The sequence below is a fragment of the Arthrobacter sp. 9V genome (assembly GCF_902506065.1).
Taxonomy (GTDB): domain Bacteria; phylum Actinomycetota; class Actinomycetes; order Actinomycetales; family Micrococcaceae; genus Arthrobacter.
In genome coordinates this window covers 3,937,612-4,051,374 of sequence record NZ_LR732912.1, presented here as the reverse complement: position 1 = coordinate 4,051,374, position 113,763 = coordinate 3,937,612, and the positions used below count along the sequence as shown (strand labels likewise).

Annotated in this window: 106 protein-coding genes and 2 pseudogenes (1 of these 108 only partly in view); 72 read left to right on the top strand and 36 right to left on the bottom strand. The window is 62.2% G+C overall.

The genetic code is table 11. The annotated features are described in order from the left end of the window. From BACI9J_RS18575 to BACI9J_RS18490, 18 genes are all read left to right on the top strand, one after another. Positions 1-614, top strand: the 3' portion of a protein-coding gene (locus tag BACI9J_RS18575; protein WP_159735666.1) for a Gfo/Idh/MocA family protein. The gene continues 394 nt to the left of window position 1, outside the view; 614 of the gene's 1,008 nt are visible here — the last part of the coding sequence; the start codon falls outside the window, past its left edge; it ends in the stop codon at positions 612-614. A gap of 168 nt (positions 615-782) precedes the next feature. Beyond that, positions 783-2,321 (top strand): ABC transporter substrate-binding protein, encoded by a 1,539-nt coding sequence (locus BACI9J_RS18570; RefSeq protein ID WP_159735665.1) that lies wholly within the window; start codon positions 783-785, stop codon positions 2,319-2,321. 6 nt (positions 2,322-2,327) lie between these two features. Beyond that, positions 2,328-3,269, top strand: coding sequence for an ABC transporter permease (locus tag BACI9J_RS18565; RefSeq protein ID WP_159735664.1), 942 nt, complete (start codon positions 2,328-2,330; stop codon positions 3,267-3,269). After that, the gene (locus tag BACI9J_RS18560; protein WP_159735663.1) at positions 3,266-5,170 is read left to right on the top strand and encodes a dipeptide/oligopeptide/nickel ABC transporter permease/ATP-binding protein; all 1,905 of its coding nucleotides are present in this window, start codon (positions 3,266-3,268) and stop codon (positions 5,168-5,170) included. The genes BACI9J_RS18565 and BACI9J_RS18560 overlap by 4 nt, the downstream gene beginning before the upstream one ends. After that, positions 5,167-6,054, top strand: coding sequence for an ATP-binding cassette domain-containing protein (locus BACI9J_RS18555; RefSeq protein WP_159735662.1), 888 nt, complete (start codon positions 5,167-5,169; stop codon positions 6,052-6,054). Before BACI9J_RS18560 ends, BACI9J_RS18555 begins: the two co-directional genes overlap by 4 nt. Before the next feature lie 64 nt (positions 6,055-6,118). Next, positions 6,119-6,979: a sugar phosphate isomerase/epimerase family protein gene (locus BACI9J_RS18550; RefSeq protein WP_236558761.1), complete on the top strand. Its 861-nt coding sequence runs from the start codon at positions 6,119-6,121 to the stop codon at positions 6,977-6,979. Positions 6,980-7,009: 30 nt separating this feature from the next. Next, positions 7,010-8,176 carry a Gfo/Idh/MocA family protein gene (locus BACI9J_RS18545; RefSeq protein ID WP_159735661.1) on the top strand — a complete coding sequence of 389 codons (1,167 nt, stop codon included), beginning with the start codon at positions 7,010-7,012 and terminating at the stop codon, positions 8,174-8,176. A gap of 89 nt (positions 8,177-8,265) precedes the next feature. Then, entirely contained in the window at positions 8,266-9,312 is a 1,047-nt protein-coding gene (locus tag BACI9J_RS18540; protein ID WP_236558760.1) for a LacI family DNA-binding transcriptional regulator, read from the top strand. A gap of 93 nt (positions 9,313-9,405) precedes the next feature. After that, the gene (uxaC, locus tag BACI9J_RS18535) at positions 9,406-10,812 is read left to right on the top strand and encodes a glucuronate isomerase (protein ID WP_159735659.1); all 1,407 of its coding nucleotides are present in this window, start codon (positions 9,406-9,408) and stop codon (positions 10,810-10,812) included. Next, positions 10,809-12,182 carry a mannitol dehydrogenase family protein gene (locus BACI9J_RS18530; RefSeq protein ID WP_159735658.1) on the top strand — a complete coding sequence of 458 codons (1,374 nt, stop codon included), beginning with the start codon at positions 10,809-10,811 and terminating at the stop codon, positions 12,180-12,182. Before uxaC ends, BACI9J_RS18530 begins: the two co-directional genes overlap by 4 nt. Before the next feature lie 38 nt (positions 12,183-12,220). Then, the gene (gene manD / locus BACI9J_RS18525; protein ID WP_159735657.1) at positions 12,221-13,450 is read left to right on the top strand and encodes a D-mannonate dehydratase ManD; all 1,230 of its coding nucleotides are present in this window, start codon (positions 12,221-12,223) and stop codon (positions 13,448-13,450) included. Further along, positions 13,440-15,719, top strand: coding sequence for a gluconokinase, GntK/IdnK-type (locus BACI9J_RS18520; RefSeq protein ID WP_236558759.1), 2,280 nt, complete (start codon positions 13,440-13,442; stop codon positions 15,717-15,719). The genes manD and BACI9J_RS18520 overlap by 11 nt, the downstream gene beginning before the upstream one ends. Positions 15,720-16,029: 310 nt before the next feature. Further along, entirely contained in the window at positions 16,030-17,154 is a 1,125-nt protein-coding gene (gene chvE, locus BACI9J_RS18515) for a multiple monosaccharide ABC transporter substrate-binding protein (protein WP_442858650.1), read from the top strand. 144 nt (positions 17,155-17,298) lie between these two features. Further along, positions 17,299-18,828: a multiple monosaccharide ABC transporter ATP-binding protein gene (gene mmsA, locus BACI9J_RS18510; protein WP_159735656.1), complete on the top strand. Its 1,530-nt coding sequence runs from the start codon at positions 17,299-17,301 to the stop codon at positions 18,826-18,828. Positions 18,829-18,833: 5 nt separating this feature from the next. Next, entirely contained in the window at positions 18,834-20,117 is a 1,284-nt protein-coding gene (gene mmsB / locus BACI9J_RS18505) for a multiple monosaccharide ABC transporter permease (protein ID WP_159735655.1), read from the top strand. Between the two features lie 75 nt (positions 20,118-20,192). Further along, on the top strand, positions 20,193-21,176 hold the full coding sequence (locus tag BACI9J_RS18500) for a LacI family DNA-binding transcriptional regulator (RefSeq protein ID WP_159736550.1): 984 nt from the start codon (positions 20,193-20,195) through the stop codon (positions 21,174-21,176). A gap of 5 nt (positions 21,177-21,181) precedes the next feature. After that, on the top strand, positions 21,182-21,754 hold the full coding sequence (pyrE, locus tag BACI9J_RS18495; RefSeq protein ID WP_159735654.1) for an orotate phosphoribosyltransferase: 573 nt from the start codon (positions 21,182-21,184) through the stop codon (positions 21,752-21,754). 15 nt (positions 21,755-21,769) lie between these two features. Further along, positions 21,770-22,894 (top strand): thioesterase domain-containing protein, encoded by a 1,125-nt coding sequence (locus BACI9J_RS18490; RefSeq protein ID WP_159735653.1) that lies wholly within the window; start codon positions 21,770-21,772, stop codon positions 22,892-22,894. Here the strand turns inward: BACI9J_RS18490 and BACI9J_RS18485 are convergent, their stop codons facing one another. Further along, complete coding sequence (locus BACI9J_RS18485) at positions 22,895-23,605, bottom strand: tyrosine-protein phosphatase (RefSeq protein WP_159735652.1); 711 nt, start codon at positions 23,603-23,605, stop codon at positions 22,895-22,897. A 12-nt stretch (positions 23,606-23,617) separates the two neighbouring features. Further along, positions 23,618-24,439 (bottom strand): HAD-IIA family hydrolase, encoded by an 822-nt coding sequence (locus BACI9J_RS18480; protein WP_035761154.1) that lies wholly within the window; start codon positions 24,437-24,439, stop codon positions 23,618-23,620. A gap of 260 nt (positions 24,440-24,699) precedes the next feature. Here BACI9J_RS18480 and BACI9J_RS18475 point away from each other — a divergent pair, with 260 nt between their 5' ends. The 5 genes from BACI9J_RS18475 (at position 24,700) to BACI9J_RS18455 (ending at position 29,326) form a co-directional block, all read left to right on the top strand. Then, a complete protein-coding gene (locus tag BACI9J_RS18475; RefSeq protein WP_159735650.1) occupies positions 24,700-25,896 on the top strand; it encodes a hypothetical protein in 1,197 nt (398 codons plus the stop codon). 56 nt (positions 25,897-25,952) lie between these two features. Beyond that, positions 25,953-26,636 (top strand): TrmH family RNA methyltransferase, encoded by a 684-nt coding sequence (locus BACI9J_RS18470; RefSeq protein ID WP_159735649.1) that lies wholly within the window; start codon positions 25,953-25,955, stop codon positions 26,634-26,636. A gap of 132 nt (positions 26,637-26,768) precedes the next feature. Further along, positions 26,769-27,695, top strand: coding sequence for an endonuclease domain-containing protein (locus BACI9J_RS18465; protein WP_159735648.1), 927 nt, complete (start codon positions 26,769-26,771; stop codon positions 27,693-27,695). Positions 27,696-27,884: 189 nt separating this feature from the next. Continuing rightward, positions 27,885-28,904, top strand: coding sequence for a class II fructose-bisphosphate aldolase (gene fbaA, locus BACI9J_RS18460; RefSeq protein WP_159735647.1), 1,020 nt, complete (start codon positions 27,885-27,887; stop codon positions 28,902-28,904). After that, positions 28,904-29,326, top strand: coding sequence for a DUF3151 domain-containing protein (locus tag BACI9J_RS18455; protein WP_159735646.1), 423 nt, complete (start codon positions 28,904-28,906; stop codon positions 29,324-29,326). Before fbaA ends, BACI9J_RS18455 begins: the two co-directional genes overlap by 1 nt. Before the next feature lie 322 nt (positions 29,327-29,648). Here the strand turns inward: BACI9J_RS18455 and BACI9J_RS18450 are convergent, their stop codons facing one another. After that, the gene (locus tag BACI9J_RS18450) at positions 29,649-30,281 is read right to left on the bottom strand and encodes a uracil-DNA glycosylase (RefSeq protein ID WP_141284609.1); all 633 of its coding nucleotides are present in this window, start codon (positions 30,279-30,281) and stop codon (positions 29,649-29,651) included. 462 nt (positions 30,282-30,743) lie between these two features. On the opposite strand from BACI9J_RS18450, the gene BACI9J_RS18445 reads away from it, so the two are divergent. Further along, entirely contained in the window at positions 30,744-32,033 is a 1,290-nt protein-coding gene (locus BACI9J_RS18445; protein ID WP_159735645.1) for an adenylosuccinate synthase, read from the top strand. Positions 32,034-32,106: 73 nt separating this feature from the next. Here the strand turns inward: BACI9J_RS18445 and BACI9J_RS18440 are convergent, their stop codons facing one another. After that, the gene (locus BACI9J_RS18440; RefSeq protein ID WP_159735644.1) at positions 32,107-32,784 is read right to left on the bottom strand and encodes a DUF2306 domain-containing protein; all 678 of its coding nucleotides are present in this window, start codon (positions 32,782-32,784) and stop codon (positions 32,107-32,109) included. A gap of 129 nt (positions 32,785-32,913) precedes the next feature. Here BACI9J_RS18440 and BACI9J_RS18435 point away from each other — a divergent pair, with 129 nt between their 5' ends. The 5 genes from BACI9J_RS18435 (at position 32,914) to BACI9J_RS18415 (ending at position 37,219) form a co-directional block, all read left to right on the top strand. Then, positions 32,914-33,639 (top strand): TetR/AcrR family transcriptional regulator C-terminal domain-containing protein, encoded by a 726-nt coding sequence (locus BACI9J_RS18435; protein WP_159735643.1) that lies wholly within the window; start codon positions 32,914-32,916, stop codon positions 33,637-33,639. Beyond that, positions 33,636-35,048, top strand: coding sequence for an MFS transporter (locus tag BACI9J_RS18430; RefSeq protein WP_159735642.1), 1,413 nt, complete (start codon positions 33,636-33,638; stop codon positions 35,046-35,048). The genes BACI9J_RS18435 and BACI9J_RS18430 overlap by 4 nt, the downstream gene beginning before the upstream one ends. Positions 35,049-35,066: 18 nt before the next feature. Next, complete coding sequence (locus BACI9J_RS18425; protein ID WP_159735641.1) at positions 35,067-35,948, top strand: SMP-30/gluconolactonase/LRE family protein; 882 nt, start codon at positions 35,067-35,069, stop codon at positions 35,946-35,948. A 107-nt stretch (positions 35,949-36,055) separates the two neighbouring features. Beyond that, positions 36,056-36,289 (top strand): DUF6480 family protein, encoded by a 234-nt coding sequence (locus BACI9J_RS18420; RefSeq protein WP_159735640.1) that lies wholly within the window; start codon positions 36,056-36,058, stop codon positions 36,287-36,289. Between the two features lie 9 nt (positions 36,290-36,298). Continuing rightward, the gene (locus BACI9J_RS18415) at positions 36,299-37,219 is read left to right on the top strand and encodes an NADP-dependent oxidoreductase (protein WP_159735639.1); all 921 of its coding nucleotides are present in this window, start codon (positions 36,299-36,301) and stop codon (positions 37,217-37,219) included. Between the two features lie 3 nt (positions 37,220-37,222). Here BACI9J_RS18415 and BACI9J_RS18410 read toward each other — a convergent pair whose 3' ends face one another. Further along, positions 37,223-38,971: an FAD-dependent oxidoreductase gene (locus tag BACI9J_RS18410; protein WP_159735638.1), complete on the bottom strand. Its 1,749-nt coding sequence runs from the start codon at positions 38,969-38,971 to the stop codon at positions 37,223-37,225. Positions 38,972-39,049: 78 nt separating this feature from the next. On the opposite strand from BACI9J_RS18410, the gene BACI9J_RS18405 reads away from it, so the two are divergent. Continuing rightward, entirely contained in the window at positions 39,050-39,985 is a 936-nt protein-coding gene (locus BACI9J_RS18405) for a LysR family transcriptional regulator (RefSeq protein ID WP_159735637.1), read from the top strand. A 6-nt stretch (positions 39,986-39,991) separates the two neighbouring features. On the opposite strand, the gene BACI9J_RS18400 is transcribed toward BACI9J_RS18405, so the two are convergent. Continuing rightward, positions 39,992-40,978 carry a malate dehydrogenase gene (locus BACI9J_RS18400; protein ID WP_159735636.1) on the bottom strand — a complete coding sequence of 329 codons (987 nt, stop codon included), beginning with the start codon at positions 40,976-40,978 and terminating at the stop codon, positions 39,992-39,994. A 226-nt stretch (positions 40,979-41,204) separates the two neighbouring features. Between BACI9J_RS18400 and BACI9J_RS18395 the strand changes: the two genes are divergently transcribed. Next, positions 41,205-42,482 (top strand): flavin-containing monooxygenase, encoded by a 1,278-nt coding sequence (locus BACI9J_RS18395; protein WP_159735635.1) that lies wholly within the window; start codon positions 41,205-41,207, stop codon positions 42,480-42,482. Positions 42,483-42,553: 71 nt separating this feature from the next. Here the strand turns inward: BACI9J_RS18395 and BACI9J_RS18390 are convergent, their stop codons facing one another. The 4 genes from BACI9J_RS18390 to BACI9J_RS18375 are packed head-to-tail and all read right to left on the bottom strand — an operon-like array spanning position 42,554 to position 46,251. Continuing rightward, positions 42,554-43,972, bottom strand: a complete 1,419-nt coding sequence (locus tag BACI9J_RS18390) for an aspartate ammonia-lyase (RefSeq protein ID WP_159735634.1) — start codon at positions 43,970-43,972, stop codon at positions 42,554-42,556. Between the two features lie 41 nt (positions 43,973-44,013). Further along, complete coding sequence (locus BACI9J_RS18385) at positions 44,014-45,171, bottom strand: M20 family metallopeptidase (protein WP_159735633.1); 1,158 nt, start codon at positions 45,169-45,171, stop codon at positions 44,014-44,016. Then, positions 45,161-45,832 (bottom strand): DUF1028 domain-containing protein, encoded by a 672-nt coding sequence (locus tag BACI9J_RS18380; RefSeq protein WP_159735632.1) that lies wholly within the window; start codon positions 45,830-45,832, stop codon positions 45,161-45,163. The genes BACI9J_RS18385 and BACI9J_RS18380 overlap by 11 nt, the downstream gene beginning before the upstream one ends. Beyond that, positions 45,829-46,251: a RidA family protein gene (locus tag BACI9J_RS18375; RefSeq protein WP_105694094.1), complete on the bottom strand. Its 423-nt coding sequence runs from the start codon at positions 46,249-46,251 to the stop codon at positions 45,829-45,831. Before BACI9J_RS18375 ends, BACI9J_RS18380 begins: the two co-directional genes overlap by 4 nt. Before the next feature lie 135 nt (positions 46,252-46,386). Here BACI9J_RS18375 and BACI9J_RS18370 point away from each other — a divergent pair, with 135 nt between their 5' ends. Together BACI9J_RS18370 and BACI9J_RS18365 are read left to right on the top strand one after the other, a co-directional pair. After that, the gene (locus BACI9J_RS18370; RefSeq protein WP_159735631.1) at positions 46,387-47,301 is read left to right on the top strand and encodes a LysR substrate-binding domain-containing protein; all 915 of its coding nucleotides are present in this window, start codon (positions 46,387-46,389) and stop codon (positions 47,299-47,301) included. A gap of 143 nt (positions 47,302-47,444) precedes the next feature. Continuing rightward, on the top strand, positions 47,445-48,806 hold the full coding sequence (locus tag BACI9J_RS18365; protein ID WP_159735630.1) for an MFS transporter: 1,362 nt from the start codon (positions 47,445-47,447) through the stop codon (positions 48,804-48,806). Here BACI9J_RS18365 and BACI9J_RS18360 read toward each other — a convergent pair. Continuing rightward, positions 48,759-49,391, bottom strand: coding sequence for a TetR/AcrR family transcriptional regulator (locus BACI9J_RS18360; RefSeq protein WP_159735629.1), 633 nt, complete (start codon positions 49,389-49,391; stop codon positions 48,759-48,761). The genes BACI9J_RS18365 and BACI9J_RS18360 overlap by 48 nt on opposite strands. 140 nt (positions 49,392-49,531) lie before the next feature. Continuing rightward, positions 49,532-51,529, bottom strand: a complete 1,998-nt coding sequence (locus BACI9J_RS18355; RefSeq protein WP_159735628.1) for a primary-amine oxidase — start codon at positions 51,527-51,529, stop codon at positions 49,532-49,534. Positions 51,530-51,648: 119 nt separating this feature from the next. Between BACI9J_RS18355 and BACI9J_RS18350 the strand changes: the two genes are divergently transcribed. The 3 genes from BACI9J_RS18350 (at position 51,649) to BACI9J_RS18340 (ending at position 55,424) form a co-directional block, all read left to right on the top strand. After that, entirely contained in the window at positions 51,649-52,206 is a 558-nt protein-coding gene (locus tag BACI9J_RS18350) for a hypothetical protein (RefSeq protein WP_159735627.1), read from the top strand. Continuing rightward, entirely contained in the window at positions 52,203-53,699 is a 1,497-nt protein-coding gene (locus tag BACI9J_RS18345) for an aldehyde dehydrogenase family protein (RefSeq protein WP_159735626.1), read from the top strand. The genes BACI9J_RS18350 and BACI9J_RS18345 overlap by 4 nt, the downstream gene beginning before the upstream one ends. A gap of 216 nt (positions 53,700-53,915) precedes the next feature. Beyond that, entirely contained in the window at positions 53,916-55,424 is a 1,509-nt protein-coding gene (locus tag BACI9J_RS18340) for an APC family permease (protein WP_159735625.1), read from the top strand. An 82-nt stretch (positions 55,425-55,506) separates the two neighbouring features. Here BACI9J_RS18340 and BACI9J_RS18335 read toward each other — a convergent pair whose 3' ends face one another. Beyond that, positions 55,507-56,340 (bottom strand): alpha/beta fold hydrolase, encoded by an 834-nt coding sequence (locus tag BACI9J_RS18335; protein WP_159735624.1) that lies wholly within the window; start codon positions 56,338-56,340, stop codon positions 55,507-55,509. A 95-nt stretch (positions 56,341-56,435) separates the two neighbouring features. Between BACI9J_RS18335 and BACI9J_RS18330 the strand changes: the two genes are divergently transcribed. The 3 genes from BACI9J_RS18330 to BACI9J_RS18320 are packed head-to-tail and all read left to right on the top strand — an operon-like array spanning position 56,436 to position 59,530. Then, complete coding sequence (locus BACI9J_RS18330; RefSeq protein ID WP_159735623.1) at positions 56,436-56,999, top strand: TetR/AcrR family transcriptional regulator; 564 nt, start codon at positions 56,436-56,438, stop codon at positions 56,997-56,999. 41 nt (positions 57,000-57,040) lie between these two features. Further along, on the top strand, positions 57,041-58,342 hold the full coding sequence (locus BACI9J_RS18325; protein WP_159735622.1) for a cation:proton antiporter: 1,302 nt from the start codon (positions 57,041-57,043) through the stop codon (positions 58,340-58,342). 45 nt (positions 58,343-58,387) lie between these two features. Beyond that, complete coding sequence (locus BACI9J_RS18320) at positions 58,388-59,530, top strand: App1 family protein (protein ID WP_159735621.1); 1,143 nt, start codon at positions 58,388-58,390, stop codon at positions 59,528-59,530. A gap of 19 nt (positions 59,531-59,549) precedes the next feature. On the opposite strand, the gene BACI9J_RS18315 is transcribed toward BACI9J_RS18320, so the two are convergent. Together BACI9J_RS18315 and BACI9J_RS18310 are read right to left on the bottom strand one after the other, a co-directional pair. Beyond that, positions 59,550-61,274, bottom strand: coding sequence for a PHP domain-containing protein (locus tag BACI9J_RS18315; protein ID WP_159735620.1), 1,725 nt, complete (start codon positions 61,272-61,274; stop codon positions 59,550-59,552). 96 nt (positions 61,275-61,370) lie between these two features. Then, on the bottom strand, positions 61,371-62,465 hold the full coding sequence (locus BACI9J_RS18310) for a LacI family DNA-binding transcriptional regulator (protein WP_159735619.1): 1,095 nt from the start codon (positions 62,463-62,465) through the stop codon (positions 61,371-61,373). 181 nt (positions 62,466-62,646) lie between these two features. Between BACI9J_RS18310 and BACI9J_RS18305 the strand changes: the two genes are divergently transcribed. Genes BACI9J_RS18305 through BACI9J_RS18285 form a run of 5 tightly spaced genes read left to right on the top strand, consistent with a single transcriptional unit; the run spans position 62,647 to position 67,348 of the window. Then, positions 62,647-63,513, top strand: coding sequence for an ABC transporter substrate-binding protein (locus BACI9J_RS18305; RefSeq protein ID WP_159735618.1), 867 nt, complete (start codon positions 62,647-62,649; stop codon positions 63,511-63,513). 33 nt (positions 63,514-63,546) lie between these two features. Beyond that, complete coding sequence (locus BACI9J_RS18300) at positions 63,547-64,335, top strand: amino acid ABC transporter permease (protein WP_159735617.1); 789 nt, start codon at positions 63,547-63,549, stop codon at positions 64,333-64,335. Next, entirely contained in the window at positions 64,332-65,153 is an 822-nt protein-coding gene (locus BACI9J_RS18295; RefSeq protein WP_159735616.1) for an amino acid ABC transporter ATP-binding protein, read from the top strand. The genes BACI9J_RS18300 and BACI9J_RS18295 overlap by 4 nt, the downstream gene beginning before the upstream one ends. Further along, complete coding sequence (locus BACI9J_RS18290; RefSeq protein WP_159735615.1) at positions 65,153-66,196, top strand: Gfo/Idh/MocA family protein; 1,044 nt, start codon at positions 65,153-65,155, stop codon at positions 66,194-66,196. Before BACI9J_RS18295 ends, BACI9J_RS18290 begins: the two co-directional genes overlap by 1 nt. 39 nt (positions 66,197-66,235) lie before the next feature. Next, complete coding sequence (locus tag BACI9J_RS18285) at positions 66,236-67,348, top strand: NAD(P)/FAD-dependent oxidoreductase (RefSeq protein WP_159735614.1); 1,113 nt, start codon at positions 66,236-66,238, stop codon at positions 67,346-67,348. A gap of 98 nt (positions 67,349-67,446) precedes the next feature. Here the strand turns inward: BACI9J_RS18285 and BACI9J_RS18280 are convergent, their stop codons facing one another. After that, positions 67,447-67,881: a hypothetical protein gene (locus tag BACI9J_RS18280; RefSeq protein WP_159735613.1), complete on the bottom strand. Its 435-nt coding sequence runs from the start codon at positions 67,879-67,881 to the stop codon at positions 67,447-67,449. A gap of 989 nt (positions 67,882-68,870) precedes the next feature. Here BACI9J_RS18280 and BACI9J_RS18270 point away from each other — a divergent pair. Further along, the gene (locus BACI9J_RS18270) at positions 68,871-69,329 is read left to right on the top strand and encodes an iron chaperone (RefSeq protein ID WP_159735611.1); all 459 of its coding nucleotides are present in this window, start codon (positions 68,871-68,873) and stop codon (positions 69,327-69,329) included. Between the two features lie 6 nt (positions 69,330-69,335). On the opposite strand, the gene BACI9J_RS18265 is transcribed toward BACI9J_RS18270, so the two are convergent. Further along, the gene (locus tag BACI9J_RS18265; RefSeq protein WP_159735610.1) at positions 69,336-70,472 is read right to left on the bottom strand and encodes an AI-2E family transporter; all 1,137 of its coding nucleotides are present in this window, start codon (positions 70,470-70,472) and stop codon (positions 69,336-69,338) included. A gap of 332 nt (positions 70,473-70,804) precedes the next feature. Then, positions 70,805-72,277: an aminotransferase class I/II-fold pyridoxal phosphate-dependent enzyme gene (locus BACI9J_RS24705; RefSeq protein WP_159736549.1), complete on the bottom strand. Its 1,473-nt coding sequence runs from the start codon at positions 72,275-72,277 to the stop codon at positions 70,805-70,807. A 111-nt stretch (positions 72,278-72,388) separates the two neighbouring features. Here BACI9J_RS24705 and BACI9J_RS18255 point away from each other — a divergent pair, with 111 nt between their 5' ends. From BACI9J_RS18255 to BACI9J_RS18225, 7 genes are all read left to right on the top strand, one after another. Next, positions 72,389-73,831: a M20/M25/M40 family metallo-hydrolase gene (locus tag BACI9J_RS18255; RefSeq protein WP_159735609.1), complete on the top strand. Its 1,443-nt coding sequence runs from the start codon at positions 72,389-72,391 to the stop codon at positions 73,829-73,831. Between the two features lie 195 nt (positions 73,832-74,026). Beyond that, the gene (locus tag BACI9J_RS18250; protein WP_159735608.1) at positions 74,027-75,073 is read left to right on the top strand and encodes a saccharopine dehydrogenase; all 1,047 of its coding nucleotides are present in this window, start codon (positions 74,027-74,029) and stop codon (positions 75,071-75,073) included. Then, positions 75,070-75,684, top strand: a complete 615-nt coding sequence (locus BACI9J_RS18245) for a TetR/AcrR family transcriptional regulator (protein ID WP_159735607.1) — start codon at positions 75,070-75,072, stop codon at positions 75,682-75,684. Before BACI9J_RS18250 ends, BACI9J_RS18245 begins: the two co-directional genes overlap by 4 nt. Continuing rightward, a complete protein-coding gene (locus BACI9J_RS18240; RefSeq protein WP_236558758.1) occupies positions 75,681-76,934 on the top strand; it encodes an alpha-L-fucosidase in 1,254 nt (417 codons plus the stop codon). The genes BACI9J_RS18245 and BACI9J_RS18240 overlap by 4 nt, the downstream gene beginning before the upstream one ends. Before the next feature lie 106 nt (positions 76,935-77,040). Next, on the top strand, positions 77,041-78,474 hold the full coding sequence (locus BACI9J_RS18235) for an HNH endonuclease (RefSeq protein WP_159735605.1): 1,434 nt from the start codon (positions 77,041-77,043) through the stop codon (positions 78,472-78,474). 361 nt (positions 78,475-78,835) lie between these two features. After that, positions 78,836-79,390, top strand: a complete 555-nt coding sequence (locus BACI9J_RS18230; RefSeq protein WP_159735604.1) for an RNA polymerase sigma factor — start codon at positions 78,836-78,838, stop codon at positions 79,388-79,390. Continuing rightward, a complete protein-coding gene (locus BACI9J_RS18225; protein ID WP_159735603.1) occupies positions 79,387-80,289 on the top strand; it encodes a hypothetical protein in 903 nt (300 codons plus the stop codon). The genes BACI9J_RS18230 and BACI9J_RS18225 overlap by 4 nt, the downstream gene beginning before the upstream one ends. Here the strand turns inward: BACI9J_RS18225 and BACI9J_RS18220 are convergent. After that, positions 80,286-80,686 (bottom strand): annotated as a pseudogene (locus BACI9J_RS18220) (CoA-binding protein). The gene BACI9J_RS18225 and the pseudogene BACI9J_RS18220 overlap by 4 nt on opposite strands. Here BACI9J_RS18220 and BACI9J_RS18215 point away from each other — a divergent pair. Then, positions 80,685-81,110: a CoA-binding protein gene (locus BACI9J_RS18215; protein ID WP_159735602.1), complete on the top strand. Its 426-nt coding sequence runs from the start codon at positions 80,685-80,687 to the stop codon at positions 81,108-81,110. The pseudogene BACI9J_RS18220 and the gene BACI9J_RS18215 overlap by 2 nt on opposite strands. Positions 81,111-81,146: 36 nt before the next feature. Here BACI9J_RS18215 and BACI9J_RS24450 read toward each other — a convergent pair whose 3' ends face one another. Continuing rightward, on the bottom strand, positions 81,147-81,464 hold the full coding sequence (locus tag BACI9J_RS24450) for a hypothetical protein (RefSeq protein ID WP_236558757.1): 318 nt from the start codon (positions 81,462-81,464) through the stop codon (positions 81,147-81,149). Positions 81,465-81,507: 43 nt separating this feature from the next. Between BACI9J_RS24450 and BACI9J_RS24445 the strand changes: the two genes are divergently transcribed. The 6 genes from BACI9J_RS24445 to BACI9J_RS18185 all read left to right on the top strand — a co-directional run bounded on the left by BACI9J_RS24445 (position 81,508) and on the right by BACI9J_RS18185 (position 86,867). Further along, positions 81,508-82,080 carry a polysaccharide deacetylase family protein gene (locus BACI9J_RS24445; protein WP_236558756.1) on the top strand — a complete coding sequence of 191 codons (573 nt, stop codon included), beginning with the start codon at positions 81,508-81,510 and terminating at the stop codon, positions 82,078-82,080. Positions 82,081-82,140: 60 nt separating this feature from the next. Continuing rightward, positions 82,141-82,551: an MmcQ/YjbR family DNA-binding protein gene (locus tag BACI9J_RS18205; RefSeq protein ID WP_159735600.1), complete on the top strand. Its 411-nt coding sequence runs from the start codon at positions 82,141-82,143 to the stop codon at positions 82,549-82,551. A gap of 531 nt (positions 82,552-83,082) precedes the next feature. Further along, positions 83,083-84,492, top strand: coding sequence for an N-acetylglucosamine/diacetylchitobiose ABC transporter substrate-binding protein (ngcE, locus tag BACI9J_RS18200; protein ID WP_159735599.1), 1,410 nt, complete (start codon positions 83,083-83,085; stop codon positions 84,490-84,492). Continuing rightward, complete coding sequence (locus BACI9J_RS18195) at positions 84,489-85,514, top strand: carbohydrate ABC transporter permease (protein ID WP_201296615.1); 1,026 nt, start codon at positions 84,489-84,491, stop codon at positions 85,512-85,514. Before ngcE ends, BACI9J_RS18195 begins: the two co-directional genes overlap by 4 nt. After that, positions 85,514-86,407 carry a carbohydrate ABC transporter permease gene (locus BACI9J_RS18190; RefSeq protein WP_026541797.1) on the top strand — a complete coding sequence of 298 codons (894 nt, stop codon included), beginning with the start codon at positions 85,514-85,516 and terminating at the stop codon, positions 86,405-86,407. Before BACI9J_RS18195 ends, BACI9J_RS18190 begins: the two co-directional genes overlap by 1 nt. A gap of 139 nt (positions 86,408-86,546) precedes the next feature. Continuing rightward, positions 86,547-86,867 (top strand): putative quinol monooxygenase, encoded by a 321-nt coding sequence (locus BACI9J_RS18185; protein WP_159735598.1) that lies wholly within the window; start codon positions 86,547-86,549, stop codon positions 86,865-86,867. Here BACI9J_RS18185 and BACI9J_RS18180 read toward each other — a convergent pair whose 3' ends face one another. Next, the gene (locus tag BACI9J_RS18180) at positions 86,868-87,161 is read right to left on the bottom strand and encodes a DUF503 domain-containing protein (protein ID WP_159735597.1); all 294 of its coding nucleotides are present in this window, start codon (positions 87,159-87,161) and stop codon (positions 86,868-86,870) included. Between the two features lie 114 nt (positions 87,162-87,275). Between BACI9J_RS18180 and BACI9J_RS18175 the strand changes: the two genes are divergently transcribed. Genes BACI9J_RS18175 through BACI9J_RS18165 form a run of 3 tightly spaced genes read left to right on the top strand, consistent with a single transcriptional unit; the run spans position 87,276 to position 90,369 of the window. Beyond that, positions 87,276-88,454 carry a GGDEF domain-containing protein gene (locus tag BACI9J_RS18175; RefSeq protein ID WP_159735596.1) on the top strand — a complete coding sequence of 393 codons (1,179 nt, stop codon included), beginning with the start codon at positions 87,276-87,278 and terminating at the stop codon, positions 88,452-88,454. Further along, positions 88,451-88,954 carry a hypothetical protein gene (locus BACI9J_RS18170; RefSeq protein WP_159735595.1) on the top strand — a complete coding sequence of 168 codons (504 nt, stop codon included), beginning with the start codon at positions 88,451-88,453 and terminating at the stop codon, positions 88,952-88,954. Before BACI9J_RS18175 ends, BACI9J_RS18170 begins: the two co-directional genes overlap by 4 nt. Further along, positions 88,951-90,369 carry a putative bifunctional diguanylate cyclase/phosphodiesterase gene (locus BACI9J_RS18165; RefSeq protein ID WP_159735594.1) on the top strand — a complete coding sequence of 473 codons (1,419 nt, stop codon included), beginning with the start codon at positions 88,951-88,953 and terminating at the stop codon, positions 90,367-90,369. The genes BACI9J_RS18170 and BACI9J_RS18165 overlap by 4 nt, the downstream gene beginning before the upstream one ends. 46 nt (positions 90,370-90,415) lie before the next feature. Here the strand turns inward: BACI9J_RS18165 and purL are convergent, their stop codons facing one another. The 3 genes from purL to purS are packed head-to-tail and all read right to left on the bottom strand — an operon-like array spanning position 90,416 to position 93,745. Continuing rightward, complete coding sequence (gene purL / locus BACI9J_RS18160; RefSeq protein WP_159735593.1) at positions 90,416-92,725, bottom strand: phosphoribosylformylglycinamidine synthase subunit PurL; 2,310 nt, start codon at positions 92,723-92,725, stop codon at positions 90,416-90,418. After that, the gene (gene purQ, locus BACI9J_RS18155) at positions 92,722-93,492 is read right to left on the bottom strand and encodes a phosphoribosylformylglycinamidine synthase subunit PurQ (RefSeq protein WP_159735592.1); all 771 of its coding nucleotides are present in this window, start codon (positions 93,490-93,492) and stop codon (positions 92,722-92,724) included. Before purQ ends, purL begins: the two co-directional genes overlap by 4 nt. 1 nt (position 93,493) lies before the next feature. Beyond that, positions 93,494-93,745 (bottom strand): phosphoribosylformylglycinamidine synthase subunit PurS, encoded by a 252-nt coding sequence (purS, locus tag BACI9J_RS18150; RefSeq protein WP_011773385.1) that lies wholly within the window; start codon positions 93,743-93,745, stop codon positions 93,494-93,496. Positions 93,746-94,051: 306 nt separating this feature from the next. Here purS and BACI9J_RS18145 point away from each other — a divergent pair, with 306 nt between their 5' ends. Both BACI9J_RS18145 and BACI9J_RS18140 read left to right on the top strand, forming a co-directional pair. Further along, entirely contained in the window at positions 94,052-94,237 is a 186-nt protein-coding gene (locus tag BACI9J_RS18145; RefSeq protein ID WP_159735591.1) for a hypothetical protein, read from the top strand. A gap of 160 nt (positions 94,238-94,397) precedes the next feature. Beyond that, entirely contained in the window at positions 94,398-94,688 is a 291-nt protein-coding gene (locus BACI9J_RS18140; RefSeq protein ID WP_081733365.1) for a DUF1540 domain-containing protein, read from the top strand. 59 nt (positions 94,689-94,747) lie between these two features. Here BACI9J_RS18140 and BACI9J_RS18135 read toward each other — a convergent pair whose 3' ends face one another. Next, positions 94,748-95,692 (bottom strand): manganese catalase family protein, encoded by a 945-nt coding sequence (locus BACI9J_RS18135; RefSeq protein WP_159735590.1) that lies wholly within the window; start codon positions 95,690-95,692, stop codon positions 94,748-94,750. A 149-nt stretch (positions 95,693-95,841) separates the two neighbouring features. After that, a complete protein-coding gene (locus BACI9J_RS18130) occupies positions 95,842-96,789 on the bottom strand; it encodes a phosphoglycerate dehydrogenase (protein WP_159735589.1) in 948 nt (315 codons plus the stop codon). A gap of 261 nt (positions 96,790-97,050) precedes the next feature. Between BACI9J_RS18130 and BACI9J_RS18125 the strand changes: the two genes are divergently transcribed. The 3 genes from BACI9J_RS18125 to BACI9J_RS18115 all read left to right on the top strand — a co-directional run bounded on the left by BACI9J_RS18125 (position 97,051) and on the right by BACI9J_RS18115 (position 101,377). Continuing rightward, entirely contained in the window at positions 97,051-100,227 is a 3,177-nt protein-coding gene (locus BACI9J_RS18125) for a S8 family serine peptidase (RefSeq protein WP_442858649.1), read from the top strand. A gap of 35 nt (positions 100,228-100,262) precedes the next feature. After that, on the top strand, positions 100,263-100,886 hold the full coding sequence (locus BACI9J_RS18120) for an alpha/beta hydrolase family protein (protein ID WP_328699802.1): 624 nt from the start codon (positions 100,263-100,265) through the stop codon (positions 100,884-100,886). Between the two features lie 95 nt (positions 100,887-100,981). Continuing rightward, the gene (locus BACI9J_RS18115) at positions 100,982-101,377 is read left to right on the top strand and encodes a hypothetical protein (RefSeq protein ID WP_159735587.1); all 396 of its coding nucleotides are present in this window, start codon (positions 100,982-100,984) and stop codon (positions 101,375-101,377) included. Positions 101,378-101,389: 12 nt separating this feature from the next. On the opposite strand, the gene BACI9J_RS18110 is transcribed toward BACI9J_RS18115, so the two are convergent. From BACI9J_RS18110 to BACI9J_RS18095, 4 genes are all read right to left on the bottom strand, one after another. Then, positions 101,390-101,794 (bottom strand): serine protease inhibitor, encoded by a 405-nt coding sequence (locus BACI9J_RS18110; RefSeq protein WP_159735586.1) that lies wholly within the window; start codon positions 101,792-101,794, stop codon positions 101,390-101,392. A gap of 29 nt (positions 101,795-101,823) precedes the next feature. After that, on the bottom strand, positions 101,824-102,762 hold the full coding sequence (locus BACI9J_RS18105; protein WP_159735585.1) for a 3-methyladenine DNA glycosylase: 939 nt from the start codon (positions 102,760-102,762) through the stop codon (positions 101,824-101,826). Beyond that, positions 102,749-103,273: an SSI family serine proteinase inhibitor gene (locus BACI9J_RS18100; protein WP_159735584.1), complete on the bottom strand. Its 525-nt coding sequence runs from the start codon at positions 103,271-103,273 to the stop codon at positions 102,749-102,751. Before BACI9J_RS18100 ends, BACI9J_RS18105 begins: the two co-directional genes overlap by 14 nt. Before the next feature lie 110 nt (positions 103,274-103,383). After that, positions 103,384-103,851, bottom strand: coding sequence for a MarR family winged helix-turn-helix transcriptional regulator (locus BACI9J_RS18095; protein WP_159735583.1), 468 nt, complete (start codon positions 103,849-103,851; stop codon positions 103,384-103,386). Between the two features lie 98 nt (positions 103,852-103,949). On the opposite strand from BACI9J_RS18095, the gene BACI9J_RS18090 reads away from it, so the two are divergent. The 3 genes from BACI9J_RS18090 to BACI9J_RS18080 all read left to right on the top strand — a co-directional run bounded on the left by BACI9J_RS18090 (position 103,950) and on the right by BACI9J_RS18080 (position 105,063). After that, entirely contained in the window at positions 103,950-104,174 is a 225-nt protein-coding gene (locus BACI9J_RS18090) for a hypothetical protein (protein ID WP_024819442.1), read from the top strand. A 104-nt stretch (positions 104,175-104,278) separates the two neighbouring features. Next, positions 104,279-104,509 carry a hypothetical protein gene (locus BACI9J_RS18085; RefSeq protein WP_159735582.1) on the top strand — a complete coding sequence of 77 codons (231 nt, stop codon included), beginning with the start codon at positions 104,279-104,281 and terminating at the stop codon, positions 104,507-104,509. Positions 104,510-104,676: 167 nt separating this feature from the next. Beyond that, positions 104,677-105,063: a LapA family protein gene (locus BACI9J_RS18080; protein WP_159735581.1), complete on the top strand. Its 387-nt coding sequence runs from the start codon at positions 104,677-104,679 to the stop codon at positions 105,061-105,063. 113 nt (positions 105,064-105,176) lie between these two features. Here the strand turns inward: BACI9J_RS18080 and BACI9J_RS18075 are convergent, their stop codons facing one another. Together BACI9J_RS18075 and BACI9J_RS18070 are read right to left on the bottom strand one after the other, a co-directional pair. Continuing rightward, on the bottom strand, positions 105,177-105,476 hold the full coding sequence (locus BACI9J_RS18075; protein ID WP_011773410.1) for a DUF4193 domain-containing protein: 300 nt from the start codon (positions 105,474-105,476) through the stop codon (positions 105,177-105,179). Between the two features lie 155 nt (positions 105,477-105,631). Further along, positions 105,632-108,121 (bottom strand): beta-glucosidase, encoded by a 2,490-nt coding sequence (locus BACI9J_RS18070; protein WP_159735580.1) that lies wholly within the window; start codon positions 108,119-108,121, stop codon positions 105,632-105,634. A gap of 137 nt (positions 108,122-108,258) precedes the next feature. On the opposite strand from BACI9J_RS18070, the gene BACI9J_RS18065 reads away from it, so the two are divergent. After that, positions 108,259-108,855 (top strand): TetR/AcrR family transcriptional regulator, encoded by a 597-nt coding sequence (locus BACI9J_RS18065; RefSeq protein ID WP_159735579.1) that lies wholly within the window; start codon positions 108,259-108,261, stop codon positions 108,853-108,855. 70 nt (positions 108,856-108,925) lie between these two features. Here the strand turns inward: BACI9J_RS18065 and BACI9J_RS18060 are convergent, their stop codons facing one another. Both BACI9J_RS18060 and BACI9J_RS18055 read right to left on the bottom strand, forming a co-directional pair. Then, a complete protein-coding gene (locus BACI9J_RS18060; RefSeq protein ID WP_159735578.1) occupies positions 108,926-110,272 on the bottom strand; it encodes an aspartate kinase in 1,347 nt (448 codons plus the stop codon). Positions 110,273-110,416: 144 nt separating this feature from the next. Continuing rightward, complete coding sequence (locus BACI9J_RS18055) at positions 110,417-110,944, bottom strand: DUF427 domain-containing protein (protein ID WP_159736545.1); 528 nt, start codon at positions 110,942-110,944, stop codon at positions 110,417-110,419. Between the two features lie 102 nt (positions 110,945-111,046). Between BACI9J_RS18055 and BACI9J_RS18050 the strand changes: the two genes are divergently transcribed. Beyond that, positions 111,047-112,108 (top strand): hypothetical protein, encoded by a 1,062-nt coding sequence (locus BACI9J_RS18050; RefSeq protein WP_236558754.1) that lies wholly within the window; start codon positions 111,047-111,049, stop codon positions 112,106-112,108. A gap of 12 nt (positions 112,109-112,120) precedes the next feature. Here BACI9J_RS18050 and recR read toward each other — a convergent pair whose 3' ends face one another. Beyond that, positions 112,121-112,720, bottom strand: a complete 600-nt coding sequence (gene recR, locus BACI9J_RS18045) for a recombination mediator RecR (protein ID WP_017198356.1) — start codon at positions 112,718-112,720, stop codon at positions 112,121-112,123. 33 nt (positions 112,721-112,753) lie between these two features. Further along, positions 112,754-113,763: pseudogene (locus tag BACI9J_RS18040) on the bottom strand (DNA polymerase III subunit gamma and tau); the annotation flags it as partial.

The following is a 113,763-nucleotide window of genomic DNA, read 5'->3' as shown; positions in this document are numbered from 1 at the left end:
ATGAACTGCTCGACGGCGGCACGCTGGGTCAGGTGCTGGGCGCCTCGGCAACCGTCATGTGGCACCGGGATGGCAGTTACTACCGCAGCCGCCCATGGCGCGGCACCTGGGCGGAGGGTGGAGGTGGCCTGATGATGAACCAGGCCATTCACACCGTGGATCTGCTGCAGTGGCTGGTGGGCGATGTTGCCAAAGTGGAAGGCCATGCCTCCACCCGTTCCCTGGGCGGCGTGATCGAGGTGGAGGACACCGCGGAATTCGTTGCCGAGCACGTGAACGGCGCGCGGAGCGTCTTCTACGCAACTCTGGCCAACGCGGTGAATGCGCCGGTGACACTGGACATTGTCACGGAGAAGGCGACACTCAGCCTGCGCGGTGACCTCACGGTGAGCTACGCCGATGGCCGGGTTGAGGTCATCCCGGAGAGGGTGGCTGAAAGTGGTGGCAGGTCCTATTGGGGCGTGTCCCACGAGCTCCTGATCGCGGATTTCTACAACAAGCTGCAGGATGCCGGGCCGTTCTGGATCAACCCCGCCGAAGCCGGCAAATCCCTGAGGATCATCAAGGAAATCTACGCGCAGAGCTACCCGGAAATAGCTGAGCGCGTGGGGTGAGAACCGCCCTCCCATGCCATCTTGGCAACAATCTAAGAAACTTTTGACAATCGGTTGCCAAGGCCGCTCAAAGTCCGTACTGTAAATCTCACACCCAAGGAAAGTGTGGCCCAGGCCACATGCTCAAGCTCTGACTCGCATCAGGCTATGACTCAGTAGGAGCCAACAATGAAGTTAGGTCCCAAGGCGGCAGCAGCCGCCATCGTACTCAGTGCCTCCCTGGCGCTTACGGCATGCGGCGGCGGGAATGCCGGTGCCGGAGCTGGTTCCACTGGCGGCACCAAGACCGTTACCGCACTGACGCTGGGCACCCTTAGGGACCTCACTTCCTGGGATCCGGCCCAGGCCCACGTAGGCCACGCACTCCAGCCGTACCAGGCAGCTTATGATTCCCTGATCCTCCGCGAACCGGACGGCAAGCTCAGCCCCATGCTGGCAACTGCGTGGAAGTACAACGACACCAACACCAAGCTCACTGTTGACCTCCGCACGGACGTCACCTTCAGCGACGGAGCCAAGTTCGACGCCGCTGCAGCCAAAGCGAACATGGACCACTTCAAGAAGGCCAACGGCCCGCAGATGGCCCAGTTGAGTTCAGTCTCCGACGTCGCCGTGGTGGACGCGGACACGATCGACATCAACCTCAGTGCTCCCGAGCCGGCCTTGGAATTCTTCCTCAGCCAAGCCGCCGGCCTCATGGGCAGCCCCGCCGCTTTGGGCACTGACGCCATCAAGACAGTTCCGGTGGGTTCGGGCCCGTACGTGATGGACAAGGCAGCATCGGTGAAGGACTCCCAGACGGTCTTCACCGCACGTGAGGGGTACTGGAACAAGGACCTCCAGAAGTACAAGAAGCTCACCCTCAAGGTCCTCCTGGATCCCACAGCCCGCACCAACGCGCTGGTATCCGGCCAGATTGACGCCACGCTGCTGGACCCCAAGAACGGCAAGCAGGCCGAGGGCGCCAAGATGAAGCTCGAAACCAACCAGGTTGACTGGTCCGGGCTGCTCCTGCTGGACCGTGACGGCACCAAGAACCCGGCCTTGGCCAACGTCAAGGTCCGCCAGGCCATCAACCACGCATTTGACCGGAAGACCATCCTGGATCAGGTCATGTTGGGCCAGGGCACTCCCACGTCACAGCCGTTCGGCAAGGACAGTGGAGCCTGGACCGAGGAGTTGGAGAACTACTACAGCTACGATCCCGCCAAGGCCAAGGAGCTCCTGAAGGAATCCGGCTTCGAGGGCAAGGTCAGCATTGACGTTCCCACCCTTCCCGGTGCTGAAACCCTGATCTCGGTCATGAAGCAGCAGCTCGCAGACGTTGGCATCACCCTGAACCCGGGTGCGGCAATCACCAACACCTTCACCTCCGATGTTGCCGCCCAGAAGTACCCGGCCCTCTTCTTCAACCTCTTCCAGGGAGAGCCCACGGTAGCGATTGACCAGATCGTCTCCACCAAGGCCCTCTACAACCCGTTCAAGACCACCAGCCCTGAGCTGGAGGCCAAGATCGCGGCCGTGCGCACCGGTGGTGCGGATGCCGGCAAGCTGGCCCAGGAAGTGAACAAATACGTGGTTAAACAAGCCTGGTTCGCCCCGCTGTTCCGTGTGAACCAGATGTACTACCACAACGACAAAGTGAACGTCACGCCGCAGGCACAGCAGGCCGTTCCGTCCATCTACAACTACTCGCCCGCCAAGTAGGAACCCATGATCAAGTTCATTGCGAAAAGACTGGGCAGTGGTCTGGTGGTGTTGTTCGTAGTCTCGGTCCTCACCTTCACCCTGCTGTACACCTCCAGCGGAAGCATCGCCCAGAACATCCTGGGGGATCAGGCAACACCTGAACAGGTTGCCTTGAAGGAACAGGAACTGGGACTCGACCAGCCACTCTTTGTCCGTTACTTTGCCTGGTTGGGCGATGCCCTGACTGGCAACCTTGGAGCCTCCTGGTTTACCTCGGAGCCGGTGGCCAATTCCCTGGCTACCCGCATCCCGGTAACCATGACCATGGTTTTCACCGCAATGATCCTGATCGCCATCTGCGCAGCACTGATCGGTGTTGCCGCAGCCGTGAAGCGCGGCTGGGTGGACAGGGTGGTCCAGATCGGCGCGATCGTAGGGGACTCCATCCCCGGGTATGTGATCGGCGTGTTCCTGGTAACCATCCTGGCCATCCAGCTGGGTTTCTTCCCCGCCACCAGCACCATCTCCCCGGAGGCGGGTCCGGAGGCCTGGGTCTACTCCATGACCCTTCCCGTGATCGCCTTGCTGATCAACGGTGTGACCGGCGGTGCCCAGCAGATCCGCTCCGCCGTGATCAAGCAGCTTGAACGCGACTACGTCCGGACGCTGCGCAGCCGTGGCATTGGAGAGCGCGAAATCCTCTTCAAGCACGTTCTGCGCAGCGCCGCACCCGCAGGGCTGACGGTCTTGAGCCTGCAACTGATCGGCATGCTGGGTGGCGTGGTGATTATCGAGCAGATTTTCGCCCTCCCCGGAATGGGCCCGCTGGCTGTTGCCGCTACCACCCAAACCGATCTTCCTGTGGTCATGGGAGTGGTGATGTACACCGTGGTGGTGGTCATCGTCGTGAACCTCCTGGTGGACATCCTCAATGGTTGGCTCAACCCGAAAGTACGTGTCTCATGAGCGACTCCATAAATTCAACAGCAGCAACTGCTGCAGTTACTGACCTTGCGGCGAAGCCGGGATCAGGTCAGAGCGGCACGGTGGTCCGTTCCACCGTGATGCGCCGGCTCCTGAAGAACCCCATGGGCATCGCCTCACTGGTGATCCTGCTAACCATCGCGGCGCTGGCCATCCTGGCGCCGGTGATCGCGCCTTTTGAAGAGAACTTCGCCAACATTTCCAAGACCCTGGCTGCCCCGGATTCAGTGAATATCATGGGCACGGACAGTGCAGGGCGCGATACCTGGAGTCGGTTGCTCTTCGGCGCGCAGCTGACGTTGTTGTCCGCGCTGCTGTGTGCCGGTGTGGCGATCGCCATTGGTCTCCCGGCCGGCCTGATCGCAGGCTACTACGCCGGCAAATTCGAAGCCGTCTCCAACTGGGTAGTCAGCATCCTCATGAGCCTGCCCGGCCTGATCGTTCTCCTCACCATCCGCGCAGCGTTCGGCCCGTCGGTATGGATCTCCATGATCGCCTTCGGTGTGCTGATCAGTCCTTCCTACTTCCGGCTCACCCGCACCGCGGTGCAGTCGGTCCGGAACGAGCTCTACGTGGACGCCGCCCGGGTCTCCGGTTTGTCTGACCTGAGCATCATCGCCCGCCATATCTTCTCCGTGGTCCGCGCACCCATCATCATCCAAACCGCGGCCATTGCCGGTGTTGCCATTGCCATCCAGTCCGGACTCGAGTTCCTGGGCCTGGGCGATCCCACCAAAGCCACATGGGGCGTCATGCTCTCCGAAGGCTTCAAGAACGTCTACCTCACTCCCATGCTGCTGCTCTGGCCGGCACTGGCCATGGCACTGACCATCGGCGGGCTGGTCCTGCTGGGCAACGCCATCCGCGATGCCTTGGAAGACGGCGAAAAGATCAAGCACCGCAGGAAGCGTGCTGTCGTTTCCGCTGGATCAAGCACGACGCCGGACCCCGCCAAGGCGCGACAGTCACGGAAGTCCGTGGCCGCCGTCGACGTCGGAACCGAACACCACCTGGTGAAGGTGACCAACCTCGGCGTCGGATATCCGCAGGCCGACGGTTCCATCAAGAAGGTAGTGGACGATGTTTCGTTCCACGTGGACCGTGGCGAAATCCTGGGAATCGTTGGCGAATCGGGTTCGGGCAAGTCCCAAACCGCCTTCTCCATCCTGGGCCTGCTACCGGACAACGCACGGATTGTGGGCGGTTCCATCCAGTTCGACGGCAACTACACCGTTGCCCCGGGCGAGGACCGCGTCAACCAGGAGCGGCTGTCCAAACTGCGCGGCAAGCGGATCTCCTACATTCCGCAGGAACCCATGAGCAACCTGGACCCCGCCTTCACCATCGGCTACCAACTGGTCACCCCCATGGTCCGTGTCCTGGGAATCACCAAAGCCGAAGCCCGCCAGCGTGCACTCAAGCTGCTCACCGACGTCGGAATTGCCAACCCGGAACGCACCTTCAACGCCTACCCGCATGAAGTCTCCGGCGGCATGGCCCAGCGTGTGCTGATCGCCGGTGCCATCAGCTGTGAACCGGACCTGGTGATCGCTGACGAACCCACCACCGCGCTGGACGTCACTGTTCAGGCCGACGTGCTGGACCTGCTCCGCGAACTGCAGCAGCGCCTGAACATCGGCGTGATCCTGGTGACCCACAACTTCGGCGTCGTAGCTGACCTGTGCGACCGCGTGGCGGTCATGCAGAACGGCAGGCTGGTGGAAGAAGGAACGGTCCGCGAGATCCTGCGCAATCCCAAAGAGCCCTACACGCAGACCCTGCTGGGGTCCATGCTCGAAGGAAAGACCCCCATGACCATGCTTGTGTCGCAGCCTGGATCAGCAGCACAGTCCGGATCAGCACAGAAGGAGCCTGTCGCATGAGTGCCTCTCTTGACTCATCGCAGAAGTCCCCGCTCCTCGCAGTGCAGAACCTGGTGGTGGAGTACCCCAGCAAGCGGTTCCGGGCCAAGCCTTTCCGGGCGCTGACGGACATCAACATCACCATCGGCCAAGGGGAGACCTTGGGTTTGGTGGGGGAGTCCGGTTCCGGCAAGACCACCCTCGGCCGCGCCGTCCTGGGCCTCGCCCCGGTCACCGCCGGAAAGGTGATTTTTGAAGGTAATGACATCAGCAATGCTTCGCGCAAGGAACGCCGGACGCTGAGCCGTGACTTGCAAGTGGTGTTCCAGGACCCGTACACCTCGCTGAACCCGTCGCTGGAAATCGGCGACATCCTTGCCGAACCGCTGGGCGTGCAAGGCATGGAAGCTGTCGCGGCCAAGAAGCGCGTCAAGGAACTGCTGGACCAGGTGGGCCTGCCAACGGATGCCATCCACCGGCTGCCGCGGGAGTTCAGCGGCGGACAGCGTCAACGCGTTGCGATTGCACGGGCTCTTGCCCTGTCCCCGAAGCTGATTGTTTGCGATGAGCCGGTGAGCGCCTTGGACCTCTCCACGCAGGCCCGTGTGCTGGACCTGTTCCTGCAGATCCAGAAGGACACCGGCGTTTCGTACTTGTTCGTTTCCCACGACCTCGACGTCGTAAGGCACATCAGCCACCGGGTGGCCGTCATGTACCACGGCGAAATTGTGGAGCAAGGCCCCGCTGAGGTGGTCACCCGCGATCCCGAACACCCCTACACGCAGCGCCTCTTGCTGGCCTCGCCCGTGCCGGATCCTGACAGGCAGGAACAGCGCCGGGCAGACCGCCACCGCTTGCTGGCCACCCAACACAGCCAAATCGAACAACAAGGTGCTGTGGCCTGAACAGCCCGCATCCCATAAGACATCCAGGGTCCGGAAGGGCCCCAACAAACCCCGGAGGAAAAAAGTGGCCACAATAGGCGTCCAAGCCATGATGCTGAAGGACAGTTTTGCTGACATTGGAGCATTTGAAACGCTCCGCAAGGTCAGCGCGATCGGTTACAACGCCGTCGAAATTTCACAGATCCCCATGACTCCGGAGAACGTAGGCGAGCTGGATCGCTCCCGCACCGAGCTGGGCATGGACATCGCCGCGCTTTCCGTTTACTTGGAGGGCCGCAAGGGTTTCGCGGTGGAAACGTTGGCTGATCACTTCGAGAAGATCGTGGACGATGCCAAGCGGCTGGACACCTCGCTGCTGCGGATAGGCATGCTTCCTTTCGGGGCCATGAAATCGCTGGACTCAGTGATCGAATTCGCCAAGCAAGCCAACGGCTATGCTGAACGGCTTCAGGAACACGGTCTCAGCCTGTACTACCACAACCACCACATTGAGTTCGCGAAGTTCGACGGCAAATACATGCTGGACATCATTGCTGAAAACTCGCCGGCCATGGGTATGGAGATTGACGTCCATTGGGTGCAGCGCGGTGGACTGGACCCTGTGCGGACTTTGGAGAAGTATGCGGGCAAGACCGCCATGGTGCACCTCAAGGACTACAGGATCGGCCAGATGCCGGAAGCGTCCTTCGCGCTCCTGGAAAAGGGCGACTTCGCCGGGTTCAATGCCGAGTTCCGCAATGTGGTCCAGTTCGCCGAAGTGGGCGAAGGCAACCTGGACTTCCCGTCCATCATTCCTGCCGCCATAGCCGCCGGGGCCCAATATCTCCTGGTGGAGCAGGACGAGCTCTACGGCCGCACTGTGTGGGATGCACTCCAGACTTCCTACGACAACCTGGTGGCCATGGGCCATGCCGAGCTTTTCTAGATTTCTTTCGATACACAGGAGATTGCATTCATGAGCAAGAAAGTACGCCTCGGCATTATCGGCCTGGGCCAGCAGGGCGGCGCTTACGCCAAATTCATTACCGACGGCCTGGTTCCCAACATGGAGATCGGCGCTATCTGCGATGTTGACCCCGCCAAGAAGGAACTCGCAGCCTCGCTATACCCGGATGTCCCCTTCTACGACGACTACATCGCCCTGCTGGAAAGCGGTACGGTGGACGCGATCGTCACCTGCGTGCCGCACTTCCTGCACCCGGAAATGGGAATCGAAACACTCAAGCGCAACATCCACGCGTTGGTGGAGAAGCCTGCCGGTGTTTACACCAAGCAGGTCAAGGAACTGAACGAGTTCGCTGCCTCCAAACCGGAACTTTCCTTCGGCATCATGTTCAACCAGCGCAACAACCCGCTGTACAAGAAGCTGAAGGAAATAGTTGATAACGGCGAGATCGGCAAGATCCGCCGCTCCAACTGGATCATCACCAACTGGTGGCGCCCGCAGGGTTACTACAACTCCAGCGAGTGGCGCGCCACCTGGGGCGGCGAAGGCGGCGGCGTCCTGGTCAACCAGGCACCGCACCAACTGGACCTGTGGCAGTGGATCTGCGGCGTCCCCCAGTCCGTGTACTCCAAGGTGGCGTATGGCTTCCGGCGTGACATCGCCGTCGAGGATGAAGTCACGGCAGTAGTGGATTATGGCGACGGCGCCACCGGCGTTTTCGTCACAGCAACCCACGACATCGTGGGAACCGACAGGTTCGAAATCCTGGGCGACCAAGGCAAGATCGTGGTGGAAGACAGCAAAGTTGCCACGGTCACCCGCCTGGTCAAGCCTGAGCGGGAGATCAGCGACTCCATGGACATGGACGGCGTCCGAAAGCTCTTCATGGGCCAGCTGAACCGCGAAGAGCTGTACAGCAGCGAGGTCATTGAGTTCGAGTCTGCCTGGGGCGGACAGCACGCCGGTGTCCTGGAGAACTTTGCGGCCAACATCCTGGACGGAACACCGCTACTGGCTCCGGGCTCTGACGGTATTAATGGCGTCCGCCTGGCCAACGCCATCCACCTTTCCAGCTGGACCGGCAAGGAAGTGTCCTTGGACTTTGACGAGGACGAGTTCCTGCAGGAACTCAACAAGCGAATCGCTGAAGAGGGTAAGTTCTCCGAGCGTTCCTAACCGGGACGTTTCACGGAGGGCAGGCCGGTTGCCATGATCAATGTATGGCAACCGGCCTTTTTTGTTGCCATGCGGTCTACGATGGAGCGGTGACTGACCTGACGAGCACTGGAGCAGCATCCGCCCCCACCAAACGAGGGCGGGGGGATAAGTCCTCTGCCACGATTTATGACATCGCCAAGCTGGCGGGCGTGAATCCCTCCACCGTGTCCCGTGCCCTGAGTAAGCCGGGCCGCGTCAGTGCCAAGACCCAGAAGATCATTGAGGACGCGGCGGCGGAACTGAACTATCAGGTGAACCCGTTCGCCCGGGCTTTGCCCACTGGCCGTACCCAGACCATCGGGTTGATCGTTGCGGACATCACCAACCCCACGTTCTTTGACATCATCCGCGGCGCGGAAACCACTGGCTCCGCCCGCGATTACACGCTGGTTCTGGCGGAGTCCGCCGAGTCGCCGGAAACCGAAGTAACAGCGGCCCGGCGCCTGCTGAGCACCGTGGATGGACTCATCCTGGCCAGCCCCCGCATGGACGATGACCAGATCAGGGCTTTGGCTGCAGACAAGCCTGTGGCCGTTATCAACCGCGAAATCACCGGCGTGCCGTGCGTTGTGCCGGACGTTAATAAGGGCATCAGTGAGGCTGTTCGCAGCCTGGCCGCCAACGGTCACCACAAACTTGCGTATGTTGCGGGTCCCCAACAGTCCTGGATGACTGCCCGTCGATGGGACGGCGTCAAGTCAGCCGCGGAGTGGTCCAAGCTCAGTGCGGTGCGCCTTGAGTCGTCCAAACCAACCGTCGACGGCGGCAGGCAGGTTGCGCGCGACGTCCTGGGAAGCGGCGCGACGGCGGTGATTACCTACAACGACCTCCTCGCCATCGGTTTGATGCAGGAGTTGCAGGCCGGCGGGATGAGTGTCCCGGACCAGATCAGCATTGTTGGCTTCGACGACATTTTCGGTGCCGATTTCACCACTCCTGCATTGACCACGGTGCGCTCACCTTTGGGGGAGTGCGGCACCCGCGCTGTGACCATTCTCCTGGATATGCTGCAGGGCCACGACGCCCCGCTTGAAGCTGTCCGGGTGGAAACGGAACTCGTGGTGCGAGGGTCCAGCGGACGGCTTCTCGTCTAACCTCAGCGTCGCTCGAAAGAGCAAACCTGCAACAGTGTGGCAATTTTTGGCAACCGGTTGACAAAGCGTGGAACCGGACCGCAAGATTGACCTATGTCACAGTCCATTGCCGCACACCCTGACAGGCTCCTGCCCGCAGATCCCGGGACGCGCAGCATCGCGCGGTCCTTGCTGGAACGCGTCCAGGACCTGCCCATCATTTCTCCCCACGGCCACGTTGACGCCGCTGTCATCGAACAAAACACGCCGTTCCCGGACCCCGCGGCACTTCTGGTCAGCCCGGATCACTACGTCACCCGCCTGATCCACGCCAATGGTGTTCCGATGGATCAGCTGCTGGCCAGGACGGCGTCCGCGCCCGGTTCCCGGGAGATCTGGCGGCAGTTCGTCCAGGCCTGGCCGTTGTTCGAGGGCACCGCTTCCGGGTACTGGCTGCGCACCCAGTTCAATGATGTGTTCAAGCTGGGCGCAGACCTCAGTGAGATGACGGCCGATGCCAGCTATGACGCGATTGCCGCAAAGCTGGTGGAGCCGGACTTCCGCCCGCGGCAGCTGTTCAAGGACTTCAATATTGAGGTCCTGGCCACCACTGACGATCCCCTGGATAACCTTGCCAGCCACAAGGCCCTCACTGAGGACCCCAGTTTCAACGGCCGCGTTCTCCCCACGTTCCGGCCCGATGCCTATCTCAATGTGGCTCATCCCGGCTGGAGCGCCAACGTTGACCGTTTGATCGAGACAGCAGGCGACGGCGCCACTGGCTACACCGGCTACATCGCGGCCCTGGAAAACCGTCGTCGCTATTTCGTGGAGCACGGAGCGGTTTCCGCGGACCATGGCGTTCGCACTCCGGCCACCCTCAAGCTTGAGGCCGCGGAAGCGGAAGCGCTCTTTGAGCGGGCCCGGGCAGGCAAGGCCACGGCTGCTGATCGCGATGCCTTCGAGGCCCACATGATGTACCAGATGGCGCGCATGTCTGTGGCCGACGGGCTGGTGATGACCATCCACCCGGGCTCCTACCGCAACCACCATGGCCCCACCTTTGAGTCCTTCGGAGCCGACACCGGCCACGACATTCCGTTTGCGGTGAACTACACCGAGGCCATCCGCCCGTTGCTGCAGGACTTCGGCACGGCCAAGGATTTCCACCTGGTTCTCTTCACCCTGGACGAGACCGTTTTCTCCCGTGAGCTCGCACCATTGGCCGGTTTCTACCCGTCCGTCTACATTGGCGCGCCGTGGTGGTTCCTCGACGCCCCGGATGCCATGCTGCGCTTCCGCTCCGCTGTCACGGAAACCGCCGGCTTCTCGAGGTCCTCCGGCTTCATTGATGACACCCGCGCGTTCTGCTCCATTCCCGCACGGCATGATGCTTCCCGCAGGATCGAAGCGTCCTTCCTCGCGCGCCTTGTAGCCGAGCACCGCGTTACTGAAGACCGCGCGCACGAGCTGATCCTCGACGTCGTCGATTCCTCGCCCCGCAGGGTGTTCAAACTATGACCGCCGAACTGCCGCGCCTCAGCCGTTCGGTTTCGCCGGCCGCAACAGCACCGGTGCGCATTGTTCACCTGGGCCTCGGCGCTTTTCATCGCTCGCACCAAGCCTGGTTCACGCAGCACGCCGGCGACGCGGGGGAGTGGGGTATTGCTTCTTTCACGGGCCGCCGCCCGGACGCCGCCGAGGTCCTGGCCGCCCAGGACGGCCTGTTCACCGTGGTGGAGCGCTCCGACTCGGGTGACTCGTTCGAAGTTGTAGGCAGCATTGTGGAAGCCGTTGATGGCGCCAACGTGGCGCGATTGGTGGAACTGCTGGCAGCGCCCCAAACCGCCGTGGTCACGCTGACCATCACCGAAGCTGCCTACGGGTTTGCCGCGGACGACGCTGCCTTGCTGCGCTCCGCGGGTCAGGAACCCACGACGCCGTTGGGCCGTTTGGTCCGCGGCCTCGCCGCACGGAGGGACGCCGACGCCGGTCCCCTCGCCGTTGTTTCCTGCGACAACCTCTCGGACAACGGCAACGTGGCACGCAATGCGGTGTTGAACCTTGCCAAGGAGGTGGACGCCGGACTGACGGCCTGGATTGAAGCCAACGTCAGCTTTGTGAGCACCTCGGTGGACAGGATCACCCCGCGTACTACCCCTGAAGACGTTGCCCTGGTGGCCCGCGAGTGCGGCTACCGGGATGAAGCGCCGGTGGTGGCCGAGCCGTTCCGCAACTGGGTGCTCAGCGGCGACTTCCCTGCCGGACGCCCACGCTGGGAGGATGCCGGCGCAGTGTTCGTGGACCACATAGAGCCGTACGAAAACCGCAAACTGTGGCTCCTCAACGGCGCCCACTCCATCCTTGCCTACGCCGGGCAGCTTCGTGGGCACACCACGGTTGCCGAAGCTTTGGCTGATCCCGTGTGCTCCCACGCTGTGGAGGAGTTCTGGGATGAAGCGTCCCGACACCTTGCCGGCGATGACCTCCGTATCCCGGAGTACAGGGCTGCGTTGCTGGAACGCTTCGGTAATTCACGGATCGCCCACCACCTGGCACAGATCGCCATGGACGCCAGCACCAAACTCCGCATGCGGGCCATCCCCGTGCTCAGCGCCGAGCGTGAGTCGGGGCGTAGTGGCGAGGGCGCGGCGCGGATGATTGCCGTGTGGGCCTCGTACGTTGAATCGAACCCAGGCTTGCAGGACCCTCAATCCGTCGCGGTGGCTGAGGCTAACCAGCTTTCCGGGCTTGAGCGCACAGCAGCGCTCATGGCGTTGCTCGATTCCGAGCTCGCCCGGGATTCCGCCGTAGTAGAGCTCGTGCACAAGCTCGGCCGTGAATTTGCACCCCGAATGCAAGCGGTTGCCGCTCCTGGCAATCCAAGATAACAAGCCACCTGCCCAGCCACATCCCGAAAGGAAAAGCTGTGAAAATCATTGCCGCTGAAGTCTTTGTGACCAGCCCGTCCCGTAACTTCGTCACCTTGCGCATCACCACGGAGGATGGTGTGACGGGCATCGGTGATGCCACGCTCAACGGCCGTGAACTCGCCGTGGCCGCGTATCTCAAGGAGCATGTAGCGCAGCTGCTGATCGGTAAGGATCCGCACCGGATCGAGGACACCTGGCAGTTCCTTTACCGCAGCTCCTACTGGCGCCGCGGCCCGGTGACCATGGCCGCGATTGCCGCCGTGGACATGGCGTTGTGGGACATCAAGGGCAAAGTTGCCGGCATGCCGGTGTACCAGCTGCTGGGTGGCGCTTCCCGGAACGGGCTGCGCGCTTACGGCCATGCGTCCGGCGCGGACATCCCGTCCTTGTTCGACTCTGTGCGTGAGCACCTGGAACTGGGTTACAAATCCATCCGCATCCAGACGGCGGTCCCCGGCATCAAGGCCGTCTACGGTGTCGCGGCGCAGGCCCAGGCATCGGGTGAACGCTATGACTATGAGCCCGCCGGACGCGGCAACTTCCCCTTGGAAGAGGACTGGGACACCCGCGCCTACCTGCGTCACCTGCCCACCGTTTTTGAGGCCGTGCGCAACGAGTTCGGCCCCGAGATTCCCCTCCTGCATGATGGCCACCACCGGATGACGCCCATCCAGGCCGCGAAGCTCGGCAAGTCCCTGGAACCCTACGACCTCTTCTGGCTGGAAGACTGCACCCCGGCCGAGAACCAGGAAGGCCTGCGGCTGGTCCGCCAGCACACCACCACCCCGCTGGCCATCGGTGAAATCTTCAACACCGTGTTCGACTTCCAGACCCTCATCAAAGAACAGCTGATCGACTACGTCCGCGCAGCCTCCACCCACTTCGGCGGCATCTCCCCACTGAAAAAGGTCATGGACTTCGCCGCCCAGTACCAGATCAAGTCCGGCTTCCACGGCCCCACGGACATCTCCCCGGTTGGTTTCGCCGCCCAGCTGCATGTGGGCCTGGCCATCCACAACTACGGCATCCAGGAATACATGCAGCACTCGGACAAGACCAACGAGGTCTTCCAGCAGTCCATGACCTTCAAGGACGGCTACTTGCACCCGGGCGACAACCCCGGGATCGGCGTCGAATTCAACGAAGAAGCAGCCGCGGCCTTCCCGTACCAGCAGGCCTACCTGCCGTACAACCGCCTCGTGGACGGCACTGTTCATGACTGGTAGGGAGGTCATGATTGGTAAACCCAGCCACGTTGTAGTGATGGGCGTGGCGGGCTGCGGGAAGAGCACCGTGGGTGCCGCCCTGGCCGAACGCCTGGATGCTGAATTTCTCGACGGCGATTCGCTGCACCCCCAGGCGAACATCCACAAGATGGCCTCCGGTACTCCGCTGAACGACGACGACCGCGCACCGTGGCTGGCCGAAATCGGCAGGCGATTCGCGGCGTCGAACTCTGCTCTTGTTATCGCGTGCAGCGCGCTCAAGCGCAGCTACCGGGACATCATCCGCAGCGCCGATCCGTCCGTGGTGTTCGTACACTTGCACGGCACCCGTGAATTGCTGAACGCCCGCATGACTGCCCGGCCCGGACACTTCATGCCGGCCTCGCTCCTGGACTCCCAACTGGCAACACTGGAGCCCCTGCAGGACGACGAAGCGGGAATCGTGGTGGACATTGCTGAATCCGTGGAGGACATAGTGAAGGAAGCAGTCGCAGGATTGAACGGCTCGGCCCAGGTGCCTGCCGGAGCGTTCCTCGTGGACCTCAAAGCTGCGCCGTTCAACCTTGACGACTCAGCGGTGGACTGGGTGGAGAGCGCCATCGGCTCCATGACGCTGGAAGAGAAAATCGGCCAGCTGTTCATCAATCACAACAACGACTACTCGCCGGCGTACCTCGATGGAGTGCTGGAGAATTTCCACGTGGGCGGCATGCGCTACCGTCCCGGTCCGTCGTCGGCCGTTCAGGAACACATCCGGTATGCGCAATCCAAAACCCGGATCCCGCTGCTGATTGCGTCCAACCCGGAAATGGGTGGGGCGGGCAGCTGCGACGACGGCACGTTCGTTTCCACGCACCTGCAGGCAGGTTCGCATCCGGACAAGAGTATTGCCCGGAAAATGGGGCAGGTGGCCGGCGTCGAAACCGCGGCGCTGGGCTGCAACTGGGCCTTCGCGCCTATTGTGGACATCCACTACAACTGGCGGAACACGGTCATTTCCACGCGGGCCTTCGGCAACACGCCGGAAGTTGTGGTGGAACGGGCCAAAGAGTACTTCGACGGCATCAGTGAATCACCCACTGTCTGCGCCATGAAGCATTTCCCCGGCGATGGCATTGATGAGCGCGATCAGCACGTGGTCACCTCCTACAACACTCTTGGCTATGAGGAGTGGAACGCCGGCTACGGGCACGTGTACCGCGAGATGATCGGCCACGGCGTGCAGTCCATCATGGTGGGCCACATCGGTGCTCCGGAGGTGTCCCGGCACTTCCGCCCCGGTTTGTCCGATGCTGAGATCCTGCCGGCAACCCTTGCTCCGGAACTCCTGCAGGATCTGCTCCGAGGCGAGCTTGGTTTCAACGGGCTGGTCCTCACGGATGCTTCCTTGATGGTTGGCCTGACGCAGACCATGAAGCGGCGCGACCTCGTTCCAGCCACCATTGCGGCCGGCTGCGACATGTTCTTGTTCTTCCGGAACCCCGAGGAGGACTTCGGGTACATGCTGGATGGCTACAAGTCCGGTGTGATCAGCGATTCGCGGTTGGATGATGCGCTCCGACGGATTCTTGGCCTGAAGGCGAGCCTGGGACTGCACCTGGCTTCCCGGGAATCGTTGGTTCCATCAGCCGGCGCCTTGGCTGTGATCGGTAGTGAAGCCCACCGTGAAATCGCCGCAGAGGTGGCTGACAAGACCGTCACCTTGGTGAAGGACACGGCTGCCAATTTGCCCATCACGCCTCAGACGCATCCGCGGATCCGTCTCTACGGCATCTCAGGTGGCGCGGACTTTACACGGGCTGATCCATTGGCCTACCTGGACACCGTCCGGGAAGAGCTGGAAGCTGCAGGTTTTGAGGTGAGCGTATTCAGGACCGCCGAGCAGCGCGAAGCGGCGGGGGAGGCCGGCATGAACTTCATGCGGGTTCTGTCCGAGGAAGCCACCGGTGACTACTCGGAAAGGTACGACGCCGCATTCGTCTTTGCCAATGTGAAGGGTTTCGCGCAGGAGGCTTCCATCCGGATCAAGTGGTCCTCGCCCATGGCCGCCGAAATTCCTTGGTACGCCACGGAAGTTCCCACGGTGTTTGTTTCGCTGAACCAGCCGAACCACCTGATCGATGTCCCCATGGTGAAGACCGTTATCCACGCCCACGCAGCATCGCGCGAAGCCATCCGCGCCACTGTACGGAAGATCCAAGGCAAGTCCGAATTTCAGGGAACGTTCAACCAGAACGTCTTCTGCGATTCGTTCGACACCCGCCTCTGACCCCAGGCATCCGCCCGGTACTGCTGCAAAGCAGTGCCGGGCTTTACCTTTCTCTAGCGAGCCCGCCAATTGTGAACGCTAACAACGTTTCAAGTCAAGAGTCCATCGGATGCTTGGAGTCTGCAATCGTTTCGTGATCCAGAGCACTTGACCAACGGTATTGTTAGCGTTCACAATGGCATTCGCAATACCTTTCGTGGCATGTGGCATCAGCTGGCCGCAATCCACAAAAACGCTTCACCGTGCCGGACGCGCAGATGCTCCGGCTGCATCAGAGTTCGCGGCAATGCTGCCGCGGAAGGAGAGCATCGTGAGATTGAAGAAACTCCTGGGCGCCGTAGCGGTTGTCCTTACCTTGACCGTCGGAGCCACAGGCTGCGGTAGTCGCGGTGGCACTGCGGAGTCCAGCAGCAGTGCGAATCCCAGCGATTCATTGGTAGGCATCTCCATGCCCACCCAGACGTCCGAGCGTTGGATTGCTGACGGCGCCAACGTTGAGAAGTCCCTGAAGGACCTTGGCTACAAGACCGACCTCCAGTTCGCCAACGATGACATTCCCACGCAGGTTTCCCAGATTGAGAACATGCTGACCAAGGGTGCCAAGGCGCTCATCATCGCAGCCATCGATGGCACCACACTGACCGACGTCCTTGCCAAGGCCAAGGAGCAGAACGTCAAGGTCATCGCCTATGACCGCCTCATCAACGGAACGCCGAACGTTGACTACTACACCACGTTCGACAACTACACCGTGGGCGTCCAGCAGGCTACCTCCCTGCTGACCGGCCTGGGCCTGGTGGACGCGAGCGGTAAAAAGGTTGAGGGCAAGGGCCCATTCAACGTTGAACTGTTTGCCGGCAGCCCGGATGACAACAACGCCAACTTCTTCTGGACCGGCGCCATGGACACCCTGAAGCCGTACATGGATGCAGGAACCCTGAAGGTTCCCAGTGGCCAGACCAAGTTTGAGCAGGCAGCAATCCTGCGCTGGCAGGCACCCGTAGCCCAGAAGCGCATGGAAGACATCCTCACCTCGGCTTACAGCTCCGGAACCAAGCTGGACGGCGTTCTTTCCCCGTACGACGGCCTGTCCATCGGCATCATCTCCGCTCTGACCAGCACCGGTGGATACTCCACCGGCAACCTGCCCGTAGTCACTGGCCAGGATGCTGAAAAGGGCTCCGTGAAGTCCATCATCGCCGGCGAGCAGTACTCCACCATCTTCAAGGACACCCGCCAGCTGGGCGCTCAGGCCGTAAAGATGGTTGACGCCGTGCTCAAGGGCACCGAGCCGGAAACCAACGACACCAAGACCTACAACAACAAGGTCAAGGTTGTTCCGGCCTTCCTCCTGAAGTCCGTCATCATCACCAAGGACAACTTCCAGAAGGAACTGATCGACTCGGGCTACTACAAAGAAGCCGACGTCAAGTAATCACGTCCCCCGGCCTGTGGTCCCACCGTTCTGTGCAGCAGCGCGCAGTCTATGCAGCAGCGCAGCGGTGGGGCCGCAGCCTCCCTTAGAGCCTGTCCGAGTCCTCGGCCCGGCCAAGTTCCAACCAGTCAGCGGGAATTGACGATGAACGTACCCATTCTTCAAATGCGAGGAATCACCAAGACCTTCCCCGGGGTAAAAGCCCTTCAGGACGTCACCCTGGACGTCAACCGCGGTGAGGTTCATGCCATATGCGGCGAGAACGGAGCAGGGAAGTCCACCCTCATGAAAGTGTTGTCCGGCGTCTACGCGCACAACACCTTCGACGGCGACATCCTCTTCGAGAACGAGCCCTGCGAGTTTTCGAGCATCACGGACAGCGAGAAGCGCGGGATCGTGATCATCCACCAGGAACTGGCCCTGAGCCCGTACCTGTCGATCGCCGAGAATATTTACCTCGGGAACGAGCTTGCCAAGAACGGCTGGGTGGACTGGCGGAAGACCAACCTGGAAGCCTCCAAGCTGTTGGCCCGGGTAGGCCTGAGCGAAAACCCGGTTACCCCCATCCAGCACATCAGCGTTGGAAAGCAGCAACTGGTGGAAATCGCCAAGGCACTGTCCAAAGAGGTGAAGCTCCTCATCCTGGATGAGCCCACTGCGGCGCTGAATGATGAAGACTCCGACCATTTGCTGGACCTCATCCTGCACCTCAAAGGCCAGGGCGTCACCAGCATCATCATCAGCCACAAGCTCAACGAGATCCGCAAAGTGGCTGACGCCGTCACCATCATCCGCGATGGCAAGTCCATTGAGACCTTGCGCCTGGACCAAGGCCAAATTACCCAGGAACGCATCATCCGCGGCATGGTGGGCCGCGACCTCGAAAGCCTGTACCCGGACCGGACCCCCTCCATCGGCGAGGAAGTCCTCCGCATTGAGGACTGGACCGTTCAGCACCCCCAAGACCATTCCCGCATGGTGGTGAACAACGCCAGCCTCAACGTCCGCAAGGGCGAAGTAGTTGGCCTGGCAGGGCTCATGGGTGCCGGCCGGACCGAGCTGGCCATGAGCGTCTTCGGCCGGACCTACGGGCGGGCGGTGTCCGGCAAGGTGTACAAGTACGGCCAGGAGATCAATACCTCCACCGTCTCGGACGCAATCGAGCACGGAATCGCCTACGCAACCGAGGACCGGAAGCACTACGGCCTGAACCTGATCGAAGACATCAAACGGAACATCTCCATGGCAGCACTGAACAAGCTGGCCAAACGGGGATGGGTGGACGGCAACAAAGAGACCACCGTAGCCAACCACTACCGGAAGAGCATGAACATCAAAGCTCCTTCCGTTGCTGCCATCACCGGCAAGCTCTCGGGCGGAAACCAGCAGAAGGTTGTGCTGAGCAAATGGATGTTTTCAGACCCCGACGTCCTCATCCTGGACGAGCCAACCCGTGGAATCGACGTCGGCGCCAAATTTGAGATTTACACCATCATCGCGGAACTCGCAGCGGCAGGAAAAGCCGTCATTGTGATCTCCTCTGAGCTTCCGGAGCTCCTGGGCATTTGCGACAGGATCTACACGCTGTCCGCAGGCCACATCACCGGCGAAGTCCCCATCGCCGAAGCCACCCAGGAAACCCTCATGCACTACATGACCAAAGAGAAGGAATAGCGAACATGTCCGCCCTACGAGAATCCCTTGGCTTCCTCACAAGCCGCCTCCGCCAGGTTGGCATCTTCGTCGCCCTGATCCTGATCGTCATCCTCTTCCAGGTACTCACGGACGGCATTCTGCTCCAGCCGCAGAACGTCACCAACCTGGTGGTCCAGAACAGCTACATCCTGATCCTGGCCATCGGCATGGTGATGGTCATCATCGCCGGCCACATTGACCTCTCCGTCGGCTCCATCGCAGGCTTCATCGGCGCCGTTGCAGGCGTGATGATCGTCCATTGGGGCTGGGCATGGTGGCTTGCCATCCCTGCCTGCCTCCTCGTGGGTGCCCTGGTGGGCGCGTGGCAAGGCTACTGGATTGCCTATGTGGGCATCCCCGCCTTCATCGTCACCCTTGCCGGCATGTTGATCTTCCGCGGCCTGACCCTCATTACCCTCAAGAACCAGCAGATCACCCCGTTCCCCAACGAGCTCCGCGCGCTGGGTGGCGGCTTCCTGCCAGATATTTCCGGCGGCACATCCGTCCTGGAATGGCTGACAGTGATCCTGGGCGTCGGCGGCACGGCCGCCATTCTTTTCCAGGCCCTCAAGGAACGCCGGGTTCGCCGCAAGTTCAACCTTGAGAATGAGCCCATGGCCTGGTTTGCCGTCAAGAACGGCTTCATCGCAGTACTGATGCTCATCATCACGTTCCTGCTGGCCAGCTACCGCGGCACCCCCATTGTCCTGATCGTCCTCGCAGTCCTGGTGATCGTGTACTCGGCACTGATGAACAACAGCATCTTCGGCCGCCACACCTACGCGATCGGTGGAAACCTCCACGCCGCTGAACTCTCGGGCATCAAGACCAAGAAGGTCACCTTCCGCCTCTTCGTTAACATGGGTGTCCTCGCTGCCTTGGCCGGGCTGGTCTTCACTGCCCGCCTGAACTCGGCACAGCCCGCCGGCGGTACCGGATTCGAACTCGATTCCATCGCTGCCGCCTTCATCGGTGGCGCCGCAGTCCAAGGTGGCATTGGAACTGTAGCCGGTGCCATGATCGGCGGCCTGATCATGGGCGTCCTGAACAACGGCATGTCCATCCTTGGCCTGGGCACGGATTACCAGCAGCTCATCAAGGGCCTGGTGCTGCTGCTCGCCGTCGGCTTCGACATCTTCAACAAGAACCGCACCGGTTCCGGTGGAGGCTCCTCCATGGGCCGTCGTTTCAAGTGGAAGACCACTCCGCCGGCAACCGAAACGTCCACGCCGGCCAAGTCTGAGCCCGTCGCGGTCGACGCGAAATAGCCGCTCATGTCCGCAGGGGGAGAGCTCCGGCCCCGGGTCAAGCCCGGGGCGGGGGCCGCTGCCAGGCCTCCCGTCATGGGCGATGTTGCCAAGATGGCAGGAGTTTCGCACCAAACCGTCTCCCGCGTCCTGAACAACCATCCCAACGTCAGTGTCCGCACAAAGCAGCGCGTGGAATCAGCCATCGCGCAGCTGGGGTACCGCCGGAACACCGCAGCCCGCAGCCTGGTGACCCGGCGGTCCCGGACCATCGGTGTGCTCGCCTGCGAGACAGGCCAATTCGGACCCGCGAATACTCTCTTGGGAGTGGAGCAAGCGGGGCGGGAGGCAGGATACTTCGTCAGTATCGCTAACCTCCGGGAAGTGACCGATGAATCCGTTAACGATGCCATCGCCCACTTCCGGAATCAGTCCGTGGACGGGATAGTCATCCTGGTTCCACACCCTGATGTCCTCGCGGCCCTGCGCGACGTTTCCTTTTCCGTGCCGATTGTGGCTGTGGGAGCCGGCGCGGGCAACCAGTTGACGGGCGCATCCCTGAACCAGCGGCTGGGAGCCCGCCTCGCGGTGGATCATCTCATCGGTTTGGGACACCACCGCATTGCCCACATCTCCGGCCCGCCGCACTGGATTGATGCCGCCGAGCGTATCAAAGGATGGCAGGAGTCCCTGGAAAACGCTGGCTTGGGCGCCGACGTCCTGCTCCAAGGTGGCTGGGACGCAGCATCCGGTTACCGTGCCGGGCTTGAACTCGTTGAACAGCGCGCGGTCACAGCGGTATTCGTCGCCAACGACCAGATGGCAGTGGGTGTTCTCCGTGCCGTCCAGGAAGCCGGCCTCCACGTCCCGGGTGACATCAGCGTGGTGGGCTACGATGACCAGCCCGAAGCCGAATTCTTCATGCCGCCGCTGACCACCATCAAACAGGACTTCGAGGAACTCGGCCGCCGCTGCATGGAAGCTGTACTGCAGCAGGTGGACGGAGAAGCCGGAACGGTTGACCAGATCGTCAATCCGCACCTGGTGATCCGCGCAACCACGGCGGCCCCACTAAACTAGGAGCCATGACTTCCACGCCTGATACTGCTGCTGCCCGCGCCCGCCTCCTTGAACTCATCAAAGAACTGGCGGTGGTCCGCGGCAAGGTGATCCTCTCCAGCGGCAAGGAAGCGGACTACTACATTGACCTCCGCCGCATCACTTTGCACCACGAGGCCTCCAAACTGGTGGGTCAGGTCATGTTGGCAATGATCGACGACGCCGGCGTGTCAGTTGAGTGCGCAGGCGGACTCACCATGGGTGCCGACCCCGTAGGTACCGCCGTGATGCACGCTGCCGCCGATGCCGGTCGTGCCGTGGATGCGTTCGTTGTCCGCAAGGCCCAGAAGTCCTACGGCATGGGTCGTCAGGTGGAAGGTCCCTCGGTTGAAGGCCGCAACGTAGTGGTCCTCGAGGACACGTCCACCACCGGCGGGTCCGCACTGACCGCCGTCGAAGGTGTCCGTAAAGCGGGCGGCAATGTGGTGGCCGTGGCCGTCATTGTTGACCGCAACACCGGGGCCAAAGAGAAGATCGAAGCCGAGACCGGCGTGCCGTACCTCTTCGCTTTCGGCAAGGATGAACTGGGCCTCGACTAAGCCTATGCTTGCTGCGTGGACGTTCAGGTAGGGAAGCTCCCGGCACCGCCGGAGGTGAACCAAAGCCTCCCCGCGCCGGTGGATTCACAGCCGGAGCAGGCCGAGGATCCGGGCTCATGGGCCCGGATCCTGCCCTACGCTGCCCGGCTGAAGAAGACGTCACGCCGCAACTTCCTCATCATGGCCGGAGTTTCCGGGGCGCTTGCAGCGGACATGCTCTTCACCCGGCGCGTCCAAGCCGAGCGGCGGGCAACCAAGATCCTCCGTGTTCCTGATCCGTACTCGGACCTGTACTTTCCCAAAGCCAGCTGGATACTCTTTCCCGGCTACAAAACCAGCTGGGAAGAGGCCCAGTGGATCCTCAGCTCGCTGCGTCCTGCCCTGCATCAGCGTGGACGTCTTGCCGCCGTCGGATATTCCAACCTTGGACTGGACGTTGACGAGATCGTCCGCGAAATCATCCTCCATGTCCGCGAGCTTGAACTGGAGAAGCTGTACTTTTACGGGCACAGCTTCGGCGGAATGCTCGCCACCCAGGTAGCTGCCCGCCTGCTGGAGCTGCATGGCTTGGAGACACAGCTGATCGTCCTGGATTCCAGTCCGTTCAGCCGCGCCGATGTCCTGGACCAGAGCTGGTTCGACGGAGTGGTGTTCCTCTATGAGAACGGCTTCCGCATCCCGTCAGTGCTGCGCGGCGGCTATGAGCTGGGGGAGCGGGTGGCGCACAAGGACGAGCGCACGTGGCGGCAAATCCTGGACCAATCATTGGAGCAACTTTCGCCGATCGCCCCTTCCAGCGTGCTGATACAGACCGAGTCGGCATACATCTACCACTTTGACGGCCTCCGGCTGGCGGGAAAAATTGGTGGCGCCAGGATGGCATTCATCGGTAACGCCAAGGACGGCACCGTGGACTACGAGTCGGCGCGTGCGGGGTGGAGCAAGGTCTTTGGAGCCAATATGGCCCTGCCCACGCTCAGCACGGATGGTGCCCGGCCCGCTCACGCAAGTCCGCAGTGGAACGGCGGCATCTACCGGCCGCTGCTGGAACGGGTACAGGATGAACTGCAGCCCCTTCCACCCCAGCCCGAGGAGCCGTCGTACCAAGAGCCGAACGGAAAAGTCATCCGCCCGGCTTAGTTACAGAGCCAGCGATTCAACCTCGACGGCGGTGAGGCCCGCCTCGCGCAGAAAGCTTCGCGCGTCGCCGAACTCCTTCGCAAAACCGGCCAGGAAATGGCGCATGGCACCTTCCGGGCTCTGCAGGACCATGAGATCGGGGCTGAAATACCCGGCCGGTGTTGAAGGGACACTCAGCCGCCATGTTTCCGCCATGACTTCCAGCACGTCAGGAAGATTTGCAGTAGTGGCCGCATAATCGGCCACCACTTGCTCCTCGGTTGCTCCTGTGGCCAGAAGCCCAATGGCCGAAACCACACCCGTCCGATCCTTGCCCAACGAACAGTGCACCAGGGTGCGTTTGCCGCGGGCGACGGGCCTCAGGGCATCGCCCACCCATTCCGGCCGCAGCCGGATCCAACCCAAGTACAAGTCGCCGAGGTCCTCGGCCGTTTCCACGGATTGGAGCGACCCGGCAATGGCATTCGGATCAAGCGGGTTATGGATGAGCTCGACCGCCGGCGGGACGACGGCGGCAGGCGCGCCACCGCCGTCGTTATCCTGAACAAGCCACGGAACCAACGAGCGCTCAAGCTCGCTCCGCAGGTCAACAATGGCCTGGATGCCGTGCTCCACAAGGAAACCCGACGTTGCAGCGGCATCCAAACCGAACGGCTGGCTTCCCCTGAGTATCCGGCCACCGGCCAGGGGACGCAGATTGAGCACAGCCATGGATTGTCCTTGTTAGATCTGGCTCTTGAGGTCGGCCACCGAGTTGAGGATCTGGTTGGGCCGGAACGGGAAGGACACGATCTCTTCGCGCTGTGTGATGCCGCTGAGTACCAGGACGGTGTGCAAGCCCGCTTCCATGCCGGCCACAATGTCTGTGTCCATGCGGTCACCGATCATTGCCGTGGTCTCCGAATGCGCATCGATCTGGTTCATTGCGGAGCGGAACATCATGGGGTTCGGCTTGCCCACAATGTAGGGCTCGCGGCCAGTGGCTTTGGTGATCATGGCCGCTATTGCACCGGTTGCCGGCATGGGCCCGTCCTTCGAGGGTCCGGTGGCGTCCGGGTTGGTGGCTATGAAGCGGGCGCCGGCCAGGATGTGGCGGACAGCCATGGTGATCGCCTCGAAAGAGTAAGTACGGGTCTCACCGAGCACCACGAAGTCAGGATCAGTGTCCGTGAGGATGAAGCCTGCCTCGTGAAGCGCGGTTGTGAGCCCGGCTTCGCCAATGGTGTAGGCACGGTTGCCCGAATCCGAGGACTGGACCTGGTCCTTGAGGAACTGGGCGGTTGCCAGCGCGGACGTCCAGATGTTTTCTTCCGGGACTTCCAGGCCGGACGCGCGCAGGCGGGCCGCGAGGTCGCGTGGCGTGAAAATGGAGTTGTTGGTCAGAACCAGGAAGCGCTTGGACGTATCCACCCAACGCTGAATGAGCTCAGCCGCACCGGGGATCGCCTGGTTTTCATGGACCAGGACGCCGTCCATGTCCGTGAGCCAGCATTCGATTTCGTGGCCGTTCCGGTAAACCGATGTGGACGTGGTTTCTTCTGCCATATTTGCCTCCGGCTGGGGTTGTACATGCACTGCGTCCCAGTCTTTCATCAAAAGGCTCCCTTAACCTCCTGGGATCCCGCCTATGTGGATAGTTCTACCCATGTGGATATCGCTTGTGACTTGCGTTGGATGCTTTGGATTGGATTACGCTGGTTGCGGCGCTGGCGTGCCACCACCGTGGGTCGGGGGATCGACATAGTGGATTTTCATGTCGCCGCGCTCCAGCAGGTCCCCACTTACCGCATGTGAAAGGGCCTGTCATGAGCAACAACAACGGAGCGCCTCAGCCTCCCTACAACCCCGACGGCGTGCCGCAGCCGCGCTACGACACCGGCAAGGACCAGTACAGCCAGTACCAGCCGGGCCAGGGTCAGCCGGGCCAGACGCAACCGATGTACCAGCCGGAAGCCCGGACTGAGGCATTCCCCGCACAGCAGCAACCGAACCAGCCGCAGCAGCATCCCGACGGCGAGTACGCCGAAACCGTGCACCGCTACCCTCAAGCACAACAGGGCCAGCCGGGCTACCCGGGCCAGCCGGGCTACCCTGGACAGCCGGGCGGACCAAACTATCCGGGCGGACCCGCGGGCCCCGGCCAGAACCCGGGCGAGCACAACAAGAAGTCGCTGTTCCTCATCCTCGGTGGTGTGGCCGTCGTCGTGATCATTGCGCTGGTGGTGACGTTCACCTGGCTGGTTCCGTCCATGACCAAGCCCGCAGCCGTTGATACTCCGCAACCGTCGGTGACGTCTTCCGAGGAAGCTTCCGAGGCAGCTGCGGAGCCGTCTGCTGAACCGTCCAGTGAGGCTTCGGCGTCGTCCGAGATCCCCGCCGACGCCATCCCCCTTCCCGCGGGCTGGAACGATTTGGCTGGACCAAGCAACGTTCCCGCTGACGGCGACCCGTTGTTCAGCAAGTGGGTCTCGGGAGAATCGTCGTTCCAGTACCTCGCAGAGTGGACCCATGACGAGTCGTTCGGCATTACCAAGGACCCCACTACGGGCGTAGAGATCCAGAAGAAAGCCCAAGGTACAGTCGAAACGGATGGCGACGGCATCGCGCTCGCCTACGCATTCTTCGCGGAGTCCGAGGAAGGCAAGTACGGCAAGGATCCCGAGGAGGTCAAGAAGGCCATCCAAGCCATCGAAGCCCGTTTCAAGGGAATGACCGCCACCGAGCTGCCCCAAAACCTGGTGGGCCACAAATGCACCTCCGATTTCAAGACCAGCATGCCGGAGGTCCGTGAATTCCGCCGCGGTCAAGCCGTGGTCATTGCGTTCACGTGCCTCAACGCCCGCGGAGAGGCGATTCAGGCCGTGAACCTGTTCTCCGTGACACCGTGGGGCACCCCGCAGATGCTTGGCGTCAGCGGCCACAAGGAGTACTGGGACGCGCACCCCGGACTCTTTGAGCAGTTGGGCAACTCGTACCGCATCAACAAGTGGAAGATGGTCTGAGGCCAGTTCCACTCGGCTCGCTCAGTCGGGCAACCGGGCAGGGCTAAAGTTGAGGGGTGACTGACCTTCCCCCCAATACAGCCCTGCCCACGCCTGCCGAAACCGCCCCGGAAGGTGAGACGGAAGCGAAACCTGAGGTCGGCGTCGGGCCTTGGGAAGGCGAGTGGCCGGCAGGCGAGCACTGGGATCCGGACCTGTTGAGGGACGGTGACCGCCGCAACGTGGTGGACCAGTACCGGTACTGGAAACACGACGCTATTGTGGCGGACCTGGATTCCAAGCGCCACGACTTCCACATTGCCATTGAGAATTGGCAGCACGACCTCAACATCGGCACCGTGGTGCGGACCGCCAACGCCTTCCTCGCCAAAGAGGTCCACATCATTGGCCGACGCCGGTGGAACCGTCGTGGAGCCATGGTCACCGACCGCTACCAGCACGTCCGCCACCACCCCACCGTTGAGGACTTTGTCCAGTGGGCTGAGGGGGAGGGGCTTGCAGTGATCGGCATCGATATTTTCCCGGATTCCGTGCCGTTGGAGACCTACGACCTCCCCAGGAACTGCGTGCTGGTTTTTGGACAGGAAGGCCCGGGCCTGACGCCCGAGGTGCACGACGCCGCTGTCGCCACGCTTTCCATTGAGCAGTTCGGTTCCACGCGCTCCATGAATGCGGCCTCAGCCGCGGCCATTGCCATGCACGCCTGGGTCCGCCGGCACGTGTTCCAACAGCCCGTCTAATTCCCCGCCGAGATGGCATTTGACCCCCATGTTTTCGCCCAACATGGGGGTGATCTGCCAACTAGAGGCGTGGCTGGCGCTGGCATCTGTGGATAACCTCTCGGCAACCGCGGAAAACGTTCAGAATGAGGAATGCGCAGGATAAACCTTCCGGACCACCTGACCACGGGCTCGTTTTCCTTGCGCGCATCGGACAAGGCCGGTGTGACCCGGAAGCGCACTGCTGCCAAGGATTTGGTGACAGTGTCCCGCGGTATCAGGGTGCCGGTCTTGTCCAGCGCTTCCGGGGCCGCGGCCTTGCGCGCCTATACGGACTTGGACGATGCGTCCGTCCTTGTCTCGCTGTCGGCGGCCCGCGTCTGGGGTATTCCCTTGCCGGCAACCCGCAGCGGCGATTGGCGCATACACCTCGCCCGGCGGCGCGGCTTCAGCTTCCCCAGACGCGTCAACGTTGCGGGACACCTCCTCACGCTCCTTCCGGAGGAGACGGTTGAGTACGACGGCGTCAGGCTCACCTCGCCTGCCCGGACCTGGCTGGACTTGGCCTCGCAACTGAGTGTGGAAGAACTGGTGGCAGCGGGAGATCACCTGGTGTGTTCCCACGGAGACGATTTCCCGGTGCCAAAGGATGCGCTGTGCAGTATTGGGGAGTTGCAGGATGTGGTGCGCCGCCACCCCGGGATGCGCGGCGTGCGGACTGCCCGGGCAGCACTGGAACTCATTCGGGTGGGGGCTGATTCTGCTCCGGAATCCCTGATGCGGCTGGCTTTGATGAACGGGAATCTCCCGGAGCCGAAGCTGAATCACGTGGTCCGCAATTCCCTTGGCCACCCGGTGCTGTGGCCGGATGGGGCGTATGTGGAATGGAAAGTCTCGCTCCAATACGACGGCCAACACCATGGCGGGATCGAACAACACCTGAAGGACATCGAACGTCAGGAACGCTCGCTCGCCCATGGCTGGCTGGAGGTCCGGATCTCCAAGCACGACCTCGAAGGTGAGCGGCCCGCCGTCGTTCATAAAGTCCGCCGCGCGCTCCAAAGCCGCGGATGGAAGTAGCGCCGAGGTGGCAGATAACCCCCATGTTTGTCCTCAACATGGGGGTTAAGTGCCAACTCGGCGGAAGTGTTAAGGCTCTCAGTGACCCGAAACACGGTGCCCCGGCGGATATCGCTAGGATGGGTGCTAGCCGTAAGCGGTCTACTCCAGGGTTACCAACCCACAGACGAATTCAGCATAGGAGTCACCATGCCCATTGCAACCCCAGAGATTTACTCCGAGATGATCGACCGCGCAAAGGCTGGCGGATTCGCTTTCCCCGCGGTCAACGTGACGTCGTCGCAGACTCTGAACGCTGCGATCCGCGGTTTCGCCGAGGCCGAATCCGATGGCATTATCCAGGTTTCCACCGGTGGCGCAGCCTACTGGTCCGGCGCCTCGGTCAAGGACATGGTTGCCGGGTCCCTCGGTTTCGCCGCGTTCGCCCGCGAAGTTGCCAAGAACTACAACGTCAACATCGCCCTGCACACGGACCACTGCCCGCAGGACAAGCTGGCGGACTTCGTCCTGCCGTTGCTGGCCGCTTCCGAGGAAGCAGTGAAGGCCGGCAAGGACCCCATCTTCAACTCCCACATGTGGGACGGCTCGCACGAGACCCTGCCCGAGAACCTGCGCATCGGCCGTGAACTGCTGGAACGCGCCGCTGCTGCGAAGATCATCCTCGAAGTTGAAATCGGCACCGTTGGTGGCGAAGAAGACGGCGTTGAGAACGAAATCAACGAGAAGCTCTACACCACCACCGAAGACGCCCTCGCCACCATTGAGGCACTCGGAGCCGGCGAAAACGGCCGCTACCTCACCGCACTGACCTTCGGCAACGTACACGGTGTGTACAAGCCGGGCAACGTGAAGCTTCGCCCGGAACTGCTCAAGCAGATCCAGTCCGAGGTTGGTGCCAAGATCGGCAAGGACAACCCGTTCGACCTCGTGTTCCACGGCGGTTCGGGCTCCACTGAGCAGGAAATCGCGGACGCTGTGTCCTACGGTGTGATCAAGATGAACATCGACACCGACACCCAGTACGCGTTCACCCGCCCGGTTGCCGGCCACATGTTCTCCAACTACGACGGCGTCCTGAAGGTCGACGGCGAAATGGGCAACAAGAAGACCTACGACCCCCGCGTCTGGGGCGCTTCGGCCGAAGCCGGTATGGCCGCGCGCATCGTCGAAGCCGCCCAGCAGCTCGGATCGGTTGGCAAGACCTTCTAATGTCCGACGAATTCCGCAGAAACCTGATGGGGCCGGAGCCCACGCTCCTGCCCGCCGAAACCGAGATCTACCAGCACCTGGCACTCGGTAAGGAAGCACTGGACCTCGTGGCGCAGAACCCCACGTCCTCACTTCTGTGGGCCATCCTTGCCGAGGAAGCCTGGGCCGAGGGCCGGACCATTGAGTCCTACGCCTACGCCCGTGTGGGTTACCACCGCGGCCTGGACTCACTGCGTCGCAACGGTTGGCGCGGCGTGGGTCCCATCCCATGGGAACACGAACCCAACCAGGGCTTCCTGCGTGCGCTCTATGCGTTGGGCCGGGCGGCGTCGGCGATCGGTGAGGCTGAAGAGCCGGAGCGGATCGAGAAGTTCCTGAACGACTCGGACCCGAAGGCCAAGGCAGCGCTCGAAGCCCGCTAGGGACACAGCAAAGACGACGGCGACCCTCACCGAAAGGGGCGGTTTCTAGTGGTCGTTGCAACACTGCTGGTGTTATGTGGTCATTAGTAGATCACGCAGACGCTCGGCTGGGGTATCCCAGTCGAGCGTTTTGCGTGGGCGGCCGTTGAGTTCCTGGGCGAAGCCTCCCTCTGCTCAGGGGTAGATCTCGCAAACTTCCGGGACTCCGAGGAAACATCGCTTAAATGCGGCACGGTCGTTGCAACTCCCAAAAATCTAGGGTGTTGCAACGACCGCTAGAACCCAAGAGGTGGGGGTCGCCGTCGTCGTTAAGCGTGCGTAACTAGGCCTTGCGGGGGATACCCGTGCGGGCCATGGCCTCGGCGTAGGCGCCGTGGATGGCGTCCAGGTATTCCTGCTGGCGGGTCGGCGTTCCAGCGAAGGAGCGGCCGCCGAGCGAGCGGACCTTGAAGGTCTTGAAGCCGCGGCGCGCGATGCTGGCCGGCGCGGCCTTCATGAGCTGATCTGCCAAGCGGTGTGCCTCGTTGCCGTGCGCCACCAAGGCGGAGGTGCGCGGAAGAAGCTGCAGCAGGCGCAGGAGCGGCTTGAGGCCTTCGGTGATGTTGGCAGGGGTCAGCTTGCCCGGTTCCTCGGAAGGCTCAATCCACGGGTAGGCGTTCCACGGCATCATAAGCTCGGGGCGCAAGCCCAGCTGCCACTGCATGCCGAGCATGCGGGTGGTGGCTTCTTCGTCGCCCGGGTTGATGAAACCCTCGCCGGTGTTGGTGCGCTGGTTGGAGAAAAGGCTGACGATCCGGCAGTCATCCATGCTGTGGGCGGGGTCGATGTAGAGGACCTCGCTGCCCGGCTTCTGCTCCTTGATGGAGTCGCACAGCTCGTTGACCTCGGCAATGTGCGGTTCGTAGCGGCGGTTCCAGAGGATTTCTTCGGGTGATTCAGTCGCCAGTTCTTGCATCAGGGGTTAGGTCTCCTAGGTGTTACAGCGCACCGTTCCAAGGCGCCGCGGGCATGCCGCAGCCGAACCTCAAAGGGTGCTGTTGGGGGCTAACTAACCTTACCGGACTATGGGGGTGAACGGGGCCCGCTTCGGCGCGCCCTTTAAATGCGACGCGGTGTGTTGCCCGGAAACGTGTCGGGCGTCTCTCGGGCGGCAGCCAGCCCTCGACGGCGGCAGCCACCGTGCGGGAAGAATCGGCGCCCGCTGCTCCCCGACTTATCCACAACGGCGCCCCAACGCCGGCCAAACACCAGAGAAACTGTTGTGATCGGCTAAACTTGGCTGGTAAGAGCCCCGAAACTCTTGCGCATGCCGTGCCCTGTGGCCGGCTGCACCAGCTACGTCGGGGCATTCTCATGTACGGCGTCTAGTCCTGGTCATCCGGCTGGGGTTGGGCCCGAAAGAATGGGGGAGGATCCCATGCCCGCTATCGTGATCGTCGGAGCCCAGTGGGGCGACGAAGGCAAAGGCAAAGCAACCGATCTGCTCGGTGGCCGCGTTGACTACGTGGTTAAGCCCAACGGCGGTAACAACGCCGGGCACACCGTGGTTGTTGGCGGTGAGAAGTATGAGCTGAAGCTCCTTCCCGCGGGCATCCTGAGCCCCAACGCAATCCCTATTATTGGCAACGGCTGCGTGGTGAACCTGGAGGCCCTCTTCCAGGAAATCGACGGCCTCGAAGCCCGCGGCGCGGACACCTCCCGCCTTCGCGTTTCGGCCAACGCCCACCTTGTTGCCCCTTATCACCAGGTCCTGGACAAGGTGACCGAACGCTTCCTCGGCAGCCGTGCAATCGGCACCACGGGCCGCGGGATCGGTCCCGCGTACATGGACAAGGTGGCCCGCCTGGGCATCCGTGTCCAGGACGTCTTTGACGAGTCCATCCTCCGCCAGAAGGTGGAAGGTTCGCTGCGCCAGAAGAACGAACTCCTGGTCAAGGTCTACAACCGCCGCGACATCGTGGTGGACGAGATCGTGGAGTATTTCCTGTCCTTCGCCGATCGTCTGCGCCCGCTGGTTATTGACAGCACGCTTGTCCTCAACAACGCCCTGGATGAGGGCAAGGTAGTACTCATGGAAGGCGGCCAGGCAACGTTCCTGGACGTCGACCACGGCACCTACCCGTTCGTCACCTCCTCCAACCCCACGGCTGGCGGCGCGTCCGTTGGTTCGGGCATCGGCCCCACCCGCATTTCGCGGTCCATCGGCATCATCAAGGCCTACACCACACGTGTTGGTGCCGGACCGTTCCCCACGGAACTGTTCGATGACATGGGCGTGTACCTTCAGAAGACGGGTGGCGAGTTCGGTGTAAACACCGGGCGTCCCCGCCGCTGCGGTTGGTACGACGCCGTCCTGGCCCGCCATGCTGCCCGGGTGAACGGATTTACGGACTACTTCGTGACCAAGCTGGACGTGCTCACGGGCATCGAGCAGATCCCGGTCTGTGTTGCTTACGACGTTGACGGTGTGCGCCATGACGAGATGCCCATGACGCAAACCGAGTTCCACCACGCCGTGCCGGTCTTTGAGTACTTTGACGGCTGGACCGAGGACATCACCGGCGCCCGCACCCTGGAAGACCTCCCGGAGAACGCGCGCAACTACGTGCTGGCCCTGGAGAAGCTGTCCGGCACGCGCTTCTCCGCCATCGGCGTGGGTCCGGACCGCGACCAGACCATTGTTGTTCACGATCTGATCAACGACTAGTCCTAAAAAGTTCACGACGACGGCGGGTCACCTGCGTTCCTCACGGAATCAGCGGGTGGCCCGCCGTCGCGGTTTACGCTGTTCGTCTCCGCTGAATGAAGTACTCGGCCACCACCAGATTGATGACCCAGGACGCTCCCATGAGCACGGCGCGCATGGTCTGGTCAGTGGGGCCCGCGATCAGCATCCATGACAGCAGCACCACGGCCTGCGTCCCGGCTCCCAGCGCGATGGCGTATGCGCGCGTCATCCAGGCGCCGTGGATGGCAAAGTCGCGTCGGCGAATAGCAAGCAGTGCCAGGATGATGCTCAGCAGCATGCCGAAGCCGAAGATCAGGCGGAGAACCACGAGAGCCGGGCCGTCAGTTGCCGGGAGGGTGTAGAACAGGGACATCCAGAGGCCGGACAAGGCAGCCAGCAGGCCTGCCGGCACCAGGATGCGCCCGGCCATTTGATGCCAGGACCTCTTGCCATGTTGAGGTGGGGACACGCGTCGAAGTGCAGGCGCGAACTGAAACGCTCCGAGCAGGCTGTACACAGTGACAGTGAGGATGTGCGTCACCACCGGGATGGGCGAAGTGAAAAACCTTGCGTTCTCAGGAGTGACGGCTGCGCCGCCGGTGAGTTCGGTGAGGCGCGCTGCTCCGGCGATTACCGGGATGAGGCTCAGCACTATCAAACCCGCGGGCACGCCCCACTTTAGGCGGCTGCGGCTGCGGTTCCGGGGCGATGTGATGGTTTTGGACGTCATGACTCTTCCTGCGTTCTGGAGAAGATACGAGGTGTACGGTGTACACCTTTATGATCAATACGCTAGGTGTACGCTGTATACCTGTCAAGGCCCTCCTGATCCTTGGCCTACTGCGGGAAGGGAAAAAGCATGACTCAACTGGCCGAAGCGGCCCCGCGTGTGCCGCTGAACCGTGACCGTGTACTGCGCGCGGCCGTGGAGCTGGCGGACATGGTGGGGATTGAAGCGCTCAGCATGCGCAGGCTGGCACAGGAGTTGGGCGTTGTTCCCATGGCGCTGTACAAGCACGTCGCCAATAAGGAAGAACTCCTCGGCGGCATGGTGGACGCCATTGTGGGCGAGATTGATGCGCCTGATCCCGATGCTCCGTGGAAGTCTGCCGTCCGGCTCAGGGTCCTTTCGGCCAGGCAGGTACTCCTCCGGCACTCCTGGGCACGCCCTGTGATTGAGTCCCGCACCACAGCGACGCCCGCCGTTCTGGGGTACATGGACGGCTTCGCGGGGATGTTCCTGGCCGGCGGTTTCTCTGCTGACCTCACACACCACGTCATGCATGCCATGGGCAGCAGAATGTGGGGGTTTACCCAGGAAGTCTTCGATGCCCGGGCGGGGCAGGCAGCGGATCAACGGCCAAGCGTATCGGCCGGGATGCGGGCAGCCATGGCACAGCAGATGGCGGAGAACTACCCTCATCTTCTGAGGATCGCCGTAACGGCGGCCCATGATGACGAATCCGTAGTGGGAAGCGGATGCGACGACCAATTCGAGTTCGAGTTTGCCTTGGACCTGCTCCTGGACGGATTCGAACGGCTCCACCAGGAGAAGTGGACATCAGAGGGAGGTAGGCGCGCATGAGCACAGTGACTGAAGAAGGTGTCGGGTTCCGATCCCGGCGGGGTCCCATTCTGATCGCACTGATGCTCGCCACGGGCCTGGTGGCGATCGATGCCACCATTGTTGCCACAGCAGTGCCGTCCATTGTGGCGGACATTGGTGGGTTTGCCTCCTTCCCCTGGCTCTTTTCCGCGTACCTGTTGGCGCAGGCAGTGTCCGTGCCTGTTTATGCAAAGCTTTCAGACGTAGTTGGGCGCAAGCCGATGATCCTGGGCGGGATTGGCTTGTTCCTGCTCGGCTCGATTCTGTGCGGGCTGGCGTGGAGCATGCCGGCGCTCATTGCGTTCCGCGTGCTTCAAGGGCTCGGGGCCGGAGCTGTCCAGCCGGTGGCGATCACGATTGCCGGCGACATCTACACGCTGGCAGAACGGGCAAAGGTCCAAGGATATTTGGCCAGTGTGTGGGCGGTTTCCTCAGTTGTTGGGCCTACGTTGGGAGGTGTCTTCGCCTCGCTGGGAATCTGGCGGTGGATCTTCCTGATCAACATCCCTCTGTGTCTGATCGCTGCGTGGATGCTCCTGCGTACTTTCCACGAGAACGTGGAGCGGACCAAGCATCGCATCGACTACCTGGGAGCCGGGCTGCTGACGATTTCGCTGAGCCTGCTCATCCTTGGGGCCCTTCAGGGCGGGCAGGCATGGCCATGGGATTCTGCCATCAGCATCTCCGTTTTTGGCGGCGGAGCGTTGTTGTTCGTTGCGTTTCTCCTGGTGGAAAGGAAGGCTGCAGAGCCCGTCCTGCCCCCTTGGGTTGTCTCGCGCAGGCTGCTGGCCACCACGGCCATGATCTCTTTTGGTGTTGGTGCCGTCATGCTGGGGCTGACTTCCTACGTTCCAACGTTCCTGGAAGGGTCCCTGAAGACCTCACCCCTTCTGGCCGGACTCGCGTTGGCGGCCTTGACCATCGGGTGGCCCATCAGTGCCTCCCAGGCGGGCCGGTTCTACCTCCGGATCGGTTTCAGGAACACGGCCATCATCGGGATTACCATCACGGTGATCGGTGCCGCCGTTCTTGCCTTCACTGCCTCCACGCCCAATATCCTGCTGGTAGCGATGGCTTGCTTCATAGTGGGGCTCGGGCTCGGGCTGGTGGCAACGCCAAGCCTCATTGCCGCGCAAACCAGCGTCGAATGGAATGAACGTGGCGTAGTCACGGGCACCAACCTCTTTGCACGTTCAATCGGCAGCTCCATCGGCGTGGCCGTTTTCGGTGCCATTGCCAACGCCATCTATGCCAACGGTCCCGGCGGTGGTCCGGATCCGCAAACCACCACGCACGCGGCCTCGGCCGTTTTCCTGGCGGTGCTCGTCAGCGCTGTCCTCACTGTGGTGGCGGTTCTGGTGATGCCCGCCGAACGAGATGCCCGCTGAACGATTAGTCTCGAACTCATGGAAGAACTGATCACCGGAACCCTGGAAAAGTTGTTTGAAGGTACCGTCTGGGCTGAGGGGCCGCTGTGGATTCCGCAATCGCAGACCCTTCGCTGGAGCGACATCCCCAACAACAGGATTCTCGAGTTCACTCCTTCAACCGGCGCGACGCGTGAGTACGCGTCCGGCGTCGAGTACACCAACGGACGCACGCTCCACCAGGACGGCAGCGTGGTGCAGTGCAGTCACGGCCGCAGGCGGGTGGAACGGGACCACGACGGCGTGGTGACACCAATGGTTGACGCGTTCGGTGAGCATCGGCTCAACTCGCCCAACGATGTTGTGGTGGCGGGGGACGGGACGGTCTGGTTCACCGATCCTCCCTACGGGATCCTGCCCGGGACGGTGGAAGGACATGAGGGCGAGCAGGAATACGGCGGTTGCTATGTATTCCGATTCGACCCCGTCCAAGAAGAACTGACCGCGGTGGTTACGGATTTGGTGCATCCCAACGGCCTGGCGTTTTCTCCGGATGAATCGCTGCTCTATGTTGCGGACACGGCTGGGCCCGGACACGGCGTGCCGTTCCGGATCGCCGTCTACCCGGTGGAGGGCGGCTCGTGCGGGGAGGGCAGCACGTTCGTGGAGCTCGAGGACGATGCGGCCTCGGACGGCTTCCGCGTGGACGTCGAGGGCCGCGTGTGGACGTCGGCGGGCTCGTCAGTTCGTGTCTACGCCCCCAGCGGTGCGCTGCTGTCCGCCGTCGAGGTTCCTGAAAAGGTTTCCAATCTGTGTTTTGGCGGGGCCGACGGTCAGGATCTCTACATCACAGCCACCACATCCCTGTACCGGCTGCGGACCTCTACAAGGGACGCGACCCGGGATCGCCAACAGGGCTGAGCACGCGTTTCGCCTGATGAGTACTGATTAGTAAGGGTGCTGTAGGTCTGGGGAGGGTGATTCGATACGCTGGGACTGAACACCAGCACTGCGACCGAGGAGTGAATGTGTCCGGAAGCAATCCCGACCCGTACGAGGACAAGATCACCGGCCTGGAGCCCGGCGGGGGAGTGCCCCCTGGCGAGACGCCTCCCGGCGAATCATCAACTGCCGGTCCCCAAGGCCATGATGAAGGCGGCCCCAGGAAGGGCACCCAGGCGCTGTGGCTGGCAGCCATAGGTGCCGGCGTGCTGCTGACGCTGCTGTTCTTCATCGGCTACATCGTCGGCTTCTTCGACTAGGCGGCGGGCATGAAGGCGATCACTTACAGCGAGTACGGAAGTCCGGATGTCCTCGAATTGACCGAACGTCCCATGCCGAAGGTGGGGCCCGGCATGGTCCTGGTCAAAGTGAAGGCGGCCTCGGTCAACCCTGTGGACTGGAAAATCATGGCAGGCTACCTGGACGCGTTCATGGACCTTCAGTTTCCCGCCATCCCCGGCTGGGATGTGGCGGGCACAGTTGAAGCCGTGGGAATAGATGCACCGCACTTCGCCCCCGGGGACGACGTGATTTCCTATGGCCGCAAAGACTACGTCCATGGCGGAAGCTTTGCCGAGTACATTGCCCTCCCTGAGCGGCTGCTGGCCCGAAAGCCAAAATCCTTGGAATGGAACGAGTCTGCCGGGCTGCCCCTGGCTGGACTCACAGCCTTTCAGGTCCTCAACCGCCTGGGTCTCACTTCCGGAGAGACCGTGCTGATTCACGGTGGATCCGGCGGCGTGGGCTCCCTGGGTATTCAGATCGCCGTGGCGCGCGACGCGAAGGTGATCGCCACGGCGTCCGAAAAGAACCACGACTTCCTCCGCTCCCTGGGCGCCGAGCCCGTTGCCTATGGTGACGGCCTCGGCGAAAGAGTGAAGGCGCTGCGTCCTGAAGGCGTGGACGTTGTGGCTGACTTCGTGGGCGGAAACCTGGAAGCAACCTTGGAGGTTCTGGCAGGGAACGGGCGGCATGCTTCCATCGCCGACAGCGAGGTGGAAGTCCACGGCGGCACCTGGATGTGGGTCAACCCCGTTGGCGCCGAACTGCAGCAGCTCGCTGACCTGGTGGATGAGCACGGGATCCGGGTGGAGGTTGCCCGGACGCTGCCTCTGGCTGAGGCAGCGGATGCCTTCCGGATCAACATGGAGGGGCATACCCGCGGGAAGATTGTGGTCTCAGTTCCTTAGGTTTTACTCCACAAGCTTGCCGGCCACGGAGTCGTCCGCGTTGACTTCGGCGAGGGCTCGGAAGGAGTCGGGAGCCGGAGGCAGGCTTTCGAACCTGACGCCCTCGTCTGTTGACCAGATGAAGTTCCCCTGAAGCGCGGGATCTGCTGCCGGGAAGTCAGCGCGGTTGTGGGCCCCGCGGGTTTCACGGCGCTCGAGTGCGCACTCCAGGGTGGCTCGTGCTGCCAACAGGGAACCAAGGAGGTCGTAGGCATGGGCCAGGTCATCAAACCCTGCGATGTCCGGGTGGGCTGTGACCAGCTGGGCGCGTTCCTCCAAGGCAGTCAACTTCTCAAGTCCCTGTTCCAGCCCTTGCTCGGTGCGCACCACCCCGGCGTGTTCGGTCATGAGATTGCGGAGTTCGCGCTGCAGTCGCCGGGCGGACTCTGTTCCGCGCTCGCTGAGGAGTGTTTGCATCTCCCGGCGGGCTATCTCGACGGCGGCAGTATCACGGAAGATGTGGGTGCGCGCATGGACGTAGTCAGCCACGTGCTCTCCGGTGATACGACCATAAACCAGCAGCTCAATCAGTGAATTACCACCGAGGCGGTTGGCGCCGTGCAGCCCGGACGAAGCCTCGCCGATTGCGTAGAGGCCGTTCACCCCTGTTCCGTGGTCCTCCGGTGCAACCCAGACCCCGCCCATGGAGTAGTGGGCAGTGGGGGCGATTTCGATTTTGGTAGTGGTGATGTCCAGCATCTGCAGGTCGATCAGTGTGCGGTAGACCCGCGGCAGCTTTTCCATGATGGTTTCCCGCGGGAGGTGGGAGACGTCCAGGTACACGCCGCCCTTCCCGGTCCCGCGCCCCTCCGCCACCTCGGTGTAGGCGGCCAGCGCAACCCGATCCCGGGTGGACAGCTCCATGCGCTCGGGGTCGTACCGTTCCATGAAACGCTCACCGAGGGCGTTGGTAAGGATGCCGCCTTCTCCGCGTGCCGCTTCCGAGACCAAGGTTCCGGCGGCGTCGTCGGGCTCCAGAAGTCCGGAAGGGTGGAACTGGACCAGCTCAGCGTCGCGGATGCTGGCCCCGGCCAGGGCGGCAAGCCGGAAGGAGTCTCCGGTGTTCTCGTCGCGTCGGGAGGAGGTGTGGCGCCAGATGCGGGTATGTCCGCCGGCGGCCAGGATGACTGCATCGGCGTGGATCTGCACAGGGGTGCCGTCTACGACGTCGAATCCATAGGCGCCGAAGACGGTGCCGTCTGCGACGAGCAAACGCGTGATGTAGACGGTATCGATGATGGGCACATTCAACTCTGCCGCCCGGCGCATCAGCGTGCGCTGGATTTCCAACCCGGTGTAGTCCCCGGCGTAGGCGGTGCGGCGATACTTGTGGGCGCCGAAGAATCGCTGGGAAATGCGTCCATCCTCTTCCCGGGCGAACGGCATCCCCCATTGTTCGAGGTCCTCGATGCCCCGGGCCGCGTTGCGGGCCACTGTTTCCACGATGGACGGATCGGCAAGGAAGTAGGACTCCCGCAAGGTATCAGCGGCATGCTGCTGCCAGCTGTCCTCGGGGTCCATGGTGCCCAAGGCGGCGTTGATGCCCCCGGCGGCGAGGCTGGTGTGGGCGTCGTGCTTGCGCCGTTTGCCCACCGCCAGCACCTGCACCCCCCGCTGGGCCAGTTCAATCGAGGCGCGCAGACCGGCGCCGCCAGTGCCGATAACCAGCACCGAAGTGGATAAAAGTCGTTCTGGAGTGGAGTTGACGTTCATGAGATCAACGCTAGAAGGATCCGAATCATGTATCCAATGAATTAATTGAGTCAGATCGATGCAGTTATGCTATGAGGCATGAAACTAGAGCAACTGCGGTCCTTTGAGGCCATTGCACGGGTGGGGCACTTCACACGCGCCGCCGAGCAGCTGTATCTCGCGCAGCCCTCCCTCAGCAGGCAGATCGCTGCGCTGGAGGCCGATCTTGGCGTGGCTCTTTTCCACCGCGGGTCAGCCGGGGCCACTCTTACGAATGCAGGGGAGCTCCTCCTGCCTATTGCCCGGCGCATGCTGGGCGATGCGGAGACAGCGCGGGAGCAGATGAACGAGCTCTCGGGTTTGCGCCGGGGCCGTATTCGCTTGGGCGCCCCACCAACCCTCTGCGTCTCACTGGTGGCCGATGTACTGGCCGCTTTCCGAAAGGCGCATCCCGGCGTCGAATTGCACATTACTGAAGGCGGTTCGCGTCACCTGGTTGATGCCCTGAACGAAAGCGCGCTGGACCTGGCCCTGGTGGTGACCCGCGGATCGGACCCCGCCGTGCAGGGCACCGAGCTGATTCCGCTGCTGACCGAGGAACTGGTGGTTGTCTCCGCCGCCGGATCGGCGTCACCGGATGAGTACACGCTGGAGCAATTGGCGCACGTTCCGCAGGTTGCCTTCAACCGAAGCTATGATCTGCGGATGGCCACTGAGGCGGCCTTCTCAGCCAAGGGCTTGGAACCGTTGATCGCCGTCGAGGGCGCTGAAATGGATGCCGTTCTGCGCTTTGTGGAACGGGGACTGGGCGTCGCAGTGGTGCCGGCAATGGTGGTCATTGACCGGCCGGGACTGCGCAGTGCCCGCCTGGTCAACCCCTCACTGACAAGAACTGTCAACCTCGCTCGCCGGAACGATATTGCTCCTTCAGCAGCCACCGCAGCAATGCAGGAGTTCATCTTCAGCACAGTGGACCGGTTAGCGGCGCCCGGCACCGAGCTTGCACGCCTGGTCACTCCAACCCGACGCCGTTAATAGACCTCAGATCAGGCCGAGTTCAGCCACAGCGGCTCGCTCCTCGGAAAGCTCTGCGGCTGTGGCGTCCATCTTCCCGCGGCTGAAGTCGTTTACCTCCAGCCCTTGAACAATTTCCCAGTTACCGCCTGAAGTAGTCACGGGGTAGGAGTAGATGAGGCCTTCGGGCACCCCGTATGAGCCGTCCGAGGCAACGGCCATGGAAACCCAATCGTCCTTGGGCGTGCCCAGTAGCCAATCGCGGGCTGCGTCCACAGTTGCCGACGCTGCCGATGCAGCAGAAGACGCGCCCCGGGCATCGATGATCGCGGCGCCTCGCCGGGCCACAGTGGGGATGAAGTCGTTTTCAATCCAGTCCTGGTCATTCACCACCTCGGCTGCATTCCGGCCCGCGACCTCAGCGTGAAAAATGTCCGGATACTGCGTTGCCGAATGATTGCCCCAGACAGTCATCTTGCGGATGTCTCCCACCTTGGCCTGGGTCTTTTTTGCAAGCTGCCCCAGGGCTCGGTTGTGATCCAGCCGGGTCAGGGCGCTGAAACGGGCGGCAGGGATGTCCGGGGCGTTGCTCATTGCAATCAAGGCATTGGTGTTGGCGGGATTGCCCGTCACCCCGATCCTGACATCGTCTGCCGCCACGCGATTAAGAGCCTGGCCTTGTGCTGTGAAAATAGCGCCATTGGCACTGAGGAGGTCGCCTCGTTCCATGCCCTTGGTACGCGGACGGGCGCCAACCAGCAAGGCAAGGTTCACGCCGTCGAAAATATGGTCGGCGCTGTCCCCGATCTCCACCGAGTCGAGCGCGGGAAACGCGCAGTCCTCGAGCTCCATCACCACACCCTCAAGTGCCTTCAATGCGGGGGTGATTTCCAGGAGCCGGAGTTGCACCGGCGTATCGGCACCAAACAAAGCGCCGCTGGCTATCCGGAACAGGAGGCTGTAGCCGATCTGGCCGGCCGCGCCGGTGACGGCGATCTTGATGGGGGAGCTCATACGGGTTCTCCTTGCTGATCTGATCCAGCCGATGAGGCTTTCCAAGCTGTGAGTCATCCTGCCACAGAGCCGCGATTCGCCCCAGCATTGAATCAAAAATTCCGATGCAGTTTCGCGCTTTTATTCGCTATGCAGATGCCACTGACGGCGCAAGAATGAATTAACCGTCACAGAAACAGGTCACAGCAGCCAGCGCGCTGTGACCTTTCGCCACCTAGGAGAACACATGTCAAGCCAAGAGGTTGAGGTCCTCGTCGTCGGCGCCGGTCAAGCCGGGGTAGCCATGAGCGAGCACCTGAGCGAGCGGGGAATTCCCCACATTGTCCTGGAACGCCACCGCATAGCCGAGCGGTGGCGTTCAATGAGGTGGGATTCCCTGGTTGCCAACGGCCCTGCCTGGCACGATCGCTTCCCGGGCCTGGAGTTCACCGACATCGAAGCCGGGTCCTTCCCATCCAAAGAGCAGGTTGCCGACTACTTCGTGGCATACGCCGAGAAGATCGGTGCCCCCATCCGCTGCGGCGTGGAGGTCAAGTCCGTACGCAGGAACATCGGGGCCCCGGGCTTCCACGTGGAAACATCTGATGGGGAGTACAACGCACGCTACGTCGTGGCCGCCACCGGTCCGTTCCAACGGCCGGTGATCCCCGCCGTCGTCCCAGAAACTGCCCAACTGATGCAGATGCACTCAAGCTCCTACCGCAACCCGGGCCAGCTGCCCCAAGGTGCCGTGCTGGTGGTGGGCGCCGGCTCCTCCGGCGTGCAGATTGCCGCGGAAATCCAGCGCTCCGGCCGTCAGGTATACCTCTCGGTTGGCCCGCATGACCGGCCCCCGCGCAACTACCGCGGCCGGGACTTCTGCTGGTGGCTCGGTGTGCTCGGCAAGTGGGACGCTTCCACCCCGGCGTTGGGCGCCGAACACGTAACCATCGCAGTCAGTGGTGCAGACGGTGGCCACACCGTTGACTTCCGGGCGCTCGCCGAGAACGGGATCAAACTCGTGGGACGGACCATGGAGTTCCAGGACGGCACCATGCGCTTCGCCGACGACCTTGGCACCAACATCGCGAACGGCGATGCACACTACCTGGAGTTGCTGGACGAAGCTGACGCGTACGTTGAACGCAACGGCCTGGACCTGCCGGAGGAGCCCGAGGCCCGCCTCCTGAGGCCGGACCCGGAGAGCCTCACCAACCCTATCCGGGAGCTGGACCTCGCAGCGGCCGGAATCACCTCCATTGTGTGGGCAACCGGCTTCGCCGTGGACTACAGCTGGCTGCAGGTGGACGCCTTCGATGCCAAGGGTAGGCCGCTGCAGCAACGCGGGGTTTCCACCGAGCCAGGCGTGTACTTCCTGGGCCTTCCTTGGCAGTCACGGCGTGGATCGAGCTTCATCTGGGGCGTGTGGCACGACGCGAAGTACGTTGCCGATCAGATCACCATTCAGCGGAGCTACCTCACCCACAATGAGCAGGATGCGCTGGTGGCCAGCGGAGCCGTCTAACGCCGAAGCCGAAAGAAGGGGACCACGCCAGCAGGCGTGGTCCCCTTCTTCTGTGTCTGACTTCGGCCGATTCAGCCCAGCCCCGCCAGCGACTTGGCCGAGAGAGCCGTCTCCAGTTTCTGCGGGTCCAGCAGTCCGCGCTCAATCACCAGTTCGGCGATTCCACGATGGGTGGCGAGCGCCTCCTTGGCCAGTTCGGCCGCTGCAGCGTACCCGATCAAGGGCGCCAATCCGGTGACCACGCTGATGGATTCGAGCATCCGCTGCTGCAGCATCCGGGTGTTGGCGGTGATGCCGTCCACACAATGGGTCCGAAGCTGCCGGCAGGCCACGGTGAGCCAGGCGATCGATTCAAGCAGAGCATCGGCAATGACCGGTTCGAAAGCATTGAGCTGGAGCTGGCCGGCCTCTACAGCCATGGTTACGGTGGCATCCGCGCCGATCACCCGGAAGGCAACCTGGTTGACCATCTCCGGGATGACAGGGTTGACCTTGCCAGGCATGATGGAGGACCCGGCCTGCACTGCGGGGAGGAGGATTTCGCCAAATCCTGTCTGCGGACCGGAGGAGAGCAGGCGGAGATCGTTGCAGATCTTGGAGAGCTTCACTGCCGCCCTCTTCAAGACGCCGGAGACGAGCATGAAGACGCCGGTATCGCTGGTGGCCTCCACGAGGTTGGTTGCGGAGGTGAGTTGCAGGCCGGTGATGGTACTGAGCTCGCTGATCACAGTTTCCCGGTACCCGGGTGACGCTGTGATGCCTGTGCCGATTGCGGTGGCTCCAAGGTTGGATTCCCGCAGGTGGGGAAGTAGTTCGAGGAGCCTCAGGCCGTCTTCACGGAGGGTGTCCGCGAAAGCCCCGAACTCTTGTCCCATGGACATGGGCACGGCATCCTGCAGCTGGGTGCGGCCAACTTTGATGATCCCGGCGAACTCCGTGGCCTTGGCATCAAAGGCTTGGATCAGCCTGGCGTGTTCCTCGCAGAACTCCGATATTTCCCGTTGCAGGGCGAGCTTGATGGCGGTGGGGTAGACGTCATTGGTGGACTGGCTGCGGTTCACGTCATCGATGGGATGCAGCGCGGCGTAGTCGCCCTTGCAGTGGCCCATCAGTTCCAGCGCCCGGTTGGCAATAACCTCGTTGGCGTTCATGTTGGTGCTGGTACCGGCGCCACCCTGGATGGTGTCCACCACGAACTGGTCATCCAAGCGGCCCTTCATGACCTCCAAGGAGGCCCTTTGGATGGCTGCCGATTTGTCCGGATGAAGAAGGCCCAGGCTTTCGTTTGCGCGTGCCGCTGAGTATTTCACCGCCCCCAATCCCCAGATGAGGGAACGCAAAGTGCCGATTGTGCGTCCGCTGACGGGGAAGTTGTCTACGGCCCGGTGCGTACTGATGCCCCAGTAGGAAGCCCCGGGAACGTCGGCGTTCCCGAGGCTGTCCTGCTCCCGCCGTACTTCCGGGCGGGGAGAAGTCAGGTGTTCTGTCATGGTCCTTTTCCTGAGAATGCTCCCGACGCCGGACTGCCTGGTTACGTTGCCAGGTAGTCCAACGCCGTGAGTGCCAAGGCGGCTGCGCCGTCGTGAATGGCAAGATTGGCTGCGTCGCCGATGCAGTGCGCGGCGAACTCGGGTTGGTGGTTGGCTGCCGGGAAGCAGCCGAGTCCTATGTAGGGGTGGATGGCCGGAACCACTTGGGACACGTTGCCCATGTCCGTGGAAGCCCTGTTCATGGTGGCTTGCTCGGGGGGTGCGTTGAAGTCGCGTCCCAGGGCTTGCGCGTGCTTTACATACAGCTCGAGAGCCCGCAGGTCCGTGCGGAACTCCGAGTAGGGCTCCGATTCCGCGGTCACGGACAACTCGCAGCCCGATGCCAACGCCCCCGCTTCGAAGCACCGTTGAACGCGCTCCTCCAGCTCGCCCAAAAGCTCAAGTGATTCTGCCCGGACGTACCAGCGGCCCTCGGTCTTTTCCGGGATTGCATTGGGTGCTTCGCCCCCGCGCGTCTGGATCCCGTGGACCCGGGTACCGGGAGGAAGCTGTTGGCGCAGGAGTCCCAACGCCACCTGGGCAACAATGAAGGCGTCATTGGCATTGACGCCCTGATCCGGATAAGCGGCGGCATGGGCTGATTTGCCCCTGAACTCCACGTGGTTGTGGGCCACGGCGTAGGGTCGGGCTTCTGCCGAATCAACAGGGCTGGGGTGCGCCATCATGGCCAGGTCCAGGCCTTGGAAGGCCCCCTTTTTGAGGAGCTCGATCTTTCCGCCGCCGCCTTCTTCGGCCGGGGTCCCGTACAGTTCCACGGTCAGGTCATGCTCGGCAGCAAACTGCGCCAAAGCCACGGCGGCACCGCACGAGGTGGCCGTGATGATGTTGTGGCCGCAGGCGTGGCCGAGGCCCGGAAGGGCATCGTACTCGGCCATGAGCCCAACGCGGCGGGACCCCGTTCCGAAGACCGCGCGGATCGCGGTGGGAAAGCCCAAATACTCCTTTTCCACCAAAAAGCCGTGAGCGGACAGGTACTCCGCTGTCCAGCCTGCGGCACGATGTTCCTGCCATCCGAGTTCGGGGTTGGCGTGCAGGGTTTCGGAGAGCTGGATCAGTTGTGGCTGCTGCGTGGCTACCGAGTCCAGCACCTGCTGGCGTTGAACTGCCGGGTTGGCAGCTGTTGTTTGATTAGCGTTCATCGCCCGCCACCCCATAACCGACGGAAGCGGCGGGGTCCAGACCGCGAATCACATAGTCCTGCCGCTGCGGAAGCCACACGTCCAGGAGCTTCTCCAGTTCCTCGATGGGATGATCGTGCCAATCCACGCGCAGGTCCGTGTCCCGCCAGCCGTGCCCGGACACCACCGAAAGTCCGGCGGATCGCACGGGTCCGGCTTCGCCGCCGGCCGCAATGGCGGCTCGAAGGGCGGCCATGAGCCGCACTTCCAACTCTCCGGCGCTGGCTTCAAAGGCGTCGCTGAGGGCCTGGGCAACACCCGGATGCGCGAGCATGTTGCCCGCAGCCACACTGTTGGCGCCCCGGCCTTCGCCAAACACGCCCAGGGTATGCGCGCCGCTGAACACGGCGGACCCGCCGTTCGCGTCAAGGACCACCAGCTGCCGGTAATCCACCGCGGGCGATTCCTGCACGACGGCGTCAATCGCCTCTTGTGCGGAGTAGCCGGCCTGCAGCCGGTCGAGTAGGGCGGTTCCAAGCCTGGGATCGGTGATGTTCTGGGAACTGACGGCGCCCACCCCGTCGCGCAAGTGCGCGCAGCGGGCAGCTACAGCAGGAGATGAGGAAGAAACGGCGATGCCAAACCTGCCGCTGCCGTCAGTGGCCGCGATGCTGAAGGTCACTGCTGGCCTTCCGTGGAGAGCACTGCAGTGGCGTCAATTTCCACGAGCCATTCCGGACGCGCCAAAGCTTGGACCACGATGCCGGTGGACACGGGGAACACGCCTTTGAGCCAGCGGCCCATGGTGCGGTAGACGGTTTCGCGGTAGCGGGGATCGATCAGGTAAACGGTGACCTTGACGATGTCTTCAAGGCTGCTGCCCGCCTCCTTGAGCAACATGTCAATGTTGGCCATGGCTTTCTCAGTCTGGGCTTCGACGTCGCCAATGCCCACGGATTCACGCGTCTCAAGGTCTTGCCCGATCTGGCCGCGAAGGTAGACCACGCCATTGGCCACCACGGCCTGGCAGAGATCGTTGTCCAGGTTCTGTTCCGGGTAGGTCTCTTTGGTGTTGAACGTGCGGATGCGTTGGTGCTTCATGTTCGCAGCTTGCCTTTCAGATCTGTTGGACGGGTGCTCGTATCCTTCAGCTTCCTTCGGGGCTCTAAATCTGTCCAACAGTTCTTTTAGAACGATTGCATCGACTTTTCTGATCCAGAGTGTATTCTCGGTCCCATGGATGTGACCCTCACGCAGTTGCGCTACTTTGTGGAAGCGGCAGCACAGCTGTCCATGACCGGTGCTGCCGTTCGGCTCAACGTGGCCCAGTCCGCCGTCTCCGCGGCGATCGCCCAATTGGAGCGGCACGTTGGAACGCAGTTCTTCATCAGGCAGCGCTCCAAAGGCCTGGTGCTCACACCGGCCGGCGAATTGTTCGTCAGGGACGCTCAAGCTATCCTCGCGCAGGTTGAGGAGAGCATTGACCACGCCCGGGGAGAACATCAAAGCGTCTCCGGGCGCATACGGATTGCCTGCTTCAGCACCCTCGCCCCGTTCCTGCTTCCCGGCGTCCTGACCAAGCTGCGGGAAGACCACCCGGAACTTGAGGCGGAAGTCATTGAAACCGACACGTCCGGCTGCATCGGCGCCTTGCTCAGCGGGCAGGCTGATCTGGCGTTGTGCTATGACCTCGATCTCCCCGAGGCAATCGCCAGCTCCGTGGTTGATACCGTCAGGCCCTATGTGGCACTTCCGCCGGACCACAAGCTGGCCGGATCAAAAACCGTCCACCTTTCCGCGTTGAGTGGTGAACCCTTTGTGCTGCTGGACTTGCCGCACACCCGGGACCTCATGCTCTCCATCGCCAGGCTGGGTGGCAAGGAGCCGGATGTCAGGTTCCGCTCTGCCAGCTATGAAACAGTGCGCACTTTCGTGGCCCGCGGCCTTGGTTATTCCATCCTTCACCAGCGGCCACAGCATCAGCTGACGTACGACGGCGGCCAGTTGGCCGCCGTCGAAATCCGTGACGATGTGCCGGAATTGAAGACGGTCCTGGCGCACTTGAAGTCTCATCGCCCCACGGCGAGGGTGCGGGCGGTAGCGCAGGCGGTCCGTCATCAAATCGTTGCTGCACGGGCTGCCCGCAACTAGCTTGCCGGATCTGCATTCATCGATTCAGCAGATGCACTTGGTGTTAAAAATCTATTAGACAGATCAGTTTGCAGCGCCCGACACTGGATAAAACCAGCAATCGGGCGTGATCCACGTCATGGATCTTTCCTCCAGGAGGAACTGTGAACACCAAAAACATCGAGGGGCAAGTCAGCCGAAAAGGCTTGCGCACCAGCGTTGCCGCCGGTTCAATCGGCGTCTTTGTCCACTGGTTCGAGTGGGCCATTTACGCCTACCTCGCTTCCACCATCGCAGTCGTTTTCTTCCCGCAGCAGGACAGCACAGCAGCCCTGCTCTCAGTCTTCGCCGTCTTTGCCATCAGCTTCGGCGTCCGTCCCCTGGGCGCACTGGTCTTCGGAACGCTTGGGGACAGGATCGGCCGCAAGAAGACTCTGTCAATCGTGATTCTCTCCATGAGCGGTGCCACATTGGTGGTGGGACTTTTGCCCACCTACGACGCAATCGGTCTGTGGGCGCCCATCCTTCTTGTTGCCGCCCGGGTGGTCCAGGGCCTGGCGGCCGGAGGTGAATTCGGGAGTGCGGCCGCGTTCCTGGCCGAGTATTCACCCAGGAAACACCGGGGATTCGGCGTCAGCTGGCTCGAATTCGGAAGCCTCCTGGGCTTCCTGGCAGCCTCGTTGGTGGTCTTCGTGCTGTCCAGCGCCATGGACGCCCAAGCAATCGCCGACGGCGGCTGGCGCATCCCCTTCCTGATCGCGGTCCCCTTGGGAGTGATCGGCTTCTACATCCGCTCCAAGATTGAGGACACCCCGGAATTCCGTTCCCTGGAGGAGCTGGGCAACGTCCCGCAGAGCCCCGTCAAGGAGGTCTTCACCAAGCACCGGAAGCAGCTGCTGCAGATGAGCGGCCTGGAGGTCATGATGCACGTGACCTTCTACATAGTGCTCGTGTATCTCCTGACCTATCAGGAGAAAGTATTGGGTTTCGACGCCGGAACGGCCGCGCTGCTTTCGACGGCCGCGTCCGTGGCTGGCCTGATTCTGGTTCCGTTTGTGGGGGCGCTGTCAGACAGAATCGGCAGGAAGCCGGTCCTGATTACTGCCGCCGTTTCGCTGGTGGTGCTGGCCTATCCTCTGTTCCTGATCATGCAAACGGGCGCTGCCTGGGCCGGAATCGTCAGCACCATTGGACTGGGCATCATCCTGGCCCTGATCCTGGGCGTTCATGCGGCCGCGGCTGCCGAACTCTTTCCAACGCGCACACGGCAGACCGGGCTCTCCATCGCCTACAGCGTCACCGCGGCCATCTTCGCAGGTACCGTCCCGTTCGTCCTCACCTGGCTTATTGCGAAGACGGGCAACGACATGATGCCCGCCTTCTACCTGATCCTGGTAGGCCTGATCGGTTTGGCCGCAGTGCTGAGTATGAAGGAAAGCAAAGGCAAGGACCTGCTGAGCGAGGACAAGGTTGCTGACCTATCCTTGGCTCCGAGCACCACGGAGGCGTCCCGGATCATCCGCTGATAAACGTCCCAGTGCACGCTCCACCAAATGCCGTTGCCGGGAACCAGTAACTGCATCCGGGTCCAGCATGGAAGTCACGTGCAGGCCCATCATGATGTTCAGCAGCTCATCGGCAACCGCATCCGGGTCCACCAAAGGTTCGCATTCGCCGTCGTGCTCTGCTTGGGCCAGGAAGCCCATCACCAGTCCGCGCCAATGCAGCAGGGCATCCCGCCCGACCGCGCGTAGCGCGTTTTCCGTCTGCGCACGCTGCCAGAAGGAAACCGCCACCCGGGCTTCCACCACGGTGAGGGGATCGGCCGGGATGATTTCCAGGCACAACCTTCGAAGGGCTGACAAGCCGCGACGGCCGGCCGTTCCAGCCGCGATGCGTTCGTTGGTGCGGTCGCAGATCAACTCGTAAGACGCCAGCAGCAGGGCGTCTTTGTTGGGAAAGTAATGGGCCAGCACTCCCGGCGCCGCGTAGCCGCATTCCCTGGCGATGTCCCGCATGCTGGCGTTCTCTATGCCCTGCTCCGCGATCAGGCGCCAGGTGGTCTCAATGATGGAACGCCGGCGTTCCTCGTGATCAACCAAGCGGGGCATGCTGCTCCTTTGTTTCGGACGTTCGAGTGGTGGTTCGTTTGCGCGGGTGGCGGGGCCGTGAGCACCCTACCACTGCGGGAACGACTGGCAGCGCTCCCGCAGTGGCAGCGTTCCCGCAGTGATGGGCGCGGCTAAAGCCGTCAGTGTCCGCAGCCGCCGGCGTTGGGCTCGGCTGGCGCGCAGTGCCCGGCGGTGGAGGGAGGCACGTTGAGTGTGGGGTTTTGATCAAAGAAACCGTGCGGCTTCAGGGTGAAACCGGTGGTGTCAACAGGCATGATGGGCCAGTCTTCAGGGCGGGGAAAATGGGTCAGTCCAAACGAGTGCCACACCACCAGGTCCTGGCCATCAATGTCGCGGTCCTGAGCCACGTAGCTGGGCAGCCCCGCACCTCCGGGGTGCTGGTTGACGAAGTCGCCGGCCGCGTAGAGCTCGTCTTCGGCGTGCTTCGTGACCCACAGGTGGTGCTTGGCAAAAGCGGCGCGTGAGGCGATGGAGGAATCGTCCGCCATGGCCAAGGTGGGGTTGCCCTCGGGGTAGAGGGTGTAGCCCACGGGGTGGCCCAACTGGTTCAGCGAGCCCGGGTTGCTGATGTGCCACACCCTTCCCTTGCTGCCATCGGCATCGCGGACAGCTTCCGATTCACGGGTCAACGCTGTGCGCTTCTGGCTGAAGGCGTTTCCGTGAGGATTTCCTGGTCCCTTGGGAAGGCGCACCAGGTCCAGTTCCTCAACGCGGTTCGTATCGCCGTCGATCATCATGTCCAAGCGGGCGCTGAAAAGGTGCTGGTGGTAAGGGGCGCCAAGGCCAGGGGCGATCTCCGAAGCGTAGGCGTAGTCCTTGTCCGGGAGCGCTGCCGTGAACACAATGCCCGTGGCCTTCGCCTCGAACTCGATGGTGCCATCCAAGTAGAGGTACCAGTAGAAGCCGTAATCGTAGTTGCCCACGGTGGTAAAGAAAGAGACAACCAGCCGGCGGTTACGCCGAACCTCGTTGGAGCCGGCCCACTCATCCGTATGCTTCCAAAGGATTCCGGCGTCTTCCTCATGGATGCAGATGCCGTTTTCGATGGTGCGGGGGTTGCCGAAGTCGTCGGCCACCACAGGAGACATGTACGTGATGTCGCCCAGGCAGTCGCAACCAAGCTTGAGGGAGTTGGCGTCCCGGCCAACCAGGTACTCGCCGGAATCGAAGTAGTTCTGCCAGCTGCGGTACGGGGACGGGTCACCATAGGGGACCACCATTTCTGAGATGGACGCGCGGTGCACCACCGGGCGACGCCGCCCCTGGTGCGAGTGGTGCAATTGGTGGAGCACCAATCCTTCGCGTGCGTCGAAGCCTACTCGCAGGTCCCAGCCGGCCCATGAAAGGAGGTTGCCCTCAAGCGTGAAACTAGGCCCCTCGGGCTGGGTGATCTCTATGGGCTTCAGATCCGTGCGGAGCTCACCGTGAATGGTGGGATCGGTGTAATTGCCGTCAACCTCCGGTACCGGAACCGGGCCGTCGTCGATCAGGTGGTTCACGCGGCGGTTCTCCACGTCAACAAAGGCCACCAACCCGTCAATCGGATGAGCCCAGGGGTGGTCTGCAGGGTGGTCCTGGCGGAACCCGAGGCCCCGAAGCAACCGCTTTCCTTCCTCGTTCCCGTACTCGAAGACGCCCGCAGACAGGGGAGCGACGCGGACTTGAGCAGGGGTCAGGCCGCGGCTGGCCAGGGCTGCGATCCACCGTGGATCAACAGCCAGGATGTCCTCGATGATCCCGAATTCCTCGAGGAGGACCGGCAGCTGGCCGTCGATCTGTGGGTTGAGTTCGCGCCTCTCGAGGACCAACCCGGTGGCCAGGGACAGCCTGACGTCGAGCGAAAGTGACTGCGCGGCGTCCCAGAGCATGGCCCGGACAAGGCGAGGAGCATCAGCGTCTTTCTGAAGTGCGGCCTTGGGCGGTTCGATCAGGCCCAGATAGGCGAAGCGGGTGGTCTCTGCGACGAGGCCGGCTTCGGCCAGAATCCGGCGGGCCTGGTGAATTTCCTGTGCCGAGAGCTGCTCAAGCGGATGCTGCCCCAGCGGAGCCTGCGTCGTTGCGGCCTGCGTCGGTGCGGCCTGCGTCGTCGCGGCCAAGGGGGTGGTTTGAAGGGTCATGGCACTTCCTGAAGTCGATTTTTGATGGTACAACTGTTCAACCAACGCTTTGATGTTACTCACCTCACAGGCCGGCGTAAAGTCCTTGATCCAAACATCGCCCGGCAGCCAGGAGAACCATGAACCAACAATCCCGCCTCCCCAGGCGGCGCGGCACAAGCATGCCCGTCAGCGCCGGCCTTGTCAGTGTGGGTTTAGTCGGTGGGGCCGCTGCAGGCAGCGCCGTAGCCCACGTGACGGCAGCACTCAGCGGGCCAGCGGGCGTGATGGCCTGGTGGATGGTGGCCATGGGGGCTGCCTGCTTGAGCTGCGTAGCTCCCATGACGGGATTTCCTGCACGGAGATTGCGGCTCTCTGGTCGGCAGGCTGCACCACGTGCCGCCGGCCACCTCCTGGCCATGAGCGCAGTCATGATCCTCATCCACCTGGTCCTTTTGTTGGGCGGCTTGCCGGGAGTTGATGGCCTGTTGGGATCCGGCGGCCATCACGGCGCTGTTCCCGGCAGCGTCGAACACGCCGCAACCACGCCGGACCATCAGTCGGCCATGCTCACCCTCATTGGCGTTGAACTTCTTTGCCTCGCGGCTGCTTCGGCGGCCCTGCGCATAGCCAGAACGGCAACCCGCACAACAACCCCACCCCACAACTGGAAACCCCTCACTCAGGAGTCACTATGAACACCACCTCAACCACATTGTCCTTCGACTGGCAGGGCCGCGCAGACGCCTTGGCCATGGATGGCAGGGCCTTCATTGATGGCCGCCGCGCAGCGTCCGGCGCGGGACTTACCCGGGCAACCATCAGTCCCATTGACGGCCGGGTCCTCGCTGAGTTGGCTGCTTGCGAAGCCGACGATGTGGATCGCGCGGTAGCGGCCGCCAGGCGTGCTTTCCCCGCGTGGGCGCGGCGTGGGGCCGAGAAGCGGAAAACATTGCTCCTGGCCCTGGCTGCCCTGATGGAGCAGCATGCTGATGAACTGGCGCTCCTGGAGACTCTGGACAGTGGGAAACCAATTCTGCAGAGCATTACCGTTGACGTGCCCGGTGCCATCTCCACACTGCGCTGGTACGCCGAAGCGGCCGACAAACAGAATGGCGAATTGCCGGCCGTTCCACCGGGAGCTACAGCACTGGTAACACGCGAGCCGTTGGGCGTGGTGGCGGCAATCGTGCCCTGGAACTTCCCCCTGGAAATCGCCGTGTGGAAACTGGCTCCAGCGCTCGCTTCCGGAAACACTGTAATTCTCAAGCCGGCCGAGCAAACTTCCTTGAGTGTGCTGCGCCTTGCCGAACTGGCCGCGGAAGCGGGTCTCCCGGATGGTGTCCTGAATATCGTGACCGGCACGGGGCGTGAAGTTGGCGCGGCTTTGGCGCACCACATGGACGTTGATGCGCTGGCCTTTACGGGTTCCACGGCTGTTTCCCGCACCCTGCTGGAGGCCTCAGGTCGCAGCAACCTCAAGCGATTGAGCCTCGAAGCGGGCGGCAAGAGCTCCAACATCATCTTTGCCGATACTGCTGATTTGCCTGAAGCGGCTGCCAAGGCGGCTTTTGGTGCCTTCTACAACCAGGGTCAGGTCTGCTCCGCGAACTCCCGGATCCTGGTTCAGCGGGATATTCATAACGAATTTGCTGCCCTTCTTGCGGGGGAGGCAGCGAGTTATCGTCCGGCGGATCCTTTGGCCGGCCTGGAGGGCAACGGTGCCCTGATCAGCAGCGCCCACACGAACGACGTCGAAGGCTGGATTCGGCGCGGCCGCGCCGAAGGTGAGGTGCTTTTCGGCGGTGAGCGGCGCGAAATTCACGGTTCGGACGCATATTTGGAACCCACACTGTTAGGCGGGCTTGGCCCGGATCACGACGTCCACCGGGATGAAATCTTTGGACCTGTTGCTGTCCTGCACGCTTTCGATTCGGAGGAGGAAGCAGTGCATTTGGCCAATGCCACAGACTACGGATTGGCCGCCTCTGTGTGGACGTCCAATCTGTCCCGCGGCCACCGAGTGGCAGGGGAGTTGCTTGCCGGAACAGTTTCCGTCAACACTGTTGATGCGCTGGGAAACACCACCCCGTTCGGAGGCTTCAAGCAGTCTGGATTTGGCCGCGACCTCTCCCTGCATGCCTTCGATAACTACACCGCGCCGAAGACTACATGGATTCAATTCGCCTAGGCCTCGGCATCTGGAAAACTGTGGATATGCATCGCTATTCCATGGTTTACGTGATGCAACTCACCAGCCTACGCTGAGTTTCACAGCGGACCGGACCTGTCACGTCAACGTAGACGAGAGCCCCCCGTCCCTCCCCTACGCACAAGTCGTCACGACACCTTCCCTTCCCACCCTTCCTGCTCAGTAGCAAACTTAAGCAGTAGCAAAGGATCGATCATGGATCAGCCAGTAGCCTCAACGCGGCTCGCGCAAGAGCAAAGCAAGCATCTGCAAAAATCCCTGGGCCGCTTCGACATTCTCTTGTTGGTAGTTGCCGCCGTCATTTCGGTGGAGGTCCTGGGGCAGGTCTCCGGCTTCGGTGGGGAGACCTTCACCTGGACGCTCATTTTGGCCGTCACCTTCATGGTTCCCTACGGACTCATCTTTGCGGAGACCGGCGGTGCGTTCACTGAAGAAGGCGGCGTTTACGTGTGGACAAAGATGGCATTCGGCCGCGTGGTTGCAGCCATCACGTCCCTCTTCACCTGGGTGACACAGCCTGTATGGGTGGGCGGCGCCATGGCCTTCGTGGCAGTGGAAACGTGGTCCGAGTATGTGGGTCACGTGGACTCCGGCAGCCCGGCCGATTACCTGTTCAAGCTTCTCTTCATCTGGATCACGGTTACATCAGCGATCATCAGCTTGAAGCACGGCAAATGGCTGCCCTCACTCGGTGCCATCCTTAAGGTAGTGTTCCTCACCTTCTTCATCATCGTCACCATGGTTTACGGGCTTCAGCACGGCTTTAACGGCCTGGACCTGGGCTTCTTCTCGCCAACGCTTGCCGGGTTCCTGGGCGTCACTCCACTCCTGCTGTTCTCATTTCTTGGCTTCGAGTCCGGGAACAGCGCGGCCGGCGAGATGAAGAACCCTGCCAAGGACGTTCCCATCTCGGTGGCCCGGTCCTCCATGATCGCCGCCGCGAGTTACCTGCTTCCCATCCTTGCCATCCTGCTGGTAGTACCGCTGGATAAGATCACCGGAATCGGCGGGCTGTTTGGCGCGATCGCCACGGTCTACTCCGTCTTTGGGCCTGCTGCTGAGGTCATGCTGTCCATCTCCGCGGTGGTTTTCTGCTTCATCCTGGTATCTCAAGGCGCCGCATGGATGATCATCAGCGACCGCATGCAGGCCATGGCTGCGGCAGACGGCTCCTTCTTTGGTGGATTCTTCGGCCGATTCCATCCCAAACTGGGCACACCCATCCGGGTCAATACGCTCTCCGGTGTAGTGGCAACGCTGTTCATGCTCGCTGCGATGCAACTCAGCGGCACCAGCAGCGCACTGTTCGGGGTGGTTCTCTCCATCGCGATTTCGACGTTCCTGCTCAGCTACCTTATGGCAATCCCGGCAGCAGTGAAGCTCCGGAGCAAGTATCCCCACGTTGACCGGCCTTTCAAGGTGCCCGTCTCCGACACCGGGTTCCGAATCCTCGGGTACATCTGCTTCGCCTGGATCCTGATCGGGTCCTGGGTGGCCATCTTCCCGGGGACCCTGGATGTTCTTTTCGGCTTGCCCTACGACTTCGAGGCCACGTGGGGTGTCTCTCAGTTCACCTTCGAAGCCTTCGCCCTAGGCACCCTGGGATGCATTCTGGCACTGGGTCTCGTGGGATATGCGCGCGGCAAGAAGGTGCGGGATGCCGTGGCGCCGGTCAGCGAGAGGGCCGAGCTGGTCAACGATTAGCTGCGGGACCGCCGGAAACGCGCGAAATCGCCGGAACGCTCCAGCGAACTGGAGCCTTTCCGGCGATTTCGGTGCACAGAGGCTACTTGGCCAGGAAGCGCAGCAGGATTTCGTTGATTTCAGCGCCGTGCGTCCACAGCATCCCGTGCGGTGCGTCGTCGATTTCCACGTATTCGGCAGACGGGAGTCGCTTGGTGAATTCGCGGCCGGTGGCATCGATCGGCAGGATGCGGTCGTCGGTGCCGTGGACGATCAGTGACGGGACAGTGACCTTTTCAATGTCTGAGCGGAAGTCCGTGAGCCAGGAATCAACCACCGCAAAGGATGCGTACCAGGACGAGCCGGAGGCAACGTTCCACGAATTCCGCAGGGCTTCTTCGCTGAGGCGGTTGCCCAGGAAGTTATCGGTGTTGAAGAAGTCGTTGTAGAAGTTGGTGAACCAGGCGTAGCGGTCCTCGATCGCAGCGTTGCGGATGCCGTCGAAGACCGATGACGGAACGCCGGTGGGGTTGTCCTCGGTCTGGAGGAGGAATGGTTCGAGCGAGGCGAGGAATGCGGCCTTGGCGATCCGGGATTCACCATAGGTGCCGATGTAGCGTCCAACTTCTCCGGTTCCCATGGAGAAGCCCACCAGCACTACGTCCTGCAGGTCCAGGGTTTCAAGCACGGTATTAAGGTCGGCGGCGAAGGTGTCGTAGTCGTAGCCGGTGGTCGGCTTGCTTGACTTGCCGAATCCGCGGCGATCGTAGGTGATCACACGGTAGCCGGCGTTGAGGAGCGCTGCGGTTTGCTTCTCCCAGGAGCCGCCATCCAGCGGGTAGCCGTGGATCAGGACTACGGGCTGACCTGCTCCGTGGTCTTCGTAGTAGAGCTCAATGTCCGTGGTGTTCTCGGTGCCGACCTTGATGAAACCCATGATGTGTCCCTTTTCTCGAAGTGGAGAACGATCGTTCTCCCGCTGTATTCTCCATAGTAGAGAACGTTCGTTCTCAATGCAAGTAGAATGGGTACATGGATATTTCGGAGGTTCGCGAACGCATTGTTGCCACTGCAGACGATCTCTACAACGCCAAGGGAATTCAGGCAGTGGGGATGGATGAACTCCGCTCGGCAGCAGGGGTCTCTTTGAAGAAGCTCTACGGGGAGTTTCCCTCAAAGAGCAGCATCGTCATGGCTGTGCTGGAGCACCGGCATCAGTCCTGGACCGAAGGGCTCGATTCCACGGTCCAACAAGCGGGGACGCCCAAGGAGCGGCTCCTCGCCATTTTTGACTATCTCGCTGGATGGTTCTGCCAGGACTCGTTCCGTGGGTGCGGCTTCATCAACAGCTTCGCCGAGCTTGGAGCCGTTAGCCCCGAAGTTGCCGAGTACGCGCGAAAACACAAGGAATCGTTCCAGGAATATGTGGCGCACCTGGCGGCAGAGGCCGGCGCCCCGGCTTACCTGGCGCCGCAACTCGCCATCCTCGCCGAGGGTGCCCAGACCACGGCGGCCATTGCCGGAACCTCCGACGCCGCCGGGCAGGCGCGTCAAGCAGCCGAAGTTCTGATCGACGTGGCGCTGACATCCAACTAGGCTTCTGAGACGCGTTCAACGCGGCAGGAAGAAGACTATTTGTGTTTGAAATCCCCAGCATCGTGTTCCTTGCGGCAGGCTTTGCGGTGTTGGCCGCAGCGGTCCTGCCCAAATTGTTGCGCCACATGCCACTTTCCATGCCCATGGTCTTCCTTGGCAGCGGGATTCTGGCGTTCACCCTGTTTCCTGATCTTCCGGACCCGGACCCCATCCTGCATGCCGATTTCACCACCCACCTGACTGAAGTGTGCGTCATTATTTCCCTTATGGGCGCCGGTTTGGCCTTGGATAGACCCTTCCGTTGGCGTGGGTGGTCCACCACCTGGCGCCTGCTGGGAATCGTCATGCCATTGTGCATTCTGGTGATGACGCTGCTGGGACTGTGGGTGTTGGGATTGGGGCTCGCGGCCGCCATCCTGGTGGGCGCCGCGATAGCGCCCACGGATCCGGTACTGGCGTCCGAGGTCCAGGTAGGAAGACCTGCGGACGCAGAGGAGGACCCGGATGAGGATGAGGTTCGCTTCGCCCTGACCTCGGAGGCAGGCCTGAATGACGGCCTTGCCTTCCCCTTTGTGTACCTGGCCATCCTCATCAGCCTCGTGGGGGCTTCTCCCGGTGCTTGGTTGGGGGAGTGGGTTGGCTTGGATGTTCTGTGGCGAATAGCTGTTGGCGTGCTCCTCGGTTTTGGTACCGGCAAACTCCTCAGCCTGATCTTCTTCGCGTCCAAACGAAAGAGCTTCCGGTTATCGGAACAGTCCGAGGGTTTCGTGGCACTCGCTGCCACTTTCCTGGCCTATGGCGTGGCCGAATTGGTGGAAGGCTACGGATTCGTGGCTGTCTTCATCTGTGCCGTGACCATCCGCTCCGCCGAGCGCCACCATGCGTACCACCAGGTTCTCCACGGCTACGTGGAGCAGCTCGAGCGCCTCATGACCATTGTGATCCTGGTTCTCCTGGGCGGTGCCATAGCCCGCGGACTCTTGGAAGGCATCGGTTGGGCGGAGCTGTTGGTTGCTCTGGCGTTGCTCTTGCTGGTTCGCCCTGTGGCTGGCTGGCTAGGATTGATGGGCGGCAAGACCGGTCCGCGCGAGCGCTTGGCCATCTCCTACTTCGGCATCCGCGGGATCGGCTCACTGTATTACGTTGGGTACGCGCTGACCCATGGAAACTTCGACGCCGAAGCGCACCAGCTGTGGGCCCTGATCGCGTTGATAGTGGCATTGTCCATTGTGGTGCACGGGGCAACCACCGCGCCGCTGATGAACCGGCTGGATCGGCTTCGGCTCGCTGCGGCACGCACTCAGCATGGTGACGAAGGCCGTGCACCCACCACCGCCGTTTGAGCAACAAAACTCGTTCCCCAAGTGCCTCCGTGGAAGACTGGAGGCATGTCTCCCCGTCCCATGAAACCGCGCCCCCAGTCCGACGCCGTTGACAGCCAACACCCTACGCCGCTGAGTAAGGGACGCCGTCACCTCGCCATGAGGCTCGACGACGCGTGGCTTGGTTTGCAGACGCGCCTGGCCATCCGCCGTGGCCGGGTGGAAACGGTCATCCCTTACACCGGGTATGGAAGCACCTCCTGGGTAAGGGTTCTTGCGCGCGTTGTCCGTAGTGACCCCCGGGACGCTGCCGGGCACGCCAATCCGTTGCAGGAAAGCATGAGGGGCTGGCGTAACTTCACCAGCGCGCCCGTGGCCCATGCCCGTGTGAACGTGACGGTTGCCGGGACTGTTTTCGACGTGAAAGCCGACCGTGGCGGCGTGGTGGACGCGCGCATTCCAGTAGCCCTGGACGCCGGCTGGCACACCATCACCCTTCAGTCGGGGGAGTCCGGAACCGTGGAGGCTCCTGTGGAGATCGTCGCGGACGACGCGGACTTCGGCGTCGTGTCTGATATTGACGACACCGTGATGGTTACGGCCCTGCCGCGTCCGTTCCTGGCAGCCTGGAACACTTTTGTTCTCAATGAGCACGCACGAACCCCCACGCCGGGCATGGCGGTGCTGTACGAGCGGATTGCCCGGACCGCGCCGTCCGCTCCAGTGCTCTATCTGTCCACTGGCGCGTGGAACGTCGCCCCCACATTGTCCCGGTTCCTGTCCCGCAATTTGTATCCTGCCGGTCCGAAGCTTTTGACCGACTGGGGTCCCACTCCTGATCGCTGGTTCCGCAGCGGCCAAGAGCACAAGCGGACCTCGTTGGAGCGCCTCGCGGAAGAATTCCCCAACATCAAGTGGCTGCTGGTAGGCGATGACGGCCAGCACGACGAAGCTATTTACTCCGAGTTTGCCCACCGTCATCCCGCCAATGTCAGGGCCATTGCGATCCGTCAACTCTCGGCGGGTGAAGCGGTGCTGGCCGGCGGACGGTCAAAGTCCGGCGGCCAGCCCACGCCCGGTGTCCCTTGGATCTATGCGCCCGATGGAGCCGGGATGTCAGCCCGGCTCGAAGAACTGGGCGTCATCCGGAACGAGGTTCGGTCCGCGGACGATCCCGAGGAAGGCGAAGTGCACACGGCATCGGAGTGATGGCTACGCGGAGTGATGGCTAGGCGACGTCGATGAACACCGGGTTGGCGTAGAACCACGTATCCGTCCACGGGTCAGCGTCGCCGAGGTTGTCTCCATGGCGGATAGGCCCGGCGGGGTCCACGGACGCGCCGTAATAGCCTGCGCCATGGCGGTTTCCGTCGCTGCCGCGGAGGCGGAAGTAGCAGGAACCCTGTACATCCTTGATGACGTGCTTGATAGTGAACGTTCCCGTTCGCCCGGAAACATCGATCTGCTTCCATACCGTTGTCCCAGGGGCCCTCAAAGTATCGCGATCTGCCGCGGCGCCGGTTACGGAGCCACCTATGACGTCCACGTGCGCGAGCTTTGGCACGATGCCCGCGGAGTTGCGGTAGTCCGTCGTCGTGATGGTGATGGAAATTTCGACGTCGGCACCTCGCCTCACCTGCAGGCGGGAACCGAGGGTGACGCCGTTGCGTCCGTTGCTGTTGCCGACGCCGTTTCCGCGCACTTCACGCACGCGGACGTCCAGCCCCTGGAGCAGGTGGCCGTGATCCACCCACATGCGACCATTGCGCATGGCTTCCAGGACGCCGGTATAGGAGCGCTGGGTGACGCCAGTGTGGAGGCGGCTGAACTGTCCCGGCCAGTAGTCGCTGCCGCCCTGCTTTTCGCCGGTATCAAACGGATCGGGACGCTTGCCTGTGACCGACCAGCGGTCGAATTCGTTAGGCAGGCTGAGGTAGGGCTCCTCGGCAGGGTAGGGGCCGGTCTTCCAGGTGTCCTTGATTGTGAGGTGGTTGTCCGAGTTGGACGTGATCCAAAACGGCACACCTTCGGCGAGCATGGAATCCCACACACCGCCTACTGTGGCGGTGGCCCAGTCGAAGCCGCCATAGGGGCGGAAGGCGTCCGCGGGGTAGCCGGGGAAGCTGTACTGGGTGGGGTTGTTGGTGTACTCGCCGCGTTGGTCGCCCGCCCTGGAGAATTGGCTGACTCCGGATCCTTGTGCGCCGGGTGCGCCTTCCATGCCGATCATCACTTCGCGGGCGGCGTCACGCCATGCGCGGAGTTCGTGCGGAGAATCGATGCCGAGCCTCATGGGGTGGTTTGCCAGGGCTACGACGTCGTCGACGTATCCGGAACGGCGCTGGCCGGCCAACCAGGCGATGGCTTCAACAGCTTTTCTCTCGAAGGTTTCAACTTGTGCAGTTCCGGGGGTTGGCTTTTCCCATTGGTTCAGCTTTCCGTCCCATACAAGTTCGAAGGTCCGCAGCAGGTTCACTTCGTTGGGGCCCGGGGCGACGATCACGGAGGCATGCTCGGCTCCCGGGATGTACCACTCAAGTCCCTGGAAGATCAACAGCCCGGGACGTACTGCACGCTGGGCTTGGATCTCTTTGTTGGCGTTGACTGCCCCGCCGTTGTTGGCATGGCCGAAGTTGCTGTGTTCCGTCAAAGCCAACCAGTCAACGCCGTAGTTCTGGGCGGCATCGAGCTGCTGCTTGATCATGTACTTTGCGTCGTGGCTGTACTGGGTGTGGACGTGGTGGTCTCCGACGAGCCATTTCAGCTGAGGGTCGTTCCCGCCCGGGTTTGCTATTGCGGTGCTGGCCGTCGCTGCCGAGGCTGCAGTGCCGGCGGCCAGGATACCGGCCGACTGAAGAATGCGTCGGCGGCTCAGACCCATGGTCTTCAGCTCAGCATCGGCCAGTTCCACACTTCGGCTGTGGGTGGTCTTGTTTTCTTCTGCGGTGCACATGGCATCTTCCCTCTGTTGATTCCGATCCCCCCAGCGGGATCACAGTAGGGAAGCGGCGTGGCGCGCAGGTTAACCGGACGGGAACGGCAGGGGGCCTCAGCCGGCCGCCTGGCTGAGCGCCTCCGCATCCTTGGGCGCGCCGATGGATCCCCGGTGAATCAGGGTTGCCACCAGCTCCGGAGCGGGCCCTGCGGACTTCCGGCCCTCGATCTGACGGATCAGTGCTGAGGCCGCCGCAATTCCCATGTCGTAGACGGGCTGCGCAATGACGGTGAGCGGGGGAGTGGTGAGGCGCGTCCAGGCGAAGTCGTCGTACATGAGGAATGAGACGTCCTCCGGGATGGACAGCCCCGATTCCTGGATTGCCTCCACAATGCTCAAAGCAATCAAGCCATCGGAGGCGATGATGGCCGTGGCGGGGTCCGGTCCTTCCAGCAGGCCACGCGTGATCCGCATGATGGAAGCGGCGTCGCCTGCATTGAGCCGGACGAGGTCCGTGGGGTAGGGAAAGCCGGCGTCGTCGAACGCCCGGTGGATTCCCTCCAGGCGGTCCGAGATCTGCGAGGAGTCCAGCGTCATCCCCGCAACGTAGGGGGAGTCCGTGCGGACTGTGGACACAAAGGCAATCCGCCGGTGCCCCGCTTCGATCAAGTGCGCCGTGGATTCGTAGGAAATGTCTCCCATGTCCACCGCAAACGTCTCAACGTCAACCCCTGAAGCGGCTCGATCCAACAGCACCAAAGGCCGCCCGGACTCCCGGACCTGCTGCAAATGCGAGGTTTCCACGGATGAAGCCGGCGCAACAATGAGCCCGTCCACCCGTTTGTCCAGCAGCACCCGGACGGCGTCCACTTCCGCGGCCCGTTCCTCGTCCGTGTTGATGAGGATGACGTGGTAGCCACTCTTCTTGGCGGTGTCCGTGATGCCCCGCATCGCGAGTCCGAAGTGGGGGTTTTCAATGTCGCCCACCACTACGCCAATGGTGTTGGATTTGCCCGTATTCATGCTGCGCGCAAGCTCATTGGGTCGGTATTCAAGCTCCTCCGCTGCGGCCAGGACGCGCTCGCGGACGTCGTCGCTGACAGCGCCGTAATTGCCCAGTGCGCGGGCGGCTTGTGCTTTGGACACTTTCGCGGCTTTGGCGACGTCGGCAACCGTTACGTCCCGCCGTCGGGATCCGTCAGTGCTCATGTTCACCTTTCAAGAGGGGTGTTGACGCGGCTTTGTGAGTTCCGCTACATTTCTTATCAATCGATGTGAGTCCGGTCTCAATCCTAGGGGCTGAGACCGGACTCAACAAGACCCCGCATCGAGCAATACCTTCCAGCGGCTCCTAACAGCACCGCTTTCCCTCCCACGATTGGACAACGCTGTGATTAAACTGAACTTCCGCCCGGCAGCGCTCGCAGCAGCAGCCTTGGCGGCCATTCTCGCTCTCTCGGGCTGCGGTGGATCTTCCGCCAGCTCCTCGCCGTCTGCGGACAACCCGTACGGCCTGATTGAGTCCGGCACCATCCGCGTTGCCAGCCTCGGCGACTCCAAGCCCTACACCTTCACGGACGGCTCAGGTAACTTCACCGGCTTTGACGTGGAACTGTTCAAGGACGTGGCCCACCGCGCCGGCGTAGACAAAGTGGTCTTCACCGGACAGGACTTCTCCGGACTTCTCGCTGCCGTGGCCAATGGCCAGTTCGACGTCGGCGTGGCCGCTATCGGTATCACGGACAAGCGCAAGGAAACCGTGGATTTCTCCGATGGCTACCTGGCCGGTTACCTGACAGTGATCACCACCAAGACCTCAGGCATCAAGGACGTTGATTCCCTCGACGGCAAGCGACTGGGCGTGGTCCAAGGCACCCTGCAGGAAGCCTATGCAGTGAAGAACTTTACCTCGGCGCAGCTGGTCCGCTTCCCGGACAACAACACCGCCATCTCGGCAGTCAACAGCGGCTCGGTGGACGCCCACTTCCTGGACTACGAGGCTGCCAAGGAATACCAGGAGCAGTTTGGACTGGTCAGTGCCGCTGACATTCCGTCCTTCGATGCCCCGGCCGGTTTCGCAATCGCCAAGGACAAGCCCGCCTTCAAGGAAGCGCTGAACAAGGGCTTGGCAGAAGCCATGGAAGACGGCACCTGGAAGAAGCTCTACGAAAAGTGGTTCCCGGGCTCCCCGATGCCGGAACAGTACCTCCCCAAGGCGGAACAGACCTCCAGCCCGTCGCCCACAGCCAGCAAGTAAGCCACCCGCACAACTAACGTCTGAGAGCATTCAATGGATTGGCTCAATACCATCAGCCGCACGTTCTTCGACTTTGACGCCATGGTCGAAGTACTGCCCCAACTCCTCGGAGTTGGCCTCCTGAACACCCTGATCATCTCCATAGCAGCAACCATCCTCGGCGTAGTGATGGGCATGGTGGTGGCGGTCATGGGGATCTCGCGCTCCAAGTGGCTGCGCATCCCGGCGAGGATCTACACGGACCTCTTCCGTGGGCTACCCGCCATTCTGACCATCCTGCTGATCGGCCAGGGTTTTGCACGGTTGAGCCAGTCGGTCTTCGGACCCTCTCCTTACCCTCTGGGAATCATTGCCCTGAGCCTCATCGCCAGCGCGTACATCGGCGAGATTTTCCGGGCCGGCATCCAGAGCGTAGATAAGGGCCAGGGGGAGGCCTGCCGCGCGTTGGGCATGAGCTACTCCAAGTCCATGGCCTTGGTAGTAGTGCCGCAAGGCATCCGCAGGGTCCTGCCGGCCTTGGTCAACCAGTTCATTGCAATCGTCAAGGATTCCTCCCTGGTGTACTTCCTGGGGCTCCTCGTCAGTGAGCGCGAACTGTTCCGCGTAGGCCAGGACGCAGCAGTACTGTCAGGAAACCTTTCACCGCTGGTCATGGCAGGCATCTTCTACCTGATCATTACGGTGCCCCTGACCCACTTGGTCAACTACTTTGACAACAAGTTCCGCACCGGCCGTCGCCGTCCCACGGCACCCACCAGCGGGCTGAAGGAAGTCAAGGAACTCGATTCGGCCTCGCCGCTCATCACCGGGAGCAACACGTGAACCTCACAAGCAGCAACAGCGTTACAGGCACTAACCAGCCAAGCACCAGCCAGCCAGGCATTAAGCAGCCAAGCCACGATATTGAAAAGTTCCACGGCTCCAGCCTTGAGCTGCAGAACCTGACCATGGCTTACGGGGACGTCGAAGTGCTCCGCAACGTCAGCCTGAACGTTGCTCCGGGAACCACCACCTGCATCATCGGGCCCTCCGGATCAGGCAAGTCCACGCTCCTGCGCGGCGTCAACCGCCTTCACGAACCCAAGAGCGGGGATGTCCTGCTGGCCGGCGAAAGCGCCCTCAAGGTCAAGCCGGACATCCTCCGCGCACGGATCGGCATGGTCTTCCAGCACTTCAACCTTTTCCCGGACCACACGGCCTTGGAAAACGTGGCGCTGGCCCTGTGGAGTGTCAAGGGAATGTCCAAGTCCGAGGCCCGGGAACGTGCCCGGCGCCGACTCGCTGAAGTGGGCCTCGCTGAACGCGCTGACCACCGGCCGCGGGACCTTTCCGGCGGGCAGCAGCAGCGCGTGGCGATTGCCCGGGCGCTGGCTATGGAACCGGAGGTCATGCTCTTCGATGAAGCCACCAGCGCTCTGGACCCTGAACTTGTCAAAGGCGTCCTCAATCTCATGGCCGGCCTTGGCCGCCGAGGGATGACCATGCTGGTTGTCACCCACGAGATGGGCTTTGCCCGGAAGGTAGCGGACCAGGTGGTGTTCATGGATGAAGGTGAAGTGGTGGAAATCGGAACCCCCACCGAGCTCTTCGATAACCCGCGCAGCGAACGTCTGCAGCGCTTCCTCTCGGAAGTGCTCTGATGGGGGCGGTAACTACGGCACCCATCCGGACCGCCGTCGTCGGGTTTGGCGTCTCCGGCAAAGTGTTCCACGCTCCGCTGATCCAAGCGGACCCGAACTATTCCCTGGACGTCATTGTCACAGCCGACCCCCAACGGAAAGCCGAAGCTGAACGCCTTTACCCGCAGGCCAAGGTAGTCCCCACGCCGGAGGAAATGTTCGCCCTTGCCGCGGACCTGGACCTCGTGGTCCTGGGAACACCGCCGCTTACGCACCTCGACCTCGGCGCCACAGCAATCGCGCACGGGCTCAACGTTGTGGTGGACAAGCCTTTTGTTACCGCCGTTGCCCACGGTGAGGAGCTTGCCGGGCGGGCGTCCGACGCCGGTGTGCAGCTCACGGTCTTCCAGAACCGCCGGTGGGACGCCGACTTCCTGACGCTTCGGAAGCTGCTGCGGGACGGTGCCTTGGGCGAGGTGCACAGCTTCGAGTCGCGCTTTGAGTGGTGGCGGCCTGAAGGCTTCGGCAATTGGCGCGATTCGGCCACCTTGGCTGAAGGCGGCGGCATCCTCCATGACCTCGGCGCCCATTTGATAGACCAGGCCATCCAACTGTTCGGCCCTGTGGAGGAGAGCTACGGCGAGACCGCCAACCACGGTCCCCACCGGGAAGCGGCGGACACGGAAGCCTTTGTATCGTTGCGCCACGAATCCGGTGTCCGGACACGGCTGTGGATGAACGGAATGGCCGCCCAAGTGGGCCCGCGCTTCCACGTCCTCGGCTCCAAAGCCGGCTACACCAAGTGGGGACTCGACAGCCAGGAACCCGCCCTCGCAGCCGGCATCACGCCGTCGGACGCTTCTTACGGCCGCGAACCCCAGGAGTCTTGGGGGCTTCTGGGAGTGGACGGGACAGCTACGCCGGTACCGGCGGAAAAGGGCGACTACCCACAGTTCTACAGCGAACTCGCGGCCTCACTCCGTGGGCACGGACCCCTTCCAGTGCAACCGGGCGAAGCGCTGGAGACCCTCAGGATCATCGAAAACATCCACGCGTTCGCCTAAGCACCATTCACAGCATCTACCTCTAAGAAAGGGAGAACTATGTCCTCCACCAAGAACGTTGCCGTCATCGGAGGCGGCATCCTGGGCGTCTCCACCGCCGTCCACCTGCTCCGCCAAGGCGCATCAGTGACTCTGCTGACCGAGCAGGGCCTGGCCAGTGAAGCCACCGGCCGCTCGCTGTCCTGGCTCAACTCGGCGGGCGAACGCTCCACGCCGTACCACCAGCTGCGCGTGGCCGGCGTTGACCGCTACCGCACTCTTTTCGCGGCGGATCCGAGCCGTGAATGGCTGCAGTTCGGGGGTGGTCTCATGTGGAACACGGCCGGCCAGAGCGAGGCCACCAAGGCCCGCCACGCCTACGAGAAGTCCATTGGCTACGATTCCCGGCTGTTGGCGCCTGAAGAGATCGCCTCAGTAACACCGGGCATCGATTCCAGTGCTGTCCCGGAGAACGCCATCTTCAACCCCGGCGAAGGATGGGTCAGCCTGCCGGACCTGGTGAACTTCCTGATGGAGGAATTCCACGCCCTGGGCGGCCAGTTGGTCCTTAACGCCGGCAAGGCTTCGGTAATGGTGAACGGCGGCCGCGCCACCGGCATCGAAACTGCCGGCGGTGAAACGTACCCCGCTGACGCAGTGCTGGTTGCCTGCGGTGCGGCTACCCCCGCCGTCGTCAAGCCTTTGGGTGTGGATATCCCCAATGGTTCGCCGGTTTCCATGCTGGTAGTTACCAAGCCGGTGGAGCACCAGGTGAGCGCAGTGATGAATACTCCGCGGGCCGCTGTCCGCCCGAATCCGGGCAACACTTTTGCGCTGGATCATGACTGGTACGAAGAGCAGATCACGGAGCACGCCGACGGTACCTTTACCATCCCGGATGATGTTGTCCAGGAGCTCGCGGACGAGTCCTCCAAGCTCATTGCCGGCAATCCCGAACTCAAGCCGGCGTCCTGGAAGATCGGCTACAAGCCCATCCCGGGCGACGGTGAGCCGGTGTTCGGCGAACTCGGCCAGGTGCCGGGGTGCTTCGTGGCCTTCACGCACTCCGGTGCCACGCTGGGCCTGATCGCCGGTGAGTTGTTGTCCGGTGAGATCCTGAGCGGCGAAAAGCACCCGATGCTGGCCACGTTCCGTCCGGGGCGTTTCTCCTAAGCCGTTCTTGTCACAGGAGACTTTTTGTCAAAGGCCAATGGCCCCGATACGCCATCTGCATAAGCGTGTCGGGGCCATTGGAGTTTAAGGTGACCTGATCAGCAGGTCATGGTGCCCTTGAAGGGCTTACCCGTCCAGGAGTTGTTGGTGCCTGGCACTTTGTAGTAGCCGCGGATTTCGTAGCTCCAGGTACCGATGATCTCGATGCCCGAACTGTACGTGCGTCCCGCGGCCTGGCTGAGATCTCCGGTGAACTCGAGGTTTCCGGAGCGATCATAGACCTTGATCTCGTAGTAGTTGGCGTTCACCACGGGTCCGTAGGAGTTCACTGTGACCGCAGTGTGAAGGCCCAAGGTGCATTTCATGGTCACGCTGGCGGTGACGGGAGCCTGGATACTTGCGGCGGAAAACTGCGGGGCAGCGGCTTCACCGTCAGTGAAGGCAGCAACCGCGGCCGTTGGACCGGCTATCAGGCCCAAAACGACGACGGCGACAATCACCAAAGCACGGAGGAAACTGTTCCGCGGTGTCATGGTGATCGTTCTCCTACTCTGGTGAGTTGTTGCTCTTGACGGGATACTCGCCGGGCCTGATCGGGCTGGGGGGAAAGGAAACCGATCAGGCCCGGCGGGGCTGGTGGTGGTGCTTACTTGGTGGTTTCGGTGCGTTGGGTGCCGGTGAAGGCGAAGGCGATGGTTGAGGTGGCGCCTTGGAAGGTGTTGTCTGCGGTGGTGGGGAACGCGGTGCAGGCCCGGCGGGGCTGGTGGTGGTGCTTACTTGGTGGTTTCGGTGCGTTGGGTGCCGGTGAAGGCGAAGGCGATGGTTGAGGTGGCGCCTTGGAAGGTGTTGTCTGCGGTGGTGGGGAACGCGGTGGTGACTTTGAGGTTGTCGGTTTTGGCCGAGGTCAACGAGGTGAGGTTGTTCAGGGCCTTGTTCGCTGCGATGACGGGGCCGGAGGCCAGGACTGTGGTTTTGGTGCCGGCGCAGTTGTAGGGTGCGGTGGCGCCGGTCCAGGCTACGGAGCAGTTTTCGATGGTCAGCTGCAGGCCGTTGGTGGCGTCGGTGGTGAGCAGGGAGGCGGTGGCGCCGGCGGAGGTGGTGAGGGTGACGTTGTTCAGGTCCGAGTTGCCGGTATTGGCCAGGGTGACGAGTTTTTCGACTTTGTCTCCGGGCAGCATTCCTGCGATGGNGGCGGCAGCGGTGCCTACCAGTGCGACGGAGGCGAGGATCTTGCCGGAGGTGGTTTTGAGGCTGATGGCCATGGGAATCAGTTTCCTTTCGGGAGGCCACCGTGAGACCGGCCGGCCGTTCATTTTCCAGCCTCTCTGGCTGACAAGAACTACTGTGCCGGGCCCGGATCAAGAACAAATCCTGTGAACGGTCAACACTTCCTCAGGAAAACCTCAAGACTCCCGCAAGCTGAATCGCATACCCCTCATCGAGCAGTTTTGGAGAAGCCCTGGATCCGTGGCCAACCTACTGTTAGGGGTATCAGTTCAAAGGACCAAGGGGAGCGAACACCATGACGGATACGGGCAAATCAGGCACGAAGGAAAAATCCTACGACGGCTTCACCGAAGAGGAGCGCGCCGCCATGAAGGAGCGCGCGCAGGAACTCAAGAAGGCGCCGCGCAAGAAGGCATCCAAGGCCGACGGTGAGGCTGATGTTCTGGCGAAGATCGCGGAGATGCCCGAGGCGGACAAGCTTATAGCTGAGCGACTCCACGCAATCGTCAAGGAGCACGCCCCGGACCTTAGCCCCAAGACCTGGTACGGCATCCCGGCCTATGCCCGGGACGGGAAGAACATTGTTTTCTTCCAGAGCTCCCACAAGTTCAAGGCCCGGTATGCCACGCTCGGCTTTGAAGAGAACGCTCAGCTGGACGACGGCGCCATGTGGCCGACGTCCTTCGCTATCACCGCAATGACGCCCGAGGTGGAAGCGCGGATCGTTGAACTCATCAAGAGGGCTGTGGGTTAGCTGCTGCTACGTCGGCTGGCTGTTGGCTGGCGGCAAATCCGGGTTCATTGGTTCAAGGTTGGGGTCTTCGGCCGTCCACACTTGAACGATTGCCCAAGCCACGGCTGCTATAGGAACGGCCAGGACCGCGCCAATGATGCCGGCGAGGATGGTGCCTGCCGTCAAGGCCATCAGGATGACCAGTGCGTGGAGCTCCAGGGATTTGCCCATGACGACCGGCTGGAGGAGATCACCTTCGAGCTGATTGACGGCAATTACTACGATCACCACGATCAGCGCCACGATGGGGCCGTTGGCCACCAGCGCAACCAGAGCGGCCAGGATTCCGGCCACTGTGGCGCCCACCAAGGGGATGAATGCGCCGATGAACACGATGATCGCCAAAGGGATGGCCAGTGGAACCTGCATGATCAGCAAGGCGGCGCCGATTGCCACCGTGTCCACTAACGCGACTATTGCCGTTCCGCGGACGTAGCCGCCCAGGACTTCCATGGTCCGCTTGCCAACGCGGCGGAGCTTGGCTTCGCGCCTGCCTGTGAAGGGCCGGAGGAAGAACTCCCAGATTTTGGCGCCGTCCTTGAGGAAGAAGAACAGGATGACTGCCACCAAGCTGGCACCGGCCAGGAACTCCGTGACCACTGACAGTCCGGTTACTGCGCCGGAGCGGACCTGACTGCTCTGGGCGAACTCCACCACGGCTTCCCGTGCTTGGGTCATCTGCTCCCGGTCAATGGGGAACGGCCCGTTCAGCAGGAAGTTCTCCAGTTCGTCCAGCCCACTTGCTGCCTGACTGATCAGCTCGTCCCACTGACTGCGCACCGACAACACGATGATGGTGATCACCCCACCGAGCACTATCAACAGGCCCAGGAAGGCGACGCCGGTTGCAAGGCCCGCGCGCCATCCGCGGCGTCGCAGCATGTTAACGAAGGGGCCGATTGCTGCCGCCAAAATAAGCGCGATGAGGACCGGGATGACCAGCAGCCGGATTTGAAGCAGCCCGAAGACTGCCACCACTGCCAGGGTCAAGATGAGCAGTATCTGGCTTGCCCGGACAGCCGTCCGGCCCAGTGAGTCCTTCCAAAGATCGGGCTTGGATGGCTTGTGGACGGAAACGCGGACTGTTTCCTCGGATGCCGTCATGGTGAGCTCCTGTTCATTCGCGTCGGTCAACCGACGAGATCAAACATAAGCCTACTGACTATTTCCCCTCTGCGGCGACGTTCCTAATTGAACGGGTCAGCTAGTGAGTCGGATCGGGGTGCGGCGGAACTGGCCCGGGATCCGGAACCGGTGATGGGCCAGGGCTTGGATTCGGGTCCGGAATGGGGCTCGGCGGAAAAGGTGTGGTGGGATCCGGGGGCGGCGGCACAGGTCCGGGATCCGGGGGAAACGGCTCGGGCTCGTGGGTGGGAGGAAGTGTCACGATCTCTCCTTTGCGTACTCAGGGTATAGCTCCGGCAGATGACTGCAGCCTACTCGTCCCGGTGGTGTGCCACCACCCTGATGGTTTCCACCGACGGGTCGGCCGGATCAGGGAGCACCATTCCTGCCGCACTTCCCGAGCGCAGGTAGTCCACCACCGCTGCGTTGATTCGTTCACCAGGGAGAACGGCCGGCACGCCCGGAGGGTACGGGGTGATTTGTTCCGCGGCGATCCGGCCGGCAGCTTCTTTAGCCGGCACATTCTCCACGGGACCGAAGAAAGCATCCCGGGGGAGCATCACGGTTTCCATCTCCAAGTCTTCCGGTTCCGGGAGTTGGACCTTTGATGGCTGGGGCATCTGTGGTGCCGCATTGATGAGTTGCCTCAGGCCCTCCAGCAAGCGCTGGCTGGTTTCTTCATTGTCGGACTGCGACAACGTTGCCTCAATGCGGCGGTGATCATTAAGCCCCACATCTATCCGGCAGTTGGCGCGCAGCCAGTCCGCAGCCTGATAACCGCTGATACCCAGCTCTCCCAGGTCGATCAAAACGTGCAGGGGATCAAAGTCGTGCGATGCCTCTTCCTTAATGAGCTCAGGACCCAGGACGTGGAGCCCATCCATGGCATCAATATCGCTCCGAACACGATCGGCCAAGGTGAGGGCCTTTTCCAGCAGGCCCCCGCCTTCTTGAACCATCTGCCGTCGCCAGCCGTCGATCGCCGCGTAGATCATCACGTTGGCGCTGGTGGTGGAAAGCAGGTCCGCGCACTGGCTGAGTCGCACGGAATCCACCAGGTTGCCTTGGAGGTGGTAGATGGATCCCTGCTCGAATCCCATGCCCATCTTGTGAACGCTGACAACGCAGATGTCGGCGCCGGCATCCATTGCCCAGGTAGGGAGTCGATCATGGAACGGCAAATGTGCACCCCACGCCTCATCAATGATCAGCGGCTTTCCGCGGGAGTGGCAGATTTCGGCGATTTTCTGAATGTCGGCGCATGTTCCGTAGGGAGTGGGGCTCGTGATGAGTGCTGCTGCGGCATCCGGATATCGCTGCCACATCTTCTCCACCTCTTCGGGGGACGGAGGGTGGGCAATGTGGAGGTCCCGGTCCCACTGCGGGCGGATCCAGCGTGGCTGCAAGCCGGACAGGATGATCCCGGCCACTACGGACTTGTGCGCGTCCCGACCAATCAACAGGTCACCGCTGCCTTTTGTCACGGCCAGAATGGAGGCCTTGACTGAGAGGGAACTGCCGCAGGTTGAAAAGAAGGCTTTGTCAGCGCCCACGGCCTCGGCCATGAGATCCTCGGCTTTGCTGAGGTACTCGCCGGAGGATTTACGATCGTCCAGGCCTGCCGTGGACAGAACGTCGGCACGGAAGGGCTCCGAGCCCATAATTTCAAGGGTCCTGGGATCTGCGCCGCGGCCCTGACGATGCCCGGGTGGGGTGAATCCGTAACGGTCGAGCCGGTGGTACTCGGCCAAGGCGTCCAGCAAGGGTGCTTCATTTTGGTCCAAGGTGTCCTCCATTCCTCTAAGTAATTCCTTGCCGCAGGGAAAGTAAGTAAACTTACAATCCATTTATCGGACTCTCCTTCTTCGTACCCCTTAGGCGCAAGGTGAATCACAATGACCTTCCAACGGCGACTACCACGGCCAATAGTGAAGGCACTGGCCGCGGCAGTGGACTCCAAGATGGCAGCACACTGCGAGGCCCTGAAGGATTTGGTCAAAATACCCGGCGTAGCGTGGCCGGGCTTTGACCGGGAATTGTTGGAAATGAGCTCTGCCCGCGTCCGCGAGCTCTTTTTGAGTGCCGGTTTTCCTGATGCGAAGATCGTCCGGGGTGAGGGAGATGCCGGTATTCCTGGCGCTCCCGCCGTGCTTGCCAAGCGGTCTCCGGCTCCCGGCTTTCCCGCGGTCCTGCTCTACGCCCATCATGATGTCCAACCTTCCGGGCCGGTGGAAGCCTGGGCCACGCCACCCTTCGAGCCGGAAGAACGCGATGGCAGGCTCTTCGGGCGTGGTGTGGCTGATGACAAGGCCGGAATCATCATGCATCTCGGGGCCGTCCAGGCTCTGGACTCCGTCTTCGGAAACGCCCACGGGCTGGGCCTCAGCCTCTTTATCGAGGGGGAGGAAGAATCGGGATCGCCAACGCTCGGCGGGATCTTCAAAAACCACGGGAACGAACTCCGTGCAAACGCAGCTATTGTGGCGGATTCAGGGAGTTGGAAGGTGGGAACCCCCGCGCTGACAGCCAGCCTCAGAGGCCTGGTGGACGGCGTCATCCAGGTCCGCATCCTTGACCACGCCCTGCATTCCGGAACCTACGGCGGACCGGTGCTGGACGCGCTGACCGTACTGGCGAAGATCATGGCCAGCTTCCATCACGACGACGGATCCGTTGCGGTTGAGGGGCTGGCATCCAGTTCCGCAACGGGACCGGAGATGGACCACGACGTTTTCCGCAGGGATGCGGGTCTTCTCCCCGGAGTGGAATTGGCCGGCACTGACTCATTGACTTCCCGGCTCTGGACCAAGCCCGCCCTCTCCTTCGTAGGACTGGACGCACAACCCATCGCCACAGCAGGCAATGTCCTGCTGCCACAGGCATCGGTGAAGTTCAGCCTTCGATTGCCGCCGGGCAGCGACCCCCACCAAGCAATGGAAGCTGTCCGGCGGCACGCTGTTCGGCGCACTCCGTTCGGGGCGGAGATGACATTCATGCCCGGGGCAAGGAGCAGGCCGTTCACCGTAGCTCCGGACGATCCTATGGTCCAGGCCACCCTCTGGTCGCTGGAGACGGCATGGGGTTCAGAAGCTGCGGAAGCGCAGCTGGGTTCCCGCGCCGTCATGATGGGCGTTGGCGGTTCCATACCGTTTGCCGCGGCGCTCGCCGAACAGCAGCCTGATTGTTCCATCCTTATTACCGGCGCAGAAGACCCGGATTCCCGCGCACATGGCGCCAACGAATCGGTCCACCTCGGCGAATTCAGGAACGCGATACTTGCTGAAGCCCTCTTTCTGGCTCATCTGCAGTACACGTCAGATCCTTCCTCCGGACAGTAAGCCGGAGCGGGAAGGGGCTGAGGTTTGCAGGCAGGGGTTCAGCAGGTTTCGGCCGTTCCGGGTTGCTGAGCCGAAATTCCGCCTGCTCAAGGAGCTCAGCCGCCCGTCAAGCCCGAACCGCTCGGAAGCAGCTTCCATCCACGGCTAGGAATGCTGCGGAAATATTTCTAGGTCATATGACCTAGAATCAACATTATGAATGATCTCCTGGAACTCGACACCGCCGGTCCCGTACTGATCGTTGGCGGCTACGGCACCGTCGGCACAGCCCTCACACGATTGGCCTCAACTGAATGGCCCCTTCTCCTGACGGGCAGGAACCCAGAGCGCGGCAGCCACCTGACCGGCCACAATGTTTCTGTCCAAAAATGGGACCTCAACCATTCGGAGCCCTTCGCCGCCAAGGTCAGGGCAGTCATCAGCACTGTCAACGACCCCCACGATCGGGTGCTTCGCGCCGCCGTCGGATCCGGCATTCCGTACGTTGACGTCACCCGGTGGACCAGCCGCGTCACCAGGGCGATCACCTTGGCCAGCCTCCTGAAGCCGACAGCTCCCGTGCTGCTGAGTTCCGGATGGATGGGCGGCGTCACCAACATTGTTGCGGCCCTCCTTGCTCAGGATCTGGGCGGGGCCCGCCACATCGACGTCGCCATCCGCTATGACACCAGCGATCAAGCCGGCGCAGATTCTGTCGACTTCATTGACAGGCTGGGACTGAACTTTGAAGTACGCAAAGGCGGTCAGGCCGCCGTCGTACGTCCCCTCACTGACACCCGCTGGGTGGACATTGCCGGGCACAGCACCAAAGTTGCCCGGCTCGATACGCCTGAACAGTTCACCTTGCCCCTTACTCTTGGGGCCGGCACGGTGGCCACTCGGATCGGGTTCAGTTCCAATTCATCCACGACGGCGTTGCTCGCCGCGCGAACGGCCGGACTGTTCCGCTGGGGTAGCGGGGAGCGGTGGGCGCCGCTACGACGTTCGCTGTTGTACTCTCCCGGATCGGGCGGAGTGGCTCACATCCGCGTTGATGTGACAGGGCCGCTCGGGACGGGAACGGCTGTCATTTCTGATCCACAAGGGCAGGCGCACCTCACCGCCATGGGTGGTTTGTTGGGTCTGCACACCGTTCTTGATCCGGCAGCCGAGCCCGGCGTTTCCTTCCCCGAATCCAGTACGGCGTTGAGTTCGGCGGTCGCGAAACTCGAGTCACACGGTGTGACAATATTGAGGTCATGACCGAAAGCAAGGGCGCCCTGAGGAAGGCGGCGCTCCTTGACGCTGCTGAAAATGTGCTGGTCACCAAGGGCAACGCACATGCTGCCATGCGGGATTTCGCGGCCGCAGCGGGAGTCAGCGTAGGGCACTTGCAGCACTACTTTCCCACCCGCGCGGACCTGATTCGCGCGGTGCTTGAGCGGAGTCTGGACCGTTCGCTGCAAAGGCTAGCCGAGGAGGCCACGCTGGACCTTGGTGTTGGGGCAAGCGGAGGCCTGACCCGTCAGGATTCGGCCCGGCTCCTCACGGCGCTGCTCCACGAGCATTCAGCGCTCGAGGACGTGAAGATGCACTTGGAGATATGGGCCATGGCGTCAGCGGACCCGCAAGCAGCGGATGCCTTGAGGAGCTTCTACGCGCAGTACGCCGCTCATGTGGCCGGGGTGGTGCGACGCGGGAGGCCGGACCTGCCCGAGGTAGAGCTTGCTGGTATCGCTGCCGCGATCGTGAGCCTTTTCGAGGGGGCAGCTGTCACCCGCTCGGACATCGCCGGCCTGCGAACAGAGCCCGGCGACAAGGCCATCATCCATGCGGCCCAATGGCTGATCCATGGGCAGGCGCCAGGCCAGTGACTCATCTCGTTCCAACCCCGGCCCAGCTCCGCTGGCAGCAGCTCGAATTAGGCGTCTTCATCCACTTCGGCATCAACACCTTTGCCGGCAAGGAGTGGAGTGACGGCACCCTTCCGGCGTCGAGCTTCAACCCAACAGAACTCGACGCCGGCAGCTGGGTTCGCGCGGCGAAAGCGGCAGGCGCCAGGTACCTCATCCTCACCGCCAAGCACCACGACGGATTCTGCCTGTGGCCGACGGCTACAACCGACTATTCCGTTGCGTCCTCGCCGTGGCGCGCCGGAAACGGGGACGTTGTCCGCGAAGTTGCCGATGCCTGCGCGGCGCAGGGGATAGGGCTGGGCCTCTACCTGTCTCCGTGGGACCGGAACGCTGATTGTTATGACGATCCCGCCGCCTACGATGATTTCTACGTCCGGCAACTCACGGAGCTCTGCACCGGCTACGGTCCGCTCATGGAATTGTGGTTCGACGGCGCGGGCTCGGTAGGCCGAGAATACGACTGGGACAGGATCATCGCTGTTGTTAAGGAACATCAGCCAGATGCCATGATCTTCAACGTGGGCCAGCCAACTATTCGCTGGGTGGGCAACGAGAATGGGCTGGCGTCTGATCCCGTCAACTATGTGGTGGACCGAACCTCCGACACCCAGTACACCGATTCCAGCTCCGGTCTGCACGCCGAACACTACTTACCGCCGGAGTGTGACGTGTCCATCCGCCGTGGCTGGTTCTGGCATCCGGATGACGAGCCGAAATCCGTGGAGCATCTGCTGGCCATCTACTACCAATCGGTGGGAATGGGTGCGAATCTTTTGCTGAACGTGCCGCCGGATACCCGGGGGTTGATTCCTGACGAGGACGTTGTTGTTCTCACCTCGTGGAAAGAGGAGTTGGATCGGTGTTTCTCCGCAGCGGTGGAAGCGACTGTTGAAAATCACGACGGCGGAGCTACCCTGCGGTTTCCGGCTGCGGTCACTTTCAACCATCTGGAGCTGGTGGAGGACCTGGAATTGGGGCAGCGGATTTCACGCCATGTGGTCTTTGCTGACGGGGTTCACCTTGTTGACGGAATGACTGTGGGCAATCGGCGGATCCACCAACTGCCCGTCACCACAGCGTCAGAGGTTCAGGTGACGTTGTCAGGTGGTGGCCGCTTGGCGTCGGCGCATGTTTATACAGGTGCCCTGGATGCCCAAATTCCCGAGATCCCCCAAGGATATGAAGCTCCCACGGACGCGCCGGAGTAGTGCTTCCCGTGGCCGGGGTGGTTCTCCCCGTGGCTGGGGTGGCTTGTCGGGCCGCTGACTTCATCGGGTAGCTAATAATGTCGGTGGCTGCTGACATGGTTAATTCATGGAACGGATTGGGGAAAGTCGAGTGGGTGCGGTGGCGGCGGATGCGCTCGTTCCTGCCTCTGTTCCTGCCGGGCTGGCAGTTGCTGTCTCGGCTGGCAGTGTCTGTGGTGACTTGATTGAGCAGTTGCGGGTGTTGGAGGGGATGAAGTCGGCCATCACCGCACTGCAAGCCCAGATCTCTGTGGCTTTTGATCTTGCGCAGCGTGCTGAGCAGGCTGATGCCGGTGTTCCTGCCTCGGAGCGGGGGCAGGGGGTGGGTGCTCAGGTGGCGTTGGCGCGGCGGGAGTCCCCGAATCGTGGGTCACGTTTGTTGGGGTTTGCGAAGGCTCTGGTGATGGAGATGCCGCACACGTTGGCGGCGTTGAATTCGGGGTTGTTAAACGAGTGGCGGGCCACGCTTCTGGTGAGAGAAACAGCGTGCCTGAGTGCTGAGGACCGGGCTGCTGTGGATGAGGAGCTCGCCCCGGATGCCGGGACCTTTGAGGGGAAGGGGGATCGGGCGATCGTTGCGGCGGCGAAAGCTGCCGCGTATCGGCGTGATCCGCGGTCGGTGGCGGGTCGTGCCAGCCGTGCTGCTGCGGAGCGGACCGTGAGTCTGCGTCCTGCGCCGGACACCATGACGTACCTGACCGCCCTGTTGCCGGTGGCCCAAGGAGTGGCGGTGTATGCGGCGTTGAGCCGGGCGGCTGATTCGGCGCGTTCGTGCGGCGACGCTGGGTCTGGTGATGTGGCGGGGTCCGATGTGGTTGTCCGGACCCGTGGCCAGGTCATGGCCGATACGTTGGTCGAACGCGTCACTGGAACCCCGGGCGGGTTTTCGGGGATTAACTTGGATTTGGTCATGACAGACCGCGCCCTGTTCCAAGGCGACAGCGAGCCAGCACGGCTTCAGGGGTACGGAATCGTCCCGGCCGAATGGGGACGGGAACTAGTCGCACGGGGTCCGGGCGGCAGCTCAAGCCCGCCGGCCAGCTCCGGACGGTCAGCGGGCGTAACGCAGGAAGCCCAGTCAGCGGGGGCGGCCCAAGTAGCCCGGGGCCAGGAGTTTGATGTTTGGCTTCGCCGGCTCTACACGGCGCCGGCTACGGGAGAGCTCCTGGCTACCGATTCCAAGGCCAGGCTCTTCACGGGCCGGTTGCGGCGTTTCATTGAAATCCGGGATGATACCTGCCGTACGCCCTACTGCGATGCGCCTATTCGACACATTGACCACGTGGTTCCGTGGCGCTCTGGCGGCGAAACCAACCTTGCGAACAGTGCCGGGCTCTGCGAAGCCTGCAACCACACCAAAGAAAACCCCGGCTGGAGCACCAAAACCAAACCCGGGCTCGTGGATACCGACGTCCATACCTTGGAAATCAGCACGCCCACCGGGCACACTTACCAATCCAAGGCCCCAGCACTGCCAGGGCATCAGCCCTCCAGAACGTAGACACCAGCTACGGCTGCTGCCTGCCTCAAACGCACCTTCAAAAAACTTTGAAAAAAAGTTTGTACCCCGCGTAACCCTTTGGGGTGCCCTGACGATTACGTCATTGAAAGGGCCGAGCTGGAATTTGTCCCCCATCATGTTCCAGCTCGGCTCTTCCTTGTCTCGGAGGAGTTTGGTCTTCGAGGAGTTGGTTTCGCAGGAGTGCAACCGGGGAGTTTGCGCCCGAGGTGTTTGCAGGCCCAGCGGGTCCTTCTATGGATGGCCGTGCGGAGCGGTTACCCTAGGTGGGGTCGTCCGGTGGTGACAAGGCGGACGTCCAGGCCCGGCAACGGACCTGCCGCCGATCGAAAGCCTCATTCCTGTGACCGACGCATTGACCGATGAAGCGCTACATGCACTCAAGGGCAATAACGCGGAACTGTTTGGCGCCGTTTACCAAGCGTACGCCGGCCAGGTTCTCGGCTATCTGACGGCCAAGGGTGTAGCAGATCCGGAAGCAGTCACGCAGGACGTTTTCCTTGCTGTCCTGCCGCGACTAGATGACATCAGCGGCGGAGTTCATGGACTCCGGACCTTCATCTTCTCGGTGGCTCACGCTCGCATGGTGGATGAGCACCGAAAGCAAAGGCGGGCCCCGGAACAGCACGAGTTCGAGCCGGAGCGGGACACCCGGGAGGTCAGCTCCGCAGAGACGGAAGCTATGGGACTCTTGGCGCCCAAGGAGGTCATGAAACTCCTGGACTATCTTGGCGACGAGCAGCGGGAGGTCCTGAGCCTCCGTATCGTGGCAGGCCTGACCGTTGATCAGGTCGCCGACATCATGGGGAAATCCGCCGGGGCAGTGAAACAACTGCAGCGGCGGGCACTTATTACGCTCCGTGAGCATTCGGCTGTGAAGGAATATGTGTCCCCATGACATCCAGGAACAATGAACGCGAAGTGATCGTGGACGAGCTGCTGCTCGACGCAGATGCCACCGACTCGCCTGACGTCCGGCGTGCGCTTCTCTCAATGGGGTCCTTCGCCAACCTTGCAGCCCCAACTCCGGGAGCGGAACTTTCGGCCATGCTGGCTGGCCCGCATGATGAAGTCAGCAAACGCCGTTGGAGGCACAAGCACCGCACCGCCGTAGTCAGCGTTGCCGTGGTGGCGGCGATGGGTCTGGGCGTCAGCGGTGTTGCTGCCGCAAGTTCCGGATTCACCAGAAATCCATCCTTTATGGATGAACTTCTCGGCAACGTCCGGCCGCAGCCGGCTGCCGCGCCCGTCCTGCCGATTCCCGATGCCCCCCGCGTCTTCACCAAACCCGCTCCTATTGTGGACCCCTCGGCGATTCCGCCGGTTCCAGGCGCTGGGTCACTGCCGGTGGCTGGCAGCGTCGCGTCTGGTCAAACGCAGGCACAGTCGGAGGCGCCAGCACCGGTAAAGGCGCAAGCGCAGGCGCCCGCACCGGCTCAGGCAGAGCTTCCAGCGCAGCCGCAGGTACCGGGCGCGGTCATCCCCGCCCAAAAGACCCCTGCCCAGAACACTCCCGCCCAGGACACCCCCGCGCAGCCAAATACTGCACCGATTCCAGCCCGGAACCCGCAGTCCAAGCCCGGCTCCGGCAAGGAGGAGAAGGAACAGGCGGCCAAACCTGATGCTTCCCTCCAAGGCGCAGGGAAACCGGCGAAGACCTCGCCAGGGGCGGAGGAGAGTAAGCCCGGACATCTGCCTCCAGGACTCAGCAGGGAACGGGCTGACCAGCAATTAGAGCGGTCCGATCAGCAATTCCAGGGGTCTGTGGACACGTGGAAGAAGTGGCTTAAGCGCTAGGCCAGCACTTGGCGCTTGGAGGAGATCACCCCGGTGTCGAAGCCGGCGAGGTGCAGACCGCCGTGGAATCGGGCGTGCTCGATCTTCACGCACCGGTCCATCACCACATCGAGTCCAGGACTCCGGGAAGATCATCGTGCTTTCGGAACACGTCCACAATGTCCGGAGACTCAGGCAGATCGGCCAGTGATGCGTAGGTGGGCTGGCCCAGGATTTCCTTGACCACGGGATTCACAAAGTACACCTTGTCCCGCGTTGAAGATTGCAGGTAGGTGGCCACGAAGTAGCTGGCGCGGGACGGCTTGTCCGAGGCACCAACGATCGCAATGGACTTGGCCTGGCGCAGAAGTGCCAGTCGCTCGGGGGCGGAGGGGCCCTCCCAGTAAGCTTGGGTCATGATGCATGTCAACGATCCGGCCGTCGTGGAGCGGTTGATGCGAACAAAGGGCACATGGGCAATAGTTGGCCTCAGTACCAATGAATGGCGCTCCGCGTATGACGTCTCTCTGTACGTGCGGGACAAAATGGGCATGGAGATCATTCCCATCAACCTCAAGGGCGAGGATGTGCACGGGGAAAAGGGTTACGCATCCCTTGCGGAGATTCCCGAGGCCAGGCACCCCATCCATGTTGTTGATTGCTTCGTCAACTCCCAGCGCGTGGGTGCGGTCATCGACCAAGCCATTGCGATCGGTGCCAAGGCCGTATGGCTTCAACTGGGTGTCTTTGACGACGACGCCGTGCAGCGCGCCCGCGACGCCGGACTGGATGTAGTAGTCAACTCTTGCCCGGCACGTGAAGGCTGGCACTACGGCCTGTGACTGCCGTTCCGATTACTCTGCTAGATTGCAGCTGAATCACTTCTTAAGTCTTTGGGGGACAACCATGTTCGGCGGCCATTCTGCGGTGCCTTCTTCCACTCCCAGCCGGCGAGCCGTCTTCGGTGTTGTGGGCGCGTCAGTGCTGGCCGGCCTGACAGCCTGCAGTGCCGCTGGGAGTTCGACGCCGGCGCAGACGCCCACTGGCGCTGCCGCCTCACCGGAGGTGCCGGGCCCGAACGGTGCCCTGGCCGTGGGAGGCGAGGTACCGACGTCGTCCGCTTCTCCGATGACGACGCCGCCGACGACACCTGCGCCGACCCCCACCGCCACAAAGCGCATCCGGCGAACGTTCATCCCGGACTATCAATTGCCGCCGATTGTTGGCGGCCTGGCACCGGTGATCACAAAAATCGAGACCAAGCATCCGGTGGTATTCCTGACCATTGATGACGGAAACATCAAAACTCCGGAGTCCATCAAGCTGATGGCAGAGTACGACCTTCCTGCCTCACTCTTCCTCACCAGGGACACGGTGGCGGACAACCCGGCGTTCTTCAACGCGTTCAAAGCCCAAGGAAGCTTGATCGAGAACCACACCGTGACGCACAACATCAACATGGTGCGGCAGTGGGGTTACCAGCAGCAACTGACGGACATGGTGGGAATGCAGGAGTACGCGTTCCAGCACTACGGCCGCCGTCCCACCCTCTTCCGGCCTCCGGGGGGCGCGTACTCCAACGTGATGCGCAAAGCCGTTGCCGACGCCGGAATGAAGGCGATCGTTACGTGGGAAGCGAAGGCGAACGCCGGGAAGATGGACTACCAGGTGGGCAACTCGTTGCGTCCGGGCGATATTGTGCTCATGCACTTCCGGGCAGAGTTCGCAGCTGACCTCGCTGCCTTCCGCGCTGCCCAGTTGGCCGCAGGCCTTGAAGTGGTGCTGCTGGAAGACTTCCTGGGCGTGGCCTAGACTTCCCTGGCGTGGTCTGGAGGCTCGCACCCGCAGGAACCATACCAGTAGGCTCTCCCCATGGACGTACCCACCCTCCGCGAAATCTGCCTCAGCTTCCCCGGCGCATTCGAGGATTTCCCGTTCGGCCCCGAAACCTCCGTGTTCAAGGTGCGCGCCGCCGTTGCTGGTGGAACCCGGCATGAGGCCAAGATGTTCGCGCTGTCCTCCATGGATCCGGACAACTGGTCCGTGAGCCTGAAATGCGAGCCGGCCTTGGCTGAACAACTCAGGGCAGCAAACCCGGAAATCACCGGTGCCTGGCACATGAACAAGACCCATTGGAACGGCGTCCGCCTGGACGGGGCACTTTCTGATGGCATGATCCGGGACATGGTGGAGGACTCCTACGACCTCGTGGTAGCCACGTTGAGCCGCAAGCAACAGGAGCAACTCGGCTGGGCCAGGCTCGCAAAACCGCAGGGCGCCTGACACACCCGCCAACCCCTCCCCATGGCGCTGACATGGGACTAGATTGAGACTGCATACCTAAAGACCTCAGCCACGTGCTGGTCAGGAGCGGTTTGATGCTGGATCGGAAGACGTTGGCCCCCGAAGCCCTCCTGTATGCCTCCATGGCCCATTGTGAGCGGACCAAGCATCCGATGATTGCTTTGCGCGCAAGCCCCGGCTCGTTTCCAGCGCGTAAAAAGTCCCGCACCGAAGCCTTGCTGGGATGTAGCTTGGCGCGAAAAAGCCCGGTATCACTGGGAACTAAGCGGCTAAGAGTGATGACCCGGCATGCCAGTGCGGAGTGCGGAAAGGCGCTCGCAGGCGGCCCGTAGAAAGATCACGCTTTGACAAATGTTGATCGAAAGTACCAAGAAAGATTGATTTTCAATCATTCCTGGTGAATTATGTCACAGAAGGTTGGTGCTGCCAGAGCGCCAACCCAGACTGTCTGACTGAACGGCTCTCCTTGCCGCAACGGTCGGGCACTACGAGTCACTGGAGGGTTTAGAAATGAACGTTCAGCACCAGTCCGTCGGTCGCCGTGGATTCCTGCGCGGAGCACTCGCAGCAGCCGTGCTCGTGCCCATGGGGGGAACCATTGCTTCGTGCGCCGCTGGCGGCGGCGGCACGACCACAGGCCCCACCGGCACCGTTTCCGACACCAACCCGTTCGGCATGGCTGACAAGGCCGCCCTCGACGCCGTGATCTTCAAGGGTGGCTACGGCATCGATTACGTCGAGTTCGCCGGCAAGATCTTCGAAAAGACGCACGAGGGCTCCACCGCCAAGATTTCTCCGTCCACGGACATCGCCCAGGAACTGCAGCCGCGCTTCGTCGGCGGCAACCCGCCGGACCTGATCGACAACTCCGGCGCGAAAGCAATCGGCTTCAGCACCATCCTTGCCCAGCTTGAAGACCTCACCAGCGTTGTGGAGGCCAAGAACCTTGAGGGCAAGGTCATCAAGGACACCCTGTACACCGGCGTACTGGCCCCAGGTACTTTTGACGGCAAGCTCGCCGCCTTGAACTATGTGCTCACTGTTTACGCCGTGTGGTACTCGGACTCCCTGCTCAAGGAAAACGGCTGGACCGTGCCGAAGACCTGGGATGAGATGTACACCCTGGGCGAGCAAGCAAAAGCCAAGGGCAAGTACCTCTTTGTCTGGGGCAAGGAAGCGGCCACGTACTACCAGGAACTGGCCATCGCGTCCGCCATCAAGGAAGGCGGCGACGACGTCCGCCTCGCCCTTGAAAACCTCAAGGCCGATTGCTGGTCGCACCCGGCCATCCAGTCCGTCTTCGCAGCAATGGACAAGATCGTCAAGGCCGGCTTCTTCAAGCCGGGCGGCTCCGGCACCCAGTTCACGGCCGCGCAGGCCCAGTGGAGCAATGCCCAGGAGGCCGTGTTCTACCCCTCGGGTTCCTGGATTGAAAACGAAATGAAGGATCAGACCAAGGCCGGCTTCAACATGATGGGTGCCCCGGCTCCGTCTGTCAGTGCCAGCCCCAAGATGCCGCAGACTGCACTTCACAGCGCTGCCGGCGAGCCGTACATTGTCCCCTCGCAGGGCAAGAACGCTGCAGGTGGCAAGGAACTGCTGCGCATCATGCTGTCCAAGGAAGCTGCCACCAACTTTGCCAAGACCAAGCTCGCACCCACCATCGTCAAGGACACCGTCCCGGCCGATGGATTCGGTTCCACCGCCTTGGTTTCACAGACCAAGATGCTTGGCGATGCCGGAGAGGACATCTACACCTGGAACTTCATTGACCTGTACGGCACCAACAAGGACCAGCTGGTTGTCTGGAACACCTTCCTGGACGGCAAGTCGGACGTTGCAACTCTCACCTCCGCGCTGCAGAACATCACGGACAAGGTCCGCAATGACAGCTCGGTCAAGAAGATCGAAGTGAAGTGACTTCAGTGAAAACTCAGCAGAGCCGGAACGACGACGGCCTGGCCGCCGTCGTTCCGGCGAAGGCCCCACCGCAAGTGGTGAGGCGGCGGCGTAAGCCATTGACGTGGGACAAGGTCAGTTTCTTTGCGGTGTTTCTCGGACTGCCGTTGGCGATCTACCTTTTGTTCGTGATTTGGCCCTTTATTCAGGCTTTCGGATATTCGCTGACGGACTGGTCCGGGTTCTCGCCCAATCAGAACTTCATCGGCCTCGATAACTACGTGAAGATCTTTACTGACGACATCTTCATGAAGGCGATGTCCAACAACATCCTCCTGGTCATCTTCCTCCCCATCATCACCATCATCCTGAGCCTGGTGCTCGCCTCGCTGGTGACCGTTGGTGGAAGCAGCAAAGGCCAGATCAAAGGGTTGCGCAATTCCAGCTTCTACCGTGTGGTGTCGTTCTTCCCGTACACCATTCCGGCAGTAGCGATCGGCATCATGTGGGGGCAGATCTACGATCCTTCCGGTGGTTTGCTCAACGGCATCCTCACCGGCCTGGGCCTGGACCAGTTCAAGGACTTCGCCTGGTTGGGTGATAAGAACACCGCCATGATCGCCACCATGTTCGTCATTGTGTGGGGCTTCGTGGGTTTCTACATGGTTCTCTTCGTGGCCGGCATCAAGGGTATTCCTGCCGAACTTTTCGAGGCCGCCAGGATTGATGGAGCGGGTCGCTTCCGCACCGCCGTGTCCATCACCATCCCCCTGATCCGCGACAACATCCAGACCGCATACATCTACATGGGCATCCTGGCGCTTGACGCGTTCGTTTACATGGCCGCGCTGAACTCCGGCGGTGGTCCGGACAACTCCACGCTGGTCATGGCACAACAGTTGTTCTTCACGGCATTCAGCAAGGGACAATTCGGCCTCGCAAGCGCCATGGGCGTTGTCCTGGCCGTTGCCACGCTGATCTTCTCCGGATTGGTGTTCCTGGTCAACCGGCTCACCGGCGGCGATAAGGATGTGAGCCTGTAATGAGTACCAAAGTCTCAACTCCGGAAATGAAGTCACTGCACTTCCAGCCGCGGACCCCGGCAACCACCAAGGGCGACAAAGTGGTGGGAGCGGTATCGCACACCGCGCTGACCATCTGGACCCTGATCGTCATCCTTCCGCTCTTGTGGACCTTCATGTCCTCCTTCAAGACGTCCAGCGAGATCTTCGCTTCGCCGTTCGCTTTGCCGGGTGAGTGGAAGCTGGACAACTACGTCAAGGCGTGGAGCGAAGCCGGAATCGGCAGCGCGTTCCTGAACTCGATCATCGTTGTGGCCGCGGCCCTGGTGATCGTGATGGTCCTCGGCGCCATGTGTGCCTACGTTCTGGCCCGTTACACCTTCCGGGGCAGCAGGGCCATCTACTACCTGATGCTCGCCGGCCTGACGTTCCCCATCTTCCTCGCCATGGTGCCGTTGTTCTTCGTCCTGAAGAACATGGGCCTCTTGAACACCCTGCCTGGACTGATCCTGGTGTACGTGGGCTTCGCGCTTCCGTTCACGGTGTTCTTCCTGTTCTCCTTCTTCAAGTCGCTGCCGCACGAAATCACTGAAGCAGCGGCCTTGGACGGAGCTGGGGAGTGGCGGACGTTCTTCCAAGTCATGCTGCCCATGGCCAAGCCCGGGCTCGCCTCCGTTGCCATCTTCAACTTCCTGGGCCTGTGGAACCAATTCCTGATTCCTGTGTCCATCAACGCGGCCGGTCCGCGTGTCCTGTCCCAGGAACTCGCAGCCTTCGCCGGTCAGATGGGCTATGCCGTGGATTATGGCGCGCTGTTCGCAGCAGTCAGCGTCACGGTGATTCCGGTGCTCATTGTCTACGTAATCTTCCAGCGTCAGCTGCAAGGCTCCGTTTCGCAGGGCACGTCCAAGTAGCAGGCACCACGAAGTAGCACAACCAAGCCATAACAGCGCCCGACGGCGGTCCTCACCTTTTGGTGCGGGCCGCCGTCGGGTTTTAAGGGCAGTGACAGAATGGTACGGAATCTGTAGTGCAACGAAAGGCAGCAGCCCCGTGATCTTTATTGTGGTCAAGTTCAACGTCAAAACCGACTGGTCCGAGCGATGGCTGGACCTGGTGGCCGACTTCACCAAAGCGACCCGCGAAGAGCCCGGTAACTTGTGGTTCGACTGGTCCCGCAGTGTGGAGAACCCCAACGAGTTCGTCCTGGTGGAAGCCTTCCAGGACGATGCCGCTGAGGCCCACGTCAACAGCGCACACTTCAAGAAGGCCATGGAGGACATGCCCCAAGCCCTCGTGGAGACTCCCCACATCATCAGCCGCCAGTTTGAAGGCAGCGGCTGGGACCGTATGGGTGAGCTGACCATCGAGTAACTAGTCCTCGCTGTGCAGCTCTCTTTGCCGTGCGCTCAGCAGCTCAAACTCCGGCCGGGCAGCCACGAACCGTTCAACGGCGTCGAGCACTTGCTGAAGGTGTGCGTGGTCCGGTGCTACCATGGCCGCCCCAACAAGTGCTCGTCGGTGCTGGTCTTGCAGCCCTGTTTCGGCAGCAGAAACCTCGAAGCGCCGCTTCAGCTCGGCCACGAGGGGGCGAACCAGGGAGCGCTTCTCTTTGAGGCTATGGACATCACCCAAGAGGACGTCGAATTCAACCCAACCAATCCACATGGTTCATTATTATCACCGCATCTTGAGCCAATCTTGAGCAAACGCAGCATTGAGGTTGAGGAAGCCCCGGGACACTGATCTCAAAGGCAAGGATGACCAGCTGAGGGGGTTGGCATGGGGCTCGATGCATTCTCGGTGAGAGTAGCGCTGGGCGTGGTCACGGTGACCCTCCTGGTGCTGTTCTGTACATCCTTCCACCGCACTCGCTCGCCATACGCCGGTTGGTGGAGCCTGGCTCTGCTCGAGTTCATGGTGGGTAACGCCGCTTTCCTCCTCAATGGAACCCCCCACCAGGCGTGGGCAAACCCCGCCGGCAATGTCCTGGTGGTGGCAGGCGCCTTCAGCGTATGGGCTGGAGCGAAGACCCTCAGGGACCGGAAAGCTGCGCCATGGCAGTTGATTGTTGGCCCCGCAGTCACCGGTATTGCATCCTGCCTGGAAAATCCCGCGAACAACGTATGGTCCGGCGGCTTCGTCTACCTGGCCATGATGACCGTGGGCATAGCGTTGGCCGCCTACGACCTCTGGTTCATCAAGTCCTCGCACTCCCAAGTTCACAAGGCACTCTCCCTGGCGGCAGGTTTGCTGGCCGCTTACTACCTGGGCCGTTGGATGGTGTACCTCATTGAAGGGCCGGCCAGCCATGCGTTCCGCACGTACTTCGGGCCCGGACCTTCCGCGCTGATATCCATGGTCCTTTTGGTCACTGTTTCCTTCAGCATGACGGCCCTGACCAGCGACCAACTCATCAAAGGCCTCCGCGAACGTGCCACAAGGGATCACCTGACGGGGCTCCTCAACCGTGGAGCCTTCCTGGATCTGGCCACCACTGAGCTGGACCGCCTGCACTCCGGCGGCTCCGGCGCGGCGGTGGTCCTGGCTGATCTGGACCATTTCAAATCCGTCAATGACGAACATGGTCATGGAGCAGGGGACGTGGCCCTGCGGGCCTTCGCCGAGGCTTGCACTGCCTCGGTCCGGTCTACTGACCTGATCGGACGCTATGGAGGCGAAGAGTTTGTTCTCTTCCTGCCGGGGGCAACACAGGACCGGGCGGAGAACATCGCCGCCGAAATCAGCCGCCGGATGGCAGCCATGAAGGCCCCGGAAGGTGTTGTCTTCCCCACCATCAGTTATGGAGTCACCTCAAGCATTCCCGCGTCCGCCGATCTCACTTTCATGATCGAGGTAGCTGACGCAGCCCTTTACAGTGCAAAGGCGCAAGGCAGGAACAGGATTGTAGGAGCCGACCGCCCGGAGGCGGCCACTATAGCGGATGAGGCACGATCATGACCTTCAACGAACTCACCACCCGGATCCAGATCCAGCACACCCAGGAAATCTCCGCGTTCCGGCAGGACATCACCAGCCCCCCGTACAAAGCCGGAACAGCCACCACGCTGAACGCTGACCGCCGCTCGGTCAGGATGGGGCCCGTTCAGTCTGTGGAGGACAGCAACGCGAACCTGACCATAGTGGCCGACGTCGAAGGCCTCGCCTGGTTCACGGCGGACAAAGGCCTCCTGGGCAGCTGCATCACAGTCTCTATTGCGGGCCACCGCAGGAACACCGGCACCCGGGTACACCTCCCGCTCGCAGAATGTGATGCCTGGGTTGAGGCCATCCTCGGAGGAGCCTGGATCACCCACGTATACCGTGCCGGTGACAAGGTTGAGCCGGGAGGCAGGCTGGACGTCGCGTCCTACCGGCTCTTCCTGGACGAACGCCGCAACCCCGTCTCCAAGCCCCAGGCTGTTGCCGACTCAACGTTGCGGCGCCTGGAAGAATCGTGAGTGCCACCAAGCCCCGCAGGCTGGTTTCCGCTGATTCCCGGCTCGAGAATCTGGAGAGGCACGTCCAGGCTTTGATGGCCGAACTCCATCACGCCCGGTACGAGCAGCGCAGGGAGGCTCTTACAGATGCGCTCACCGGGCTGGGAAACCGCCTGGCCTTGGTGGATGCCTTCGTAAAAGCCCAACAAGCCACGGCCGAGGGAGCCCTCCCGCCGGCACTCCTCCTCCTTGACCTGGACGGGTTCAGGGCACTGAAGAACTCTGCAGGCCATGCAGCCGCGGACCAGGTTCTGATCACCGTTGCCATGCGCATCCGCTCGGCCGTCCGGGAGAACGACGTCGTCACCCGCCTGGGGGCCGACGAATTCGCGGTGCTGTTGCCCGCCACCCCTCAAAGCCGGGCCACCGCCGTCGGGAACCGCATCCTGGCGGCGCTGGAACCGAACATCGACCTCGGGAACAACAGCGTCCGTTGCGGTGTGAGCGTCGGCCTGCGCACCGCGGAGCCACATCACACCATTGAAGACCTTCTCCAAGAGGCTGACCTGGCCATGGAAGAATCCAAAAACGAGGGCAGGAACAAACTCAAGGTATTCGACCCCGCAACCCTGCACGCGCGGCTGCTGCAACGGCAGATAGTGGGAGAACTCCGTGACGCCATCCGTTCGGATCAGCTGGTCCTGTACTACCAACCGATCGTGGAGCTGGCCACCGGCAGGATTGAAGGGTGCGAAGCTTTGGTGCGGTGGAAACACCCCGTGCATGGCCTGATCATGCCGGACCAGTTCATCCCTGTTGCCGAGGCCACCGGCCTGATCGCGGAATTAGGCAGATGGGTCCTGCGCGCGGCCGTGGGGCAATTGCGGTCCTGGCGGGACGCCCCGGCCACCGCACATCAGGACTTCTCCATGAGGATCAATGTCTCGGCCGCCGACCTTCAAAGCCTGGAGTTCGTGGATGACGTCAGCGAAGCCCTGGCGGAGAAAGGCCTGGCCCCGGAGTCACTGGTGCTTGAGTTGACCGAGAGTGCCATCATCCACAACAACGAGCTGGACCGTTACACCCTGGCGAGCCTGCACAGGCTTGGTGTAGGGCTGGAGATCGACGACTTCGGAGCAGGGTACTCGTCCATGGGGTACCTGAGGAAACTGCCCGTAGACCGGGTAAAAGTGGACCGTCAGTTCGTGCAGGACCTGGGCAAAGACCCTTCCCAGCTGGACTTCCTGGCCGCCATCCAGCAAGTCATCCGCTCCTGTGGCCTGGAAGGTACCTGGGAGGGTATTGAGACCGCCGAGCAGGCTGCAGCACTTCGGAGCATCGACTGCGCGAGCGGTCAAGGGTATTACTTTGGCAGGCCGTTGCCGGAGGCGGAGTTCACGGACCAGCTGGCCCGGCTGCGGACCTGGCCTGCTTAAACCAAAACGCGGGGCCATCTGGATGGCCCCGCGTTTTTAACTGTCCTTAGCCGAAGTACTTCGGCAGGGTGGCTTCGTGTGCTTCGCGGAGAGCGTCCAAGGAGAGCTCGTCCACGCCGTTGATCTCCAGCTTTCCACCGGCAGCGTCAACAACGCCGATCCGGAGGTGGGCGAAGCCGCGGGCGGTGCACATGTCCTTGAAACGGACTTCCTCGGAGCGCGGCACGGAAACGATGGCCCGGGCCTGCGTCTCGGAGAAGAGGGCCGTGAACAGGTCCACGCCGTCGCGCTCCATGAGTTCCTCAAGGGCGATGCGGGCGCCCACGCCGTAGCGCAGCGAGGACTCCACCAAAGCAGCCGCGAGGCCACCTTCGGAGAGATCGTGTGCTGCATCAACCATGCCGTCGCGGGAAGCGTTGATGAGGATCTCGCCCAGCTCGCGCTCTGCTGCGAGGTCAACCTTCGGCGGCAAACCACCGAGGTGGCCGCGAAGGTTGGACCATTCCGACCCGTCCAACTCTGCTGCGGTGGTGCCCAGCAGGTAGATGGCCTGTCCGTCCTCGCGCCAGCCCGACGGCGTGCGGCGGGCGACGTCGTCGAGCTTGCCCAGGACTGCCACCACAGGGGAGGGGTGGATCGGCGTGGTGCCGGTCTGGTTGTACAGGGAAACGTTGCCGCCCGTAACGGGGATGCCGAGTTCCATGCAGGCGTCGGAGAGGCCACGGATGGCTTCGGCCAGCTGCCACATGACATCAGGGTCCTCGGGGGAGCCGAAGTTCAGGCAGTCGCTGACAGCCATGGGGATGGCACCGGAGGTGGCAACGTTGCGGTAGGCCTCAGCCAACGCAAGCTGTGCACCCTGGTACGGCTCAAGGTAGGTGTAGCGGCCGTTGGCGTCGGTAGCCAAGGCAACGCCCAGGCCGGTTTCCTCGTCAACGCGGACCACGCCGGCATCGTCCGGGAATGCCATGGCAGTGTTGCCACCCACGTAGCGGTCGTACTGCTTGGTGATCCAGGCCTTGCTGCACATGTTCGGTGATGCCACCAGCTCGGTGACGGCTGCGGCCAGCTCGGTGGGAGCCGACGGACGGCCTGCGTCCTCTACGGAGCCGGTGAAGGCGTTGGCCTGGACCGAGTCCTGCCACTCCGGGCGGGCGAACGGACGGTCGTAGACCGGGCCGTCGTGCGCAACGGTGCGGGGATCGACGTCGACGATTACTTCGCCTTCCCAGGTGATGATGAGGCGACCGGTGTCGGTGACTTCACCCAACCAGGAGTACTCCACGGCCCACTTGTCCATAACAGCCTCGAACGCTGCGATGTTCTCCGGGGTGACCACGGCCATCATGCGTTCCTGCGACTCGGACATGAGGATCTCACCCGGGGTAAGCGTGGGATCGCGCAGCAGGACGGAGGTCAGTTCAACTTCCATGCCGCCGTCACCGTTGGAGGCGAGCTCGGACGTAGCGCAGGAAATACCTGCAGCGCCCAAGTCCTGGATGCCCTCAACCAGCGAGCCCTTGAAGAGCTCCAGGCAGCACTCGATCAGGACCTTCTCAGCGAAGGGGTCGCCCACCTGGACGGCAGGACGCTTGGAAGGCTTGGTGTCGTCGAAGGACTCCGAAGCCAGCACCGAAGCGCCGCCAATGCCGTCACCACCGGTGCGCGCACCGAAGAGGACAACCTTGTTGCCCTTGCCGGAAGCGTTGGCCAGGCGGATGTCCTCGTGGCGCATAACGCCCACGGCCAGTGCGTTCACCAGCGGGTTGCCCTGGTAAACGGAGTCGAACACCATTTCACCACCGATGTTCGGCAGGCCAAGGCAGTTGCCGTAGCCACCGATGCCGGCAACAGCACCGTGCATGACGCGGGCGGTGTCCGGGTGGTCGATCGCACCGAAGCGCAACGGGTCCATCACGGCAACCGGGCGGGCGCCCATGGAGATGATGTCGCGGACAATGCCGCCGATGCCGGTAGCGGCACCCTGGTACGGCTCAACGAACGACGGCGAGTTGTGGGACTCGATCTTGAAGGTGACGGCCCAGCCGTCGCCCAGATTGGTGACGCCGGCATTCTCGCCGATGCCCACCAGCATGTCTTTCTTCATTTCCTCGGTGACCTTCTCGCCGAACTGGCGGAGGTGGTTCTTGGAGGACTTATAGGAGCAGTGCTCGCTCCACATGACGGAGTACATGGCCAGCTCGGCGCCGGTAGGGCGGCGGCCCAGGACCTTGACGATCTCGTCGAATTCGTTCTGCTTCAGGCCCAGCTCGGCCCACGGGAGTTCCGTGTCCGGGGTCTTGGCGGCGTGCTCAACGGTGTCGATGTTGAACTTCTTGGTGGTTTCCGTGGTCACTTGTCGCCTCCCACAATCTTGGTCAAAACGGAGGTGAAGAAGCCCAGGCCGTCGGTGTCGCGGGGAGCGCCATCAAGGGACTCGGGACCGAAGCCGGTCTCCACAGCGTGCTCCGGGTGCGGCATGAGGCCCACCACGTTGCCGGCAGCGTTGGAGATACCGGCGATGTCGCGGCGGGAACCGTTCGGGTTGAAGCCCACGTAGCGGAACACCACACGGCCCTCAGCCTCAAGGGCATCCAGGGTCTTCTCGTCCGCGATGTACTGGCCGTCCTGGTTCTTCAACGGCACAATGATTTCCTGGCCGTTGGTGTAGTCCACGGTCCAGGCAGTGTTGGCGTTTTCCACGCGCAACGTCTGGTCCCGGCAAATGAACTTCAGGTGGTCGTTCTTGATCATGGAACCGGGCAGCAGGTGCGATTCGGTGAGGATCTGGAAGCCATTGCAAATACCCAGCACGGGGAGCTTCGCCTCGGAGTTCGCTGCATCGATGATCTTGGACATCAGCGGAGCGAAACGCGAAATGGCGCCTGCGCGGAGGTAGTCACCGTAGGAGAAACCGCCGGGAATGATGACGGCGTCAACATCACCGAGGTGGTCGTCAGCATGCCAGAGCGGGACCGCCGTGGCGCCTGCAAGCCGCACTGCACGGGCGGCGTCGCGGTCATCCAGCGTGCCGGGGAAAGTAACCACGCCGACCTTCGCGCCGGCCAGCCGGGGCTCTGCGGCAACTGCCACAGCCTCGCCAATCAAAGGGATGGATGTCATATCAGGCCTCGACGACCTCGACGTTGACAACATCCTCGATCACCGGGTTGGACAGGAGCGTCTCGGCAGCTTCGCGGGCCTGGGCCAGGATAGCGTCGGTCACCTCGCCGTCAACCGTCAATTCGAAGCGCTTGCCTTGGCGGACTGCGCTGAAGCTGTTGAAGCCGAGGCGGGGCAGGGCACCCACAATGGCCTTCCCCTGGGGGTCCAGAATCTCGGGCTTGGGCATGACGTCAACGACGATCCGGGGCATCCGGTAACTCCTGTGCGGTGAGTTGGGTGAACCTTAAATAAGGCTGCCGCGGAGGTGCCGTCTCACGCCGTTCAGCCGCATCCAAACAGCGTCTTGAACACAGGGTTAAACACGGTTGTGAACTGCAATGTTTGAACGGCATGGGGGGCGCTCCGCGAGCTTGCACACCTATTCTACCGGGAGCGGCGCACATACCCTATTCAGCCCGATTGTGCGAGGACACCCCGCCGCGGCGGGGGAAATTGACCGGTTGGAGTCCCGACGGCGGTACTTTCCCCGGGTGGTCCGCGTCACTAGGATTGCGGCATGGCTGAGAAACCGAAATCGATGGTGCTGGGCGTTGTGGCTGCAGCTGTTTTTGCGGGTTTGGGCCGAATGGTCATCCAGAAGGTCATGGCGGACCGGGCCGCGCGAAACAGCCGGGTGACCGCTCCGCTGGACGCTGAAACGCGCGCCAAAATCAGTGACGCCCTGCGCACTCCGAGTAAGTGAAACCTATCCTAAAAACGGCCGTTTTCCTGCGGAATGACGCGGATTAGGGCACATAGAAATGCGCTATTCAAAGCGGTTAAATGTTGTGATTCCGGCGTAGTTTGGAAAGACACGAGGGGTTGGTCCCCAGTACCTTTTCAGATCCAAACCAGGAGGAACAATGACCGAACACATTGCCGAGGTATCCGCCTGTAGCGTTGGCAGCTGCGGATTCAACCATGATGGATGCACTGCCTTTGGAATCACCATTGGTGGAACACAGGACCACGCTTCCTGCGCAACATTCATTGACACCAATGCCATGGGCGGCCTTCCGAAGGTCCTCGCACACGTAGGCGCCTGCCAGCGTTCCGAGTGTGTCCACAACAACAACCTCATGTGCGAAGCGCACAATGTACGGGTTGGCCCTGGACGCGAAGCCGCTGACTGCCTGACATACGAGCACGCCTGATATTTTCGAAAAAAGCGGGCCTGACCTCAACGGAGGTCAGGCCCGCTTTTTTGTGCGCTTTAGCTGCCCTTGGGGTTGTTTGCGTCCTGCAGCTCCTGCTCGGCCACGGCCTGGATCAAAGCCAGGAGCTCGGGGTCCAGTCCCGGCGCGAATTCTTCCTTGCGCTCCGGGGAGATAGTGATGGGGTATCCGTCAGGCATGACGTCGGTGCTCAGCTCGGTGCCGTCGTTGGACGGGGACGCTCCACGGAAGAGCTTGCCGGCCTCGCTCAGGTTGTCAGCGCTGAAGGTGTACTGGATGCTCTGCAGCCCCTTGTCCAACAGCTTCTTCACTTCCGGGAATTGCTCCGCGTTGGTCTTGGGAATGGGAAGTACTTTGCCCCAGTTCACTCCCAGGCTTTCCAACGCTTTTGCATAAGCATTCTCATGCGCTTGGTCGCGGACAATCAGGTAAGCAATGGTGGAACGGGCTGTTTTGTTTTCCGTCATCTCGTAAATTCGGCACTTCTGCAGCCTGCCGGTTGATTCGAGCATGAGGTTGTAAAGCAGGTCCAGCACCAGGTTGCCGCTGTTGTAGACGTACGAACCACTCCAGGGGTTGCCCGCTGCATCCACCGGCAGCGCGCCCTGCGCACCTACAAGGTAGTGGTGGATGTTGCTGTGGTCCAATGCGATGTTCAGGGGAGTGGCACCCTTTGCTCCGGGCTCGTCCACGGGATCGTTCTTCTTGCCCTGGTAGCGCGGTGATCCATCAAGAAGCTGCGAAATGGTGGTTCCAATGAGTTCCACATGGCTGATCTCCTCTGTTCCGATCCCTTGGAGGAGGTCCTTGTAGGGCTTTGAAGCGGGGTCGCCTCGGAAGTTCATGCTCTGGAACAGGTATTGCATCATGGTGCGCATCTCACCGAATTGTCCGCCGAGACCTTCCTGGAGGGCGTTTGCTGCGGCGGGATCGGGTTCGTCAGCGGCGATTTCGTTGATGAGAAGTTGGGTGTGCAGGTACATTGCGATTCCTCACGTTGTTCATGCTGCGTGTTTGGAGTGGAATCCCTCTGCTGGCCACCCCGGACCCACCTACCATAAGCATGCTTACTATTGTGAGGCAATGAAAAATATGGCCTGATCGTCAGGCGTCAACGTGCAACTTGGTTGGCTCAGCCGGCAACCTGGTTGGTCAGTGGCTTGCCTTCCTTGAGCGCTGTGACGTTGGCGGTGACAAGTTTGGCGGCACCCTTGGGGCGGTTTCCAGCCACATGCGGTGTGATGATCAGGTTCGGCGCTCCCCACAGCTTTGAGTCGGCGGGTAGGGGTTCAACCTTGGTGACATCCAGTGCGGCAACCCGCAATTTTCCTTCCTCCAGTGCTGCCAGAAGGGCGTCTTCATCCACCGTGGCTCCGCGCCCGACGTTGACAAAGATGGCAGTGTCCGGGAGGGAGCGGAGGACGTCTTCGTTCAGGGCATCCGCGGTTTCCGGGGTAGCGGGCAGGATGGAAACCAGGACGTCCGTGGTGCGCAGGACCTGGTGGAATTCGTCGTCAGCCACCACGGGGAAGCCGTAACGTTCACCCTTGGAACCGGCCACTCCAGTGACGTTCGCGCCCAAAGCGGCCAGCAGGGGAGCCAGCCGCCCCGCGATCGAACCGAAGCCCCAAACGGTGACGTTGGCGCCGTCGAGCGTGTACAACTGCTCAGTGTCGGGCGCGGACTGCGCGGCGTTGAAGGGCTCATTCCACGTGGAGTCCTGCTGGGACTCCGCTAGCTGGTCCAGGCGGCGCACGGCAGCCAATATCAGTGCCAGCGCGTGCTCGGCTACGGGGCCGTCGTGCAGTGAGCGGCCTGATGTGATGGCCACGTTGTCCGCGAAGCCTGCTGCCAACACTGAATCCGGGCCGGCCGCGAGCGTCTGTACCAGCTTGAGGGAGGGCATCGTTTTGGCGGCGTCGCTCAGGTTCTCCGCGGTGTTCCGCCAGGCCACCAGCACCTCCGCGTCCCGGTGCTCGCCGGGGATGGGCTTGTCCACCTGATACACCGCCACCTCTTTCTCCGGAACGGAAAGCTCCGAGAGGTCCAGCTCGATGGTGTCCGGGACGAGGATTTTCACTGCGGCTCCAAGGGTCAGGGCGGGTGGGCGGTATGTTCTCGAGGCTACCGTCCGCTCTTAAGTTTCATGACGAATCACCGGCTCTGTGACAAGACAAAATTCCTGAAATGTGCTGTATGTCATATTCGGCTCTCACTAGGTACTCTGTGACTCGGCTGGTTGCGCGGCTTTGACAAGAACTGTCAAAGGTTCAACCAACTTAAAGTTGACAGGCCTGGGCGATGGAGCCTGGTCCTCCCTCAGTGAAAGGTGCAACCACTCGTGAAATCACAAGGAAAGAGCTTCGTCAGAAGCGGGGGACTCCGAAAGGCTGCGGCGCTCGCCGTTGGCCTGCCGTTGCTCCTCTCGTCCATGGCGATGCCGGCCCAGGCCGCTCCCGCCCCGGAGACGCCCGGGAATGTTGCAGGCGTGGCCAAGAAGAACCTTGACCCCAGCGCCTACAAGGACGGCCGCTACATGGTGGTCCTGGCCGAGAAGCCTGCAGCTACTTACGACGGCGGCACGGCGGGCCTTGCTCCCACCAAGCCCGAAGAAGGCAAGAAGCTCGACGCCAACAGCGCCGAGGTAAAGGAATACCAGCAGCACCTTCAGCAGAAGCAGCAGGAAGTTGCCAAGCAGGAAAACGTCACCATCAAACGTGACTTCACCACCGCCGTCAACGGCTTCAGTGCCAACCTCACGGCGGACCAGGCAATCAACCTTGCCAAGGATCCCAAAGTCCTCATGGTGGCACCGGACACTCAGTACGCCCCGGACTACTCAACCTCGGATTTCCTCAAGCTCAGCGGCCCCAACGGGACGTGGGCCACGCAGTACGGCGGCCAGGACAACGCCGGCAAAGGCACCGTAGTTGGTGTGATCGATACCGGCTACACCCCCTCAAACCCCTTCTTTGCAGGTGAGCCCGTTGGCCCGCTGGTGGGCAACCCCCAGGTAGGCGTTCCGTACCGCACCCCTGACGGCAAGATCGCCATGCTCAAGGCCGACGGCGACACCTTCGTAGGCGAATGCCAGCCCGGCACCGATACCGGCGCCGACTACGATGGCAGCGCCTGCAACTCCAAGGTACTCAGCACCCACTACTTCGCTGACGCTTTCCTGGAAACCGTTCCGCCGGAAAACCGCGCCCCGGAAGAAGTCATTTCTCCCGTTGACGTGGACAGCCACGGAACCCACACAGCCAGCACGGCAGCGGGAAACGGCAACGTTGACGCCGTAGTGGATGGCCGCAGCTTTGGTACCACCAGCGGGATCGCACCCGCCGCAAAGCTCTCCGTTTACAAGGTCTGCTGGGAGGATACCGACCCTGCCACCGGCGGTTGCTACGGCTCCGCTTCCGTGGACGCCATTGAGCAGGCCATCCTGGACGGCGTGGATGTGCTGAACTACTCCATCTCGGGCTCAACAACGTCCACCACGGATCCTGTTTCCCTGGCATTCCTCTCCGCGGCTTCCGCCGGGATCTTCGTGGCCACCTCGGCCGGTAACTCAGGACCGACCGCCAGCACCGTGAACCACGGAGCGCCGTGGCTGACCACGGTTGCGGCAACATCCTTCTCCCAGGAACTTCAGGGCACCGTTGAGTTCTCCGATGGCAGCAAGTTCCGCGGAGCGTCCATCATGAACCGCGAGGTGACCGGGGCCGGCGTCGTGCTTTCCACCAACGCTGCAAGCGGTGAAGGGAACGCGGCACTCTGTGCTCCCGGCTCACTGGACCCGGCCAAGGTAGCCGGCAAGGTTGTTGTTTGCGACCGCGGTGTTGTTGACCGCACCGCCAAGAGCGCCGAGGTTCTGCGGGGCGGCGGTGTTGGCATGATCCTGGTGAACCTCACGGATTCGTCCCTGGACACGGACAAGCACGTGATCCCCACTGTCCACGTGAACCCGCCCGCTACCCAGGCCATCAAGGACAAGGTCACGGCCAACCCGGCCATCACCGTCTCCCTGCTGAACCGCGACACCACGGGCCTGCCTGCCGAAGCGCAGCCGCAGATCGCCGGATTCTCCTCCCGCGGCCCGCTGCTCGCTACGGACTCGGACCTGCTGAAGCCTGACGTGTCAGCTCCCGGCGTCGCCATTCTTGCGGGTGTTTCCCCGATCGGAACCGGTGGGGACAACTTCGGTTTCCTGTCCGGAACGTCCATGGCCTCACCCCACGTGGCCGGCTTCGGCGCATTGATCCTGGGCAAGAACCCGCAGTGGTCTCCGGCCACCGTGAAGTCTGCCATGATGACCACCGCCGGTCCGGTCAAGCTGGCCAACGGCGCTGTCAACAAGGACGTCTTCGCCACGGGTGCCGGTCAGGTTGATCCCGCCAAGGTCCTCACGCCGGGCCTGGTGTATGACGCAACCACCGAGGACTACCTCAAGTTCATCCAAGGCACGGGCATGGATCTGGGCATGGAGGGGCTGGGCACCACCGCTGCCCGCGACATGAACGTACCTTCCTTCGCCCTGGGCAACCTGGCCGGCAAGATCGAGGTCACCCGAACGGTCACCGCGCTGACCCCGGGCCTCTACCGTGCCTCGGTCAACGTCCCCGGCGTCAACGTCAAGGTCACCCCCTCCGTCCTGAACTTCGGGGCAGCCGGGGAGAAGAAGACGTTCAAGGTGCAGTTTGAGAACAACAGCGCAGCTCTGGGCGAGTTCGCCATGGGTTCGCTGAGCTGGCAGGGCGCCAACAAGACTGTCACCTCGCCGATCGCCGTCCGCCCGCAGTCCGTCATCGCGGACAAGGCGCTGACCTTCACAGGAACCGGCCCTAACGGCTCCGGAACCATCAACATCACCTCCGGCACCAACCTGCCCGTAGGTGTCACGGTTGATGGCCTTTCCAAGGCTGATTCCTCGGCTGTGGAGCTGGTTCCCGGCCCGTTTGCGGGTGAGACCAATGCTTCGAACTATGTGAAGAAGGTGACCGTTGGTGAGGGCAGCGCCCTGGCCAAGTTCTCAGTCATTTCCTCCAACGAGGCCGCGGACTTCGACATGCTGGTCCTCACTCCCTCCGGCCAGCAGTTGCCGGCCGCTACGGCGTCCGCCAGCGAAACCCTGTCCGTGCCCAACCCGGAGGCCGGAGACTACTACGTCTTCGCCAACCTCTACGCGAGCCCCAACAACCAAGCCACCAAGGCCACCGTTGATGCGGCAGTCCTCGGCGCAAACCAAGGCAACGCCTCCGTGACGCCCAACCCGATCCGCCTCGCCAACGGCAAGACCGGTCAGATTTCGCTGAACTGGAAGAACCTTGAACCCGGCTCCTATATTGGTCGCCTGACCTTCGCAGGAACCAGCGAGCCGAGCTTCGTCACCGTCCTGGTCAACCCTGGCGGAACCGTTGTGGTCCCGGACGAGGAAGACCCCAAGAAGGACAAGAAAGACAAGAAGCCCCGCGGCAAGATCCGCGCTGATGAGCCGACACAGAGCAACAACGCCGGCTAGGTCCTCTTGATGCAGAAAGTGATTCAGTAACAGCAATGGCCGGTGGGGATACCCCGCCGGCCACTGCTGTGCACGGTCCGGCCGTGACAACCGTTTGGCCGGTCCGTTATGGGGAAGGAATGGTGCTGGACGGTTGGGAACGGGTGGTCGCATCCACGCCGCTGTGTAACCTACCGAAGCTAGCCATCTCACCGAACACCCAGGGCAGAACAAACCCGCTGACGGCTGGGAAGGTGATAGGAATTGGCCACTCGGTAGGGGCGCAACTCGGGATGCTCAGCATGGACCTGTTGGATGCATTCGTGGCATTGGCGCCCGTCACCGATTTGCCCCGAACCCACAGCGAAAACCTTGGTGAAGGCGCTGTGAAGGGGTTTATGGGTGGCCAGGCCGAAGACCAGCTGACACTGCTGGAAAGATACTCGCCCATCCATCAGTTGCCTCTTAAGAAGCCGCTGCTCCTGGTCCATGGTTCAGATGATCAACGGGTACCTGTTGAGCACTCCGTGAGCTACTGCACCAAAGCGGCAAGTCTCGGAGATGAAGTGGACTTTTGGCGTTTGCCTCACCTTGACCATCTGCAGGCCATCAACCCCGAGGGCGTTCATTGGTCCAGGGTGGTCGAATGGATGCGTAGGCGGCCGGAGCAGCCCGAGTAGGGGTCATCCCCATGCGACACATGGCTGTCATGTTTCAGCTTCGGCCGGTGATAGGTTCGAACCAGTTTCCCGAAGAGTCGCAATGAAAGGCCGGCATGTCGCAGCCAGGATCAGAACCGCAGCCCGAGCACCAGTTGAACGGGCAGCACGCCTTCGCCGGCCAACCGTACCCGCAGCAACCGTACCCGCAGGCATACCCACAGCAGCCGTACGGCGAACAGGACGGTCCGCCGTTCTACTTCCCGGACCTCGAAGGCGCCAACTTCAAGTCGAGTGCCACCACGTACGCCATCATCGGGATCTTTGTCCTGGGCATCGTCTTCGGGCCCTTGGCCATCCGCAATGCCAACCGGGCGGAAGCCCATGGCGTACCGGCCACCTTCGGCAAGGTGGCCGGCTGGATCGTCACGGTGCTGTCCGGTATCAACATCCTGATCCTGATAGCGTTCCTCATCTTTGCCGTGATCTACGGCAGCATGGGGGGACGCTGAGGGGCGGCGGCGTTAAACAGCCCCGGTTGAACCCCCGGTGTTGCCCAATAGCGAGGCCAACGCCTTCCAACGAGCAATCTCACAGCCATCAGTCCTGCTGAACCGGCTGTGAACTTTCCGTCCCCTGAACCATCCCTTCACCACGGCTACCTGCGGGCCGCCGTACTGTTGCGTGCAGATCCGGTCCGGGCGGGGCTCAGGGAAGAAGATTTCCTCACCGAACTGTTCGACGGCGGCCAATGCCGCCGGTGCGTCCGGCAAGTTTGAGTCCATCGAGTCAGGGTCAGGCGACAAGACACCTGCGGCGGACCGAAGATGGAATACCCGGCTTTCCGCGCCAGGTTCCTCGGTGAGCGTGACCGTAAGATCGACGTCGTACTCGCTTTTGCTTGTCTCGCTGTTGACTTCGGAAACCATGGTTACCTTTCGCTGGTGGCGGCGGGTGCTCAGGCGGGCAGGTCGCTCAGCTGGTCCAAGAGCGGCCCTACTGCCTGGAGCACACGGGCCCGCAGCTCCTGGGATTCGGCCGCGAAAGCCCGCTGGTATTCAACGTACTCGGACTTGCCCCGCGGTGTCTCAATCCTGATGGGCGGGTAGCCCCATTCTTCAAGATCATAGGGGGAGGCCTGCATGTCCATCGCCCGGATCCGCCACGACAATTCGAAGGCGTCCATCACCAGCTCACTGGGCAAGGCAGGCGTCAGTTTGTAGGCCCATTTATAGAGGTCCATGTTTGCGTGCAGGCAACCCGGCTGTTCCATGGTGCGCTGGTTCTCCCGGGTGGGCGTGAGCTCGTTCAACGGGGTAGCGTCCGGCGTGTAGAAGCGGAACGCATCGAAGTGTGAGCAACGGATGCGGTTTTCTTCAACAACGGTGTCCGTGCCCTCGCCCCCGAGCCTCAGCTTCAGGTATTCGTGCCGCAACTCAAACTTTTCCTGCCGGTACACCATGGCCCACTCATGCAGCCCGAAACAACCGAATTGTGCCGGTCGCTTGGCCGTGCCTGCGAGGATGATTCCGGCAAAGCGCACAGCCTCGGCGCGGTCGGACAGGAAGCCGCCATGGTCAAAGGTGACCGAAGGCGTCCCTGGGGCCAGCCCCACTGAGGCGAGTTCGCCGTCGTCGAGCGTTCGGTAGAACTTCCAGGCCACACGTTCCAGCGCCCGTTCGCCGCTGAGGACCACGCCGTGGCCGGGATGCCACCGCTGCAACTGACCCGGCTTCTGCGTGTAATACGTGAAGAGGAAGTCCTCCACAGGGTGCTTCTTGCCGGCCGAGCGCCGGGCCAGATACGGATCTGCGTACCGCGCGACGCGAGCATGGTGGGCTGCCTCCAACCCGAGCCATTGCTCCTGGGGGAGGTGCCGCAGCCTAGATGCCGCCATCTGATCCGAGGACGCTCTTCGCGGCGTCCCAGAGGGCGATCTGGCAGCCGTCCGTGCGTTTAAAGGACGCGGTGACTTCCTTGCCGTCCACTGAACCGGTCACCTTGGCTGTTGCCGGGCCGCCGTACTGCATGGTGCAGGCCTGGTCCGTCCGGGTGGGGGCCGGGCTCAGGATGGAAGGGCTGTCCTTGATGGTGCTGCACGCATCTGCAGCGGACGGATGCTTGCTTTCGGCCGCGGGCGTGCCGCCCGTGCAGACGAGGGTGAAGGTCTGCGGCGCGGCTTCCGGAGTCTCAAGCAGGGTGATGGAGAGCTCCGCATTGCCTGCGCCGGGTGTGGCCGACCGGGTGGTGGCGCTCGTGGGGCTGCTGCTTGGGCTGCTGCTTGAAGGGGCCGACGACGGCGGCTGGCTTGCGCTGGCTGTGGAACCTGGCGTGGGGGTGCCTGAGCATGCGGCGAGGCCGGCGACGGCCACTACTGCCAATAAGGGCCGAACAAATCGCATGCGCATGGAGTCTCCTAGGTTGCGTCCATTTTACGTGGCACTTGTGGCGCCCGTTTCTGTGTTCGCTTCAAGAAGACCACCGGGGGAGTGTGCTTGGCTAGGGCCACGTGGGTTTGCTAGAGGGAGGTGTGCCGCTGGGTGGCGGCGATCAGCCCGGTCATGGCCTGGTGGAGCTCAGCTACTTCTTCACGGCTCAGCTGGAGGCGTTCCCGGATCTCGCCCGGCACGGCCGTGGCCTGTTCGCGAAGTGCCGCACCTTTGGCCGTCAGCTTGACGGCCAAAGCCCGTTCGTTGCCGGCTACGCGCTCGCGGGTAATCAGCTCAGCTTCCTCCAGGCGCTTCAGGAGCGGGGAGAGAGTGGCGGGCTCGTGGAGGAGGCTGTCGCTGATGTCCTTCAGCGTCCGGGGGCTTCGTTCCCAGAGGGCCAGCATCACCAAGTACTGCGGATGGGTGAGACCGAGCCGCTCCAGCACGGGCTTGTATACGCCTACAACGCTGCGCGAGGCAACCGTCAGGGCGAAGCACAGCTGACGTTCGAGGAGGAGGTCGTCGGTCTCCTGGGTGGACTCATCAATGACTGTCATGGCTGCCTCCTGTACTCGCGCACTCTTCGATTAGTTAGTGCCCTAATGATTAGCGTACTATGGAGTCATTGAACCGCCTAAAAGAGGAGTCGATCCGCGTGGCCAAGGAATCCTACACACGGAAATTCATGCGCGCCACAGGGAAGTTCCGGGTGATTTTCGGCCCCGCGCACAGCAGCTCCCTCGACCATGAGATGACCGAGGCCAACCGCAAGCTGCTCGCCCAGCGCCAAGCTGAGACCCAGCAGTGGGAAACCCTCCGCCGTCCCGATGGCAGCACCTACGTGGTGCCCCGCAACCCGGATGACAAGTCCCTGCGCTAGAAACCTCCCTCGGCGGGGGATTTTGGGCGTAAAATTGGCCTCACTGAACGGCGCGCGCCAGCCCTGCCGCTTTTCTCTCTCCGGTTAAGAAGGGAGGTGGAAACATGGGACGCAGAATGGAAGGCTTCGTCCATGTGACCGAGCGGCTGCAGTCCGTTTTTGGACCGGCAACCCACGGCGACACGGACAGCCCGGTGCTGCACAAGCATGATGATTTCGAGACCGCTTCCGAGGCTGATCTGAAGAACTTCGACGTAGAGACCGATTCTGAAGGCCATCACTACGCAGTCCGGAACAATGATCCGGGACCAACCAGTACGGACTACAGCGTTTAACGGGGCGTGAAATGCCGAAGGGCCGGACAGCGAACTCCGGCCCTTCCTCATGTTCGCAGCTTCCCACCTTGACCCTGGTGAGTTCACCGTGCCACTGTTGAGCAACTAATCAGCATGCTTATTATGTGAGTAGCACGGTAAATGCCGGCACAAAGAGGGGGCCATCAATGAGTTTCCAAGACGATGCTGCAAGGGTTCCGGGTAGTGCCGCCCGCCCGGATCCAGGTAGTTCCGAACATCAGGAGCGTGTGATCCCGCCGGCATCCGGCCATGACAGGCCAACACGCACCGCCGCCCTGTGGGTTGCGGTTGCTGTCGGTTTGGTGGTCCTGGTGATGCTGATCGTGTTCTTCGTCCAAAACCAGGACATGATCACGGTCCGGTTCTTCGGGCTGGAAGGCACGCTCGCATTGGGCACCACGCTGTTCATTGCCGCGGTTGGCGGCGGCGTGCTTGTTGCTCTTGCAGGCGGCGCCAGAATCCTCCAACTCAGGATCGCCGGCCATCGCCGTAAGAAGGCAAGTGGCGGGCAGGGGAGCGGCTACCAGCTTTAGCGGCTACTGGCTTTAACTGCGGAAGGACCGGAGCGTTTGCTCCGGTCCTTCCGCAATTAATCCCGACGGCGGCACTCCCTGACGATCTAAGTCCGCCGGGGTGTTGGGCGTTCTTAGCCTTCGCAGTCAGTGCAGTAGGCGACGCCATCTTTTTCGCGGGCAATCTGCGAACGGTGGCGCACCAGGAAGCAGGAGTGACAAGTGAACTCGTCGTTTGCCTGCGGGATAACCTGGATGACCAGTTCTTCAGCGACGATTTCGCCGCCGGGGCCGTTGGCGTCGAGGCCATCGGTTTCGTCCAGTTCAAGCACGACACTCTTGGCCGTGGGAGCGCTGGCGGACTGGAGAGCCTGGAGGGACTGCTCCTGGTTCTCTTTTACATCGGTACGGAGTTCGTCGTAATCGGCTGCCACTTTTTAATGCCTCTTCGTGTTAGGGGGTTACCGGGTATGCAACGTACAGCATGCCACGAAAATTCCATACCATACCCCAGTTCTACAGCTTGTGGCGAAAACCACGTGGATGACGGGCAAAAAAACCCGCCATCCGGCGTCATTTCGCCCCTGTATTACCGGAGTTCGATCTCCAGCTCTTGGAAGTCGTCGGCTGCGTGGCGGCCCACCAGCAGGCGGAACATGCCCCGCTCAAACTGCCAGCCGCCGTCGTAATGCGCAAACGCCTTGGCCGGGATGATTATTTCCACACTCTCCGTGCCGGCCGGCGCGAGGTGCGTTCCAGTGTAGCCAGCGAGCCATCGCACAGGCCTGTCCACGGAAGATTCAGGGCGTTCCAGATAAACCTGGACCACTTCCCGCCCGGTGCGCGTACCGGTGTTCTTGACGGGAACGTGCACCATGACGTCGTTGCCGGCGGTAACCACCTGCGGTGCGTGCGTCTTGCCGAACTCGAACGTGGTGTAGCCGAGGCCATAACCGAACGGGAGGGAAGGGGCGGCACCACCTTCGGCTTCCTGCTTCAGCCATGCCCGATAGCCGATGTGGATACCCTCCGAGTAAACCACCTTGCCGTCCACGGGCATGGTGTTCAGAACGGGAACGTCTTCCAGCGCCGCAGGCCATGTGGTGGGGAGGCGCCCGCCGGGTTCTTCGGTACCCAGCAGGATGTCAGCGATTGCGTTGCCGAATTCCTGGCCACCAAACCAGCCCAAAAGGACTGCGCCCACCTGATCGAGCCAAGGCATGAGGACTGGTGATCCGGAGTTCACCACCACCACCGTGCGTTGGTTGACCGCGGCTACTGCCTCCACCAGCTGGTTTTGGTGGCCGGGAAGGTCCAGGTCCTTGCGGTCGAAGCCCTCGGACTCAATGGCTGCGCTGGTGCCCACCACCACCACGGCTACCTCGGAGTTCCGGGCAGCCTCCACGGCGGCATCTATCTCGGCTTGCGGATCCTCCACCACAGTTTCCTCGCCCAGGAGGATGGCCGTGAACGGGATGACCTGTTCCTTGGGGAGCTGGTACTCGGCCTCGATCCGGACGGTCTGGCCTGCGGTGGTTTCCACGGCGTGGACGGTCTTGGGCGGATCGAACAGGGCCGCACCCAAAACTTCGGTGTCGTCCTTGATCTCGTCATTGAACACTTCCGTCCCGTCCAGGACGAACCGGATGCGTCCTACGGTGCCGACGCCGAGGTGGTGGACGCCTGCTGTTTCGGCTGTCCAGTCCGTTTCCATGAGGATGGAGGCGGCGCCGCGTGGAATTCCAATGCCAAACCAAATCAGATGCGAGGCCAGACGGTCTTCACCGGAAATCTCCGCGCCGTCTTCGTCAAGGAACGTCACCCGGATTCCCGTCACGTTGGAAATCGGGTTGTGAAGGGAGGTGCGTGGGAACGGCTGGATGCCTTCGGCTACCTTGGCGCCGCGCGCATAGGTGACCGTGACGTCGTCGGGCAGTGCTTTCCGCAGGCCCTCCAACGGTGAGACGGTGTACTTGGGCATCACCGTGGCGCTGCCGCCGCCCTGGGTGCGCGCTTCATCTGCATTGTGGCCGATCACGGCAACGCTGCTGAGGGCTGTGGCGTCCAGCGGCAGAAGGCCCTTGTTGCGGACCAGCACAGCGCCGCGGACGGCCACTTCACGTGCGACGGCGGCACCGTCAAGTTGCGCCGGCAGCTCGGTGACTGCGGGTTCGAAGCCGTCCAGGGACCCCACACGGGCTGCGAGGCGCAGGATTCGGGTGACTTTCTCCAGGATTGCCTCACGGCTGACGCGGCCATCCTCGACGGCGGCCAGGAGCTTGGGTCCCCAGTGGCCTACGGGGCCGGGCATTTCCAGGTCCTGGTGGGCGTTTGCAGCGTTCAGGGAGCGAACGCCGGTCCAGTCGGACACTACAACGCCGTCGAAGCCCCACTCGGTGGACAGCGGCGTTTTCAGCAGCTTGTTCTCACTCGCAGTGGTGCCGTTGATGGAGTTGTACGAGCTCATCACCAGCCAGGCGCGGGCCTCGGTGATGGCGTCCTCGAAGGCCGCCAGGTAGAGCTCACGCAGCGGTCGCTCGTCCACCACGGAGTCTGCGGTGAAACGCTCGGTCTCGGCTTCGTTGGCAAGGTAATGCTTGGGGGTGGCGCCCACGCCCATGGACTGCACGCCGGCAACGTAGCCGGCAGCCATGGTGGCCGTGAGGCGCGGGTCCTCGCTCATGCACTCGAAGTGGCGGCCACCCAGTGGCGAGCGGTGCAGGTTGATGGTGGGGCCCAGGACGGCGTGGACGCCCTTGCGGCGGGCTTCCTGGCCCAGGACCTGACCGTAGCGGTGTGCTGTCTCGACGCTCCAGGTCGCGGACAAAGCTGACGACGACGGCAATGAGACGGAGTCGTGGCGCTCGTCGAAGTCTTCCCCGCGGACCCCGGCCGGGCCGTCGGACATGACCACGCGGGACAAACCAATCTCCGGAATGGCATGCGTGGACCAGACATCTGCACCCGTCAGCAACTGAACCTGCTGCTCGAGGCTCAGGCTTTGGGCGAGTTCAAGGATCCTGGCTTCAGCATCCTGCGCTCCCGCTGATGGTGTGGTTACAGCTGCCGAAAGATTCATTTACCTGACTCCTGGTGAACGGGTGGCCCACCGTTGGGCCGCTGAAAAGACTCTATCGCCTAAAACCTAGTATGACTAGGTTTTTATACCAATGGTGAGTGATCCTCCATGTTTGAACCGTGAAATAGACTGAACGGATGTCTACATCGAGGGCCCGGGGGCAGTACGCCAAGGGAGCCGAACGCCGGGAGCAGATCATCCAAACGGCAACCGATGTCTTTGCTACCGAAGGATTCGAGGGCACGGCCCTCAAAAGAGTTGCCGAACTGGTGGGTGTCAAGGAAGCCACCCTTTTCCACTACTTCAAAGGCAAGCAGGAACTGCTGACTGCTGTGCTGGCTGAACGGGATCGTCGTTCGCTCGCCGTTGGCGGTGAGGCAGGCGTGGGCCTGAGCCTGATGCCGCCCATCGCGGAACGGAACGTGCGTGAGCCCGGACTGACCACGCTCTACGCGGTGGCCTCAGCTACCGCGAATGATCCCGAACATGCATCACACAGCTACTTCAAAGAGCGGTACGAGACGGTGGTGAGGGACATTGCCTCGGACATTGAACGGCGACAGAAGGCCGGCGAGGTAAGGATCGACGTCGGGGCTGAAGCGCTGGCAAGGCTCGTGGTGGCAGCCTTCGATGGACTCCAACTGCAGTGGCTGTACGACAAAAACGTAGATATGGCTGACGGGCTCCGGCAGCTTATTGACGTTCTGCTCGCCCCGACTCACCCAACTGAGTAACAGAAAAGGCCGTTCTGAGAGCTCAGAACGGCCTTATCTGCTACCTACTTGGGGCGTTGCCCGGGTGAGTCTAGCGGCCCGTGCCGCCGTACACGGTAGCCTCAGCGTCGCCGTCGAGCTCGAATGCATTGTGGATGGCACGTACGGCGTCATCCAGGGCGTCAGCGCTGGTGACCACGGAGATCCGGATTTCCGAGGTGGAAATCATGTCGATGTTGATGCCTGCATCGGAGAGAGCCTTGAAGAAGGTGGCCGAAACGCCCGGGTGCGAACGCATGCCCGCACCGATCAGGGACAGCTTGCCCACATTCTCGTTGTACTCAATGCTCTCGAAGCCGATCTGGCCCTCAGCTGCACGCAAGGCGGCAAGGGCGTCCGCGCCCTCAACGATGGGAAGCGTGAACGAAATGTCCGTGCGGCCGGTGCCGTGGGTGGAGACGTTCTGGACGATCATGTCAATGTTTGAGTGCGCGTCCGCGATCACCTGGAAAATCGCGGCAGCCTTGCCGGGGATATCCGGGACGCCTACCACTGTGACCTTGGCTTCGGACCGGTCGTGCGCAACGCCGGAGATGATTGGCTGCTCCAAGGCAACTCCCTCTTGAATAGTGAACTTTTCTTCGGCCCCGGGGATGACCCACGTGCCTTCGTTCTGGCTGAATGACGAGCGGACGTGCAGCGGCACACCGAAACGGCGGGCATACTCCACGCACCGCAGGTGCAGGATCTTGGCACCGGAAGCAGCCAATTCCAGCATTTCCTCGCTGGAGATACGGTCAATCTTCTGGGCAGAGGTCACAACGCGGGGGTCGGCCGTGTAAATGCCGTCCACGTCCGTGTAAATTTCGCAGACATCAGCTTCCAGGGCTGCCGCCAAAGCAACCGCCGTGGTGTCCGAGCCGCCGCGGCCCAAAGTGGTGATCTCGTTGGTGCTGCGGCTCATGCCTTGGAAGCCCGCCACGATCGCAATGTGTCCCTTGTCCAGGGCCGTGCGGATGCGGTGGGGATCGACGTCGATAATTCGCGCCTTGCCGTGGATGCCGTCAGTAATCATGCCGGCCTGGGAACCCGTGAAGGACTGCGCGGAAGCACCGAACTTGTTGATGGCCATGGCGAGCAGGGCCATGGAAATTCGCTCACCGGCGGACAACAGCATGTCCATCTCGCGGGCGGGAGCCGAGTCCGTGACCTGGCTTGCCAAGTCCAGGAGTTCGTCCGTGGTGTCACCCATTGCGGAAACAACAACCACAACCTCGTTGCCGGCCTTCTGCGCATCCACGACGCGCTGAGCGACCCGCTTGATGCCATCAGCATCGGCAACCGAGGAACCGCCGAACTTCTGAACGATCAGCTGCTTGGTAATGGCAGCCTCGTTGGAGAGCTCTTCGATCTTCACTTCGGTAGTGGGCATAGTCATGCGCGCACCCTCACTGCATCAATAGGGTTCGAACGCGGCATGCCAAATCCAAATTTGAGCACGCCTGCGTAGCTTATTTGCCCAGTTTATCGCCGTGTGCAGGGCTGGTAGGAATTGTGACCACATAGCGGCCACCTGCCGTCATCACCAACCGGCAGTGCCCGGACCACCCTTGAACGGACCCACGATTTGCCGGGTGATCCAGCCGCCATAGAAGCCACCTTCCTGAAAGGTCACTTGCTCGCCGTCAACCTCGCAGGAATCCATGTGTTCCGGATACAGGGCCACCCGGCTGCTGAGGGCCTCGAACCCGCGGGCAGGTTGGGGATAGGTCCATCCACCGCGTTCAACAACGGTGCCACCTGCCGTGATGGTGAAATAGCTGGCTTCTCCTTTGAACTCGCAGAAAGTGGTGCCCCCGACCGGGACCAGCACTCCGTCCGGGAAGGCATCCAAGGGCACGTAGTAAACCGGGGGATGACTGGTCTCCAGGACCCGCACAGCATTGGTGGTGTCCACAATCACCTGAGCGCCGAGCCGCACCACAACCCGCTCGGAACGGGGCTCCACCTTGGGCGGGCGCGGATAGTCCCACACCGATTCCTGACCGGGGGCCGGTTTGATGGGACGGGGGCGCCGAAAGACGCCGGAGAAACTGCGACTGGAGACCATGTCCCATACTTGCACGCCCGGCTGGGAGCAGCCCGTGAAGTCCCGGCGTATCCGTGATGGCATGGCCGGCGTACCATCCATGCATGAGGAGTGCGAACGGTGATGGCCGGCGGTCCTGACCATCCACGCGGTCCGGGTCCGGCCAGCGAACCCGAGTACGAAGTGATCGGCGGCGTGATCGACGATCAACCCTCCGGTTTGGCCACTCCGAAGCCGGATCCGATCCCACGGGCTTCCGGAGCTTTCCTGGTGGCTGCGGGCGAGGCATGGCGGAACACCCGGAAGTCCGTCACCTCGTGGCGGTTCTGGCTGGCCTGCGCCCTGGCGATTGCTGCTGCTTGGGGGATGGCTGCGGCCTTGGTGGTGTGGGCAGAATCAAATAGTTGGTTCGAGGTCAGGATTCGCAGTGCGGTCTACCTGATCATGGCGGTGTTTCTCGCCCTTGCCTCCGCAGTGCTCGGGGCCATCTGGGGGTTCCGTCATTTCCGTGGGCGCGTCATCGTTCTTCTGCTGTCCGGAGTCTTGCGGGGTGTGGCTTTTGCTGTAGTGGCTGGCGGTGTTCTGGTGGCAGTGGGCATCACGGTGGGCGGGCCGATCGCGCTGGCCGGTGCCGCCGTCGTCGTGATTGTCCTCGAAGTAGCACTGTTCGGGCTGATCGGTGCCGGCTCGCGGAGATGCTTCGCCAAAGTGACCCCGGGAGCGGTGTTGACCACGGTTCTGGTGGCATTTCTCTGCATGGGAAATGTGGCAGTCACCATTATGCTGCTGCCCGGAACCACTGAGATGGATCAGGCCTCCGTGCCGGTGAACGTGCAACGCGACGACTCCGGCACGGTCACTGGTTACGAGTGCGTCGGCGAGCTTCGCCCGGTTGAGGTGGCCCACACGGAACACGTCGTTTGGCTGGCGACGCCCAACCCGGCCCTCCTTCTGGGAAGCATCGGCGCGGAGATCGTCCCGCCGGATAATGAGCTGGGTTGGGTACTGGCCGGACTGCAGTTTGCTGCCGACGGACCGTCCCGCCAAGTCCCGTGCCTCGGCGGCGAGTCCAGCACCGGCCTTCCGCCCTCGATGCCTGTAGCGCTGACGGGCTTGGCGCTGCAAGCATTGCTGGCCGCACTCGTCCTTATTGCAGGGCGGTGGTTGGCTGCCAAGAGGCTGTGACTTTCCTGCCCCTTACAGCAGGGCGTTTCGCCTGCCCTCGAACGCGCGGCCCAAAGTGACCTCGTCCGCGTACTCCAGGTCCCCACCCACAGGCAGACCGGAGGCCAGCCGTGTCACGGTGATTCCGATCGACTTGAGCATGCGGGCAAGGTAAGTGGCGGTCGCTTCGCCTTCAAGATTGGGGTCCGTGGCAATGATGATTTCCTGGATGGCGCCGTCGTTGAGGCGGGTGAGGAGCTCACGGATGCGCAACTGCTCCGGACCAATGCCCGCAATGGGGTTAATGGCGCCGCCCAGCACGTGATAGCGGCCGCGGAAGGACCGTGTGCGCTCCACGGCAAGGACGTCCTTTGACTCCTCAACCACGCAAATAACCGACGGATCACGGCGTTGGTCACGGCAAATATTGCACGTCTCCTGCTCGGTCACGTTGAAGCACACCGAACAGAACTTCACGCGTTCCTTGACCGTGGTGATGGCCGTGACCAAACGCTTCATATCCTCAGGATCGGCCTCAAGAATGTGAAACGCCAGACGCTGTGCCGATTTGGGACCAACACCGGGAAGCCGGCCGAGCTCATCAATCAGCTCTTGAACTGCACCTTCGTACACAATGTCCTCATAAGTTTGAAATCAATGCTGGAGTCAGCGGGGTAGTAGCGGAGAACCATCCAAGGCGCGCTCTTCAATCAGCTTTCCGCCCAGAATACGCTCCACCGCAGCCCGCCCAAAGACACGGGATTCCTCAATGGTTTCATCTTCCGGGCTGGGGATATCCTCCGTCACACTGGCAGGCGCTGCCTGGACTCGCGTGGGCGCCTGAACACGGCCGGCCTGGGCTTCGGGGCTGTTCGTCAACCTCTGGTACAGGCTCTGGCGACCACCCGGACTGCCCGACGGCGCACCCTCCTCGAGCGTCGCAACCGAACCGTGCGCTTCGTCGGACTGCGTTGCCAAGGAAGGCCAGGTTGCCGGCGCGCTGGTGCTGACAGGGGCGGGCATGGACTGCGTTCCGGGCCAGCTCGACGCCGGTGCAACGTCCCAGCTGGAGCTTGGGTTCTGCTCGGCATTGGTTGGGTGACCGTACGTTCCGGCGTCCGCGGCCGCGGCCGCGCCTGTGCCCGTTGCCGGGGCTTGCGCCGCTGCCGGTTCATAATCCGGAGTGTCCGCTGCGGGCGCGGTTTCTTCGGCCGCTTGGGCGGTTTTCTTGCCCACGTTGGACTCCGTGCCCACAACCCACGTGCCAGGCGCCTGCTCCACTGCCCGGGACCACGGATCCGCGGACGCCTTGGCATTCGAGGCACGCGGCTGTGAGGCTGCTGTGGGCGTGGCTGTGCCTGTGGCTGCGGCGGGCGTGGCTGTGGCTGTGTTAGGCGTGGCTGGGGCCGGTGTTGAAGTCCGGCTTGCAGACGGTGCTTGGGTTGCCGGTGCGGGAGCTGCCGGTTGTGCGTTGCCAGCGCTGTAGCCCGACGGCGGCTCCCAATCCGCGGGAGGCTCTTCATCCAGAGGCGGCGCATCCTCGTCGAGCGGCGGACCCCAATCGTCGTCAGGGTAGGAGTAATCGCCGGACGGCTGGGACGGCTCAGACGGCTGCGACGGCTCGGACGGCTCGGACGGCTGCGTAGCCGGGGGAGTAGAGGAGACCGGGGGAGCGG

Excerpts from the sequence above, each read along its gene's own strand:
- BACI9J_RS18570 (WP_159735665.1), top strand. The coding sequence starts at position 783 with ATGAAGTTAGGTCCCAAGGCGGCAGCAGCCGCCATCGTACTCAGTGCC.
- BACI9J_RS18565 (WP_159735664.1), top strand. The coding sequence starts at position 2,328 with ATGATCAAGTTCATTGCGAAAAGACTGGGCAGTGGTCTGGTGGTGTTG.
- BACI9J_RS18560 (WP_159735663.1), top strand. The coding sequence starts at position 3,266 with ATGAGCGACTCCATAAATTCAACAGCAGCAACTGCTGCAGTTACTGAC.
- BACI9J_RS18555 (WP_159735662.1), top strand. The coding sequence starts at position 5,167 with ATGAGTGCCTCTCTTGACTCATCGCAGAAGTCCCCGCTCCTCGCAGTG.
- BACI9J_RS18545 (WP_159735661.1), top strand. The coding sequence starts at position 7,010 with ATGAGCAAGAAAGTACGCCTCGGCATTATCGGCCTGGGCCAGCAGGGC.
- uxaC (WP_159735659.1), top strand. The coding sequence starts at position 9,406 with ATGTCACAGTCCATTGCCGCACACCCTGACAGGCTCCTGCCCGCAGAT.
- BACI9J_RS18530 (WP_159735658.1), top strand. The coding sequence starts at position 10,809 with ATGACCGCCGAACTGCCGCGCCTCAGCCGTTCGGTTTCGCCGGCCGCA.
- BACI9J_RS18520 (WP_236558759.1), top strand. The coding sequence starts at position 13,440 with ATGACTGGTAGGGAGGTCATGATTGGTAAACCCAGCCACGTTGTAGTG.
- mmsA (WP_159735656.1), top strand. The coding sequence starts at position 17,299 with ATGAACGTACCCATTCTTCAAATGCGAGGAATCACCAAGACCTTCCCC.
- mmsB (WP_159735655.1), top strand. The coding sequence starts at position 18,834 with ATGTCCGCCCTACGAGAATCCCTTGGCTTCCTCACAAGCCGCCTCCGC.
- BACI9J_RS18500 (WP_159736550.1), top strand. The coding sequence starts at position 20,193 with ATGGGCGATGTTGCCAAGATGGCAGGAGTTTCGCACCAAACCGTCTCC.
- pyrE (WP_159735654.1), top strand. The coding sequence starts at position 21,182 with ATGACTTCCACGCCTGATACTGCTGCTGCCCGCGCCCGCCTCCTTGAA.
- BACI9J_RS18485 (WP_159735652.1), bottom strand. The coding sequence starts at position 23,605 with ATGGCTGTGCTCAATCTGCGTCCCCTGGCCGGTGGCCGGATACTCAGG.
- BACI9J_RS18480 (WP_035761154.1), bottom strand. The coding sequence starts at position 24,439 with ATGGCAGAAGAAACCACGTCCACATCGGTTTACCGGAACGGCCACGAA.
- BACI9J_RS18475 (WP_159735650.1), top strand. The coding sequence starts at position 24,700 with ATGAGCAACAACAACGGAGCGCCTCAGCCTCCCTACAACCCCGACGGC.
- BACI9J_RS18465 (WP_159735648.1), top strand. The coding sequence starts at position 26,769 with ATGCGCAGGATAAACCTTCCGGACCACCTGACCACGGGCTCGTTTTCC.
- fbaA (WP_159735647.1), top strand. The coding sequence starts at position 27,885 with ATGCCCATTGCAACCCCAGAGATTTACTCCGAGATGATCGACCGCGCA.
- BACI9J_RS18455 (WP_159735646.1), top strand. The coding sequence starts at position 28,904 with ATGTCCGACGAATTCCGCAGAAACCTGATGGGGCCGGAGCCCACGCTC.
- BACI9J_RS18450 (WP_141284609.1), bottom strand. The coding sequence starts at position 30,281 with ATGCAAGAACTGGCGACTGAATCACCCGAAGAAATCCTCTGGAACCGC.
- BACI9J_RS18445 (WP_159735645.1), top strand. The coding sequence starts at position 30,744 with ATGCCCGCTATCGTGATCGTCGGAGCCCAGTGGGGCGACGAAGGCAAA.
- BACI9J_RS18440 (WP_159735644.1), bottom strand. The coding sequence starts at position 32,784 with ATGACGTCCAAAACCATCACATCGCCCCGGAACCGCAGCCGCAGCCGC.
- BACI9J_RS18435 (WP_159735643.1), top strand. The coding sequence starts at position 32,914 with ATGACTCAACTGGCCGAAGCGGCCCCGCGTGTGCCGCTGAACCGTGAC.
- BACI9J_RS18430 (WP_159735642.1), top strand. The coding sequence starts at position 33,636 with ATGAGCACAGTGACTGAAGAAGGTGTCGGGTTCCGATCCCGGCGGGGT.
- BACI9J_RS18425 (WP_159735641.1), top strand. The coding sequence starts at position 35,067 with ATGGAAGAACTGATCACCGGAACCCTGGAAAAGTTGTTTGAAGGTACC.
- BACI9J_RS18415 (WP_159735639.1), top strand. The coding sequence starts at position 36,299 with ATGAAGGCGATCACTTACAGCGAGTACGGAAGTCCGGATGTCCTCGAA.
- BACI9J_RS18410 (WP_159735638.1), bottom strand. The coding sequence starts at position 38,971 with ATGAACGTCAACTCCACTCCAGAACGACTTTTATCCACTTCGGTGCTG.
- BACI9J_RS18405 (WP_159735637.1), top strand. The coding sequence starts at position 39,050 with ATGAAACTAGAGCAACTGCGGTCCTTTGAGGCCATTGCACGGGTGGGG.
- BACI9J_RS18400 (WP_159735636.1), bottom strand. The coding sequence starts at position 40,978 with ATGAGCTCCCCCATCAAGATCGCCGTCACCGGCGCGGCCGGCCAGATC.
- BACI9J_RS18395 (WP_159735635.1), top strand. The coding sequence starts at position 41,205 with ATGTCAAGCCAAGAGGTTGAGGTCCTCGTCGTCGGCGCCGGTCAAGCC.
- BACI9J_RS18390 (WP_159735634.1), bottom strand. The coding sequence starts at position 43,972 with ATGACAGAACACCTGACTTCTCCCCGCCCGGAAGTACGGCGGGAGCAG.
- BACI9J_RS18385 (WP_159735633.1), bottom strand. The coding sequence starts at position 45,171 with ATGAACGCTAATCAAACAACAGCTGCCAACCCGGCAGTTCAACGCCAG.
- BACI9J_RS18375 (WP_105694094.1), bottom strand. The coding sequence starts at position 46,251 with ATGAAGCACCAACGCATCCGCACGTTCAACACCAAAGAGACCTACCCG.
- BACI9J_RS18370 (WP_159735631.1), top strand. The coding sequence starts at position 46,387 with ATGGATGTGACCCTCACGCAGTTGCGCTACTTTGTGGAAGCGGCAGCA.
- BACI9J_RS18360 (WP_159735629.1), bottom strand. The coding sequence starts at position 49,391 with ATGCCCCGCTTGGTTGATCACGAGGAACGCCGGCGTTCCATCATTGAG.
- BACI9J_RS18355 (WP_159735628.1), bottom strand. The coding sequence starts at position 51,529 with ATGACCCTTCAAACCACCCCCTTGGCCGCGACGACGCAGGCCGCACCG.
- BACI9J_RS18350 (WP_159735627.1), top strand. The coding sequence starts at position 51,649 with ATGAACCAACAATCCCGCCTCCCCAGGCGGCGCGGCACAAGCATGCCC.
- BACI9J_RS18345 (WP_159735626.1), top strand. The coding sequence starts at position 52,203 with ATGAACACCACCTCAACCACATTGTCCTTCGACTGGCAGGGCCGCGCA.
- BACI9J_RS18340 (WP_159735625.1), top strand. The coding sequence starts at position 53,916 with ATGGATCAGCCAGTAGCCTCAACGCGGCTCGCGCAAGAGCAAAGCAAG.
- BACI9J_RS18335 (WP_159735624.1), bottom strand. The coding sequence starts at position 56,340 with ATGGGTTTCATCAAGGTCGGCACCGAGAACACCACGGACATTGAGCTC.
- BACI9J_RS18330 (WP_159735623.1), top strand. The coding sequence starts at position 56,436 with ATGGATATTTCGGAGGTTCGCGAACGCATTGTTGCCACTGCAGACGAT.
- BACI9J_RS18320 (WP_159735621.1), top strand. The coding sequence starts at position 58,388 with ATGTCTCCCCGTCCCATGAAACCGCGCCCCCAGTCCGACGCCGTTGAC.
- BACI9J_RS18315 (WP_159735620.1), bottom strand. The coding sequence starts at position 61,274 with ATGTGCACCGCAGAAGAAAACAAGACCACCCACAGCCGAAGTGTGGAA.
- BACI9J_RS18310 (WP_159735619.1), bottom strand. The coding sequence starts at position 62,465 with ATGAGCACTGACGGATCCCGACGGCGGGACGTAACGGTTGCCGACGTC.
- BACI9J_RS18300 (WP_159735617.1), top strand. The coding sequence starts at position 63,547 with ATGGATTGGCTCAATACCATCAGCCGCACGTTCTTCGACTTTGACGCC.
- BACI9J_RS18290 (WP_159735615.1), top strand. The coding sequence starts at position 65,153 with ATGGGGGCGGTAACTACGGCACCCATCCGGACCGCCGTCGTCGGGTTT.
- BACI9J_RS18285 (WP_159735614.1), top strand. The coding sequence starts at position 66,236 with ATGTCCTCCACCAAGAACGTTGCCGTCATCGGAGGCGGCATCCTGGGC.
- BACI9J_RS18280 (WP_159735613.1), bottom strand. The coding sequence starts at position 67,881 with ATGACACCGCGGAACAGTTTCCTCCGTGCTTTGGTGATTGTCGCCGTC.
- BACI9J_RS18270 (WP_159735611.1), top strand. The coding sequence starts at position 68,871 with ATGACGGATACGGGCAAATCAGGCACGAAGGAAAAATCCTACGACGGC.
- BACI9J_RS18265 (WP_159735610.1), bottom strand. The coding sequence starts at position 70,472 with ATGACGGCATCCGAGGAAACAGTCCGCGTTTCCGTCCACAAGCCATCC.
- BACI9J_RS18255 (WP_159735609.1), top strand. The coding sequence starts at position 72,389 with ATGACCTTCCAACGGCGACTACCACGGCCAATAGTGAAGGCACTGGCC.
- BACI9J_RS18250 (WP_159735608.1), top strand. The coding sequence starts at position 74,027 with ATGAATGATCTCCTGGAACTCGACACCGCCGGTCCCGTACTGATCGTT.
- BACI9J_RS18245 (WP_159735607.1), top strand. The coding sequence starts at position 75,070 with ATGACCGAAAGCAAGGGCGCCCTGAGGAAGGCGGCGCTCCTTGACGCT.
- BACI9J_RS18235 (WP_159735605.1), top strand. The coding sequence starts at position 77,041 with ATGGAACGGATTGGGGAAAGTCGAGTGGGTGCGGTGGCGGCGGATGCG.
- BACI9J_RS18225 (WP_159735603.1), top strand. The coding sequence starts at position 79,387 with ATGACATCCAGGAACAATGAACGCGAAGTGATCGTGGACGAGCTGCTG.
- BACI9J_RS18215 (WP_159735602.1), top strand. The coding sequence starts at position 80,685 with ATGATGCATGTCAACGATCCGGCCGTCGTGGAGCGGTTGATGCGAACA.
- BACI9J_RS24450 (WP_236558757.1), bottom strand. The coding sequence starts at position 81,464 with ATGAACGTTCGCCGGATGCGCTTTGTGGCGGTGGGGGTCGGCGCAGGT.
- BACI9J_RS18205 (WP_159735600.1), top strand. The coding sequence starts at position 82,141 with ATGGACGTACCCACCCTCCGCGAAATCTGCCTCAGCTTCCCCGGCGCA.
- ngcE (WP_159735599.1), top strand. The coding sequence starts at position 83,083 with ATGAACGTTCAGCACCAGTCCGTCGGTCGCCGTGGATTCCTGCGCGGA.
- BACI9J_RS18190 (WP_026541797.1), top strand. The coding sequence starts at position 85,514 with ATGAGTACCAAAGTCTCAACTCCGGAAATGAAGTCACTGCACTTCCAG.
- BACI9J_RS18180 (WP_159735597.1), bottom strand. The coding sequence starts at position 87,161 with ATGTGGATTGGTTGGGTTGAATTCGACGTCCTCTTGGGTGATGTCCAT.
- BACI9J_RS18175 (WP_159735596.1), top strand. The coding sequence starts at position 87,276 with ATGGGGCTCGATGCATTCTCGGTGAGAGTAGCGCTGGGCGTGGTCACG.
- BACI9J_RS18170 (WP_159735595.1), top strand. The coding sequence starts at position 88,451 with ATGACCTTCAACGAACTCACCACCCGGATCCAGATCCAGCACACCCAG.
- purQ (WP_159735592.1), bottom strand. The coding sequence starts at position 93,492 with ATGACATCCATCCCTTTGATTGGCGAGGCTGTGGCAGTTGCCGCAGAG.
- purS (WP_011773385.1), bottom strand. The coding sequence starts at position 93,745 with ATGCCCCGGATCGTCGTTGACGTCATGCCCAAGCCCGAGATTCTGGAC.
- BACI9J_RS18145 (WP_159735591.1), top strand. The coding sequence starts at position 94,052 with ATGGCTGAGAAACCGAAATCGATGGTGCTGGGCGTTGTGGCTGCAGCT.
- BACI9J_RS18140 (WP_081733365.1), top strand. The coding sequence starts at position 94,398 with ATGACCGAACACATTGCCGAGGTATCCGCCTGTAGCGTTGGCAGCTGC.
- BACI9J_RS18135 (WP_159735590.1), bottom strand. The coding sequence starts at position 95,692 with ATGTACCTGCACACCCAACTTCTCATCAACGAAATCGCCGCTGACGAA.
- BACI9J_RS18120 (WP_328699802.1), top strand. The coding sequence starts at position 100,263 with ATGGCCGGTGGGGATACCCCGCCGGCCACTGCTGTGCACGGTCCGGCC.
- BACI9J_RS18115 (WP_159735587.1), top strand. The coding sequence starts at position 100,982 with ATGTCGCAGCCAGGATCAGAACCGCAGCCCGAGCACCAGTTGAACGGG.
- BACI9J_RS18110 (WP_159735586.1), bottom strand. The coding sequence starts at position 101,794 with ATGGTTTCCGAAGTCAACAGCGAGACAAGCAAAAGCGAGTACGACGTC.
- BACI9J_RS18105 (WP_159735585.1), bottom strand. The coding sequence starts at position 102,762 with ATGGCGGCATCTAGGCTGCGGCACCTCCCCCAGGAGCAATGGCTCGGG.
- BACI9J_RS18100 (WP_159735584.1), bottom strand. The coding sequence starts at position 103,273 with ATGCGCATGCGATTTGTTCGGCCCTTATTGGCAGTAGTGGCCGTCGCC.
- BACI9J_RS18095 (WP_159735583.1), bottom strand. The coding sequence starts at position 103,851 with ATGACAGTCATTGATGAGTCCACCCAGGAGACCGACGACCTCCTCCTC.
- BACI9J_RS18085 (WP_159735582.1), top strand. The coding sequence starts at position 104,279 with ATGGGACGCAGAATGGAAGGCTTCGTCCATGTGACCGAGCGGCTGCAG.
- BACI9J_RS18080 (WP_159735581.1), top strand. The coding sequence starts at position 104,677 with ATGAGTTTCCAAGACGATGCTGCAAGGGTTCCGGGTAGTGCCGCCCGC.
- BACI9J_RS18070 (WP_159735580.1), bottom strand. The coding sequence starts at position 108,121 with ATGAATCTTTCGGCAGCTGTAACCACACCATCAGCGGGAGCGCAGGAT.
- BACI9J_RS18065 (WP_159735579.1), top strand. The coding sequence starts at position 108,259 with ATGTCTACATCGAGGGCCCGGGGGCAGTACGCCAAGGGAGCCGAACGC.
- BACI9J_RS18060 (WP_159735578.1), bottom strand. The coding sequence starts at position 110,272 with ATGACTATGCCCACTACCGAAGTGAAGATCGAAGAGCTCTCCAACGAG.
- BACI9J_RS18055 (WP_159736545.1), bottom strand. The coding sequence starts at position 110,944 with ATGGTCTCCAGTCGCAGTTTCTCCGGCGTCTTTCGGCGCCCCCGTCCC.
- BACI9J_RS18050 (WP_236558754.1), top strand. The coding sequence starts at position 111,047 with ATGGCCGGCGGTCCTGACCATCCACGCGGTCCGGGTCCGGCCAGCGAA.